Below are 112,878 nucleotides of genomic sequence, written 5' to 3' on the forward strand. Positions count from 1 at the left end.
CCGCCTCATGCGCGAGGTGTCCTCGGTGCCGGTGATCGCCTCCGGCGGCGCGGGCACGGCCGCGGACTTCCCGCCTGCGATCGAGGCGGGAGCGGATGCCGTTCTCGCCGCGAGCGTGTTCCACAGCGGGCAGCTCACGGTCGGCGACGTGAAGGACGCGCTCCGCGCGGACGGGGTGGTGGTGCGATGAGGACGCTCGACGCCGACGTCTCGAAGGTCGCCTGGAACGCCGACGGACTCGCCCCCGTGGTGGTGCAGCAGTTCGACACCCTCGAGGTCCTGATGCTGGCGTGGATGGATGCCGAGGCGCTGCGGCGCACGCTCACAGGCGGTCGTGCCGTCTACTGGTCGCGGTCCCGGCGGGAGTACTGGCGCAAGGGCGACACCTCGGGCAACACGCAGAAGGTGCACGCGGTGGCCGTCGACTGCGACGGCGACACGATCCTGCTCACGGTCGACCAGCACGGACCCGCCTGCCACACCGGCACGCGCACCTGCTTCGACGGTCGCGGACTGACCGTCGCAGAGAGCGAGTGAGATGAATCGCGCGCGCATGTACGCGGTGCTGGGGTTCCTGCTCGCCGGCGGCGTCGGGATCATCTCCTCGACGCAGACCTGGATCACGGTGCACCGCTCCGACGCCGCCGCACCGCTGCTCGTCTCCGGCGCCGAGGCCATGCCGCTGCTCGCGCCGCTGTCGCTGGCCGTGCTGGCCCTCGGCGGAGCTCTGTCCATCGCCGGACGCGCGCTGCGCTACGTCTTCGCGGTGATCGGCCTCGGCGCCGTGGTCGCGCTGGTCACCGGCACGCTGCCGCTCGTGGCGGCACCGCCCCTCGCATCCGTCGCCCCTGCACTCACCAAGGCGACCGGTCTCAGCGGTGACAAGGCGCTCGGCGCGATGGTGACCGACCTCGAGCCCAGCGGCTGGAGCATCGCCGCCCTGTGCGCGTGGGTCGTGGTGGCGCTCGCATCCCTCTTCGTCCTGGCGACCGCGCACCGCTGGAAGGCGGGCACCCGCCGCTACGACCAGCTCTCGGACGGACGGCACGCGGATGCCGGGCCCCTCGACGCCGTCGATTCCTGGGACGACCTGTCCCATGGCACGGACCCGACCGGCCCTTCCCGATAGACTGATGACATCGTCGACCCTCCCGGAGGAGAACATGACCAACCCGATCGCAGACCCCGGTCACGGACACTCGCCTGCAGCCTGGACTGCCGTCGTGATCATGCTGGTCGGCTTCACCGCCGGCACTGTCTTCTTCTGCTTCCCCGACGGTTCGGGAGTGGTGGGTGTCTGGATCTCGGCCGCCGTCGTCGTCATCGGCGCGATCGTCGGCTGGGTCATGGCGAAGGCGGGCTGGGGAGTGAAGGGCCCGAAGTACACCCCGAAGGCGCACTGATGGTCCTCGCCGACCTCACGGCCGGCGCGGTGCAGGACGCCGAGCGGCGTGCCGCGACTCGGCCACTGGCCGACGTGGAGCGTGAAGCCCTGGCGCGCCCTGCCGCCCGCGATGCGCTCGCGGCGCTGGCTCCCGCCGACCGGGTGAAGATCATCGCGGAGGTCAAGCGCGCGAGCCCGTCGCGCGGCGCTCTCGCCGAGATCCCCGATCCCGCGCTGCAGGCGTCGCTGTATGAGCAGGGTGGCGCCTCCGCCATCAGTGTTCTCACCGAGGAGCGCCGCTTCGGCGGCAGTCTCGCCGACCTCGAGGCCGTCACCGCACGCGTGAACCTCCCCGTGCTGCGCAAGGACTTCATCGCGACGCCGTACCAGGTGCTCGAGGCTCGCGCGGCCGGAGCGGATCTGGCGCTGCTCATCGTGGCGGGGCTCGACGTGAAGACGCTGGGCGAGCTGTACACGCTGATCCGCGAGCTGGGCATGACTCCGCTGATCGAGACCCACTCCGCGGAGGAGCTCGAGGTCGCGATCGATCTGGGTGCCGAGCTGATCGGCGTGAACGCACGCAACCTGAAGACCCTGGAGCTCGATCGGGACCTGTTCGCGTCCCTGTCCGAGCGCATCCCCGACACCGCGATCCACGTCGCGGAGTCCGCGGTGCTCGCACCCGAGGACGTGCGTCGCTACCGCGAGGCGGGGGCGGACGTCGTCCTGATCGGCGAGGCGCTGGTCACCGGCGATCCCGTCGCCACCCTGAACGCGTTCCTCGCGGCCGGCGACCTGCCGGTGCGCGGGGGAGAGGAGTGAAGAGCATGCGTCGTGCTGAGCGAGCGGAGCGAGACGAAGTGGCGCTGCGCGACCAGCACGGACCGTTCTTCGGCGAGTACGGCGGGCGGTTCATGCCGGAGTCGCTCATCGCCGCGATCGACGAGCTCACCGCCGCGTACGAGGCCGCGATCGTCGACCCCGCGTTCCGCGCCGAGCTCGCGACGCTGCTGCACTCCTACGCCGGACGCCCGTCGCCGATCACGGAGGTGCCGCGCTTCGCGGAGCACGCCGGCGGCGCACGCGTGTTCCTCAAGCGCGAGGACCTCAACCACACCGGCTCGCACAAGATCAACAACGTGCTCGGACAGGCCCTCCTGACGAAGCGGCTCGGCAAGACCCGCGTGATCGCCGAGACCGGCGCCGGCCAGCACGGCGTGGCGACCGCGACCGCGGCGGCCCTGTTCGGGCTGGACTGCACGATCTACATGGGCGAGGTCGACACGGAGCGTCAGGCGCTGAACGTCGCGCGGATGCGCCTGCTCGGCGCCGAGGTCGTCGCGGTGAAGACCGGGTCCCGGACCCTGAAGGACGCCATCAACGACGCCTACCGCGACTGGGTGGCGACCGTCGAGACCACCAACTACATCTTCGGGACCGCGGCCGGCCCGCACCCCTTCCCCGCGATGGTCCGTGACTTCCAGAAGATCATCGGCGAGGAGGCCCGTGAGCAGCTGCTCGCCGAGGCCGGCCGGCTTCCGGATGCCGTGGTCGCCTGCGTCGGCGGCGGCTCGAACGCGATCGGCATGTTCGACGCGTTCCTGGACGACGAGGGCGTGAAGCTCTACGGAGTGGAGGCCGCCGGCGACGGCGTCGACACCCCGAAGCACGCGGCCTCGATCGAACGCGGGCGCCCCGGCGTGCTCCACGGCGCGAAGACGTACGTGCTGCAGGACGAGGACGGCCAGACCGTCGAGTCGCACTCGATCTCGGCCGGTCTCGACTATCCCGGCGTCGGCCCGGAGCACGCCTGGCTGAGCGACATCGGGCGTGCGGAGTACATTCCCGCCACCGACGACGAGGCCATGCAGGCCCTGCGCCTGCTCAGCCGCACCGAGGGCATCATCCCCGCCATCGAATCGGCGCACGCCCTCGCCGGCGCACTGCGCATCGGCCGCGAGCTCGGCCCGGATTCCGTGATCGCCATCTGCCTCTCCGGTCGCGGCGACAAGGACATGGACACCGCGGCGCGCTACTTCGACCTGTACGACGAGGAGGACGCGTCGTGAGCCGTGTCGAGGCCGCCATCCGCAAGGCCCACGACGCGGGCAGGGGCGCGTTCATCGGCTATCTGCCGATCGGCTTCCCCGACCTGCAGACCGGCATCGAGGCGGCGCTGACGCTCGCGCGCAACGGCGTCGACGTCATCGAGCTCGGGCCGCCGTACTCCGACCCCGTGATGGACGGCGAGGTCATCCAGCAGGCCACGCAGCAGGCGCTGGCCAACGGCTACCGCACCCGCGACCTGTTCACGGTGGTCAAGGAGATCACCTCCCGCACAGACGTGCCCGTGGTCGTGATGACCTACTGGAACCCGGTGCTGCAGTACGGCGTCGACCGCTACGCCGACGATCTGCTCGCCGCCGGGGGCGCCGGCCTCATCACCCCTGACATCACCCCCGAGGCCGCTGGCGAGTGGATCGCCGCGAGCACCCGCACCGGCCTCGACCGCATCTTCCTCGCAGCCCCGACCTCCACGGACGAGCGACTCGACCTGGTCATCTCCTCGTCCACCGGCTTCGTCTACACGGTCTCCACCATGGGCATCACGGGGGAGAGGGCGGCTCTCGATCGCGCGGCGCGGACGCTCGTCGACCGCATGCGCGCCCGCGGCGCGGCATCCGCTTGCGTGGGCATCGGCATCTCCAACCCCGAGCAGATCGCCGGCGTCGTCGAGTACGCCGACGGCGCCATCGTCGGCACGGCACTCGTCAAGGCGCTGCGCGACGGCGGCCTGGAGGGCCTCGCCGAGACCACCCGTTCTCTCGCCGGCGGCACCCCGTCGGCGCGATTCGCGACAGGAAACTAGACTCACTCTCATGTCCCTTGCGCTTCACAGCCTCATCTCGGGCGTGCCCGCCAGCATCCCGAGCCCTCCGGTCAGCACGTTCCCGATCTTCGGGATCACGATCCACTACTACGCGCTGTGCATCATCGCGGGGATCATCGCGGCGACGCTGCTCACCAACCACCGCCTCACCAAGCGCGGTGCGGAGAAGTGGGTCGTCATCGACATCGCGATCATCGCGGTGCCGCTGGCCATCATCGGAGCGCGCATCTTCCATGTCCTGACGCACTTCGACTTCTACTTCGGCCCGGGCAAGAACACCTGGAACCCGTTCGAGCCGGGCTCGGTGTGGGCGATCTGGGAGGGCGGCATCGCCATCTTCGGAGCGCTCATGGCGGGTGCCGTCGGCGCCTGGCTCGGATGCCGGTGGACCGGCATCCGCTTCTGGACCTTCGCGGACGCCCTCGCACCCGGACTGCTGCTCGCGCAGGCGATGGGCCGCTTCGGCAACTGGTTCAACCACGAGCTGTTCGGCCTGCCCACCGACCTGCCCTGGGGCCTGCAGATCGAGTCCACCAACCCGGCGTTCCCGGCCGGTCTGCCCGAGGGCACGCTGTTCCACCCCACGTTCCTGTACGAGGTGATCTGGAACACGCTCGGCGTGCTCGTGCTGCTGTGGCTGGGCCGTCGTCTGCGCCTGCAGTGGGGCCGGCTGTTCGCGTGCTACCTGATCTGGTACAGCGCCGGCCGCATCGTCTGGGAGTCGATCCGGATCGACCCGAGCCAGGTCTACCTGGGCCTGCGCAGCAACGTGTGGGCGGCGATCATCGGCGTGCTCGTCGGCCTGGTCATCCTCATCGTGCAGACGCGTCGTCACACCGGCCTGGAGGCTTCGCCGTACCAGCCCGGACGAGAGCCCGCCGATGCCGATGTAGACTCGGAGCACGATTCCCATGACTACGTCGACCTGAGTGAGCCTCCGGTGGACGGGATCGACGCTGAAGCACCCGCCACAAGCACGGCTTCATAAACCGCGAGGACGTCATCTGAGCACTCCCGCCGTGCGTGATCCTTCATACTGAACGAGCGGGCCGACGCTGTCCCCGGATTCACTTTCGACACTGAGGACGGTGACTGGTGTACTTCCAGCCTCCCTACGGCGCCTCCGGCGCATACCCCCCGAAGCAGGGGATGTACAACCCCGCCCACGAGAAGGATGCCTGCGGCCTGGCCATGGTCGCGACACTCCGCGGGGAACCCGGCCACGACATCATCGCGCTGGCGCTGGAAGCGCTGCGCAACCTGGAGCACCGAGGCGCGATCGGCTCGGATGCCGGCACAGGAGATGGCGCCGGCATCCTCACGCAGATGCCGGACGCGTTCCTCCGGGCCGTCACGGACTTCGAGCTCCCCCCGGTCGGCGAGTACGCCGCAGGCCTCGCGTTCCTCCCTCTGGAGTCGAGCGCCCGCCGCGAGCAGAAGGCCGGCATCGAGCGCATCGCCAGCGAAGAAGGCCTCGAGGTCCTCGGCTGGCGCGTCGTCCCCACCGCCAACGAGCACCTCGGCAAGCTCGCCGATGAGGCCCGCCCGGCGTTCGAGCAGCTGTTCATCACCGCGCCCGGCGCCGTTGCCGGGATCGCACTGGATCGCCTGGCCTACCGGCTGCGCAAGCGCGCCGGACACGAGCTCGGCGCCTACTTCGTCTCCCTGTCGGCCCGCACCCTCGGCTACAAGGGCATGGTCACCACCCTGCAGCTGGAGCCGTTCTACCCCGATCTTCAGGACGAGCGTTTCGCCTCCGAGCTCGCCGTGGTGCACTCGCGCTACTCGACCAACACGTTCCCGTCCTGGCCGCTCGCGCAGCCGCTGCGGATGCTCGCGCACAACGGCGAGATCAACACGATCGGCGGCAACCGCAACTGGATGCGCGCGCGCCAGTCGCAGCTCGAGTCCGAGATGCTCGGCGACATCGCCCCGCTGCTCCCGATCTGCACCGACGGCGCCAGTGACTCGGCATCCTTCGACGAGGTGCTGGAGCTGCTCACCCTGACCGGTCGCAGTCTGCCGCACGCCGTCATGATGATGGTGCCCGCCGCGTGGGAGAAGCAGACCGATCTCGACCCGGATCTGCGCGCGTTCTACGAGTACCACGCGAACCAGATGGAGCCGTGGGACGGCCCCGCCGCACTGATCTTCACCGACGGCGTGCAGGTGGGCGCCACCCTCGACCGCAACGGACTGCGCCCCGGGCGCTGGACCGAGACCACCGACGGCCTCGTCGTGATCGGCAGCGAGACGGGCGTGCTGGAATTCGCCCCGGAGCGCATCAAGCGCCGCGGGCGCCTGCAGCCGGGCCGGATGTTCCTGGTCGACACGGCGCAGCGGCGCATCATCGAGGACGACGAGGTCAAGCGCGACCTCGCGGCCCTGCACCCCTGGGCCGACTGGCTGGCCGAGGGCGCCGTGCGCCTGGCCGACCTTCCCGAGCGCGAGCACATCGTTCACCCCGCGGCATCCATCACCCGTCGCCAGCGCACCTTCGGCTACACGGAGGAGGAGGTGCGCATCCTGCTCACCCCGATGGGGCAGAACGGCGCCGAGCCGCTCGGTGCCATGGGCAGCGACGCACCCATCGCGGCGCTCAGTGAGCGCCCGCGCCTGCTGTTCGACTACTTCGTGCAGCAGTTCGCGCAGGTCACGAACCCGCCCCTCGACGCGATCCGCGAAGAGGTGGTCACCAGCCTGCGTCTCGGCCTCGGACCCGAGCGCAACCTGCTCGACTGGGGTCCCGACCACGCCCGAACCGTGAGCCTCGACTTCCCGGTCATCGACAACGACGAGCTCGCGAAGATCCGGCACATCGACCGGGCTCTTCCGGGCCGCTCCAGCGCCACCATCCGCGGTCTCTACCACTTCGACGCGGGCCCCCACACCCTGGCGGACCGGCTGGCGGCGATGTGCGCCGAGGCGGATGCCGCGATCGAGCGAGGCGCCGAGCTGCTGATCCTGTCGGACCGCGACTCGAACAAGGACCTCGTCCCGATCCCGTCGCTGCTGATGGTCGCCGCCGTGCACCACCACCTCATCCGCCGCGAGAACCGCATGAAGGTCGGTCTCGTGGTGGAGGCGGGCGACGTGCGCGAGGTCCATCACGTGGCGACGCTGATCGGCTACGGCGCCTCGGCCGTGAACCCGTACCTGGCCATGGAGACCGTGGAGCACCTGGTGCGCACCGGCTACATCACGGGCATCAGCCCCGAGGAGGCCGTCCACAACGTGATCCACGCGCTGGGCAAGGGCGTGCTGAAGATCATGTCCAAGATGGGCATCTCCACGGTCGGCTCCTACGCGGGAGCGCAGGTGTTCGAGGCGATCGGCCTGAGCCAGGAGCTCGTCGACGCCTACTTCACCGGCACCGAGACCAAGCTCGGCGGCATCGGGATCGAGGACGTGTTCGCCGAGAACCAGGCGCGGCACGACTACGCCTACCCGGAGGACGAGGCCGCCAGGGCCCACGAGCGGCTGTGGACCGGCGGCGAGTACCAGTGGCGGCGCGACGGATCCCCGCACCTGTTCAACCCGGACACGGTCTTCCGCCTGCAGCACTCCACCCGCACCCGCCGGTACGACATCTTCCGCGAGTACACCAAGCTCGTGGACGATCAGGCTCACGAGCTGAAGACCCTCCGCGGTCTGTTCGAGCTGCGCACCGGCGAACGGCCACCCGTCCCGCTGGACGAGGTCGAACCCGTCAGTGCGATCGTCAAGCGGTTCTCCACCGGCGCGATGAGCTACGGCTCGATCTCGCAGGAGGCGCATGAGACGCTCGCCATCGCGATGAACCGCCTCGGCGCCAAGTCGAACACGGGCGAGGGCGGCGAGGATCCGGAGCGCCTGGTCGACCCGGAGCGCCGCAGCGCCATCAAGCAGGTGGCATCCGGCCGGTTCGGTGTGACCAGCCAGTACCTCACCGAGGCGACCGATCTGCAGATCAAGCTCGCCCAGGGCGCCAAGCCGGGTGAGGGCGGGCAGCTGCCGCCGCAGAAGGTGTACCCGTGGGTGGCGCGCACGCGTCACGCGACGCCGGGCGTGGGTCTCATCTCTCCTCCGCCGCACCACGACATCTACTCGATCGAGGACCTCAAGCAGCTCATCTTCGACCTGAAGCGCGCGAACCCGAAGGCCCGCATCCACACCAAGCTGGTGAGCCAGTCCGGCATCGGCGCGGTCGCTGCGGGCGTGGCGAAGGCGCTCAGCGACGTCATCCTCGTCGCGGGGCACGACGGAGGCACCGGCGCCAGCCCGCTGAACTCGCTCAAGCACGCCGGCACGCCGTGGGAGCTGGGACTCGCCGAGACGCAGCAGACGCTCATGCTCAACGGCATGCGCGACCGCGTGGTGGTGCAGGTCGACGGACAGCTCAAGACCGGCCGCGACGTGATCATCGGCGCCCTGCTGGGGGCCGAGGAGTTCGGCTTCGCGACCGCACCGCTGGTCGTGAGCGGATGCATCATGATGCGGGTCTGCCACCTGGACACCTGCCCGGTCGGCGTCGCGACCCAGAACCCGCTGCTGCGGTCGAGGTTCACCGGCAAGCCGGAGTTCGTCGTGAACTTCATGGAGTTCATCGCCGAAGAGGTGCGCGAGCATCTCGCGGCGCTCGGCTTCCGGTCGCTGGACGAGATCATCGGCCACACCGAGCTGCTGCGCACCGACGCCGCCGTCCACCACTGGAAGACCGAGGGACTGGACCTGTCGCCGATCCTCACCGGACCGGTGTTCCCCTCCGGGGAGCCGCGCAAGAGCGGCCGGACGCAGGACCACGAGCTGCACAAGCACTTCGACACCACGCTGATCGCCCTGTCCGGGGACGCCCTCGAGCAGGGCGACCCGGTGCGCATCGACCTGCCGATCCGCAACACCGAGCGCGCGGTGGGGACGATGCTGGGCCACCACGTCACGGAGCGCTACGGCGCCGCAGGCCTCCCGCCGGAGACCATCGACGTGACCCTCCGGGGCACGGCCGGGCAGTCGCTCGGCGCGTTCATGCCTGCGGGCATCATGCTGCGGCTCGAAGGGGACGCCAACGACTACGTCGGCAAGGGCCTCTCGGGTGGGGACATCGTGATCCGCCCGCCGAGGGATGCCTCCTTCGAACCGCACCGGAACGTGATCGCGGGCAACGTGATCGGATACGGCGCGACGTCGGGGACCATGTTCATCTCCGGTGTCGTGGGGGAGCGGTTCCTGGTGCGCAACTCGGGTGCGACGGCGGTCGTGGAGGGCGTCGGCGACCACGCCCTGGAGTACATGACCGGCGGGCTCGCCGTGATCCTCGGCACCACGGGACGCAACCTCGGCGCCGGCATGTCCGGCGGCGTCGCGTACGTGCACGCGCTGCGCGAGACGCAGGTGAACGCGGAGGCGCTCGAGAGCGGCGAGCTCCAGCTCGTGCCGCTGGACGACGCCGACACCGCGACCCTGCACCACCTGCTGACCGAGCACGTCGAGCGCACGGGTTCGCCGCTGGCGACCGAGCTGCTCGCCGACGCCGACGCACTGAGGACGGCCTTCGTCAAGGTGCTGCCGCGGGACTACGCCGCCGTGCAGGAGATCCGCCGCGAGGCGCAGGCCGCCGGGGACGACCCCGACGGCGAGAGTATCTGGACCCGGATCCTGGAGGTGACCCGTGGCTGACCCGAAGGGCTTCCTGAAGACGACTCAGCGCGAGCTGCCGGCGCGACGTCCGGTGGCGGTGCGCATCATGGACTGGAAAGAGGTCTACGAGGACACCGACCGCACCGTGCTGCGCCGCCAGGCGGGGCGCTGCATGGACTGCGGCGTGCCGTTCTGCCACTCCGGATGCCCGTTGGGCAACATCATCCCGGAGTGGAACGACCTGACCTGGCGCGATGAGCGGCAGGCCGCGAGCGACCGGCTGCACGCCACGAACAACTTCCCGGAGTTCACCGGACGGCTGTGCCCGGCACCGTGCGAGAGCGCCTGCGTGCTGGGGATCAACCAGCCCGCCGTCACGATCAAGCACATCGAGCAGTCGATCGCCGACGACGCCATCGAGAACGGCTGGGTGCAGCCGCGTCCGCCCCAGCGGCTCACGGGGAAGACGGTCGCCGTGGTCGGGTCAGGCCCCGCCGGACTCGCGGCCGCCCAGCAGCTCACGCGCGCCGGCCACACGGTCGTGGTGTACGAGCGTGACGACCGCATCGGCGGGCTGCTGCGCTACGGCATCCCCGATTTCAAGATGGAGAAGCGCCACGTCGACGCGCGTCTGCGTCAGATGGAGGAGGAGGGCACCCGCTTCCGGCCCGGTGTCGAGATCGGCGTGCAGCTGTCCTGGAGCGATCTGCGGGCGCGCTACGACGCCGTGCTCATCGCGACCGGGTCGACGGTGCCGCGCGATCTGCCGATCCCCGGCCGTGACCTCCCGGGCGTGCACTTCGCGATGGACTACCTGGTGCAGTCCAACCACGCGGTCGCCGGCGATGAGGTTCCCGGCCAGATCAGCGCGGCCGGGAAGCACGTCGTGGTCATCGGCGGCGGTGACACCGGCGCCGACTGCATCGGCACCGCCCACCGCCAGGGCGCGCGCAGCGTGACCAACCTGGCCATCGGACGGCGCCCTGGCACGGAGCGCAGCGAGCACCAGCCCTGGCCGACGCAGCCCACCCTGTTCGAGGTGCAGTCCGCGCACGAGGAGGGCGGTGAGCGCACCTACCTCGCCTCGACCGTGGAGTTCCTCTCCGACGACAGCGGGGCCCTGCGCGCCCTGCGCGTCGCCGAGACCGCGTTCGTGGACGGCAAGCGGGTTCCGCAGAGCGGGACGGAGCGGGAGATCCCCGCCGAGCTCGTGCTCATCGCCATGGGATTCACCGGCCCGGAGGCCGATGTGCTCGGCGACGCCGACGTGCCCGCCCTCACCGGTCGCGGGGTGTACCAGCGCGACGCGCGGTTCGCATCGTCCGAGCCCGGCGTCTACGTCGCCGGCGACGCCGGACGGGGTCAGTCCCTGATCGTCTGGGCGATCGCCGAGGGTCGGGCTGCCGCAGCCGCCATCGATCGCGACCTGATGGGCGCCACGACGCTGCCCGCACCGGTCGCTGCAACGGATGTCGCACTCAGCGTCCAGCCTGCGTAGGCTGAGCGTGGCAACGTCGCCAAGTCCCCGTACCCCTTCTCACCCTGGAGATGCCGTTGAGACGCGCGAAGATCGTGGCCACACTCGGGCCTGCAACCTCGACCTATGAAACGGTCCGTGCACTGATCGAGGCCGGTGTGGACGTCGCACGGCTGAACCTCAGCCACGGCGACTACTCCGTGCACGAGGCCAACTACGCCAACGTGCGCCGGGCTGCCGACGACGCCGGACGCGCCGTCGCCGTGCTGGTCGACCTGCAGGGCCCGAAGATCCGCCTCGGCCGTTTCGAGGACGGACCCTACGAGCTCGCCGTCGGGGACATCTTCAAGATCACCACCGAGGACATCATCGGCAACCGGGAGATCTGCGGCACGACGTTCAAGGGCCTCCCGCAGGACGTCAAGGCGGGCGACTTCCTGCTCATCGACGACGGCAAGGTGCGCGTCGAGGTCGTGGACACCGACGGCACCGTGGTCACGACCCGCGTGGTCGTCGCCGGCGCCGTGTCGAACAACAAGGGCATCAACCTGCCCGGTGTCGCCGTGAACGTCCCCGCTCTGAGCGAGAAGGACGAGGACGACCTGCGCTGGGGTCTGCGCACCGGCGCCGACCTGATCGCGCTGTCGTTCGTGCGCAACGCCGCCGACGTGGAGCGCGTGCACGAGATCATGGCCGAGGAGGGCGTGCGCGTCCCCGTCATCGCCAAGATCGAGAAGCCGCAGGCGGTCGACGCGCTCGAGGAGATCGTCGACGCGTTCGACGGCATCATGGTCGCCCGCGGTGATCTGGGTGTCGAGCTGCCCCTCGAGGCGGTGCCGATCGTGCAGAAGCGCGCGGTCGAGCTCGCCCGTCGCAACGCCAAGCCGGTCATCGTCGCCACGCAGATGCTGGAGTCGATGATCAACAGCCCCGTCCCGACCCGTGCCGAGACCTCGGACGTCGCCAACGCCGTGCTCGACGGTGCGGACGCGGTGATGCTGTCCGGTGAGACCAGCGTGGGGGAGTACCCGGTGGTGGTCGTGGAGACCATGGCCCGCATCATCGAGTCGACCGAGGAGCACGGCCTGGAGCGGATCTCCCCGCTCACCAACAAGCCGCGCACGCAGGGTGGAGCGGTGACGCTGGCGGCGCTGGAGGTCGCGGAGTTCGTCGACGCGAAGTTCCTGTGCGTGTTCACGCAGTCCGGCGACTCCGCACGTCGCCTCTCGCGGCTGCGCTCGCGCATCCCGATGCTCGCGTACACGCCCGAGCCCGGCATCCGCCGCCGCATGGCGCTGACCTGGGGCATCCGCTCGACCCTCGTCGAGATGGTGCAGCACACCGACGCGATGTACCACCAGGTGGACGAGCACCTGCTCGGCTCCGGCCTGGCGAAGGAAGGGGACAAGGTCGTCGTGATCTCCGGTTCCCCTCCCGGCATCATCGGCTCCACGAACGACATCCGCATCCACAAGGTGGGGGATGCCGTGGGTGGAGCGGCGCCGATCTACAAGAGCGGCGTCTGAGACGCTTTCGAAGGGGCGGGCCTGCGGGTCCGCCCCTTCGTCGTGCGCTAAAGTCGATCCGGGCCGGCGTGGCGGAATGGCAGACGCGGAGCACTCAAAATGCTTTGTCCGAGAGGACGTGTGGGTTCGAGTCCCACCGCCGGCACAAGGTGAACAGATAGGATTCTTACCGTGACTGACGTAGAACAGCCTGAGCAGCCCACGGCATCCGCCCCGCGACGCGTGGTCGTCGCCGAGGACGAGTCGCTGATCCGCCTCGACATCGTCGAGATCCTCCGTGACAACGGCTTCGACGTCGTCGGCGAGGCGGGCGACGGCGAGACCGCTGTGGCCCTTGCCACCGAGCTGCGCCCCGACCTGGTCGTGATGGACGTGAAGATGCCTCAGCTCGACGGCATCAGCGCGGCCGAGAAGCTCCACAAGAACAACATCGCGCCCGTCGTGCTGCTCACCGCATTCAGCCAGAAGGAGCTCGTCGAGCGCGCCAGCGAGGCCGGTGCACTGGCGTACGTGGTCAAGCCCTTCACGCCGAACGACCTGCTGCCCGCGATCGAGATCGCCCTGGCCCGTCACGAGCAGATCATCACGCTCGAGGCAGAGGTCGCCGACATGGTCGAGCGCTTCGAGACCCGCAAGCTCGTCGACCGTGCCAAGGGCCTGCTGAACGAGAAGATGGGCCTGAGCGAGCCGGAGGCGTTCCGCTGGATCCAGAAGGCGTCGATGGACCGCCGTCTGACGATGCAGGACGTCGCCAAGGCGATCATCGAGCAGCTCGCTCCCAAGAAGTGAGCACGATCCACTGACATCGAGTGTGGCCCCGCCTGATGGTGGGGCCACACTCGCATCCGCGTCAGGCGGGCATGTCCTTGATCATGTTGGTGATGCGGATCGTGGAGCAGCGTCGGCCCTGATCGTCGGAGACCACGATCTCGTGCACGGTCATGCTGCGGCCGAGGTGGATCGGCGTGCAGACACCGGTGACGACGCCGGAGGTCGCGGAGCGCGTGTGGGTCGCATTGATGTCGACGCCGACGGCGAGTCGGCCAGGCCCGGCGTGCAGGTTGGCGGCCATGGAACCGAGCGACTCGCCCAGCACGACGTAGGCGCCGCCGTGCAGCAGGCCGACCGGCTGGGTGTTGCCCTCCACGGGCATCGTGCCGACGCTGCGCTCGACGGAGAACTCGGTGAACTCGATCCCCATCTTCTGCGCCAGCGCGCCCATGCCGCGCTGCGTGGCCCACTCCATGCCCGTCATCCGAGCCTGCTCGTCCATCTGAGCCTGATCCGTCACACGTCCTCCTCGGCGAGTGTCCGTCGCTCTCGTTAGGCTTGCAGGGTGACGGACTCCGCAAAGCCTACCCTCATGGTCGTCGACGGCCACTCGCTCGCGTACCGGGCCTTCTTCGCCCTTCCGGTCGAGAACTTCACGACCAGGGACAATCAGCACACGAACGCCATCTACGGCTTCCTGTCGATGCTGGTGAACCTCATCAAGGCCGAGAAGCCCACCCACATGGCGATCGCCTTCGACACCTCACGGCATTCGTTCCGCACCGACGAGTACCCGGAGTACAAGGCGACGCGCTCCGAGACTCCGAGCGAGTTCAAGGGCCAGATCCCGCTGCTCCAGGACTGCCTGGCCGCGATGTCCATCCCGGTGCTCACCAAGGAGGGCATCGAGGCCGACGACATCCTCGCGACCCTCGCTCGTCAGGGCTCCGAGAAGGGGTACGACGTGCTGGTCGTCTCCGGCGACCGCGACTCGATCCAGCTCGTGAACGACGAGGTGACGCTGCTGTACCCCTCCGTCCAGGGGGTCTCGCAGCTCAAGCGCTACGACCCGATCGCCGTGCAGGAGCGCTACGGTGTGCGGCCGGAGCAGTATCCCGACATCGCGGCGCTCGTCGGCGAGACCAGCGACAACCTCCCCGGCGTGCCGAAGGTGGGGGAGAAGACGGCCGTCAAGTGGCTGACGCAGTTCGGGACCCTCGACGAGCTGCTCGAGCGCTCCGGCGAGATCAAGGGCGTCGTCGGCGGCAACCTCCGTGAGCACATCGAGGATGTGCGCCGCAACCGGCGGTTGAACCGTCTGCTCAACGACGTGGAGCTGCCTGTCGGCCCCGACGAGCTGGCTGTGGCCCCCATCGACGCCCAGGCGGTGCGCGACATCTTCGCGCGCCTGGAGTTCCGCACCCTGCTGCCGCGCGTCTTCGAAGCGGTCGGGGCCGCCGACGAGCCCGTGCACGATGAGCCCGCGGTGAAGGTGCCCGAGCCCACCGAGTCGACCGCCTCGGCCGCCGCCGAGTGGCTCTCCGCACAGGGCGGCGAGATCGGCGTGCGCCTCGTGCTGAACGGCTCGACGATCACGCGCTTCGGCTTCGCCAGCGAGACGGAGCTGCACGAGGGCGGCTGGAACGACGACGCGGCTTCCGCGCTGCGCGGCTGGCTGGAGTCCGACGCGCCCAAGGTGCTCGACGACGCGAAGCCGCAGGTGAAGGCCCTGCTGCGGTCCGGCATCCGCATCGGCGGCATCGCCTACGACACGCTGCTCGCCGGCTGGCTGATGCGCCCGAGCTTCCCGGACAAGACCCTCGCGCACCTCGTCGGCCGCTACCTCGACGAGAAGCTGCCAGAGGCCGATCCCACGCAGCTCGTGCCCGAGACCGACGGCGCGACGCCGTCGCAGGAGGCGTGGTTCACTCTGCGCACCGCCGCCGCGATCCGCGAGGCGATGCCGGAGTCGGTGACGACGGTGCTGACCGAGATCGAGCTGCCGACCCTGCTCACGCTCGCCGACATGGAGGTCGCGGGCGTCGCCGTGTCCCACGACGTGCTGTCCTCGTTCTCGGGCGAGCTGCTCGCCCGGACCGATGGGCTCGCCGCGGATGCCTTCACGCTGGTCGGTCGGGAGTTCAACCTCGGCTCGCCCAAGCAGCTGCAGGAGGTGCTCTTCGACGACCTCCAGCTGCCCAAGACCCGCAAGACCAAGACCGGCTACTCCACGGATGCGGCGGTGCTCGCCGATCTGCAGGAGACCAATCCGCACCCGTTCCTCGATCTGCTGCTGCAGCACCGCGAGGCCACCAAGCTCCGCCAGATCATCGAGTCGCTGGACACCGCCATCCGCGCCGACCATCGCATCCACACCACCTACGTGCAGACCGGAAGCCAGACCGGACGTCTGTCCAGCACCGACCCCAACCTGCAGAACATCCCGGTGCGCACCGAGGAGTCCCGTCGCATCCGCAGCGCCTTCGAGGTCGGGGAGGGCTACGAGTCCCTGCTGACCGCCGACTACTCGCAGATCGAGATGCGCATCATGGCGCATCTGTCCGGCGACGCCGGGCTGATCGAGGCGTTCAACTCCGGTGAGGACCTGCACAGGTTCGTCGGCGCGAGGGTCTTCGGCGTGGAGCCCGAGGACGTCACCTCGGCCATGCGCACCAAGGTCAAGGCGATGTCGTACGGTCTCGTCTACGGGCTCTCGGCCTTCGGTCTGTCCAAGCAGCTGCGCATCGAGCAGTCCGAGGCCAAGCAGCTGATGATGGAGTACTTCGCGCGATTCGGGGCGGTGCGCGACTACCTTCGCGCCTCGGTGCTGAAGGCGAAGGAAGACGGCTACACGGAGACGATCTTCGGTCGCCGGCGCCCGTTCCCGGACCTCAGCAGCCCCAACCGCGTGCTGCGCGAGAACGCCGAGCGCGCCGCGCTCAACGCTCCGATCCAGGGCAGCGCCGCCGACATCATGAAGATCGCCCTGTTCCGCATCCACGCCGACCTGCGCCAGGCGGAGCTTCGTTCCCGCGCCTTGCTGCAGATCCACGACGAACTCGTCGTCGAGGTCGCACCGGGGGAGTGGGATGCCGTGGAGGGCATCGTGCGCGACCGCATGGGCGGGGCTGCCGAGCTTTCGGTGCCGCTGGACGTGCAGGTCGGCCGCGGACGCGACTGGAACGAAGCAGCGCACTGATCCCCGGACACACGGCCGTGCGGGGCTAGGCTCGAATCCATGACTGCTGAACCCCGCACCCCCTCCGCGATCGACCAGGTCGCCGAGCGCTGGGTGGACACCCTTGTGGATCTGTCGCCGACGCTGGCGACCTACATCGGCCGTAACGAGGCGAACGGAAAGCTCGACGACCTCAGCCCCGAGGGCCACGAGCGCTCGGTCGCCGCCGCACGTGCGACACTCGCCGAGCTCGACGCGCTGGAGCCCGTCGACGAGATCGATCGGGTCACCAAGACCGACCTGTCCTCCGAGCTGCGCCTGCAGGTGGAGCTGCACGACGCGCAGTGGCACCTGCGCGACCTGAACGTGATCGCGTCCGCGCCGCAGGACTTCCGGCAGGCCTTCGATCTGATGCCCACGGCGACTGCCGAGGACTGGTCGGTCGTCGCGGAGCGCCTGGCCGCACTGCCGGCGGCCATCAAGGGCTACACCGAGACCCTGCGCGAGGGCATCCGCCAGGGCATCGTCCCCGCCCGCCGGCAGGTGACCGAGGTGGCCACCCAGATCGGCCGCTACACCGCCGATGACGGCTTCTTCGCGGCGTTCGTCGCCGAGGCCGCTCCCGAGGAGGGGCAGCTGCCGGCGTCCCTCGCCAAGGAGCTCGCCGACCGCTCGGGCGCCGCCCGCGTCGCCTACGACGAGCTGCGCACCTTCCTCACCGGCGAACTGGCTTCGGTCGCGCCGGAGCAGGATGCCGTCGGTCGCGAGCTCTACGCGCTGAACTCCCGCCGCTTCCTCGGCGCCACGATCGACCTGGACGAGACCTACGAGTGGGGCCGCGACGAGCTCGAGCGCATGATCGCCGAGCAGAACTCGATCGCGAATGAGATCCTCCCCGGAGCCACGGTCGAGGAGGCGGTCGCGCATCTCGAGGCCGATCCGTCGCGCAAGCTGCACGGGACCGAGGCGCTGCAGCGCTGGATGCAGGAGACCAGCGACAAGGCCATCGCCGACCTGGGCGCCAGCCACTTCGACATCCCGGAGCAGATCCGCGAGCTGGAGTGCATGATCGCCCCCACGCAGGAGGGCGGGATCTACTACACCGGCCCGACCGACGACTTCTCGCGTCCCGGCCGCATGTGGTGGTCCGTTCCCGAGGGCGTCACCGAATTCGACACCTGGCGCGAGCTCACCACGGTGTACCACGAGGGCGTCCCCGGCCACCACCTTCAGATCGCGCAGGCGACCTACAACCGTGCCGAGCTGAACACCTGGCGGCGCGTGCTCGCCGGCACCTCCGGTCACGCGGAGGGGTGGGCCCTGTACGCCGAGCGTCTGATGGAGCAGCTCGGCTACCTCGACGACCCTGCGGACCGGCTCGGCATGCTCGACGGTCAGCGCATGCGCGCCCTGCGCGTCGTGCTGGACATCGGCGTTCACCTGGGCAAGCCGCGCCTCGACGGCGACGGTGTCTGGGACCACGACTACGCGCTGGACATGATGCGGCGCAACGTGAACATGTCCGACGAGTTCCGCCAGTTCGAGGTGAACCGCTACCTCGGATGGCCGGGCCAGGCGCCGTCGTACAAGGTCGGCCAGCGCATCTGGGAGCAGGTCCGCGACGCCGTCCGCGCCCAGGAGGGCGACGCGTTCTCGTTCAAGGACTTCCACAAGCGCGCCCTCGACATGGGTGGCGTCGGCCTGGACACGCTGCGGTCGGTGTTCCACGTCTGAGACTCGACCGCGAGCTTCTCATCGTAGAGGTGTGGTCATGCTGACCTCACCTCTACGATGAGATCATGCCCGAACCCTCGCTGACGAGCCGGTCGTCCCTGGCTGCACGACTCGACGCTCTGCCGTTCACGCGGTCGCATCTGCGCGTGCTGACGGGCTCCGGCGTCGGCTGGGCCCTGGATGCCATGGACGTCGGCCTCATCTCGTTCATCATCGCGGTGCTCGCCCGGGAGTGGTCGCTCGACTCGTTCACGACCGGGTGGATCGCATCGGCCGGGTTCGTCGGAATGGCGATCGGAGCCAGCGTCGGCGGGCTGCTCGCCGACCGGCTGGGGCGCCGATACGTCTTCGCGGTCACACTGCTGATCTACGGCGTCGCGACCGGGGCGAGCGCCCTGGTCGGCGGCGTGGCAGTGCTCATCGTGCTCCGGTTCTTCGTGGGCCTGGGGCTCGGCGCGGAGCTTCCGGTGGCGTCCACGTACGTCAGCGAGTTCGCGCCCGCGCGCATCCGCGGTCGCCTCATCGTGATCCTGGAGGCGTTCTGGGCGGTCGGCTGGACGGCATCCGCCCTGATCGGCTACTTCGTGATCCCCGCATCTGAGAGCGGCTGGCGATGGGCTTTCGCCCTCGGCGCGATCCCGGCGGTCTACGCCCTCTTCGTGCGGTGGGGGCTGCCGGAGTCACCGCGCTGGCTGGCGTCGCGCGGCCGGATGGGCGAGGCCGAGAGGATCGTCTCCCGTCTGGAGACGGATGCCGATCTGCAGCGCACCCCGGCGATCCGCAAGGAGCCGGTGCGCGAGACCCTGGCGCCCACCACATCCCGGCGGGTGGCGCTGCTGTGGGCGCCCGAGTTCCGTGTCCGCACCGTCAGTGTCTGGCTCGTGTGGTTCTGCGTGAACTTCGCGTACTACGGTGCGTTCATCTGGATCCCCAGCATCCTCTTCGCCGCCGGCTACGACCTGGTGAAGTCGTTCGGTTTCACCCTGCTGATCACGCTCGCGCAGCTGCCGGGGTACGCCGTCGCGGCCTGGTTGATCGAGATATGGGGCAGGCGTCTGACCCTGTCGGTGTTCCTGGCGGGCTCTGCGGTGTCGGCCGTGCTCTTCGGCCTCGCCGGGAGCGAGGGCATGATCATCGCGACCGGTATGGCGCTCTCGTTCTTCAATCTCGGAGCCTGGGGAGCGCTGTACGCCGTCACGCCCGAGATCTATCCGACCTCGCTGCGCGCGACCGGAGCGGGCTGGGCCGCCGGCATCGGACGCATCGCGTCCATCATCGCGCCACTGGCAGTGCCGCTGCTGCTCGCACAGGGCGGTGCGCCGTTGGCCTTCGTGGTGTTCTCGGTGTTCTTCGTGACAGCGGCGGTGGCGGCCTGGGGGCTCGTCGACAAGCGCGGCGCGAGCCTCGACGACCGCTGACTCTTGGCGCCGTGCGGTCCGGCGCGGCCATAGGCTGGAACGATGGCGGAAGTGCGATTCGTGGCGATCGGCGACTCCTTCACGGAGGGCGTCGGCGACGAGCTGCCTGACGGCACCGTGCGGGGCTGGGCTGACATCGCGGCGCAGGGCTGGGCCGATGCGTCGGGGCACAGCATCCGCTATGCGAACCTCGCCATCCGGGGCAAGCTGGCCTGGCCGATCGTCGAGCAGCAGCTCGAGCCCGCACTCGCTCTGCGGCCGACGCATCTCTCCTTCAACGGCGGCGGCAACGACATGCTGCGCCCGAACGCCGACATCGAGCACTTGGCCGACGCCTTCACCCGTGTGCTGCGCAGGTGCGACGAGGAGGGTGTGCAGCTCATCGTCCTCTCGGGCGCAAACCCCAGCGCACGCCTGCCGATGGGCAGGATGGTGCAGCGGCGTGGGGACGAGCTGTCGGATGCCGTGATGCGCCGGATCGAGGACAGACCCGACGTCGTCCGCGCGCTGAACTGGCCCGACACCGAGCTGTCCCGTCCCCAGTACTGGTCCGAGGACCGGCTGCACATGAACGCGCACGGCCATCACCGCGTCGCGGCGCGCGTGCTGCACGCACTCGGCTACGAGCCGCCGAGCGAGTGGTGGGCTCCGGCACAGCATCCGGCCGTAGGCCCGAGCGGCTACGCGTACTACCGCGAGTTCGTCGGCCCGTGGATCCGGCGACGGGTCACCGGCACATCGTCCGGTGACGGACGCACCGCGAAGTACGGATCCTGGGTCGAGCGGACACCTCGATGAGGTCGCTGGCCGGACGCCGGATGCTGCGCCGGGTGCTGCAGCTGCTCGTCGGCCTGTTCCTGTATGGGATCGGCATCGCCTTCATCGTGCGGGGCGTGCTGGGCGCCGCTCCCTGGGACGTCCTGACCCAGGGCATCGCGACGCACCTCCCGCTGTCCTTCGGGACGATCACCATCATCGTCAGCGGCATCGTTCTGCTGATGTGGATCCCGCTGCGTCAGAAACCGGGCGTCGGCACGGTGCTGAACGCACTGCTGGTGGGCCCCGCCGCAGATGTCGGCTTCCTGATCATCCCCGAGACCGACGTGCTGTGGCTTCGCGTGATCTTCTTCGCGATCGGACTCACCGTGCTCGCCGCGGCCACCGGCCTGTACATCGGGACGCATTTCGGTCCCGGCCCGCGGGATGGGCTGATGACCGGCCTGCACCGCGTCACCGGCCGCCCGATCTGGTTGGTCCGCACGGCACTGGAGGTGTCTGTGGTGCTGGTCGGCTGGCTGCTGGGCGGGAACGTCGGGGTCGGCACGGTGGTGTTCGCCCTGCTGGTCGGCCCGATGTGCCAGTTCTTCATGCGCATCTTCGAGGTGCGGCTGCCCGGCGAGCCACTGGCACTGCCTGGTGACGATCTCCGTCCGGACGCGGTCGCGGGCTGAGACATGGATCTGTGGGAGATGCGGTCGCTTCCCGGCGGAACGGTCACCCTGCACGACGCGCGGCGGGAGCAGCATCGTATGGTCCGGCTCGAGGCGTTCGAGATCGGGGTGTTCGCGGTGACGGAGGAGCAGTTCGCAGAGGTGCTCGGCGTCCCGGCATCCCGTCCGCGGCACCCGGCGAGGGATCTCAGCTGGCTGCGCGCCATCCGGTTCTGCAATGCGGCATCGGAGTGGGAGGGGCTCGACCCGGCCTACACCTTCGACGGCGAGGAGGTCACCTGGCACGTCGACAGCGACGGGTACCGGCTGCCGACGGAGGCGGAATGGGAGTTCGCGTGCCGGGCGGGCTCGACAGGACCTCAGTACGGCCCGCTGCCGGAGATCGCCTGGACCGGGGCCGACGGAGGCTCCGAGCCGCACGACGTCGGGCTGAAGCTGCCCAATCTCCACGGCCTGTTCGACACGCTCGGAAACGTCTGGGAGTGGTGCTGGGATCTGCTCGACCCCGAGCGCTACGACGACTACCGCGTCTTCCGCGGTGGTGGCTTCGCGGACGACAGCTGGAGCGTGCGGGCGTCGGTCCGGCGAGGCGGCGCGCCCCGCATGCACCATGACGACGTCGGCATGAGGCTCGCCCGTGGCGGATTCGACGGGGTGGACAGCGCCCAGGGCTGGTCGGCGCAGGCCGATGTCGAGCGCGGAGGCCGTGGCGGCCCGCATCCGATCGGCTGGACGCAACGCGGCTGAGCGCCACGACCCACCCCGGGCATGGCTGCGGTCAGCGTTTCCGCGGGCGCTCCGGATCGAGCCCCATCCGGATGCGGGTGCGCTTGCGCTCGATGATGATCATCGTCAACCCCAGGATCCACAGCGGCAGCTGGGTGAGGAACGCCCACCGGAACGCCTCGGGCGAGTAGGTCGCCGGAGTGCCGGCGCCCTGCAGATCGAGCGTCAGGCCGATGAGGAAGATCGCTACGAGTCCGGCGAGGAATCCACCCGAATTGGTCACGCCGGTGGCTGTGCTGAGCCGGTGCACGGGGTTGTGCGTGCGGGCGTGGTCGAAGGCGATCATCGACGCGGGCCCACCGGCTCCCAGGCACACGACCAGGATGGTGAGCAGCCACACCGGGGCAGGTGCGGGCCAAGCGATGACGAGAAGCCATCCGATGACCTGCACGCTGACGATCGGGACGACCAGCGCGAGCGACCGGCGCGTGGGGATCCGGCGGGAGAGCTCGCCCAGGATCGGACTGAGCACCATCGCGACGATCACGTTCACCGACAGGAGTCCGGCCGCTGCCGCGTTGGAGAGCCCCTCGCCTGCGGTGAGGAACGGCATGCCCCACAGCAGCAGGAAGGCGGTCCCCGCGAACGGCGTGGTGAAGTGCGTCCAGAAGGCGAGCCGCGTACCGGGATGGGCCCATGCCGCGCGGATGCCGACACCGGTGTCGATCGAGGAGGTGACGACGCGGATCACACCCGTTTCGGTGTTGACGGTGACGTCCTGCTCCTGCTCCGGGGGACGGTTGCGCACGAACGCCCACACGAGCACTGCGAACAGGACGCCCAGTCCGGCGATGCTGCTGAACGTGATCGTCCAGGACGTGGAGTGCAGCAGAGCCGCGAGGGGGAGGAGCGCGACGAGCTGGCCGCACTGACCGGCCAGGCCGGTCATCTGCCCCATCAGCGGCCCACGTTGAGCGGGGAACCAGGTGGCGACCAGGCGGATCACCGCGGGGAAGATCGCGGCGTCGCCCGCACCGAGCAGCACCCGGGCGACGATCGCGACGCCGATGCTGGGAGAGACCGCCATCACGAACTGCCCCACGCTCATGAGGAGCATCCCGATGACCATGATCGGGCGGGACCCGTAGCGATCCAGGAGCACCCCGATCGGGATCTGCATCCCTCCGTAGACGGCCAGCTGCACCACCGCGAACAGCGACAGGGTGGCAGCATCGGCGTGGAACCGCTCCGCGGTGTCGACCCCGACTGCGCTCAGCGAGCTGCGGTTCGTGATGGCGAGGATGTACGCCGCGACGGCGACACCCCAGATCAGCCAGGCGCGCCAGCCGGGGCCGGTGCGGGGGAGGGGAGTGGCGGTCACTCGTATCAGGATACTCGGCGGGAACAGGCGAGACGGATCGCCCGGTGTACAGTTGCCCGGTGGATCCGAGAGTGCAGAGCGCTGCAGCGCCGGGGCGCGCGCGCCGCAGTCCGGCCCGCAGCCGTGCTGGCCTGCACCCGTCGCAGGTGGTCGTACTCGGATTCGCCACGGCGATCGTCGTGGGCACAGCCCTGCTCATGCTCCCGATCTCGAAGCGGGGCTCAGGTGGGGCCGACATCGTCGATGCGCTCTTCACTGCGACATCAGCGGTCTGCGTCACGGGCTTGACCACCGTGGACACCGCGACCTACTGGACACCGTTCGGGCAGGTCGTGATCATGCTGCTGATCCAGCTGGGCGGTCTCGGCATCATGATCTTCGCGTCGCTGATCGGCCTGGTGCTGGCCCGCAAGCTGACGGTCCGATCTCGCATCAACACGGCCTCCGAGGCGAAGGCGACCGGATTCGGAGACGTCCGCGGCTTGGTCCGGGGGATCGTCCGGATCACACTGGGAGTCGAGCTGAGCGTCTTCATCCTGCTGTGGCTCCGGTTCGCCTTCGGGTACGGGTACGACCCGGGCCGAGGAGCCTGGAATGCGGGCTTCCTCGCGGTCTCCTCGTTCAACAACGCGGGCTTCGCGCTGTACTCGGACAATCTGATGGGGTTTGTGGCCGATCCGTTCATCTGCCTGCCGATCGCAGCTGCGATCATCCTCGGCGGCCTCGGGTTCCCGGTGATCATGCAGTTGCGCAAGGAGTTCCGCCGTCCGCTGCACTGGACGATGAACACCAAGCTGGTGCTGTGGGGGACCGTCGTGCTGCTGACGGGCGGAACGGTGTATCTGACGGTCATCGAATGGAGCAATCCGAAGACACTCGGCACACTCGATCCGGCGGCACGGATCCTGGCTGGGTTCTTCCAGTCGGTGCAGACCCGCACAGCCGGTTTCAACTCGATCGACATCGGAGCCATGCACGACGCCAGTTGGTTCGGCATGGACATCCTGATGTTCATCGGCGGCGGACCGGCGGGAACGGCGGGCGGCATCAAGGTCACGACCTTCGCTGTGCTGTTCTTCATCATGCTGACCGAGCTGCGCGGTGAGGGCGCGGTGAACATCTTCGGCAAGCGGCTCAGCCGCGCCGTGCACCGCCAGGCCATCACGGTGGTGCTCATCGCCGTCGCCGCGGTGGTGGTCGGTACCTCAGCTCTGCTGCTGATCACGGACAGCACCCTGGACCGGGTGCTCTTCGAGGCCGTCTCGGCATTCGGAACCGTCGGGCTCTCGACGGGCATCACCACCGAGCTGCCCGCTGCGGCGAAGCTGGTGCTGATCCTGCTGATGTTCCTCGGTCGACTCGGTCCGCTCACCCTCGGCACGGCGATAGCACTGCGTGAACGTCGCGTGCTCTACGAACTCCCCAAGGAAAGGCCCGCCATTGGTTAGGTTCTCGCTCTTCGGCGGCGATGCGTCACGGCGCATCGCCGAGGCGGACTCGGTAGCGGTGATCGGTCTCGGCCGGTTCGGAAGCGCGCTGGCGCACGAACTCATGGCGGCCGGCACCGAAGTGCTCGGCGTCGATCTCGACGAGGATCTCGTCCAGGCGCACAACGGCGAGCTCACGCAGGTCGTCCGAGCCGACTCCACCAGGGAGGAGGCGCTGAGGCAGCTCGCGATCGACGAATTCGAGCGGGTGGTCGTGGCGATCGGAGACGACGTGTCCGCCTCCATCCTCACCTGCTCAGTGCTGCTGAGCATGCGGATCCCGGTGATCTGGGCGAAGGCCGTCGACGACAGGCACGGCCTGATCCTGGAGCAGCTCGGTGTGCACAAGGTGATCTACCCCGAGCACGACATGGGACGCCGAGTCGCGCACCTGGTCCGCGGTGCGGCGCTCGACTACATCGAGGTGGCGCCGGGCTACGCGCTCGTCAAGGCGGCGGCACCCTCGATGCTGCACGGCGTCGCCCTCGGAGAGACCGGAGTCCGCACGACCCACGGCATCACTGTCGCCGCGTACCAGCATGGGGCAGACGAATGGCACAACGCCGACAACACCACCGTCCTGCAGCCGGGTGACACGATCCTCATCGTGGGGCCCACCGAGCGAGCCGAAGCGTTCGCGCAGCTGCGTTGAGACGGCGGCCGTAAGGGGCCAGGTGACAGATCGGGCTTCGTGCCCCAGACTCGAGGCATGACTCCGGCGCCCTGGGTGCTCCACGTCGACATGGACCAGTTCATCGCGGCGGTCGAGGTGCTGCGGCGCCCCGAGCTCGCCGGACGGCCGGTGATCGTCGGCGGGAACGGCGATCCCACCGAACGGGCGGTGGTGTCCACGGCGTCGTACGAGGCGCGTGCGTTCGGCATCGGTTCGGGGATGCCACTCAAGATCGCCGCCCGCAAGGCGCCCGAAGACGCGGTCTTCCTGCCGGTGGATCACGCGGCGTACGAAGAGGCATCCGCCGGGGTGATGAGCGCACTCCGCGCTCTTCCCGGCGTGGTCGTGGAGATCATCGGATGGGACGAGTGCTTTCTGGGAGCGACGACGGATGCCCCGGAGGCACTGGCCCGCGATGCACAGCACGCGGTGCTGACGGCGACCTCCCTGCACTGCTCGGTCGGCATCGGCGACAACAAGGTGCGTGCCAAGATCGCGACGGAGTTCGGCAAGCCCCGGGGCGTCTTCCGACTCACCGCGCAGAACTGGTTCGAGGTGATGGGGGAGAGGCCCACCCGCGATCTGTGGGGTGTGGGCTCCCGCGTGCAGAAGCGCCTGGCCGACCACGGGATCCGGACGGTGCGCGAACTCGCCGATGCCGACGAGGCCGAGATGATCCGCGAGTTCGGTCCGAAGATGGGCGTCTGGTATCACGGGCTCGGTTCCGGACGAGGTCCGGCGGTGGTGGACGACACGCCGTGGATCGCCCGCAGCCACAGCCGGGAGACGACGTTCCAGCAGAACCTGACGACGCGCGCCGAGATCGAGAACGCGGTCGAGGACCTCGCAGGCCACGCCTTCGACGACTGCATCGCGGAGGGACGACCCGTCATCCGCTTGCATCTGAAGGTGCGATACGCCCCGTTCGAGACACGCACGACGGGCCGGAAGCTGTCCGCGCCGACGAAGGACCGCGATGCGTTCATCGCAGCCGCGCGCGAACTCGCCGACAGCCTGGATACCGATCGCGAGGTCCGGCTGCTGGGCGTCCGCGCCGAGATGACCATGCCCGAGGGTGGTGACCCGGGGGAGCGGACGCCCGTGCGCGGCCGCATCTGAGTCGGATGGTTCGGATACTGGGTCCGCGCGCGGGCGGCCTTAGGCTCTGATCCATGACTGCGGCAGTGCGCGTGACGACCGACCTCGACGACATCGACCTGGATGTCGTGCACCGCTGGCTCTCGGAGGAGGCGTACTGGGCACTCGGGCGATCGCGCGAGGTCGTCGAGGCCGCGGCACGCGCTTCGGTGAACTTCGGAGCCCTGGATGCCGACGGCCGCCTCGTCGGGTACGCCCGCGTCGTCACCGATCGGGTCACGTTCGCCTGGCTCTGCGACGTCTTCGTCGATCCCGCGGCCCGCGGTCTGGGGGCAGGCAAGGCCCTGGCAGGTGCTGTCGTCGCGGCTGTGCGGCCCATGGGCCTGAAGCGTGTCATGCTCGCCACCGCGGATGCCCACGAGCTCTACCGCCGGTTCGGGTTCGAGGGCGTCACCGACCCCGAGAAGCTGATGATCCTCGCGCAGCCGTCTGCTCAGCGCGGTGCGGACCAGGAGGCGGTGTAGCGCCAGAAGAGCCGACGCCGCATCCTGATTCCAGGCAGCATCGCAGATGCCATGTCTCGGATCTCTTCGAACGTCTGCGACGACTCAGCGACCGGGGCTTCCATGCTCACCGGAAGATGTGTGGCACGGCGCGGATGCCGCACCATCCCGATAAGGGGATTCAGCACCATCGAGACCGCGGAGCGGAACACGTCTGCCCGCGTCTCCTTCGCGATGCCGACGATCACCAGTCGTCCGCCAGGGCGCAGGGAAGAGCGCGCAGCCGACAGCGCCTGCCGCAGTGGCATGTGGTGGAGAGATGCCACGAAGACGAGAAGATCGTACGCCGATTCCGGTTCGTCGCCGAAGCTGCGGATGTCGACTCGAACGTCTGCTCGCGGGAAACGCGCTCGTGCGACGGCGGCCGACCGGACGTCGGGTTCGACGCCGATCACGGTGGGGAACACCCGGGTGAGGCGCTCCAGCAGGCTTCCGGTGCCGCATCCGACGTCGACGGCGACGTCGCCGCCCGAACGTCGCACCGCGCGGGCATGCCGCAGCACGAATCCCGCGTATGCGTCGTTGTGAGACCACGGATGCGCGGCGTTGAATCGGGCGAGGACCTCGAAGAGATTCATCGGTCGGACTCCGCGGGCACCTCGGATGGAGCCGCCCTGCCACGAAGGTTCAGTTCGTCTGGAAGCATCGCCCGGCCGTGCACGCCCATAGGGTGATCCTAGGCGTCGCGACCGCGGCGCTCCGCGCCCCGCGGCCCCTGACCGGGGGAGAGGTGAGGTCATCGACGTATGTGGAACCACGATCCTGCGGACTACGACTGCCCGTTCTGCCGCATCCAGGGCGGGGAGTACGACGACGACAACCGCGCGGAGGACATCGTCGCTGTGACGCCGCTGGCGTACGCGCGCGTCGCGCCGAAATGGTGGCCCGACAACCCGGGCAGCCTGCTGGTCATCCCGCGCGGGCATCACGAGAATCTGTACGACCTGCCACAGCAGGTCAATCATGCGGTCTGGGATCTTGTTCAGCAGTCGGCTCGCGCCGTGCGGGCGGCATACGGCTGTCAGGGAACGTCGGTGCGCCAGCACAATGAACCGGCGGGGGACCAGGATGTCTGGCACCTCCACGTCCACGTGTTTCCGCGCTGGACGGGCGATGAGCTCTACACGCGCCATCACGAGGCGACGTGGCACGCTCCGGCGGAGCGGGCGGCCTACGCGGCGAAGCTCGTCCCGATGCTCGGCCTGCCGACGCACTTCGAGGACACGACGGGCTGAGCCGGGACCTAGAGGAGTGGCGCTCGACCTTCACCCGGTCGCGGGTCAGGGGACCTCTGAGGAGGGCGCGAGCACCATGGAGAGCCAATCGTCGGCGGCCCGCAGGAATGCCGCCGGCTGCTCGACCCAGGGGTAGTGCCCGCAGTCCTCGATCATCGCGAGGCGTGCGCCCAGCACCGCGGCGTAATCCATGACCGGCTTGACGCCCGTGAGGTAATCGAGGCTCCCACCGATGACGAGAGTAGGGGGAATCGGCGCGGCCCGGATGAGCTCGACCGCATCGGCCGGGACGTCGTCGAACCAGGCCAGCGCCGAAGCACGACTGACCGACCCGACCTGCGCATGAGCGCGTTCGATCTCGCTCCAGTGAGCGTACGTTGCCGGAGCCTGTCGCTGGAATGCCTGGCGAAAGGCGTCGTCGGTGGCCGGGTCTTCCTCTTCCAGCGCGCGGAGGGCGTCTGCGACAGCGGGAACGGTGCGGTCGAGAGCGATGGAGGCGCCGTCGTGAGCGGCGCCCGTCAGCCAGGTCGCGGGCGGGGTCACCAGCATCAGAGAGCGAACCAGCTGCGGGTAGCGAGTCGCCGCGGCAAGAGCGAGGCGGGTGCCGGCGGAGTGGGCGATCAGGTGGGCGGCGTCCATGCCGAGCGCGTCTACCAGGGCTGCCACATCGTCGGCATCCTGCCACCATCCACGGGAGAGCCCGCCGCTGCGAGGCGTTCCGCGCGGATGGAGGACGACGAGTCGACGGGTGCTGTCCAGGCCGGCGAGATCGCTCAAGTACTCGGGGCCTCGGCAGGGACCACCAGGAAGAACGATGACGGGGTCTGCATCCGGCGGCCCGGTCTCAGTGACGGCGAAGGGCAGGTCCAGATCGTCAACGCGCATGGGCTCACTCTGCCATGAGGCGGGGGATCGAATCCCACCTTCGTTTCCCAGTGTTCTGACATAATGTGCATTATCGGTTATTACCTTGATGGCAGACAGGGCTCGAGAGGGGCTCCACGACCGCGCCCCTGACGACTCAGCTCGCGAGCACCGTCGATGCGATCTGGACGAGCCGATGGTCGCGACTCTCCTCGTGCGCTGTGATGGTGACGACCGCGTGACGTGCATGGTCGACATACACGTACTGGCCGTACAGGCCGTCGAGTCGCCAGCCGTCGCCCGGCCCTGCCCATGCGGCGATGCCGTACTGCGACGAGTCGCCTTCCCATCCTGTGCTCACCCAGTCCGCGTGCATCGCATCGATCCAATCAGCGCCGACGAGTTGATCACCGCGCCACGTTCCGCGGTCGCGCAGCACACGGCCGATCCTGGCGAGCTCCTCGGTCCGCAGTTCGAGACCGGTGCCGCCGACGATCCAGCCGAGTGGGCAACGATGCCACTGCGGATTGTGGATCCCGAGCGGTTCGAACAGCCGCGGCATCAGCCAGTCACGCACGTCGCCGACGACGGCGCCGAGCATGCGCATGGCGACGTATGTGCTCGCATCGGAGTACTGATAGACCTCGCCCGCCCCGCGCGAAGGTCGACGGAGCATCTCCTGCGCGATGTCGGGCCACGGCGCCTCCTGGCTGCCGAACCACGCGAAGTCGATGCCGCTGGTCATCGTGAGCAGATGACGCAGCGTCACGTGCTCCACACCCTCACCGAACTGCATTGTCGGCAGGAGCTCCGCGACACGCGTGTCGAGCGTGAGGATCCCGGCGTCGGCGGCCATCCCCGCCGCCAGCGCGCTGACACCTTTCGACACGGAGTAGATGTTCACCCGGTCGTCGCTGCGCCAGCGATGCTGCGCCTCATCGTCGCCGATGAGCACGTGGACGCCGTACGCGCCGAGCTTCTCGACGTCGATCGCGCTCACGATTCGGTCACGTGCGGTCGCCGCTGAAATCACCCGTTGAGGCTAACAGCGAGCTCCGACACCGGCTCGCCGCCGACTCCCCCTCGTCGGCTACTGTCTTCATGTGTCGACCGATCAGCAGCGCCAGGCGAAGAACGACGACGCGTGGCTGTCGCTTGCCGCCGACTACGAGCGCGCCCGTGCACGCGAGGATTCGCTCGATCGTCTCGTCGAATGGCCCGCACAGCGCGCCGCACTCGGCGATGTGAGCGGGTTGTCGGTCCTGGACATCGGATGCGGCGACGGCAGCAAGCTCGCCGAGCTCGTGCGTGCCGGCGCTGTCGACTCCGTCGGCATCGACGTGCGCGATGACCTCCTCGGTGATCCGCCGAGTGGGATGACGCTCGCCAGGGGCGACATCTCCTCCCTCTCCGAGGTGAGCGAGATCCGAGGTCGCAGGTTCGATCGCATCCTGTTCCTCCAGTCGTTCGGCTACGCAGCCGATCCGGTCGCCACCCTCCAGGCAGCACGCCGACTTCTGACCGACGGCGGCTTCATCCTGCTCACCAGGACGCAGCCGGTCCGTTATGCGCTGGAGCGCGCCGAGCAGAACGGCACATCCCTCGGCGAGGAGTATTTCGCATCCGGCTCCCGCAGCTACAGCACTGGATGGAACGATCAGATCGCCCTCACCAAACGCACGTACACGATGTCGGACCTGCTCAACGCCTTCAGCGACGCCGGGTTGCGGATCGAGCGCGCCTGGGAGCCGCAGCTCTCTCCTGCGGATGCGGAACGGTACCCGCACAAGGCCGCATGGATGGACACCTACCTCGGCATCCTGATCTTCCGACTGCGTCCACTCCCCTGAGCTGACGTCTCAGCCCTGACCCAGACCGCCGAAGGAGGTGCCCGGTTCCGGGGTCGGGCATACCGCCGACTCCGGATACGTTCCCGCCTGAGCGTGAATCGCCGAGCCGTGCTCGGTCTGCGCGATGACGACGAAGATGCCCTGGAACGGGTCGTTCTCCTGCGGAGTCAGCCCGAAGCTCGTCATGGCGCCGGGAGAGGTCTGATCATCGGAGATCGGGCCGTACAGGCTGGAGAAGAGCCCCGGTGCCGGATGCTCGGACATCCACCTCGTGGTCTCGGGCAGGCTCATCCCGTCAACGACCCAGTAGGCGTCCTTCACGATCGTCGGGTTGCACAGCCACGCCGTGCTGATCATGCTGAACGACGAGCTCGGGCTTTCTTCCACGCGCTTCGCAGCAGGAGGAACGGGAAGGCTGTCCATCCACGCCTGAGCACGAGCATCCGCTGCCGGGTCGGGCGCCGGTGAGAGGCTGGGCTCAGGCGTGACGCGGGCAGCCACGGTCGCCTCTGACGTCGGGGCGGAGCCGATCGAACCGGGTCTTGACGCGCACCCTGCGATACTCGTGACCACCAGCACGGCGCCGACCGCGATCGCTCCCCAACGCGTCTTCATGGCTCGACCCTAGGGCATCCGTCAGGCGGGCACGTGAGCGACAGCGATCAGATGCGCGCTCTGGTCGCGGATGGCAGGAAGAGCGGATGCCGCGCGCGCGATCGCCAACGCGGCATCTCGCACCTCTGCAGATACCTCGCCGGCCTGTTCGAGGAACAGCCCCGCGGGCCCCTCGACGCCGACGACCTCGAGCACGTCCAGACCGGCATCCGCGACCTCGTCCTCGAGCTCCTCAGCGGTGTGGAAGTAGCCCGCGGGGAATCGCAGCTGCGAGCCTGGCGTCCCATCCGCGATGAGAGCTGCCCACTCCCCCGGAATCGGCGTCGGCACCGGTCGTCCGAGAGACGCCGCTCCGAACGCGACATATCGCGAAAGTCCCGCGGCCAGCACGACACCCCCTGCGCGCACCACCCGAGCGGCCTCGCGGAGCGCCCTGAGCCGATCCTCCCGCGAGGCGAGGTGATAGAGCGGGCCCAGCAGGATCGCCGCGTCGAAGGACTGATCCGCGTGCTCCAGCTCGCGTGCATCGCCCACGGAGGCCCGCACGCCCGCCTCCTGCGCCTGCTCGACGTGGCGGACGACGGGATCGATCATCTCCACCTCGTAGCCCGCGTCCATGAGGGCCCTGGAGTGGATTCCCGCGCCACCGCCAATGTCGAGCACACGTCCGCCCGGAACATGAGCGCGGATGATCTCCTGCGTGCGCTGGAACTCCAGGGGTCCCTGCGCCGACCGGGTCGTCAGCCGGACGTGCTCGTCGAAGACCTCGCCGTAGTACGTCTGGATGCGCGCATCGATGTCCTGCTGGTCAGCACATGTCATGCCGTCGAGGCTAGCTGTTCGTCGCGCCCGCGCGAGCAATGCGCGCACGATGTCGGCCCTTCCGCGAGTGATGCTAACGTGTTGCCTGGCAGACGTGAGGCGTGACGACCCTCGCGCCGGATTCGCTCCGGCAGACGGCTCCCGCGCGTGACGGCGTACCGACGAGAGGCCGGCGACTCACCGGCGAAGGTGTGGTGGCACCGCGATCTGGCCCCCGCCCACACCTCCAGGGCTCCATGCACCTGGAGGAATGATGAGCAGACCACCCCGTACACTCGCCGCTGAGCTCGGCACCGCCGCACCCGGCACGACAGTCACCCTGATGGGTCACGTGCACCGGCGTCGCATCCTGTCGTCCGTGACCTTTCTGGTGCTGCGCGACCGCACGGGCCTCGCCCAGATCGTGCTGCACCGCGACGCGGAGCATCCCGCCGACGTGCCGCCGGAGGAGACCGTCGTCCGGATCACGGGCATCGTGGCGGCGAACCCACAGGCGCCGGGCGGAGCAGAGGTCGTCTCCCCGCTCATCGAGGTGCTCGGCGAACCGGCCGCGACGCCGCCCGTCGAGCTCTGGCGCCCGACGCTCCCCGCTGGGCTGCCCGTGATCCTGGACAACGCCGCCGTGACGTGGCGCCACGCCACGCGACGTGCGACCTGGGAGCTCGCGGCCGCGAGCCTGCGCGGCTTCCGGGAGACCCTGGACGCCGCCGGGTTCCGGGAGGTGCACTCCCCCAAGCTCGTCGAGTCGGCGACCGAGTCCGGCGCGGACGTGTTCGAGGTGGACTACTTCGGCCGCCCGGCCTTTCTGGCGCAGAGCCCGCAGTTCTACAAGCAGCAGCTCGTCGGCGTGTTCGAGCGCGTCTACGAGGTCGGTCCGGTGTTCCGCGCCGAGCCTCACGACACCGTGCGACATCTGGCGGAGTACCGCTCCCTCGATGTCGAGTTCGGGTTCATCGAGGACCACCGTGACGTGCTCGCCTGCCTGCGCACAGTGCTCGCCGGCATGGTCTCGGCGATCACCTCGTATGCACCGGAGGCGGTCGATGTGCTCTCGCCCGCGATCCCGGTCGTGCCCGACAGCATCCCGGTCATCCACTTCCGCGACGCGCTGAGTCTCGTCGGCGCACCGGAGGACGAACCCGACCTCGCGCCGGAGCACGAGCGGCAGCTGGGGCGCTGGGCGCGTGACGAGCACGGCAGCGACTTCCTCGCGGTCGAGGGGTATCCGATGGCGAAGCGTCCGTTCTACACGCATCCGCAGCCGTCCGACCCCCGCTGGAGCAACAGCTTCGACCTGCTGTTCCGCGGTCTCGAGCTGGTGACCGGCGGTCAGCGCCTGCACCGCCACTCGGACTACGTCTCCGCCCTCCGGGCGCGGGGCGAGGACCCGGGCGACTATGCGGCGTACCTGCCGGCGTTCGCGCACGGAATCCCGCCGCACGGCGGCTTCGCGATCGGACTGGAGCGATGGGTCGCGCGGCTCATCGAGGCGGGCAACGTCCGCGAGACGGCGCTCTTCCCCAGGGACATGCACCGGCTCGCGCCATGACCAGGAGGGGACGGATGCCGGCATCCGTCCCCTCTCCGTCAGGCGCCCACGTACGCCGCGAGGTGCTCTCCCGTGAGGGTCGACCGCTCCTCGACGAGGGCAGAGGGCGTTCCTTCGAAGACGACGCGTCCGCCGTCGTGCCCCGCACCGGGACCGATGTCGATGATCCAGTCGGCGTGGGCCATGACGGCCTGGTGGTGCTCGATGACGATGACGGTCTTCCCCGCATCCACCAGCCGGTCCAGCAGCCCCAGGATCTGCTGCACGTCGGCGAGGTGCAGGCCCGTCGTCGGCTCGTCGAGGACGTAGACGTCCCCCTTCTCCCCCATCTGGATCGCGAGCTTGACGCGCTGACGTTCACCGCCCGACAAGGTCGACAGCGGCTGGCCGAGGGTGAGATAGCCCAGGCCGACGTCTTCCATCCGCCCGAGAATGCTCGCCACCGCCGGGATCTTCGTGTCGGCGGCAGTGAAGAACTCGCGCGCCTTCGCGACCGGCAGCTCCAGCACCTCGGTGATGTCCAGGCCGCCGAGCTTGTACTCCAGCACCGTGGCCTGGAAGCGCTTGCCGCCGCAGTCCTCGCAGGGCGTCTCGATCGTGTCCATGAACCCGAGCTCGGTGACGATCACGCCGGCGCCCTTGCAGGTCGGGCAGGCGCCTTCGGAGTTCGCGCTGAACAGCGCGGGCTTGACTCCGTTCGCCTTGGCGAAGGCCTTGCGGATGGGCTCCAGCATGCCGGTGTACGTCGCCGGATTGCTGCGTCGAGAGCCTCTGATCGCGCCCTGGTCGATCGCGACGACTCCCTCTCGCGGCGAGACCGAACCGTGGATGAGCGAGCTCTTGCCCGAGCCGGCGACACCTGTGATGACCGTCAGCACCCCGGTCGGGATGTCGACGTCCACGTCCTGCAGGTTGTTCGCGCTGGCTCCGCGCACCTCGATCGCGCCCGTCGCGCTGCGCACGGAGGACTTCAGCGAAGCCCGGTCGTCGAGGTGACGACCCGTCAGCGTGCCGCTCGCCCGCAACCCGTCCACCGTCCCCTCGAAGCAGATCTCGCCACCGCCCGCACCCGCCCCGGGTCCGAGATCGACGATGTGGTCGGCGATCTCGATGGTCTCCGGCTTGTGCTCGACGACCAGCACCGTGTTCCCCTTGTCTCGGAGTTCGCGAAGCAGGGTGTTCATCCGCTGGATGTCGTGCGGATGCAGCCCGATCGTCGGCTCGTCGAACACGTAGGTGACGTCGGTGAGGGATGAGCCGAGGTGGCGCAGCAGCTTGATGCGCTGCGCCTCTCCCCCGCTCAGCGTCCCGGACGGACGATCCAGGCTCAGGTATCCGAGGCCCAGGGCGACGAAGGAGTCCAGATTGGCGCTCAGCGCGGTCAGCAGCGGGCCCGCCTCGTCCAGATCCAGACCGCGCACCCACGCGGCGAGGTCGGTCACCTGCATCCGGCACGCGTCAGCGATGCTCACCCCGGCGATCTTCGACGACCGCGCTCCCTCGGTGAGGCGGGTGCCGTCGCACTCCGGACAGGTGGCGAAGGTCGCGACCTGCTCGACGAAGCGCCGGATGTGCGGCTGCAGCGCATCGAGGTCCTTGGACAGCATGGACTTCGTGATCTTGGGGATGAGCCCCTCGTAGGTGATGTTGATCCCATTGATCTTGACCTTGGTGACCTCGCCGTAGAGGAACAGCTGACGCTGCTTCTCGGTGAACGACGCGATGGGCTTGTCGGCCGGGTAGAAGCCCGAACCCGCGAACTGCTTGACCATCCATCCGTCGGGCGTATAGCCGGGGACCATGATCGCGCCCTCGTCCAATGCCTTCGACTCGTCGACCACCTGCGCGAGATCGATGTCCGACACCGCTCCCCTGCCCTCGCACCGCGGGCACATGCCGCCGAGATAGATCGCGTCCTTCACGATCTTCTTCTCGCCGCCCGGCCCGGTCATGACCCCGCTGGCCTTCTGGGTCGGGATGTTGAACGAGAACGCCGTGGGCCCTCCGATGTAAGGGGTGCCGAGCTTGGAGAACAGGATGCGCAGCATCGCGTTGGCGTCGGTCACGGTGCCGACGGTCGACCTCGGGTTGGCTCCGAGCCGTTCCTGGTCGACGATGATCGCGGTCGTCAGCCCCTCCAGCACATCCACGTCGGGACGCGGCACGGAGGGCATGAACCCCTGCACGAAGGCGCTGTAGGTCTCGTCGATCATCCGTCGCGACTCCGCAGCGATCGTGTCGAAGACCAGCGAGCTCTTGCCCGACCCGGACACCCCGGTGAACACGGTCAGGCGACGCTTGGGGAGCACCACGCTGACGTCCTTCAGATTGTTCTCGCGGGCCCCTTCGACTCGGATGCTGTCATGGGCGTCGGCGGCGTGGACCATCGGCGTCTCCTTCTGGGTGGCGGTCAGGCGATCTGCTGCAGTCGGATCATATTGCCTGCCGGGTCCCGGAAGGCGCAGTCTCGGATGCCGTAGGGCTGGTCGATCGGCTCCTGCACCACGTCGGCGCCCCTCGCCTCGATGGCCGCGAACGCCTCGTCGACGTCGCCCGTCGCCAGGACGATGCCGCCGAAGCTCCCCTTGGCCATGAGCTCGAGGATCGTGCTGCGCTCGTCGTCGTTGATGCCGGGGTCGACGGCGGGCGGAGTCAGCACGATCGCCGTGTCGGGCTGCTCGACCGGACCGACGGTGATCCACCGCATCCGGCCCCCTCCGACGTCCTTGCGCACCTCGAATCCGAGCACGTCCCGATAGAAGCTCAGCGAGGCCTCGGCGTCCGTGTGCGGGAGGAAGCTCGCGTTGATGGTGATGTTCATGTCACCGACGCTACTGATCCGGCGACGGCCGCGCTTCTCGATTCCTGATCGGTCTGGTCGCCTGCCTCTCCAGCCACGACGGGATGCCCGGACCATGGTCGTGCTCGGTGCGATAGGTGCTCGGCGGCATCCCCACCAGCTCGGTGAATCGCGTGCTGAAGGTGCCGAGCGAGGAGAACCCGACTTCGAAGCACACCTCGGTGACGGACAGGTCCCCGCGGCGCAGCAGCGCCATGGCCCGCTCGATCCGCCGTGTCATCAGATAGGAGTACGGGGACTCGCCGAACGTCTGCTTGAACCGGCGGCTGAGGTGACCCGACGACATGTGCGCCCCGCGCGCCAGGGCCTCCACGTCGAGCGGCTTCGCGTACTCGCGGTCGATGCGATCCCGCACCCGGCGCAGGATGACGAGCTCTCGCAGCCTGTCCTCGGAGCGTGTCGGTTCATCAATCACACACCGATCGTCGCATGCAACCAGTACGCTGGGCGCCATCTCCCACTCTCAGGAGACACCAGGAAAGGACATCATCGTGTCTGACGCTTCCCCCGAAGTGAAGAACTTCTTCTCCGCAGTGCGCACCTCGCTGGCCGTCTCCGGCGTGATCATGCTGGTGCTCGGCATCTTCATCCTCGTCTCCCCCACCAAGACCGCTATGTTCTTCGCGGGCATCCTCGCCGTGTACCTGATCATCCAGGGGCTGGTGTACATCGGCACGGGCGTCTTCACCAAGGACAGAGGCGGCTGGTCGCGCCTCGGCCATATCGTCCTCGGCCTTCTCTACGTCGTCGGCGGCATCCTCGCGTTCGTCAACCTCTTCGCGTTCACGGCGACGCTCGCGATCTTCTTCGGCATCATGCTCGGCATCACCTGGATCATCGACGGCGTCGTCTCGCTGTCGCTGCTGGGCGATTCCCGCTCGAGGGTCTGGACCGTGGTCTACGCGATCCTCAGCATCGTCGCCGGCGTCATCCTGCTTCTCTCGCCGCTGTATGCGGTCATGCTGTGGTGGCTCGCCGGCATCTCCCTGGTCGTGCTCGGTGTGCTGCAGATCGTGCGGGCCATCACTCTCAAGAAGGATGCCGCGCTCATCGCCGACGCCCTTCGTTCGGAGGAGACCCTCTGACGCGTCTCGTCAGCGAATGAGGAAGGCCCCGTCCGATCGGACGGGGCCTTCCTCATGTCTACGGATCACTCGGCGGCGAAGTCCGAGGTGTCTCCGACCAGACGGGTGTTGTCTGCGGGAACGGGGTCGACAGCGGCCTGTGCGACCTCCGCGGCGAACTCGGACACGTTGTAGAGCTTGCCCGCGGACTCGCGCCGCTCCGCGATCGCGCCGGGGTTGAGGCGGTTCAGAAGCGTGGCGGTGATCGTGCCCTCGATCATGTCGCCTGAGACGACGGTGAAGCCGATACCCTTCTCCGCGAGACCGGGGATCAGCTCGCGCAGGGCGTCCTCACCCGCGCGCTTGGACTTCGCGACCGGCTCGTACTCGGGCATCGTCGGCGTGGTGCGGATGAAGTGCGCCTGATGGCTGGTCACGAACACGACGCGCGAGCCGTCGCCCAGCAGGGGCTCGCCGGCCTGCAGCACGTTGACCTGCGCGTCGCGGTTGAGCTTGAGGGCGTAGTCCTCACCCATGCCGGACTCCATGCCGCCCGAGGCGTTGAGCACGAGGATGTCGAGCTTGCCGAACTCCGCCCGCACCGCGTCGAACATCTCCGCGACGGAGGACGGATCGGTGAGATCGGCGCCCACGACCAGCGTCCGCACTCCCAGCTCCCGGAGCTCCGCAGCGAGCTTCTCGGCACGCGGCGCCTTGTTGCGGAAGTTGATGACGACGTCCGCGCCGGCCTCGGCGAAGTAGCGGACGGTGTCGGCGCCGATGCCCCGGGACGAGCCGGTGACGAGCGCCACCTTGCCCTGAAGGGATCCGGCGGGCAGAACCTGGGTCATTCCTGACTCCTCGTGATGCGCGGGATATCGCCGGTTCGGCGACCTCCCAACCCTACAACGCGGCGTTGCCGCACCGCGGGATCACCCGCGTGATAGGTTGACCGCAGGAGGGGGCGCATGGACTTCATCGCAGGTATCGAGCAGTGGGCCTGGATCGGCTGGCTGGTGCTGATCGCCCTGTTCCTGGTCATCGAGATGATGACCCTGGACTTCACATTCCTGATGCTGTCCTTCGGCAGCGTGCTGGGGCTCGTCTCCGATCTCGTCGGCCTGCCGATCTGGGCGCAGGTCATCATCGCCGCGGCCGCCGCGGCGCTGTTCATCTTCTTCCTGCGCCCGCCGCTGCTGCACCGGCTGCGCCGCGGCGAGGATCCGACCAAGTCGAACGTCGCCGCGCTCATCGATCTTCGCGGGACCGCGCTGCAGGACATCACCGGTGTCTCCGGGCAGGTCAAGCTCAGCAACGGCGACACCTGGACCGCACGCAGTCTCGACGGCACTCCGATCATCCAGGGCAGCCGCGTGGCTGTCTCGGAGATCAGCGGCGCCACCGCCATCGTCCGCCCCGTCACCGAATAGGAGCACTGATGGACGACTCCTCGTTCATTCCCACCGCGATCGCCTGGATCCTGGCGATCGCCGTCATCATCTTCGTGCTGGTCACGATCGCCCGATCCATCCGGATCATCCCCCAGGCGACGGCCGGCATCGTCGAGCGCCTGGGTCGCTACCACAAGACGCTCGACCCCGGCCTGAACCTGCTGGTGCCCTTCATCGACCGGCTGCGCCCGCTGATCGACATGCGCGAGCAGGTCGTCTCGTTCCCGCCGCAGCCGGTGATCACCGAGGACAACCTGGTCGTCTCGATCGACACCGTCGTCTACTTCCAGGTGACGGATGCCAGGGCGGCGACGTACGAGATCGCCAACTACCTGGGTGCCGTCGAGCAGCTCACCACGACCACGCTCCGCAACGTCGTCGGCGGCCTCAACCTCGAGGAGGCGCTGACCAGCCGTGACGAGATCAACGGTCAGCTGCGCGTCGTGCTCGACGAGGCGACCGGCAAGTGGGGCATCCGGGTCTCGCGCGTCGAGCTGAAGGCCATCGACCCGCCCGTGTCCATCCAGGACTCGATGGAGAAGCAGATGCGCGCCGAGCGCGACCGTCGTGCAGCCATCCTGACCGCTGAGGGCTCCAAGCAGTCGCAGATCCTCGAGGCCGAGGGCCAGCGGCAGGCTGCGATCCTCAAGGCAGAGGGAGACAAGCAGGCTGCGGTGCTGCGCGCTCAGGGTGAGGCGGAGGCGATCCAGAACGTGTTCGCGTCGATCCACGAGGGTCGCCCTGACGACAAGCTGCTCGCGTATCAGTACCTGCAGATGCTGCCCAAGATCAGCGAGAGCTCGTCGAGCAAGCTGTGGATCATCCCCAGCGAGCTCACCGAGGCGCTCAAGGGCATCGGCAGTGCGTTCACGCCCCGCTCCGGTGGCTCGGACGCCTCCCAGCCCGGCGCGTGACGCACCCGTACTTCGCCGGTACCCGGCATCCCCGAGTCCTCGCCCACCGCGGATTGGTCCCCGCGGTCGGCGAGGACTCCTCGCTGTGGGAGAACACCGCGGGCGCCTTCGCCGCCGCCCATGCGGCCGGTGCCGAATACATCGAGACCGACTGCCAGATGACGGCGGACGGCGACGTCGTGCTGTTCCATGACGACACGCTGGAGCGGCTCGCAGGAGACCCGCGCGCGGTGTCGGAGGTGCGCACGGCCGAGTTGGCGCAGCTGTTCGCGCCCCACGGCGGGCTGATGACGGTCGGAGATGCGCTGGATGCCTTCCCCGACACCCGGTTCAACATCGACATCAAGACCGAGGCCGCTGCCGAGCCGATCGGTCCGCTGCTCGCGCCTCATTCTCACCGCGTGCTCGTCACGAGCTTCTCCGACCGCAATCGGCGCGCCGCGCTGGCATCCGTGATGCGCGCCGGCGCCGGCATCCGGCCCGCGACCTCCGGCGCGAGCTCGGTGATCCTCGCGCTGAGGGTGCTGTCGTGGCTGCGCCTCTCCCCCGCGCGGGTGCTGCGTGACATCGACGCGGTGCAGATCCCCGAGCATCATCTGGGCATTCGGCTGTTCACCCCGGCCCTCGTGCGAGCGGCCCACGGATGCGGCACCGAAGTGCACGTGTGGACGGTCAACGACGCGGACGACATGAGGCGTCTGGTCGACGCCGGAGCGGACGCGATCGTCACGGATCGCGCGGATCTCGCGCTCAGGACGATCTGACCCGTCGCGAGCCGGTCGGCGCTGGGATTCCCCTGTGAGTTCGACCGGGATCTCGCCGCTGTGGATGAAGCGCACAGGCGCGACCGTTATACCTGACAGCGACGAGAGGACCACACAATGGCAGATCGCAGCCTTCGCGGCATCCGACTGGGTGCCCAGAGCCTTCAGAGCGAAGAGGGCGTCGTGTTCATGGAGCGGCGCGCCACCACTTACAAGTGCGACACGTGCGGCCACGAGACGACCCTGATGTTCGCGGCCGACGCCGAGCCGCCGCAGACCTGGGAGTGCCGCAGCTGCGGCGCCGAGGCGCTGCTGCAGGTGGACGGCGCATCCGTGAAGCTCGAGGAGAACGACGAGAAGGCCGCCCGCACGCACTGGGACATGCTCCTGGAGCGTCGCACCCGCGATGAGCTCGAAGAGCTCCTCGCCGACCGTCTCGCCTACGTGCGCGCCCGCCGCGGCGCCGGCGACGACCCGACGCGCGAGCGCATCGGCGCCTGATTCAGCGTCGCCGCCGCGCGATCACGCCGGCGGCGACCAGTGCCCCTTGGCCCCCGATCACCAGCGCGAGCTGGATCCACGGGCCCAGCAGCACACCAGCCGTGAGGCCGGAACGCAGTTCGACATCCTCGAGCAGCGCTCCGGCCTCATCTGCGTCCAGGGTCGCGACGGTGCTGCCGTCCGGCCGCATGATCTGGCTCGTGCCGACGGTCGAGATGTTCACCACGCTGCGACCGGTCTCGATCGCCCGCATCCGCGCGAACGCCAGCTGCTGCAGGTTCTCGTCCGTGCCGCGGAAGTCGGCGTTGTTGGTCTGGAACACGAGCACCTGGGCGCCGTGCTGCACGCCCTCCCGGATCACCTCGTCGTAGATCACGTCGAAGCAGATCGCGAGCCCCACGCCGACGTCGCCGACCTTCACCAGCGGAGGGTTCGTCCCCGGCGTGTACTCCCGCTGCAGGAGACCGATCAGATCCGGGGCGAGCGCGTTGAAGAACTCGCGATTCGGTACGTACTCGCCGAACGGCACCGGATGCCGCTTGTCGTGCAGCTGAGCCGCAGTGCCCTCGTCCGTCCACAGGAACGAGGTGTTGAAGATGTCCTTGCCGCGCTCTGTGGCCGCGTTGGCGAGGAGCGGCGCGTCCAGCCACGACACGACGCGGTTGAGCCGTCGAGCGGTGGAGGCGTCCTGGAACGGGTCGTAGTCGACACCGCCCTCGGGCCACACGATCAGGTCGGCCTTCTCGCCCTCCAGCGGCTCGGTCGCGGCCATCTGCGCGTCGATGACGCTGTACTGCTCCCTGGTGTCGAAATAGCCGGTCGGTCCGTTGCCCTGCACGGCCGCGATGCGCATGGTCCCCGCGTGTGCGGTCGGGAACACGGGCAGCAACAGCAGCACCAGCGCGGTGACGGCCGGCGTCACGAGCGCGAGAGGACGCCGCCAGGCGCGGGCGCGGATGATCTCGATGATCAGCGCGACAGCGAAGACCATGAGGAAGCTCAGTCCACTCACGCCCACCCAGGATGAGACGGGCGCGAAGGGCCCTTCGGCCTGGGTCATGCCCAGCCGGGCCCAGGGGAAGCCGCCGTAGGGCCAGTTGCCGATGAACAGCTCCTGCGCAGTCCACAACGCGGCCACGATCGCGGGCAGTAGGATCGGACGGCTGCGCGGCCAGGCTCGCGGCATCCAGCGGTACGCGAGCGCGATCGGCAGCAGCGCGACGGCCGTCAGCACGCCCTCCACGACGGCCAGGGCGACCCACGGCACCGGCCCGAGATACCGTGCGACCCAGCCGACCAGCATCGAGTAGAAGACCAGGCCGTACACGCCGGTGACGAGGAGCGCGGACCAGAGACGGCGCCCGTCGAGGCAGACGATCAGGAGAGCGACCGCGACCAGCGCCAGCGGCCAGATCGCCAGCGAGGGGAAGGAGATGCTCATCAGCACGCCGGCGATCGCGGCCAGCCAGACCGCGAGCCACAGCGGCACGAGCGGGCGCACGGATGCTGCGGGGCGAGTCCTTCCCACCGTCACACTCCCGCGTAGGCGACGATGCCTCGCCGCACCCCGTCCAGGGCGCGCCGTGCGGTGGACGCGAGGTCACCGTCGTCGGCGACGATCGAGAGCTGATCCAGCAGGTCGATGGTCTGCTTCGCCCAGCGCACGAAGTCGCCCGCCGCCATGTCGGCGTCGATCAGCACGCGGTCCAGTGAGCCCCCGCGCGCCCAGGAGTGCATGGCGGCCGCCAGGCCCGGCGCGAGCGGCTCGGTGCGCGGGAGGGAGTAGTCGTGCTCGATGTCGTCGAGCTCGGCCCACAGCCGCACGGTGGCGTCGTAGGCGATGCGGAACGCGCCACGAGGCAGGCCCCGCTCCCCCGCGTTCTGCTCGTCGCGTCGGGGTTCGTAGACGAGGCAGCTCGCCATCGCCGCGAGCGACGGCGCATCCAGGGTGCGCCAGAGGCCCTGGCGGAGCGCCTCGGCCACGAGCAGGTCTCGCTCGCCGTAGATCCGCTTCATGGTGCGTCCGGCATCGGTCAGCGAGAGGTCGTCGCCGTCACCCTCCACGTAGTCCACGACCCGGAGTACGTCGATGACGCGGTCGAAGGTGCGCGCGACCGTGCCGGTGCGGGTCTCGATCTGACGGCGGATGCGGTCGGTGTCGCGCTTGAGGCTGAAGTACCGCTCCGCCCAGCGCGCGTGCGCCTCACGATCGGGGCATCCGTGGCACGCGTGCCGCTGCATGCGGGTGCGGAGCGCCTGGATCTTGCGCATCCGCTTCTCCCGCGCGACCCGGGGACCGGCGGCGTCACGACGGTTCTTCTTCTCCAGGTCGCTGAGCTCGCGCCGGATGGCCGCATACTCCAGGAAGTCGTCCTGCTCGCACTGCATGGCCTTCTGATACCCCGCCAGCGACTCCTCGGCGTCCTTCACCTTGCGGGCCAGCCCGACCACCGCTCGGTCCGCCTGGAACTGGGCGAACGACGACTCCAGGATCTCGCGGGCGCGCGAGCGCCCGAACCGGTCGATGAGGTTCACCGCCATGTTGTACGTGGGGCGGAAGCTGGAGTTGAGCGGGTAGGTGCGGCGGGACGCGAGAGCGGCGACGGCCTGGGGATCCATGCCCTCCGTCCACTGCACGACGGCATGGCCCTCGACGTCGATCCCGCGACGGCCCGCGCGTCCGGTCAGCTGCGTGTACTCGCCGGAGGTGATGGCGACACGGGCCTCGCCGTTGAACTTCTCCATCTTCTCGAGCACGACGGTGCGGGCGGGCATGTTGATGCCCAGAGCCAGGGTCTCGGTGGCGAAGACCGCCTTCACCAGCTTGCGCTGGAACAGCTCCTCGACGACCTCCTTGAACGCCGGGAGCAGACCGGCGTGGTGCGACGCGACGCCGCGCTCGAGGTCGTCGCGCCATTCCCAGAAGCCCAGGACGTCGAGATCCTCGTCCTGCAGGGATCGCGTGCGCTCATTGACGATCTCGCGGATCTCGGTGCGCTCCTCCTGCGTGGTGAGGCGGATTCCCGCCCGCCGCACCTGCTGCACGGCGGCATCGCAGCCGACCCTGCTGAAGATGAAGAAGATGGCCGGCAGCAGGTTCGACCGCTCCAGCAGCCGCACGACGTCCGGACGGTCCATCCGCTCGATGCGCCGCATGTTGGCGGACCGCACGGGCCTCTTCCCGCCCCTCGGGGGGCGCTTCGCCTGCCGTCCGGCATGGCGGTTGCTGGCGTATTCCTGGGCGCTGCGGTTGCTCTCGTACCGGGACCCGGTGAACGAGCGGATGCGGAACAGCTCCTGGTTCACCTGCGCGGTCGCCATGCCTGCGCGGTCGTCGAACAGCGGCAGCAGGTCGTCCCGGACCAGCACGTGCTGCTCCAGAGGCACGGGCCGGATCTCGGAGACGATCACGTCGGTGTCCCCGCGCACGGTGTCGAGCCAGTCGCCGAACTCCTCGGCGTTGGAGACCGTGGCACTGAGCGAGATCAGGCGCACCTCCTGCGGCAGGTGCAGGATGACCTCCTCCCAGACCGGTCCGCGGAATCGGTCGGCGAGGTAGTGCACCTCGTCCATCACCACGTAGCGCAGGCCTCGGAGCGAGTCCGAGCCGGCGTACAGCATGTTGCGCAGGACCTCGGTGGTCATCACCACGATGCGGGCGTTGCCGTTGATGTTGGTGTCGCCGGTGAGCAGCCCCACCTCATCGGCCCCGTAGACGTCGACGAGTTCGCGGAACTTCTGGTTGGAGAGCGCCTTCATCGGCGTCGTGTAGAACGCCTTGTCGCCCGGCGTCTGCATCGCGAGATGGATCGCGAACTCGCCGACGATCGTCTTGCCCGCTCCCGTGGGCGCGGCGACCAGCACGCTCCGGCCGCGCTCGAGCGCCTGGCAGGCATCGAGCTGGAACGGATCCAGAGCGAAGCGCTGTGCGGCGGCGAACTGCCGCGTCTGAGGATGCTGCGCCGCCGTCTGTGCGGATGCGTAGCGCTCAGCCGGCGAGCTCATGCGGCGGCTGCGTCCGGATCGAGACCGTCCGCGATCCGCTTCTTCCGCTTACGACGGTCGAAGAGAAGCGACACTCCGGCCGCGGCGAAGTACAGCACGATCAGGATGCCGCCGACCAGGAACATCGACCCGATGTCGGCCGCCGGCGTCGCGATGGCGGCGAACACGGAGGCGACGAGCACCGCGATCCGCCATCCCTTCAGCAGTCCCCGGCCCGTGATCACACCCGCGAGGTTCAGCGCCACCATGAACACCGGCAGCACGAACGAGATGCCGATCACCAGGATGAACTTGAGGATGAAGTCGTAGTAGTACTCGGCGTCGAGGAAGTTCTTGCCGATGCCGGGAACGAATCCCGACATCACCTCGATCACGTGCGGCGCCACCCAGATCGCGACCGCACCACCGGCGAAGAAGAGCGGAATCGCCGCGACGACGAATCCGACCGTGTACTTGATCTCCTTCTTGGTGAGCCCGGGCACGATGAACGCCCAGATCTGCCAGAGCCAGATCGGTGCGGACAGCAGCAGGCCGATGGCGAGGGACATCCGCAGGCGGAGGTTGAATCCCGACGAGATCTTCGTGAACATCAGCGCGGCGAAGTCCTTGCCGCGCAGCGCGTTGATCTCGTTGATCGGCCACGCCATGAGCTTGAGCACCGGTTCGGTGAGGATCGCGGCGATCACCATGCCGATGACCAGCGCGATCACCGCGATGATCAGGCGCCGTCGAGCCTCCCTGAGGTGCTCGCCCAGCGACATCCGTCGATCGTGGCTCCCCTCGGAAGAAGGCGCGTCGACGCTCAGTTCTGTCACGACCTACGAGGCGCGGGGCGGTGTGTCCTGATCAGCAGGACGCTCAGCCGCCGGGGCTGCAGTACCGGTCGACGTCGCGGTGGTGCCGTCGGTGCCGGCCTCCGGGGCGTCGTCGTCCTTCATCGCCTTCATCTCGCCCTTGAACACGCGTGCGGACTGTCCCAGGCTCTTCGCCAGCGCCGGCAGCTTCGCCGCGCCGAACAGAAGAAGGATGATGATCAGAATGATCCACAGGTGCGGGCCTGCGAAAAGATTACCCATGGATTTCTCCTCTTGGTGGGTCGGATTCCGTTCAGTCTACCTGTGCCGGAGAGCCGTCGGGCACCGTGTAGAGGTCGAGTGCGGCGGATGCCCATTCCCGTGTCGCGCACCGCGCCAGAGGCGGGTCGAGCACCTCCAGCGCACCTCCGAATCGACCGGCGATCCGCTTGATCCCCCGGGGGTCCGCCATGCTCATGCGCACGGTGACGACGGCGTCGGCCCGGTCGATCTCCTCGTACGGGAAGGCGCCCAGCAGCGGCAGCATCCGCTCGGGAAGCCGCACGGTGACGTGATCCGAGACGTCGCCGCCCCCGCCGAACTCCGCCGGCACGGGCGCGTCGCCGTGGGTGATCGGGATCTCGGTCAGATGCGCATCGCTGACGCGGTCGAGATGGAACGTCCGCATCGCCTGCCGCAGATGGCACCATCCCTGCAGATACCACTGCCCGTTCGTGATCAGGATCTGACGCGGGTCGACCGTGCGGGTGGTCGGCTCGGCATCCGGAGCCTGGTAACGGAACGCCACGGCGACGCCGTCGTGCAGCGCGCGCGAGACGACCTGCTGCACCTCGGTGACCTCCACCGGCGCGACGAGCAGATCGGGAGGTGCGTCGGCGGAGCCGCGGGAGAGCTTGGCGATCAGGCCGCTGACCAGTCCGGAGTCGGCCACCGCCGGCACCGCGGCGACGAGCTGGAGGCCGGCGAGCAGCGCCGCCGCCTCCCGGGCGGTGAACCGAGGAACACGGCGGAACGCGACGTCATGCGTGATCTCGATGATGTCGTGCTCGTCGAGCAGGTCCCAGTCGATGTCGAACATCTCCTGCGGGAGCTGCCAGTAGCCGGAATCGCCCGGCAGGCCGATCACCGTGAGCTTCTCGGCCATCGCCCGCATCTGCGCGGCGGTCACGCCGAACTCGGCCGCGGCCTCGTCGAGCGTGACCTGGCCGCGCTCGAGCAGGTACGGGACGAGCGTCAGGTACAGGCGCACGCGGTCCGCGGCCAGAAGCGGTGCGGAGCTCATTCGGCACTCCCCTCTCCGGCGACCGCGTCGGCGGCGTGCGCGTCGACGATCGCGTGCAGCCGCTGGATCACGCTGTCGCGGAGATCGGCGGGCTCCACGACCCGCACCTCCGGTCCGTAGGTGGCCAGTTCGTCGGCGAAGATGTGCCGGTCCACATAGGGGACGCGGATGCCCTGCACGGCGGGAACGCCCCGGCGGCCGAGCCGCAGGGCCGCCTCGGTCCCCGGCGTGATCTCGAGCAGGGCCTGCTGCGATGCGGCGACCTCGGCGAGACCCGCGAGCGCACGCTCCGCAGCGCCGTCGCGCGCCACGGGGTCGAAGCCCTGGCCGGTGACCTTCACATCGCTGACGATGCGGCTGAGCAGGAAGGTGCGCTCACCGTCGGCATCCACGTCGAACCCGTACAGATGCCAGCGCGATTCGTACTCGACCTGGACCAGCGGACGGACGCGGCGGCGCGTGGGCGCGTCCTCGCCCGGCTTCAGGTAGTCGAAGACGACGACGCGGTTGCGTTCGATGCCCTCCTGCAGTGCGGGGAAGGCCGCGTCCTGCACGGCGATGCGCGGCGCGAACCCGATGATCGGCTCGTCGCCGTCGATGCCGAGCGCGCGGATCTTGCGGACGCCGGCCTGGGCGTCGGCGGAGACCGATTCGCTGCTCCACACGCTCCCGGCCAGGCGCAGCACGGCGAGCTCCGCATCCGAGAACTCGATGTCGGACGGCAGATCGTAGTCCGCCTGCGGAATCCGGTAGCGGGCCTCCCGCATGTCCTGAGGATCGGCCGGATCGCCGATGGTCTCCACGGGCATCCCGAGCGCGCGCAGCTCGTCCTTGTCCCGCTCGAACATCTTCTCCAGCGAATCGGGCTTCGCGCCCGCTTCGACGCGCTGGCGGTACCCGGAGACGTTGTCGAGGATCTGCTGCTTGGTCAGGCCGATCTCCGTGGCCATCAGCGCCACGACGAGATTCGTCAGCCGCTCCTCCGCGGGGATCTGCGCCGGCGTCATCCCCGGACCAGCTCCGGCGGGACGATGCCCAGCACGTCGACGACGTAGGCGATCGCGTCGCCGCCGGTCTTCTCGGGGTCGACGACGAGGATCTGGCTGCCGACGGTCGACTTCGCGACCTGCGCCATCACCTGCGGCGGAAGGGTGGAGGTGTCGTACACGACGCCCTTCTCCCACGACGAACCTGTCACGGCACGGGTCGACCACTTCACGGCGGTGTACTGGAACATCGCCAGTCCCTTGCCGACCTTCGCGCCGTCGCCCTCGATCAGGGTCTCGGTCACGAGCTTCTTCGGAGCCGCGCCGTCGGGGATGATGATGCCCGGCTGCCCGCTGGGCGCGCGCACCACCGACGGGATTCCCTGTGCGTCGTTGAACACGTCGCGACCCTGCGCCTTGGGCAGCAGCACCTCCTGGATGTCGATCGTGCCGACGATGCTCTCATCGGGACCGAGTCCGACCTGCGCGGCCATTCCCTCCGGAAGGTCCTTCGCGGGCACCGCGAACGCGACGCGGGAGCCGTTGGTGGCGCACTGCAGGGCCGAGCCGATGCCGCCGAACTGCTCGCTGAGGGACTTCGGCGACCAGACGCCGGCACCGCTGTCGATCATCTGACCGGTGGCGCCGTTCAGCAGGGTGATGGAGCCGACGACGTCCTGGGTCTCTTCGCGCACGACCGCGCCGTCGCCGACCACGAGGTCGTCGTAGACCACCTTCGACGTCGGCATCGGCGCAGTCAGGCTCACCTTCGCGGCGCCGATGTCACCGCTCGCCTTGACCGCCATCGAGAGCGCGGCGGACTCGCTGCGCTCGCAACCGGCGGCGCCGGATCCCGGCGCGGTCGAGCAGCCCGTCAGGACGAGAGCGGACAGGGCGAGGGCCGAGACGGCAGCGGTCGTTTTACGCACGCGCCCCAGTCTATTCCGAAGCGCTGTCGCCCTCGCGCGATGCGGCGGCGGTGCGCGCGCCGTTCGCGGCCTTCTGCGCCTCGCGCACCCGCTTGCGCAGGTTCTTGTCCGTGATCTCGCGATCGCCGACCGCGCCGGGGGTCCACAGCTCCACGTCCTCGTCGCCGTAGCTGGACTTGGAGGCTCGGCGCTTGACCTCGGGAGGAACGGCACCCGGCGCCAGGCGCCGCGCGGTCAGCAGGAACCCGGTGTGCGCGACCATCCTGTGGTCGGGTCGGACGGCCAGTCCCTCGACGTGCCATCCACGGACCATGGTCTCGGAGGCGTCCGGATCGGTGAACAGCCCCGTGCCGCGGATGTACTCCGCGACGCGGGACAGCTGGGTGGCGGTGGCGACATAGCAGATCACCACACCGCCGGGGGCGAGGGCGTCGGCGACGACGTCCATGCACTCCCAGGGTGCGAGCATGTCGAGGACGACGCGATCCACCGTGCCGGCCTCGAACTGGGCGGGCAGCTCCTCGGCGAGGTCGCCTACGACGACGCTCCAGGTGTCGGGCGTCTCGCCGAAGAAGGTCTCGACGTTCGCGCGCGCCACCTCCGCGAAGTCGTCGCGCCGCTCGAAGGACGTCAGCCTGCCCTCGTGGCCGATCGCCCGGAGGAGGGCGAGCGAGAGCGCGCCGGAGCCGACGCCGGCCTCGACGACGACAGCACCGGGGAAGATGTCGGCCTGCATGACGATCTGCGCCGAGTCCTTGGGGTACACGATCGCCGCGCCGCGCGGCATCGACATCGCGAAGTCCCGCAGCAGCGGACGCAGCGCCAGGTAGTCGTGTCCGCCGCTGTTGGTCACGACGGAGCCGTCCGGCTGCCCGATCAGCTGGGTGTGCTTGAGCACTCCGTGATGGGTGTGCAGCTCACCGTCTCCGCGCAGCGTGATGGTGTGCATCCGTCCCTTGGGGCCGGTCAGCTGCACGCGGTCGCCCTCTCGGAACGGCCCGCGGGGTCGATTGGCGCTCATGCGTTCTCCTTGGCGTGGCGGCCGGCGAGGTCGCGGATGTCGGCGGACGTGCGTCCCGCGAGCGTCGGCCACAGTTCATGCGCGTCCGAGCCGTCCAGGGAGACGATGTGCGGCACGCCCAGGGTGACCGCACCGGATGCCCGGCCCGCGGCGACTCCGGTGCCGGAGTCCTCGATCACGACGGCATCCGCGATGTCGATCTCCAGCAGCTCGGCGGCTCGCAGGTACGGGTCGGGGAAGGGCTTGGGGCGCGCGACGTCATCCCCGGCGACCACGAGGTCGAAGGCGTCGAAGTCGATCAGGGAGACGACGTCGAGGGCCATGCGGCGCAGCGACATGGTCACCAGGGCCGTGGGGATGCCGTTGGCGCGCAGGTCTGCGAGCAGCTCGCGAGCGCCGTGCCGGAACGGGACCCCCTCGCTGCGGAGGCGATGGGCGACGGCATCCGTGAGGTGCTGGACGATGGCGTCCGCCTCCATGTCGACGCCGTACCTCTGCAGGATCAGAGCGCTGTCGTGCAGACCGTTGCCGACCAGCTGGAGCGCGTCCTCATGGGTCCACGTGCCGCCGAACGACTCGACCAGGACGGTCTCGGCATCCATCCAGTACGGCTCGGTGTCGACGAGGGTTCCGTCCATGTCCCACAGGACTGCGCTGGGCTTGTTGCTCACTGAACCCATGCTAGCCGGGAGCCGGCCCGGGGCTGATGCCGGGCGACTAGCCTGGAGGGACACTTCCGGGGCGCAGGCCCCGGGTGACAGGAGGGAGAACGGTGGACGCTCTCGGCTCACGCATCATCGTCGCCGCGTTCGACGGCTGGAACGACGCCGGCGAGGCTGCCAGTGGCGCCATCGGCGCACTGCGCGAGGCGGGGAGCTACGAGGCCGTGCACTCCGTCGATCCCGAGCTGTACTTCGACTATCAGTACACGCGTCCCTCGTCCCGCATGGACGCCTCCGGCCACCGCGAGCTGCACTGGCCGGACGCCACGCTGTGGCGCCCCACGAGCACGACCGCGGGCCCTGAGCTGTGGCTGCTCACCGGTTCGGAGCCTGCACGGGCGTGGCAGGCGTTCGCCACGGAGTTCATCGACGTGGCGCTGCGCGACGACGTGACCGGGCTGGTCACGCTGGGGGCGATGCTCTCGGATGTGCCGCACACCCGTCCCATCTCGATCTTCGCGTCGAGCCAGAACGAGCGTGTGCGCGCTGCGCACGGCCTGGACAAGTCCACCTACGAGGGGCCGGTGGGCATCCTGAGCGTCTTCGAGCACTTCGCCGAACGCGCCGAGATCCCCTCCGCGAGCCTGTGGGCCAGCGTGCCGCACTACGTCGCGACCGCGGCTCCCTCGCCGAAGGCGACCCTGGCGCTGCTGGATCGGCTCGAGGAGCTCACCGGCGTCGGCCCCGCCCGCGAGCACCTGCGCACCGCGGCCGCGGCCTGGGAGGCGTCGATCGACGCCGCTGCAGCCGAGGACGAGGACATGACCGAGTACATCCACCAGCTGGAGCGGACACGCGACACCTGGGACTCGCCCGATGCCTCCGGCGACGCCATCGCCCAGGCCTTCGAGCGCTACCTGCGCCGCCGGGGCGACGGCCCCGACAGGAAGTGACCGATCAGCGCGGCGAGAGCACTCCCGTGGACAGCAGCACGATGAGCGTGCCGCCCAGCAGCACCCGGTAGATCACGAACGGCAGGAAGCTGCGCTTGGAGATCCAGTTCATGAAGAACGCGATCACGCCGAGCGCCACGACGAATGCGATGCCGGTCGCCGCGAAGGTCTCCCCCAGGCTGAAGTACTGGCCGGCCTCCCCGCCGTGCTTGAACAGCTGGTAGAAGCCGCTGCCGAACACCGCGGGAATCGCCAGCAGGAACGCGTACCGGGCGGCCGCAGCGCGCTCATAGCCGAGGAAGAGGCCCATCGTGATGGTGCCACCGGATCGCGACACGCCGGGTACCAGAGCGAACGCCTGCGCCACGCCGTAGGCGATGCCGTGCGGGTAGGTCAGCTCGTCGAGCTTGCGCTTCTTGGCACCGATGTAGTCCGCGATGCCCAGCAGCAGACCGAAGCCGATGAGCATGATCGCGACGATCCAGAGCGATCGCAGCGTCGTCTCGATCTTGTCCTGGAACAGCAGCCCCAGCAGGACGATCGGGATGCTGCCGAGGATGATCAGCCACCCCATCTTCGCATCGGGGTCGTTGCGCGGCGCCTTGCCGGTCAGGGACCGGAACCACGTGCCGATGATGCGCACGATGTCACGCCAGAAGAACACCACGACGGCCGCCTCGGTGCCGATCTGGGTGATCGCGGTGAACGCGGCGCCCGGGTCCTCACCGGAGGGAAGCAGCGCCCCGACGATGCGCAGGTGCGCGCTGGAGGAGATCGGCAGGAACTCGGTGAGTCCCTGGACGACGCCGAGCAGAAGGGCTTCGAGCAGGTTCATGCGGTGCTTTCCAAGGGTGAGGCGTCGGTGTCCCCGGACGGATGCCGGTCAGCAGGAGCGCAGCAGATCGGTCAGCACGCGCTGACCGAAGACAAGAGATTCTACGGGGACGCGCTCGTCCACTCCGTGGAACATCCCTGTGAAGTCGAGATCCGCAGGCAGCTGCAGCGGCGCGAATCCGTACCCGGTGATGCCGATCGAGGCCAGCGCCTTGTTGTCGGTGCCGGCGCCGAGCAGGTACGGGATCACGGGCACTCCAGGGTCGTGCTTCCCCAGGGCCGCCACCATGGCGTCCACCAGCTCGCCCGCGAACGGCGTCTCCATGCCGATGTCGCGCACGACGGTCTCGATGCGGATGTCTTCGCCGACGATCCGCTGCAGCTCGGCGAGCACGTCGTCCTCGGTCCCGGGGATCACACGGACGTCGATGAGAGCCTCCGCGGTCTCGGGGATCACGTTGTGCTTGTATCCGGCGGTGAGCACGGTGGGGTTCGCGGTGGTGCGGAACGTGGAGCGCAGGAAGGCCTCGGCGGGACCTGCGGCCGCGGCCAGCGCGTCCGGGTCATCGATCGGCCGTCCGGTCAGCTCGCTCAGGCCGTCGAGAAGGGCCTGGGTGGTCGGTGTGAGCCGGATGGGCCAGCGGGTCCGGCCGACGGCGGCGACGGCCTCTGCGAGACGCGTGACCGCGTTCTGCTCGTGGTAGCGGCTGCCGTGTCCTGCACGCCCCTTGGCGACCAGCCGAAGCCACATCAGGGCCTTCTCCCCCACCTGCAGTAGATAGGCGCGGTGATCGTCGACCGTGATCGAGTACCCGCCCACCTCGCTGATCGCCTCGGTCGCGCCGGAGAACCACTCCGGCCTGTCGCGCACGACGAGCGCGGAGCCCTCCACGCCGCCGTTCTCCTCATCCGCGAAGAACACCAGGATCAGATCGCGGTCGGGCTGCTCACCCGCCCGCAGCAGATCGGCGACCGCGGTGAGGATCATGGCGTCCATGTTCTTCATGTCCACGGCGCCGCGCCCCCACAGCATCCCATCGCGGATCACTCCCTCGAACGGGTCGACGCTCCAGTCCTCGGCCATGGCGGGGACCACGTCCAGGTGTCCGTGCACGACCAGCGCGGGACGCTCGGGGTTGCGGCCCCTGACGCGTGCCATCACGTTGGTCCGGTTCGGGATCGGCTCGTAGTACTCCGGCTCGAGGCCGAGCGAGGTGAGGAAGGCGCCGACGTACTCCGCGGCTTCGCGTTCACCCTTCGCGTTCCCGCCGCCGAAGTTGGAGGTGTCGATGCGGATCAGATCACGGGCGATCCGGGCGACTTCGGGCAGGGAGGAATCCGACATGGCTCCAGGCTATCGAAACGGCGTGCCACGCCCGGGCGTCGGCGTGGTTCGTGGCTGTCCGCGGACCGTGCTAGAGTCATTCTTCGGTCGGCAACGACTTTTCATCACCTGCGCGGGTGGCGGAATAGGTAGACGCGCTAGCTTGAGGTGCTAGTGCCCGAATAGGGCGTGGGGGTTCAAGTCCCCCCTCGCGCACAGAACGGAGAAGGCCCCGGATCGAGAGATCCGGGGCCTTCTCCGTGTCAGGCGTCGACGTCGCCGCGCCAGGCGCCGGTCGCCGTGCTGCGGTTCTCGATGAAGTCCTTGAAGTTGTCCAGGTCCTTCCTGACCGCATGGGATGCGAGGCCCGCGATCGAGCCGACCATCTCGGCAAGGCCCTCCGGCTTCCAGTCGATCTGCACGGTCACGCGACTGGAATCGTCGCTCAGGCGGTGGAAGCTCACCACACCCGCATGGGCCGTCTCACCGCCGACGCTGCGCCAGGCCACGCGGTCGTCCGGGTGCTGCTCGGTGATCTCGGTGTCGAACTCGCGGCGCACCCCGCCGACCTCGACGACCCAGTGATTGCGCGTGTCATCCACCTGGGTGGTCGAGACCACCTCCTCGAGGAAGTCGGGAAAGCTCTCGAACTGGGTCCACTGGTCGTATGCGACGCGCACGGGGACGTCGACGTCCACGGTCTCGATGATCTGGGCCATGCTCTGCTCCTTGCTCCTCGGTGTGGAGCATCCAGTCATCCGCATGTCGCCGAGCCCGGAAAGGGGGTTGACGGCACGCGCATGACTCAGCGCATGACTCTGCTCACACCGCGCCGACGCCGAACACGAGACCGAGCACGTAGGTGATCGCCGCCGCCCCGAAGCCGATCGCCAGCTGCCGCAGGGCGCGCTTGAGCGGCGGGCCGCCGGAGAGGATCCCGACCATCGCGCCCGTGCTCAGCAGCGCGACTCCGACGAGCACCAACGCGACGAGGATCGCCGTGAAGCCCGTGAGCCCGAAGAGCCACGGCAGCACGGGCACGATCGCACCGGACGCGAACAGCAGGAAGCTGGAGATGGCGGCCGTCCAGTCGCTGCCGACGATCTCATGATCGTTCGGCACGCCGATCGGTCCGGTCGCGTCGCGACGGATGCCCGCCTGCGCGGCGCTCACGACCCGCTGGGCGCGTGCCAGCGACTCGTCCTCGTCCATGCCGCGCGCCCGGTACACGAGGGCCAGCTCGTTGGCATCGATGTCGAGGTCGCCCGCGGTGGCATCCGCGTCGTTGCTCTCCTCCGTCGCGGCCAGCAGCTCGCGCTGGGAGCGCACGGAGACGAACTCCCCCGCACCCATCGACAGTGCGCCGGCGAGAAGGCCGGCGATGCCGCTGAAGAGCACCAGGCCGGAGCCGACCCCGGTGGCCCCGATGCCGAGCACCAGTGCGAGGTTCGAGACGAGTCCGTCGTTCGCGCCGAAGACCGCCGCGCGGAACGAGCCGGACAACCGGCGGCGTCCGCGCGCGGCGAGGCCGCGGACCACCTCGTGGTGCACCTTCTCATCGGCCCGCATCGCCGGGGTGGCGTACTTCTCGCTGTCGTAGGGGGAACGCGCCTCGGCGCTCTGAGCGAGCGCGAGCACGAAGATGGATCCGAACCGTCCGGCCATCCAGCCCAGCATCCGGGAGCGGAGACCGGCACGGGGAAGCCGGGAGGGCTCCTCGCCTCCGAGCAGATCCAGCCAGTGCTGCTCGTGGCGACGCTCGGCTTCCGCGAGGGAGAGCAGGATCTCCTTCTCCTCGCCTTCTCTCCGAGCGGCGAGCCGCGAGTAGACGGCTCCTTCGGCGCGTTCCTCGACCAGATAGCGGGCCCATTGCTTGCGGTCCGCAGCAGTGGCGTGGGCGGGGGCAGACATGCATCCTCCGTGGGTAGATCAACATTCCACGGTATCGACGCGGGCACCTCTGAACCGCATCAGGACGCGGATTGACAGGATTTCGGATGCCCGAACCAGCACACGACCCGGCTGATGCCGCTGGGGCCGCGTCAGGTCCGCACGCGCTTGCGCAGCAGGTCGATCCGCGCCTGCAGCTGCGACACGGTCGCCTGGGCGACAGCCGGTCCACCGCACATCCGGCGCAGCTCGGCGTGCACGGATCCGTGCGGCTCGCCGGTCTGCCGCGCATACAGGCCGACCAGGCTGTTCAGCAGCTGCCGCTGCTCGCGAAGGGTGCGGTGCAGGGGCGCGGGGAGGGTCGTCGTCTCGACCGGGGTGGCCGCCTCCCGCGCCTGGCGCAGCTTGCCCTGCCTGGCCTGGCGCTGCATGAGGAGCGCGTGCACGTGCTCGGGCTCGAGAAGTCCGGGGAACCCGATGAACTCCTCCTCCTCGGGGGTGCCGGGCTCGGCGAGCTGACCGAACTCCTTGCCCTCGAACACGACCCGATCGAAGTGCGCCAGCGACGAGATCGCCTGATAGCTGAACTCCTGGGTGAGGGCGTCGGATGCGTCCTCCTCGCGGTTCGCGCTCTCCAGCAGCGAGTCCTCGAGGCCGTCGTCGTCCTTGTCCCGCCGATCGAGCGCGTGGTCGCGCTGACGCTCCATCTCGTTCGCGAGGGTCATCAGCACGGGGACGTTCGGCAGGAACACACTGGCGGCCTCACCGCGGCGTCTCGCACGCACGAATCGTCCGATGGCCTGTGCGAAGAACAGCGGCGTCGACGATGACGTCGCGTACACGCCCACTGCCAGCCGCGGGACGTCGACGCCCTCGGACACCATGCGCACGGCGACCATCCAGCGCCGGTCCGTCTCACTGAACTTCTCGATGCGCTCGGACGCCGATGCGTCGTCGGAGAGCACCACGGTCGGCTGCTCCCCCGTGATGCTGTGCAGGATCTTGGCGTAGGCGCGCGCGACCGTCTGATCCGTCGCGAGCACGAGCCCGCCGGCATCCGGGACGTGGTGGCGGATCTCGGTGAGGCGGCGATCGGCGGCGGACAGCACCGCCGGCATCCACTCCCCCTCCGGGTCCAGCGCGGTGCGCCAGGCCTGCGAGGTGACGTCCTTGGTGTTGTCCTGTCCGAGGTGCGCCTCGAGCTCGTCGCCCGCGCTGGTGCGCCAGCGCATCTTGCCGGAGTACATGTGGAACAGCACCGGCCGCACGACGCCGTCGGCCAGCGCCCGCCCGTATCCGTAGCGGTAGTCGGTGCTGGAGACCCGTGCGCCGGATTCGTCGGGGATGTACTCCACGAACGGGATGGGCGCAGTGTCGCTGCGGAACGGCGTGCCCGACAGCAGCAGACGGCGACGGGCCGGCCCGTACGCGTCGCGGATGGCGTCGCCCCAGCTGAGAGCGTCGCCACCGTGGTGCACCTCGTCCAGGATGACGAGCGTCCTCGCGTCCTCGGTCAGGTGCCGGTGCACGCTGGACTTCGCCGCGACCTGCGCATAGGTGACGACGACGCCGTGGTACTGCCGGGAGGGTGCCCAGTGGCTGTTGCGGAACCGGGGGTCCAGCCGGATGTGCACGCGCGCGGCCGCATCCGCCCACTGCGTCTTCAGGTGCTCGGTCGGCGCGACCACGATGACCCGGTTGACCTCGCCCATGCGCAGCAACTCGACAGCGAGCGTGAGAGCGAAGGTGGTCTTGCCTGCCCCGGGGGTGGCGGCGACGAGGAAATCCCGCTGATCGGCCTGGAAATACGCGTCCAGCGCCTCCCGCTGCCATGCCCTCAGCTTGTCGGCGGTACCCCACGGGGCGCGCTGAGGGAAGGACGGAGAGAGCACTGCTCAACGATAATCCAGCCCGCCGACAACGCTCTGCGCGCCCGCCCATCAGCGCGGGTAGGCTCTCTCAGGCGCCCGCACCCCGGGCGTCTGATGCCGAAGGAGAACCCGATGGTGGACCAGGAGACGTCTCGCACCCCGTTCGTCGAGAACGAGGGACCGCATCCCTGGCGACGGTTCGTCGCCGTCGGCGACTCGTTCACCGAGGGTGTCGGCGACCCCGCACCAGACCTGCCCGGCGGGCTGCGCGGCTGGGCCGATCGCGTCGCCGAGGTGCTGGGTCATGATGTGGACGACTTCGCCTACGCCAATCTCGCCGTGCGCGGCAAGCTGATCGCCCAGATCGTCGCGGATCAGATCGAGCCGGCGGTCGCGCTCAAGCCCGATCTCGTCTCGATCTGCGCCGGCGGCAACGACGTGATCCGCCCGGGCACCGATCCCGACGAGATCGCCGTGCAGCTCGAGGACGCCGTCGCCCGGCTCTCCTCCACCGGCGCCGCGGTGGTGCTCTTCACCGGGATCGACACCGGCTTCACCCCGGTGTTCCGCCCGTTCCGCGGCAAGGTCGCCATCTACAACGAGAACGTGCGCGCGATCGGCGACCGGTACGACTGCATCATCGCCGACCAGTGGGCGCTGAAGGTCGTGCAGGACCCGCGCTTCTTCGACGACGACCGGCTGCACTACAACGCGCTCGGTCACCACGAGATCGCTCGGATGGTGCTGCGTGCGCTCAACGTGCCGAACGACCTGCAGGCCATGCAGCCCGATCCCGTCCCGGTGCGCACCTGGCGCGAAGCGCGAGCCGAGGACATCGGCTGGGCGCGCGAGCACCTGGTCCCCTGGGTGCTGCGCCGGCTGCGCCACCAGTCCTCGGGCGACCACGTCGAGGCCAAGCGGCCTGAGCCGTCTCCGGTGCGGATGCCCGGCGCCGAGAACTGATCGCGCGGCCGCGCCCGGTTCATTGACCGTCCGCTCTCCGCGGCGAACTCATCTGGTCGCGTAGAAGGCGACGGCCGATGCCGCCGCGACATTCAGCGAATCCACGCCACCCGTCATCGGGATCGTGACGCGGCGATCCAGCAGGGCATCCGTCGCGGGACGGATCCCGTCGCCCTCGGTGCCGAGGATCATCGCGAGTCGGGGGTGATCCTCGGCGACGAGATCGTCCAGCTCGATCGCGCCCTCCCCCAGTGTCATGCCCGCCACGACGAATCCGGCGTCCTGCAGCTCACGCATGCCCTCCGGCCATGCCCGAATGCGCGTCCACGGCACCTGGAACACGGTGCCCATGGACACCCGCACAGAGCGGCGGTACAGCGGGTCGGCGCAGTCGGGCGTGACCAGCACCGCGTCCACGCCGAGCGCCGCGGCGGAGCGGAACACGGCGCCGACGTTGGTGTGGTCGGTCAGCCCTTCGAGCACGGCGATCCTGGCACGATCCGGCCGCGCCCTCTGCAGCACCTCCGCCACCGAAAGCAGCGCCGGGCGGCGCATCGCGGCGAGCGGGCCGCGGTGGATGGCGAAGCCGGTGACCGTCTCGGAGACCTCGGCGGATGCCGTGTACACCGGCGTCTCGGCTCCGCTCCCGACGCCGTCGAGGGCGTCGGCCACGGCATCCAGCCACTTCTCCTGCGTGAGCACGGACCGCGGGCGGTGGCCGGCCTGCACCGCCCGCGCGATCACCTTGGCGGACTCCGCCATGTAGAGCCCGCCTTCGGGCTCGTTCCTGCGGCGCAGCGCGGTGTCGGTCAGCGAGCGGTAGTCATCCAGCCGCGGGTCGTCGGCGTCGGAGACCGGAATCACGTGCATGCTCCCACTCTGTCAGGTTCGGTTCCCGCGAGCGGAGCCCGGACCGTACCGGAGACGTAGACTGCCGAGCGTGCAGCTCTCGGACACGATCGACGACGACACCCGCACGCGCATCGATCACGTCGCGGAGCTGCTGAGAGGTCGGAGGGTCGCGGTGCTCACCGGCGCTGGCATCTCCACAGATTCGGGGATTCCCGCGTATCGCGGCGTCGGCGCGCGCACGCGCGCGAACCCGATGACCATCCAGACCTACCTCGCCGACGAGTCCGCGCGCCGCCGCTACTGGCTGGGCGGCCACCTGGGCTGGCTGGCGTTCACCGCACCGCAACCGAACGAGGGCCACGTGGCGCTGGCGCGGATGGAACGGGCCGGCGTGGTGAGCGGCGTCGTCACCCAGAACGTCGACGGCCTGCACCTGCGCGCCGGAAGCTCCCGGGTGGTGGAGATCCACGGCACCATGCACCGCACGCTGTGCCTGGACTGCGGGCAGGTGTTCGACCGCCGGGCGATCGCCGACCAGCTCGAGGCGCTGAACCCCTGGGTCCGCAAGCCCGAGAACATCGAGCTGAACCCCGACGGGGACGTGACCCCGGAGAGCACGGAGGGCTTCGTGATCCCACCGTGCACAGTGTGCGGTGGCATGCTCAAACCCGAGGTGGTCTTCTTCGGCGAGTTCGTCCCCGCCGCCCGCTTCCGGTCGGCGGAGTCCGTCGTGACCGCAGCGGACGCGCTGCTGGTGGCCGGGACCTCGCTCACGGTGAACTCCGGCATCCGCATCATCGAGCGCGCACGGCGCCGCGGCATCCCGCTGGTGATCGTCAACCGCGAGCCGACGAGGGCGGATGCCTGGGCCGACGCCGTGCTCACCGGTGGCACCTCCCCCGTGCTGAGCGCCCTCGCAGGCGCTCTCGCGTAGGGTCGGAGTGTGACCCTTCTCACCCTTGTGCGCCACGGGCAGACCGACTGGAACCTCGCTCGGCGAATTCAGGGGTCCACCGACATCCCCCTGAACGACACAGGACGCGCGGACGCGCTCACGGCCGCAGGGCGGCTGTCGAGGGACACGCATCACGCGATCTACGCGAGCCCGCTGCTCCGCGCGCGGGAGACCGCGGAGATCATCGCCGGTGAACTCGGCCTCGCAGCGCCGGCGCTCGTGCACGATGTGCGCGAGCGCGAGTTCGGCGAGGGCGAGGGCCTGCTGGTGCAGGAGTACATCGACGCGTACGGCGACTGGCATGCCGTGGTCCCGGGCGCGGAGACCCTCGACGAGGTGTGCATCCGTGCGATGAGTGCACTGCACCGGATCGCCCGTGACGCCCGGCGTCGTTCCGCCCCGACGGCCGAGTCGATCATCGTCGTGACGCACGGCGGCGTCATCCGCTCTCTCATCGACCACGCCTCCGGCGGGACGCTGCCCAAGATCGGCAGTGTGCTCGGGAACGGCTCGCTGCATCGCTTCGAGGTGTCGCCCGGCTCGCTGCGGCTGCTCCAGGACGTCCCCGTCCTCTGACGGACTTCGGTTCGGTTCGGCTCAGGCCCTGCTCAGCACCGCCCGGGCGTGGCGCAGCACCGGCTCGTCGACCATCCGCCCCTGGAAGCGGAACACGCCCCGCTCCCCCTCGGCAGCGGCGAGCACCGCACGTGCCCAGTCCAGGGTCGCCGCATCGGGCCGGTAGGCGTCGCGGATGATCGCGACCTGCTTCGGGTGGATGCAGGCGGTGGCACGGAACCCCGAGGCCACGGCATCCGCCGCCTCGTCCGCGAGCCCCGCCTCGTCGTCGATGTCGAAATGCACCGCGTCGATCGCGGCCTTCCCGTGCGCCGCGGCGGCCACGAGCACGGATGCCCGCGCATGGCGCGCCACGTCTCGGTAGCGTCCGTCCGGGAACCGGCTCGCGGTGCCGCCGATCGACGCCACCAGGTCCTCCGCGCCCCACATCAGAGCCGCGACCCGCGGATGCGCGGCGATGGACCCGGCGTTCAGCACGCCCGCCGCGGTCTCGCAGAGCGCCAGCAGGGCGTACTCCTCGCCGAAGGCGTCCAGCGCGGACGGGTCCTCGGTCTTGGCGACCATCACGGTGCGGAACGGAGTGCGCGCCACGGCCTCGAGGTCGGCGGTGAAATGAGCGGATGCCGGGTCGTTGACACGCACGATCACCCGCGCGGGGTCGAGATCCGCCGCCACGAGATGCTCGCGCGCCTGCGCCTTGGCATCCGGAAGCACCGCGTCCTCGAGGTCGAGGATCACAGCATCCGCCTTCGCGAGCCCTCCGGCGTAGCGCTCCGGACGGTCGGCCGGGCAGAAGAGCAGGGCGGGTCCGAGATCGAAGGCCATCATTCCCCTTCCGGCATGCAGTGCATCAGCGCCACGCGAGTGGCCGTCGCCACGATCACACCGTCCTGGTTGCGACCGGTATGGGCGATCGTGACGATCCCCTGCCCGGGCCGGGACGACGACAGGCGCTTGTCGGTGATCACGCTCTCGGTGTACAGGGTGTCGCCGTGGAAGACCGGGTGCGGGAAGGTGATGTCGCTGAGTCCCAGCTGCGCCACGAGCGTTCCCTGGGTGAGCTGCGCCACCGAGGCGCCGACCATGGTGGACAGCGTCCACATCGAGTTCATCAGCCGCTGCCCGAACGGCCTCTCGGCGCCGGCGAATGCCGCATCCAGGTGCAGGGCCTGCGTGTTCATGGTGAGGGTCGTGAACAGCACGTTGTCGGCCTCGGTCGCGGTGCGGCCCGGACGGTGCAGGTACCTGGCACCGAGTTCGAACTCCTCGAAGTACAGGCCGCGCTGGACGATGTCGGTCATGATCGCACCCTAGCTCCTCTGCGGACTCAGCCGGCCAGGCCCAGCTTGCGGGCGATGACGAGCAGCTGCACCTCGGTGGTGCCCTCGCCGATCTCGAGGATCTTCGAGTCGCGATAGTGACGGCCCACCGGGTACTCGTTCATGAAGCCGTTGCCGCCGAAGATCTGGGTCGCGTCCCGGGCGTTGTCCATCGCGGCATCACCGGAGACGAGCTTGGCGATCGCCGCCTCCTCCGCGAACGGCAGTCCCGCGTCGCGCAGACGCGCGGCGTGGTGCCAGGCCAGGCGCGCGGTGTGCACGCGGGCGCGCATGCGCGCCAGCGTGAACTGCGCGTTCTGGCGGGTGCTCAGGGCGGAGCCGAAGATGGTGCGCTTCTTGGCGTAGTCGACGGCCGCTTCCAGGCAGCCCTCCGCGGCGCCCGTGGCGAGAGCGGCGATGGCGATGCGTCCCTCGTCGAGGATGCTGAGGAAGTTCTTGAACCCGCGACCGCGCTCGCCCAGCAGGTTGCCCTCCGGGACGCGCACGCCCTGGAAGGTGAGCGGGTGGGTGTCGGACGCGTTCCAGCCGACCTTGTCGTAGGCGGGCTCCACCGTGAATCCCGGGGTGCCGTTGGGCACGATGATCGTGGAGATCTCCTTGCGCCCGTCGGTCACCCCCGTCACGGCCGTGACCGTCACGAAGCGCGTGATCGCCGTGCCGGAGTTCGTGATGAACTGCTTGGAGCCGTCGATGACCCACTCCCCGCCCTCGAGTCGGGCGGTGGTGCGGGTGGCGCCGGCGTCGCTGCCGGCCTCCGGCTCGGTCAGGCCGAACCCGGCGAGGTTCTCCGCAGCGAGCAGCGAGGGGAGGTACTCCTGCTTCTGCTCCTCGGTGCCGAACCGGTAGATCGGCATGGCGCCCAGGCTCACACCGGCCTCGAGCGTGATGGCGATGGACTGGTCGACGCGGGCGAGGCCCTCGATGGCCAGGCCCAGGGCCAGGTAGTCGCCGCCCTGCCCGCCGTACTCCTCGGAGAAGGGCAGGCCGAACAGGCCCAGTTCGCCCATCTGCCGCACCACGTCGAGGTTGAGCGTGTGGGAGCGATCGGCCTCATAGGCCTGCGGCGCCACCACCTGCTCGGCGAAGTCGCGCACCATGGCGGCGAGTTCGCGCTGCTCCTCGTTCAGGCCGATGCTGCTGAGGTCGTCGGTCATGATGTCTCCACTTCGCTGACGCGGGCGACCGGCTGGTCGCGCCGTACCTGATCGCCCACGGCGACCAGCAGATGCACCGTGCCGTCGTGCGGCGCGAGCACCGGATGCTCCATCTTCATCGCCTCGATCGAGACGAGGGGGTCCCCTTCGCGGACGGTGTCGCCGTCGGCGACGTGCAGCGCCACGACCGATCCGGGCATGGGTGCGCGACCCTCCGGTTCACGCGGGCCCGACGCGCGCTCGAGCTCCGCGAGCCGGCGCTGCATGCGGGCGCGGCGGGACAGCGGACGCAGACGCAGCGTGACGCCTGCCTCGGATGCCCAGATCGCGCCGTCGGCGTCGGCCTGCACAGCGATGCCGTGGGTGTAGGCGGCCGGCGCCTCGACCTGCACATCGTCGTCGGTGAGGAAGACCGTGCGCGGCAGCGGCTGAGCCGCGCCGATCCGCCAGCCGGGCACCTCGCTCCAGAGATCCGCGGCACCGCGCGCACGCGGGCGGTGCACGGCGTGCGCGGCGGCTGCCAGCATCGACTCGGTCGACTGCTGCGCCGGCAGCGGCAGCATGGTCTCGATCAGCCCGGTGTCGAGGTCGCCGGCGACGACGCGTTCGTGCGTGCTGAGGGCGCGCAGGAAGGCGATGTTGGTCTCGACGCCCAGCACGACGGTGCGGGCGAGGGCGGCATCCAGCCGGCGCAGGGCGCTCTCCCGGTCGGGTCCGAAGGCGATCACCTTGGCGATCATCGGGTCGTAGAAGCCGGTGACCTCGGAGCCGGTCTCCACCGCGGCATCCACGCGCACACCGCGCGGCGCGTCGAACAGAAGCACGCGTCCCGTCGAGGGCAGGAAGCCTCGCTCGGGGGACTCGGCGTAGACGCGTGCCTCCACCGCATGCCCGCGCACCTCGGGAGGCTCGGGCAGGGCACCGCCGGCGGCGACCTGCACCTGCAGGGCGACGAGGTCCAGCCGGGTCACCTCCTCGGTCACGGGGTGCTCCACCTGCAGGCGGGTGTTCATCTCGATGAAGAAGATGTCCTGGACCGAGTCGGCCTCGACGAGGAACTCGACGGTGCCGGCACCGACGTAGTCGACGCTCTGCGCGGCGGCGACGGCGGCATCGAGCAGTCGCCGACGCACGGCATCCGGCAGGTGCGCGGCCGGCGCCTCCTCGATCACCTTCTGGTGACGGCGCTGCAGCGTGCACTCCCGCTCGCCCAACGCGATGACCGTGCCGTGGGTGTCGCCGAAGACCTGCACCTCGATGTGCCGCGGGCGCTGCACCAGGCGCTCCAGCACCATGGCGTCGTCGCCGAAGGCGGCCCTGGCGACCCGTCGGGCGGTCGCGAGAGCGGATGCCAGCTCGTCGCCCGAGCGCACGATCTCCATGCCCTTCCCGCCGCCGCCGGCGCTGGGCTTGACCAGCAGCGGGTAGCCGACCTCATCGGCACGGGCGCGGATCTGCGCGTCGTCCATGCCCGCCGCGTTGAATCCGGGCACGACGGGCACGCCGTGCTGCGACACGTGGTCGCGGGCACGGGCCTTGTCGCCCATGATCTCCAGGGCGCGCACGTGCGGGCCGATGAACACGATGCCGGCATCGTCGCAGGCCTGCGCGAGCGCGACGCTCTCGGACAGGAAGCCGTAGCCGGGGTGGATCGCCTGCGCTCCGGTGCGCCGCGCAGCGTCGATGATGGCGTCCACGCGCAGGTAGGAGTCCGCTGCGGCTGCCCCGCCGATCCACACGGCGTCATCGGCCTCACGGACGTGCGGTGCGTCGGCATCCGCATCGCTGTAGACGGCGACGCTGCGGATGCCGAGGTCGCGCAGGGTGCGGATGACGCGGCGGGCGATCTCGCCGCGGTTGGCGACGAGGACGGATTCGAAGGTGCTCATCTGCATCACATCCGGAAGAGGCCGAAGCGCGGTTCGGGCAGGGGGCTGCGGGAGACGACGTCGAGGGCGAGGCCCAGCAGGTCGCGGGTCTGGTCGGGGTCGACGATGCCGTCGTCCCAGAGGCGGGCGGTGGCGTAGTAGGGCTCGCCCTGGCTCTCGTACTGCTGGCGGATCGGTGCCTCGAACTCCGCGCGCTCCTCGGGGGTCCAGGGCTCACCGCGTCCTTCGAGCTGCTCCTCCTTGACCGTGGCGAGCACGGACGCCGCCTGCGGACCGCCCATCACCGAGATGCGGCTGGCCGGCCAGCTCCACAGGAACCGGGGCGAGTACGCCCGCCCGCACATCGAGTAGTTGCCGGCTCCGAAGGAGCCGCCGATGATGACGGTGAGCTTGGGGACGCGCGTGGTGGCGACGGCGGTGACCATCTTCGCGCCGTCCTTGGCGATGCCGCCGGCCTCCGCGTCGCGGCCGACCATGAAGCCGGTGATGTTCTGCAGGAACAGCAGCGGGATCCCGCGCTGGTCGCACAGCTCGATGAAGTGCGCGCCCTTCAGCGCGGACTCGCTGAAGAGCACGCCGTTGTTGGCGACGATCCCGATCGGATGCCCGTGCAGCACGGCGAACCCGGTGACGAGCGTCGTGCCGTACTCCGGCTTGAACTCCGAGAAGCTGTCTGCGTCGACCAGCCGGTCGATGACCTCGTGTACGTCGTAGGCGGCGTTCACGTCGACCGGAACGACGTCGTACAGGCTGCCGGTCTGCGCCGCAGGGCGTGAGGCGACGACATTCCAGGCCGGAGCCGGGGGCTTCGGCAGCGTCGCGACGATGTCGCGCAGGATCTCCAGGGCATGCTCGTCGTCCTCGGCCAGGTGGTCGACCACGCCCGAGCGCTTGGCGTGCAGCTCTCCCCCGCCGAGCTCCTCCGCCGTCACCACTTCGCCGATCGCGGCCTTCACCAGGGGCGGGCCGCCGAGGAAGATCGTGCCCTGGTTGCGCACGATCACGGTCTCGTCGCTCATCGCCGGGACGTACGCGCCGCCCGCCGTGCACGACCCCAGCACAGCGGCGAGCTGCGGGATGCGCTCGGCGGACATGCGGGCCTGGTTGAAGAAGATGCGGCCGAAGTGGTCGCGATCGGGGAAGACCTCGTCTTGCTTGGGCAGGAAGGCGCCGCCCGAGTCGACGAGGTACAGGCACGGCAGACGGTTCTCCAGTGCGATCTCCTGCGCGCGCAGGTGCTTCTTGACGGTCATCGGGAAGTACGTGCCGCCCTTGACGGTCGGATCGTTGCAAACCACCATCACGTGCCTGCCGTGCACGAGCCCGATCCCCGCGATCACGCCCGCACCGGGCGCCTCGCCGCCGTAGAGGCCGTCCGCCGCGAGGGGCGCGATCTCGATGAAGGGGCTCCCCTCGTCCAGCAGCCGGGCGACGCGATCCCGCGGGAGCATCTTGCCGCGGGCGACGTGCCTCTCCCGGGAGCGCTCCGGGCCGCCCAGAGCCGCCGTGGCGAGTCGCTCGCGCAGCTCCTCGGCCAGTTCCTGCTGGGTGAGAGCCATCGTGGGTCCTCCTCGACGCACGTCAGTGCTGATATTTCGCGCTGAGTTGGTTAGTGTGCATTAACCGGATAATTCAGGTTAGCGAGGATTAACCGAAATGACAACGCCTGGGACCGCCCGCGATCGCGCGAAGGCCGAGCGCACCGACGCCATCCTCTCCGCGGCCGCGGAGCTCTTCGCCGCGCGCGGGTACACCGGCGTGAGCCTGGAGGACATCGGCGCCGCGGTCGGCGTCTCGGGGCCTGCGGTCTACCGCCACTTCGCCGGCAAGCAGGCTCTCCTCGGCGCGCTTCTGATCGGCGTCAGCGAGCGGCTGGTGGCCGGCGGCCAGGATGTGGCTTCCGCTGCCGCCTCGGAGCAGGACCGGATGCGGGCGCTGGTGGTGTTCCACGTCGACTTCGCACTGGGCAACGCCGAGGTCATCCGCGTGCAGGATCGCGACTTCGTCTATCTCACCGACGAGAGCCGCGCGGACGTGCGACGGCTGCAGCGCGCCTACATCGAGCTCTGGATCGATTCGCTGGCGGCGCTGGTCGCCGAGGACCGCGACGCGCTGCGGTTGCGGGTCCAGGCCTGCTTCGGGCTGCTGAACTCCACACCGCACTCCACCAGCACCGCGCTGCGAGCCCGGGTGGACACCGCACGCCTGCTCACGGCGATGGCCGTCTCCGCCCTCCTCGCGGACAGCTGAGCGCACGCACCGCTGAGGGCGGGACTCCCGGGAGTCCCGCCCTCAGCGTCCGCTCACCCTGTCAGCCGCTCAGAAGAGCATCGCCCGGCCGGGCTGCTCCAGCAGGTCGGCGACGTCCTTCAGGAAGCGCGATCCCTCGGCGCCGTCCACCAGACGGTGGTCGAACGACACGCTCAGCGTCATCATCTGACGCAGCGCGATCTCTCCCTTGTACTCCCACGGCTGACGCCTGACCGCCCCCACGGCGAGGATGCCGGACTGCCCGGGCGGCAGGATCGGCGTACCGGCGTCGATGCCGAAGACGCCGATGTTCGTGATCGAGAACGTGCCGCCCGCGAGCTCGGCCGGGCTCGTCTTACCGGAGCGCGCGGTCTGCGTGAGCTGGGTCAGGGCATCGGCCATCCCCGTCAGCGAGAGGCGCTCGGCGTCGCGGATCATCGGGACGATGAGCCCGCGCTCGGTGGCTGCGGCGATACCCAGATCCACGAAGTGGTTCTGCACGATCTCACCGGCCTCCTCGTCCCAGGTCGCGTTGAGCGAGGGATTGCGCCCCAGGGCGAGGCAGACCGCCTTCGCGATCAGCACGAGCGGGCCGATGAGGTGCTCGGACAGCGACCGGTCCGCGCGCAGCTGCTCGATCAGCTCCATCGTCGCCGTGACGTCGACCGTGTGGAAGCAGGTGACGTGCGGGGCGGTGAAGGCGCTGCGCACCATGGCCTGGGCGGTCGCCTTCCGCACGCCCTTGATGGGGATGCGGGTCTGCGCGCGCTCGCCCGCCGGTGCGGACGGAGCGGTCAGCGCGGCCGCCCCGGCGTCGTCGTGCTCGGCAGGGCCCGCCGTCGCGGCTCCGACACGGTCCGCATACGCATCGACGTCGGAGCGGGTGATCACGCGATCCCCCACCTCGGCGGCGACCAGCACGAGGTCCACACCGCGGCGCTTCGCGTAGGCGCGCACCGGAGGCGTGGAGCGCGGGCGCTCGCCGACGACGGGCTCGGCGACCGCCGGGGGCAGTGCGTCGTGCGGTGCCGCGGCGATGACCGCAGCGTCCGCCTCGGGGGCGACGGATGCGGCTCCCCGGCGCGCGCGCCGGGCGGGACGGGCACCGGATGCCGGTGCGGCGCCGTATCCGACCAGGTTCGGCTGCGCCGTCTCCTCGGCATCCGCCTGCTTCCCATCGGCCGCGGGCGCGGGAGCCTCCGGCTCGGCGCCTGCCACGTCGAAGGCGATCAGCGGCGCGCCGACGGCGACCGTGTCACCTGCATCCGCGTGCAGCGTCGATACCGTCCCCTCATACGGCGAGGGCAGCTCGACGACGGCCTTGGCGGTCTCCACCTCAGCCAGCGTCTGGTTCAGCGTCACCGGATCGCCGGGCTTGACCAGCCACTGGACGACCTCGGCCTCGGTCAGCCCCTCGCCGAGGTCGGGCAGACGGAACTCCGCGATCACTGCTGCGCCCCCTTCGTGAGGCTGTTCGGCCGGTCCATCACCCGATCGACGGCATCCAGGATGCGGTCGAGGTCGGGGAGGTGGAATTTCTCCATCTTCGCGGGCGGGTACGGGATGTCGTGCCCGGTCACGCGCAGCGGCGCGGCCTCCAGGTATTCGAAGCAGAACTCCGTGATGCTGGCGATGATCTCGGCGCCGACGCCCGCCTCCCGGGATGCCTCGTGCGCGACCACCACACGCCCGGTGCGGCGCACGGATGCCGTGACGGTCTCGTAGTCGACCGGCGAGAGGGACCGCAGATCGATGACCTCGAGCGAGATCCCCTCGTCCTCAGCCGCAGCGGCGGCGTCGAGCGCCGTGCTCACCATGGCGCCGTAGGTGATGAGCGTGGCGTCCGTGCCCTGGCGCACCACCCGGGCGAGCCCCATCGGCGGGGCGTCGGCGAGCGGCGCCTCCAGATCGACCTCACCCTTGTGGTGGTAGAGCCGCTTCGGCTCGAAGAACAGCACGGGGTCGTCGCTCGCGATGGCCTGCTGCAGGCAACGATACGCGTCCTGCGGGTCGGAGACCGCGATCACGCGCAGCCCGGCGGTGTGCACGAAGTACGCCTCGGGCGACTCGGAGTGGTGCTCGGCCGCGCCGATGCCCCCGGCCCACGGCACGCGGATCGTGATGGGCATCTTGATCCTGCCCTGCGTGCGGTAGTGGAGCTTCGCGACCTGCGAGACGATCTGATCGAACGCCGGGTAGATGAAGCCGTCGAACTGGATCTCGATCACCGGCCGGTAGCCGCGGAAGGCCAGGCCGACGGCGGTGCCGACGATGCCGGACTCGGCCAGCGGCGTGTCGATGACGCGCTTGGCCCCGAACTCGTCCTTCAGTCCGTCGGTGATGCGGAAGACGCCACCGAGCGTGCCGATGTCCTCCCCCATCAGCACGACCCTGTCGTCGTCGCGCATCGCCTGGCGGAGGCCGGCGTTGAGGGCCTTGCCCAGAGTCATCTGCACCATGTCACGCCTCCTCGAAGGTGGCGAGGTACGCGGCGTACTCGTCGCGCTCGCGCTCCAGGCCGGAGTGCGGCTCCGCGTAGACGCGGTCGAAGACCGCGAGAGCGGGGCGGGTGACCATGCCCAGGCAGGCGGCGCGCATCTCGCGCGCCATCTCGTCGGCCTGCGCCTGCACGGCGTCGATGTGCTCCTGCGGGAACTCCCCGGCGGCACGCAGGTGCGCCTCCAGCCGTGCGATCGGATCGCGGCGACGCCACTGCTCGAGCTCGGCCTCGTCGCGGTAGCGCTTGGGGTCGTCGGCCGTGGTGTGCGGGCCCATCCGGTACGTGACGGCCTCGAGGTAGGCGGGTCCCTTGCCGGAGCGCGCATGGTCGAGGGCCCAGCGCATGGCGGCCATGCACGCGAGCACGTCGTTGCCGTCCACGCGGAGGCTCGGGATGCCGAAGCCAGGGGCACGACCCGCGAGCGGGAACTGCGACTGCAGCCCGACGGGCTCGGAGATCGCCCAGTGGTTGTTCTGACAGACGAACACCACCGGGGCGCGATAGGACGAGGCGAACACCATCGCCTCGTTCACGTCGCCCTGGCTCGTGGCACCGTCACCGAAGTAGGTCACGGCGACCTCGTCGGCACCGTCGTGCTGGATGCCCATGGCGTAGCCCACGGCATGCAGGGTCTGTGCGCCGATGATGATCTGCAGCGGGGCGATGCGCAGTTCTGCGGGGTCGTAGGCGGCCCCCTCCTCACCGCGCCACATGCGCACGTAGTCGCCGGGCTTCGCACCGCGGCTGTACATCACGCCGGTCTCGCGGTAGCTGGGGAAGACGAAGTCGCGGGCCTCGATCGCCCGGCCGGTGCCGATCTGCGCGGCCTCCTGACCGTTGCACGGCGCCCACAGGCCGAGCTGCCCCTGGCGCTGCAGTGCCACGCCCTCGGCATCGATTCGGCGGAGCACCACCATGTCACGATGCAGACCGCGAAGAGCGTCGAAGTCGATGTCCTGGATGTAGCGGTCGAGTTGCGGGTTGGCCACCCGCGTCCCATCCGGAGCGATGATGCGCTCGGTGAGCTCGAGATCGCTCTCCGTGTCGGTGATCGGTGAGATGTGCGGTGACATCGGCGTCCTCCTGACGTGGGGCCCTTGTGGGGCGTGCACGGCTGATCCGACGACTCCGTCGGCTTATCTGAAGGGTACGTCCACCTGACACCTCGCTCAAGCATGTCTGCGCCAGTTGAGCATGTTGCCCAGAAGGTGCCCGCATGATCCTGATATCGTGTGGCACTATGCCAGCCCTCGATCGCGTCGATCTCGAACTGCTCACCGCACTGGCGGAGGATCCGCGCACCACAGTCGTCGCCCTCGCCGAGCGGCTCCGCCTCTCCCGCAACACGATCCAGGCCCGGATGGCCCGGCTCGAGCAGACGGGCGTGTTCGAGTCCTACGAGCGCTCGTACTCGACCGAGGTGCTCGGCTTCCCCCTGCAGGCCTTCATCAGCATCGGCGTGCGGCAGACCGAGCTGCCGCGGATCATCGCCGAACTCGCGCGCGTGCCCGAGGTCGTGCAGGCGCACGGCCTGAGCGGGTCGATCGACCTGCTGGCCCGTGTGGCCTGCCGCGACGCCCGCCATCTGTTCGACACCGACGCGCGCATCCTCTCGATCGACGGGGTCGAGCGCACCGAGACCTCGCTCGCCATGGGCGAGGTCATCCCCTTCCGGGTGGCAGGGCTCATCGGCCTCGCGCGACGGGAAGCCTGAGGAACCGACGGATCGCGCCCGCCGCCTCGGCGGGCGTCTCGTAGTGGATCAGGTGCCCGACCTCGGCGATCTCCACCAGCTCGGCGTCGGGGAACATCCGCGCCAGACGCCGTTCGGCCTCGATGGGCGTGATGTCGTCGCGCTGCGCAGCGATGAGGAGCGTGGGCGTGTCGATCACGCCGGCGAAGGCGCGCACGTCATGCGAGACGCTCGTGACGAACGCGTCGTGCAGCACGTCCCGGTCCGAGAAGCGCGAGAAGTAGGTGTCGTGCTGATCGTGGATGAAGCGCCGCAGTGCGGGATCCCTGGTCTTGGCCATCGCGATGCTCATCACGCGCACGATCAGCGGGTTGCGGAGCAGGGCGGTGCCGATCCTCTCGGGCAGCCGCGCGCCGAGCGAGTAGTACAGCACTGCGAGCCGCGTCAGCAGGCCCTTCGGCCCCTCCAGCGCGGGTGCGCCGATCGGGTTGATCAGGATCAGCTGCGGGGTCTTCAGCCCGCCCGCGACCGCAGCCGACGAGACGATCGATCCGAAGGAGTGGCCCAGGATCACGGCGTCCGGAGCCACGGTGCGAGCGAACTCGGCCAGCCAGCCGGAGTACAGCGACAGGTCGTGCTCGCGCCCGGGGATCGGCGAGGTCTCGCCGAATCCGGGCAGGTCGGGTGAGATCACCCGCACATCGGGAAGATAGGCGATCACCGGCTCCAGGCCGTGGTGCTCGCCGCGGAAGCCGTGCACGGCGATGACGGTGGGAGCCGCCTCGTCGGCGGGACCGTAGACCCAGTAGGCGGTGCTGGAACCCAGCACCTCGACCTCGCGTCGCTCGGTGGGGATCTCCCCGAGTCGGGCGGCGTACGGCGAGGCTGCGGACATGGCCTCGAGTCTACGGGACGCCGATGTCGGTGGCCGTCCTTATGTTCGAAGGAGAGCAGTTCCCGGATGAAGGAGGCGAGCAGCCATGACCACGATCACCGACGTCCTCCCCGCCGTGCTGTGGGAGACACCCGTCCTCCGCTCGCGCGCCGAACGACTCGAGCGGGCAGGCGATCATCTCTGGCGCGTGGTCGCGGCCTCGGGAACCATCCGCGGCCATCTGCGCGTCGTGGCGGACCCGCTCGGCATCCGTTATCGCGCCGAGCGCCTGCACCTGGCATCCGGCACCTTCCGCCTGCTCGGCGAGTTCTGGGATGCCGATGACGCGGTGACGGCACTGCGGGGCTGACTCCGCAGCGCCGCAGCGCGGCAGCGTCACATGTGCCCGGTCTTCGCGAACGCCGAGTGCCAGCTCAGCGCCTCGTCGAGCAGATGCGGCATGTGCAGCCGTCCGTTCGCCTGCGCCTGCGCCCGCTCCAGGTAGTCCAGCAGCCGATCCCGGTAGTCGGGATGGGCGCAGTTCTCGATGATCTTCCTCGCACGCCTGACCGGTGCCATGCCGCGAAGATCGGCGATGCCCTGCTCGGTGACCAGCACGTGCACATCGTGCTCGGTGTGGTCGACATGCGAAGCCATCGGCACGATGGCCGAGATGGCACCCTTCTTGGCCACCGACGGGGACACGAAGAAGTTCAGGTACGCGTTGCGGGCGAAGTCGCCCGACCCGCCGATGCCGTTGATCATCTGACTGCCGAGCACGTTCGTCGAGTTCACGTGCCCGTAGATGTCGGCTTCGACCATGCCGTTGATCGCGATGACGCCGAGTCGGCGCACGATCTCGGGATGGTTGGACATCTCCTGCGTGCGGAAAAGGATCCTTCCCTTGAACGCCTCGATGTTCGCGTTGAAGTACTCCGCCATCTCCCGCGACAGCGACAGGGACGTGGCGGAGATCGCATCGAAGCGACCCGACTCGAGCAGCCGCAGCATCTCGTCCTGGATGACCTCCGTGTACGCCGTCAGGTGCTCGAACTCCGATTCCTCGAGGCCGGCCAGCACGGCGTTCGCGACGTTGCCCACACCGGACTGGAGCGGCAGCAGGTTCTCGGGCAGCCGGCCCGCGTTCACCTCGAAGCGCAGGAAGTCGAGGATGTGGTCGGCCATCGCCTTCGAGGCCTCGTCCACCGGGGAGAAGACGTTGTCGCGATCGGGGGCGTGCGTCTCGACGACGGCGACCACCTTGGCCGGATCGACCTTGAGATACGGGTCTCCGATGCGCTGTGTCGCCTCGGTGATCTGCACCGGCGTGCGCAGCGGAGGGCGCCGGGTGCCGTAGTACACGTCATGGAAGCCCTCGTACGCGCGCGGCTGCCAGCTGTTGACCTCGATGATGACCTTGTCGGCCAGGTCGAGCCACGTCTTGTTGTTGCCCACCGAGGACGACGGGACGAGCAGGCCGTTGGGGAGGATCGCCGCCACTTCGACCACGGCGACGTTCATGGTCCCGTAGAAGCCGAACCACACCTGCTGGGCGAGATGGGACAGGTGCGTGTCGATGTAGTCGACCGATCCGTCGTTGATCTGCCTGCGCAGCACCGGGTCCGATTGGAAGGGCGTGCGCAGGTGGATGCCCTCGGCCTCGGCGAGCACGCCGTCGACCTCGGCGCCGGTCGAGGCCCCGGTGAGCAGGCCGATGCTGAACCGCTCGCCGCGGTCGTGCGCGGCGCGGATCCGGTGCGCGAGCGCCGTCGGGACGGACTTCGGGTAGCCGGCTCCGGTGAATCCGCTCATCGCGACGTTGTCGCCGTCGTGGATGAACGACGCCGCGTGCTCCGCGGAGGTCACCTTCGTCGCGAGCACCGGGCAGCTGATTCGAGTCATGCCCCGATTCTCGCATCGTGTCGGCCTCGCTCCGGATGCCGAGGGCACGGCGCCCGGACGCCGTGGCTCGTCCACCGGATAATGGGCGCATGCCCACGCCGATCGACCAGCTGCCTGACTTCCGGCCGACCGTGCTTCCCGTGCCGGCCCCCGGGATGAACCCCGTGCAGCGCGCGCTCGACGATCTGGGAGTGCCCTGGCGGACGTCGACGCGGGACCTCGTCGCACGGTTCGGCTCGTCGCCGCATCCGTCCTACGACTGGGATGTGATCCCGTTGGCGGGAGCAGGGAACGGGCTCGAGGGCATGATCTTCCCCATCGCCGCCAACGCCTTCCGCACCTCGAGCACGCTGCCGCCGGACCACTTCTTCACCTGCGTCTGGGTGTCGGATGATCCTCTCGAGAACATCCGGATCGCCGCGGACTCCTTCTGCGCGCTGCTCGGGCCCGCGGAGATCGGTCGCAATGCCAACACCGTCGGCTGCGCCTGGATCGCGGGACCGGCGGGCATCACGCTCACCGTCTGGCCGCCGTCACTCCAGTCGTTCGTCTCCAGGAATCGCGCGCACGAGCGGGACCCGCGTCTGGTGACCGCCTGCCGAGTCGCGTTCTCGCCCGGCTACAGGCAGGCGGCGTCCGAGCGCGAGGCGCACTGGATCGACAGCGCCTCCGTCGTGCTGCGTCTCGGCGACAGGGGTGCGAAGACGGCTGCGGCGCAGCTGGCGGCTGCGCGTCCGCTGCCCACCACGGTGGAGTTCGCCCGCGATCCGGTTCCGCGCTGCGCGGAGCTGCATGGAACGGTGAGCCTCTCCGAGGACGGCGCCGCGCTGATCGTCTGCGATCGAGAGCTGCTCGTCATCCCGCTGGATCGCGTGCTCGCCGTGGCCGTTCGGAAGCTCAGCCCGGCGAAGGGGCCCGGCGGCTCCTGGCTGGAGCTGGTGTGCCAGGATCCGGCATCCGCCGACGGCGAGACCTCGATCCTGCTCGCGTCCGGCCGATTGCCCGATGAACTGGATGCGGCCGCCCACCGTCTGGGAGAGCGGATCGCCCGACGCGTCCGGATCGAACCGGCTCAGCCCGACGTCTGAGCGTCGTTGCGGAGTCCGGCGGGGACTGCCGTGTCGTGCCCCCTGCTGGATTCGAACCAGCGACCGACAGATTAGAAGGCTGTTGCTCTATCCACTGAGCTAAGGAGGCGAGATCCCCCAGATTACCGTGTCGGACCCGTCGATAAGATCGAGGCATGGTTTCTGCGTCTGAGAACGATCGGCTCGTCTGGATCGACTGCGAGATGACGGGCCTCGACCTCGCGGTCGACGAGCTGGTCGAGATCGCCGTCGTCATCACCGACTTCGAGCTGCGACCGCTCGATCCGGGATTCCAGATCGTGATCAAGCCGAACGATGCGGCGCTGGCGAACATGAACGAGTTCGTCACGAACATGCACCGCACCTCCGGGCTGATCGAGGAGATCCCGGGCGGAGTGTCGCTGGCCGAGGCCGAGCAGCAGACGCTCGAGTACATCAAGCGGTTCGTCCCGCTGGAGCGCAAGGCACCGCTCGCCGGCAACACGATCGGCACCGATCGGATGTTCCTCGCCAAGTACATGCCGCAGATCGACCAGTACCTGCACTATCGCAACGTCGACGTGTCCAGCGTCAAGGAGCTGTCCCGCCGCTGGTACCCGCGCGTGTTCTTCCAGGCGCCCGAGAAGAACGGCGGGCACCGCGCTCTGGCCGACATCCTGGAGTCGATCCGCGAGCTGCAGTACTACCGCGAAGCGGTCTTCGTCGCCGAGCCCGGACCCAGTTCGGACGAGGCGCGCGAGATCTCCACGTCCGTCGTGTCAAAGTTCGCTCCGAACATGTAATAGACTCGTGGAGTTGCCTGCTCCGGCGGGCACATGGTGGCTATAGCTCAGTTGGTAGAGCACCGCGTTGTGGTCGCGGGGGTCGCGGGTTCAAGCCCCGTTAGCCACCCAGAGGAAGAGCCCCGGCGTCATGACGCCGGGGCTCTTCGCATCACGGGAAGTGACGCCCTCGCACCTAGAATCCGTATGTGGTCACCCGGGTTCTGGTCGTGGACGACGAGCCGCAGCTCGCCGATCTCATCGCACGCCATCTGCGGCGCGAGGGGTACGACGTCACCGCCGTCGGCGACGGCATCGCGGCGCTGCTCGCCGGCGGGGAGGACGGATTCCAGCTCGCTGTCGTGGACGTGAACCTTCCCGGGATGAACGGATTCGAACTGGCTTCGCGGCTGCGCGATCGAGATGAGCGGATCGGCATCCTGCTGCTCACCGCGCGCGATGCGCTCGGCGACCGGGTGCGAGGACTGGATGCCGGGGCGGACGACTACCTGATCAAGCCGTTCGAGTTCGCGGAGCTGTTCGCCCGGCTGCGTGCTCTGCGGCGTCGCGACCACCTGGAGAGCCATCGCCTCGAGGTCGGCGACATCACCGTCGCTGTTGACCGCGCTGCCGCGCAGGTGGATGGAGTCGACGTCCCTCTGAGCCGCCGGGAGTTCGACCTGCTGCGTGCGTTCCTGGAGCGGCCGTCCGACACCCTGAGTCGCGAGTGGATCCTGGCCGAGATCTGGGGGTCGCCGCACTTCGCCTCCAACGTCGTCGACCAGTACGTGGGATACATCCGGCGCAAGCTCGCGGATGCGGGTTCCGGCGTGCGGATCGAGACCGTGCGCGGCGTCGGCTTCCGGCTGACCTTCGCACCGGTGAACGAGGCGGACGGATGAGGAGACGGCTGTCGATCCGCGCCCGGATCATCATCGGGTCCACCGCCGTGGTGGTGCTGCTGGTGGTCGCCGCGTGCATCGCCGTCTATGCGCAGATCTCCTCGATCGCGGTGTCGCGCGAGAAGGCCGTGCTGCACAACATCGCCGAGGTCTACCGCGGCATCATCGTCGAGGATCCCTCCGGGCCGTTCGACAAGCCCGGCGTCGACCAGCACGTGGCCATCGTCGCACCGGACGGGACCGAGGAGATGAACACGCTGCCCACAGCCCTCCGGACCCGCATCGACGAGCTCACCGTCCCCGGTCCCATGCTTCGCGAGGTGCACTACGGCGAGACCTACTACGTGTACGTCGACACCGTCGAGACGCCGCAGGGCACCTGGACGGTGCTCGTGACCCGCGACAGCGACATCGCCGCGGGAATCGTGTCGGGTGTCGTCGCCCTGCTGTGGATCCTGGTGATCGGCAGCGCCCTGATCTTCGCCGCGGGCGCGTGGGTGATCGCCACGGCCGCGCTCCGTCCAGTGGAGCGTCTGAGACGCAGCGCGGAGCGTCTCGCTCTGCGACGCAGCGAGAAGGAGCTGCTGCCCGTCGGCAGCGCCGACGACGAGATCGACTCGCTCGCCCGCACCCTCAACCAGCTGATCGAGGACGTCCGGGCCGCCAGCGCGCGGGAGCAGCAGATGGTGGCGGACGCCAGTCATGAGCTGCGCAATCCGCTCGCCGTGCTGCGTGCGCAGCTGGAGCTCGTCGACGGCACGGACCCCGACGCGGATCGCACCCTGCTGGCCGAGTCCCGCGCCACCCTCAACCGGCTCATCCGGCTCGCGCAGAGCATGCTGGAGCTGTCCCGGATCGAGGCGGGCGCAGCCTCGGGCGACAGCACTCTGCGCGAACTCGCCGAGGAGATCACCGAGCGCGTCGACGACGTGCGCTGGCGACTGGCCGAACCGGCCTCCGATCTGCGCGGCTCCGTCGACCTCGACCTCGGCATCTCCACGCCTGAGGCGCGTGCTCGGCTCGACCGGGCGGATGCCGCGCGGGTGGTCGACAACCTGATCGACAACGCGCTGCGTGCGTCGAAGGGAGACCCGGTTCACGTGTCGGTGACGCTGCGTCAGAACGCCGCGGAGATCGAGCTAATCGTGGCCGACGACGGACCGGGCTTCGATCCGTCCGTCGCCGACCGGGCGTTCGAGCGCTTCACGCGAAGTGACTCCTCCGCCTACGCGGGCGGCGGGCTGGGCCTGGCGATCGTCGCACGCGTGGCGGAGCTGGCAGGCGGCTCGGCGAGCATCTCGTCCGGTCGCACGACGGGGGCCGAGGTCGGCATCCGCGTCCCGCTCATCGCCGACTCCCCGGATGGATCCGGTGACGGTGAGCGCCGATCGCCGAACACCCACCAGCGATAGGCGCAGAAGCGCACGGCTGAGCCGAGGAGCAGCCCGACGACGTTCGCCGAGACGTTGTCGTCGAGGGCGCTGGTGAGGCCGAGCACGTCGCGCGACACCACCAGGCACAGCAGCGACACTCCCCCGCCGATCAGGCTCGCGACGAGGAACTCCACGGCCTCGCGTCCGGTGTCCGCGCGGCGATGCTCCCGAAAGGTCCAGGACCGGTTTCCGATCCAGTTGACGGCGATCGCCAGCACGGTCGAGATCGCCTTGGCCGCGACCGGCCACCAGGCCCACCCGAACGGCGTGTGGGCGCGCAGCACGTTGAACACCGCGACGTCGACGATGAAGCCCATGCCTCCCACGACGCCGAAGCGCACCACCTGGGTCAGGAGCGCCCCTGCACGACCGCTCGCCAGCGCCCGCTCAGACATGGGCGTGCTCCCGTGGCGTCCGCACCGCCGCTCGGTCGACGTGCGGGTGCAGCCGGCGGGCGACACCCCACGCCGTCACCTGTCGCAGGGCCTCGACGATGATGCGACCCGACATCTTGGACTCGCCGCCGCCGCGCACGTCGAACGTGATCGGCACCTCCACGACACGACTGCCGAGGGAGACGGCGCGGTCGAGCATCTCGATCTGGAAGCAGTATCCCCGGCTGCTGACCCCGGCGCGGACGATGCGGTCCAGCGCATCCGCGCGGAACACACGGTATCCGCCGGTGATATCGCGCTGCGGCAGCTGGAGCATGATCCCCGCGTACCGGCTGCCGGCGCGCGAGAGGAGGAGGCGTCGCCAGGCCCAGCCCGGCGCCGATCCTCCGGCGACCCACCGCGATCCGATGACGAGATCGGCGTCTTCGGACGCCGCCAGCAGCTCCGGCAGGTCCTCCGGCCGATGCGAGCCGTCGGCATCGCTCTGCACCACACGGTCGTACCCGTGGCGCAGCGCCCAGCTGAAGCCCGCGAGGTACGCGGGGCCGAGGCCCTGCTTGACCGTGCGGTGCAGCACATGGACGGCGGGATCGGCGTAGGAGATCGCGTCTGCGAGCGCCCCGGTCCCGTCCGGGGAGGAGTCGTCGACGATGAGCAGGTCGGCCTCAGGCGTCGCCGCGCGGAGCCGGGAGATCATCCCGGGAAGCGTCTCGGACTCGTTGTAGGTCGGCAGGATGACGACGGTCGTCTCAGGCATGCGGGGCTCCCTTGGTGAACTCGTAGACGGTGGTGCGGTGCACGTGCTGATGCGCCGTGAGCGTGTAGCCGGCCCGACGCAGCGCGGACAGATCGGCGGAGGCCGTCCGGGCGCCCTTCGCCTCCAGCAGCCAGACGGTGCTCTCCTGCAGCTCCGGTGCGGACGCCGAGACGGAGGCGAGCTCGTCCCAGAGCCCGGCACGGGTGTCGTACGAGGCGAGCAGCTGCGGGTCCTGCAGGCCGGCGAAGTCCTCCGGATAGAGCCGGAAGGCCAGTCGCGACGTACGGGACGGTCGCGGACCGTCGCCGAACAGCACCGCATCTCCGAGGTGCGCCCGCTGCCCGATCACCTGGGCGGCGAATCGGAAGTCGGCTCCGCCGTCCTTCGCATACGGTGTGCGCTGATGCAGGTACTGCGGCACCGTGACGCCCAGCACCACGGCTGCGAGCACCACGGCGGCGACCGCCGCCAGACCCGGCATCCGGCGCCCGACCACGGACAGGATGCCGGTCAGCCCACGCGCGGCGAGCAGGGCGACCGCACCCAGGCTGACGGCGAGGTAGCGCGGGTTGTACGTGGGGGCGACGATGACGTCGACGGCGATGAGGACGGCGGCCGGCGCGAGGAGCCAGGTCAGAGCGAGACGCGCCCTCGCGCGCTCGGCGGGCCGGCGCAGGGCGAATGCGACGCCCAGGGCGATCAGGACCCACATGACGGCGGCGACCGCGCGGTGCGTGAACCAGGGGGTGACGAGCACGCCCGTCGGCGACAGATAGCCGCGGTGGGCCAGGAAGCTCACCTGGTTGCGCTGGAAGGCCGCCAGAGTGATGATCGGCAAAGCCGCGATCAACGTCGCCGCGGCCGCCACCGTGAGGTCGCCCCGCAGCCCGCGCACATCGCGTCGCAGCGGGGCGAGGCGACGCGGTGCGAGGAACGTCACCGCGAAGAGCGCGAGCGGCACCAGCAGCAGGTAGAGGAAGAACCAGGAGCACAGCCCGGCGAGCACCCCGAACAGCACCCAGCGGCGCCTCGGAGCGCGCTGCCGGAGCAGGTGCGAGAACAGCACGGTCAGCCAGACGACGGCCGCGGCGGTGATGGCGTAGCCGCGCGTCTCGATCGCCAGCGCACTGGCGCGCGGAATGACCGCCACCAGCGCGCCGGCGACGATCGCGGTGCGCCGGTCGAACCACATCCGGCCGAGCGTGAACACGCCTGCGGCCAGTGCGCCGACGGCGATCGCGCTGAGCGCCCTGGTCGCCCACTCCCCCGTGCCGAACGCCCACATCCAGACGTGCAGCAACATGTAGTACAGGCCGTGCACGGCATCCACCGCGCTCAGCTCCTGCAGCAGGCTGGGCAGCGACCGCTGACCCGACATGACGCTCGCGGCCTCGTCGCCCCAGTAGGACGGGATGCCAGCGCCGATGTAGTCGACGAGAGCGACGGCGACCCCGATCCCCGCGGGCAGCGCCGCAGCCCGCGGCGCCGGCCGGCGACGCTCGCGACGCTGCTCGCCCTGGACGAGCTCTCTCTCCGTGATGACCATGAGACCAGCCAATCGCCGGCCGATCCGCGCAACCTATGAAATCGGGCCCTCCGGCATGAGAGTTCTCACACGAACGACTGGAAGTCCTGTGCCTGGATAGCATCGAGGTATGGAGATGGATGCCGAGGAGTTCGAGCGGCTGGTGGTCGACGAACTCGATCTGCTCCCCGACGACATGGTCGACGGCCTCGAGAACGTGGTGTTCGTGGTCGAGGACGCCGCGGAGGACGGCGAGGAGCTGTTCGGCCTGTACGAGGGCTTCGCACTGACTGAGCGCGGGCAGTACGGCATGGGCGAACTCCCCGACCGGATCATCGTGTACCGCGAACCCCATCTGGCCGAGTGCGACGACGAGGAGCAGCTGCGCGACGAGATCCACACGACCCTCGTGCACGAGATCGCGCACTTCTTCGGCATCGACGATGAGCAGCTCCGTGAACTGGGGTGGGCATGAGCGGGCCCGCATCCGTCCCGGTGATGGACGAGCAGCTGACAGCCGCACCACTGGTGCCCTGGGAGCTGGTCGTGTGGGACGACCCCGTGAACCTGATGAGCTACGTCGCCCGCATCTTCCGCACCTACTTCGGCTACCCGCAGGAGAAGGCCACCAGGCTCATGCTGGCTGTTCACAACGACGGACACGCAGTCGTCGCGACCGGTCCGCGCGAGACCATGGAGGTGCACGCCCAGGCGATGCACGCCTTCGGGCTGTGGGCGACGGTGCGGGAGGCCGGCGCATGACCGATGGCGCGCTGTCCGTCCCGTTCGCGAGCATCGAGGGTCGTCACCTCATCGCGCTCCTGGACGACTTCATCGCGCTGCTGGATGCACCCCGCGACACGGCGGACGAGGCGCTGGAGCGCCTCGCGCCCGACGCGTACCCCGACGACCCGGCGGCCGCCGAGGAGTACCGGCGCGGCACGCGCGACGACCTCGTCGACCAGCGGATCTCGGATGCGCGAACCGTCCGGACGGCCTTGGAGAGGTTCGAGACGGACGCCGGCGCCGACATCGTCGACGTGCCCCGCGCGGACCTGGACGGCTGGCTGCGCACGCTCTCGGCGATGCGGCTCGTCCTCGCCTCGCGCCTGGGCATCGACCGCGACGACCGACATGATCCCGACGATCCCCGCTACGGCACCTATGACTGGCTGGGCTACCGGCTGGAGCTGCTCATCCAGCTCGCCGACCGTCTGGACGAGGAGTGACCCGGCACTACGGCGTGCGGATGCTGATCGAGGCGAGCCGCTCGGGGTCGTGACGCGCCATGTGCGCGTCCTCCTGCGCCGCCCACATGTCCCAGAACGGTCGGAATCCGTCTCCGTCCCGCTCCAGCGCCCTGGTGCGCCGGGACGCATGGGGGCCGTCGACCCACACCGTCACATCCGCCAGACGCGCCGACGCCGGCGTCAGCGCGCCGCAGCCCTCCAGCACCAGTCCGAGCGCCGGGTCGACCGCGTGCGCCTCGGCTTCCTCCTCGCGCTCCCAGTCCCAGCGATGCCAGGTGCCCAGCAGTCCGCGTCCGTGCGGCACGAGCACCGACTCACGGGCGATCTCCGCGCCCGCCTCGAGCCCGCTCCAGCCCGGATAGATCGAGTCCAGCGCGATCAGCTGCGCCGGCGTGCGCAGGGGCCACGCCCGCATCACCCGCGCGGCCAGGCTGCTCTTGCCCGCACCGCTGCGTCCGTCTATCACCACCACGGGGTTGGACGCCTGTACCGCGATGACCGCGTCACGGATGCGCGCGGTCGCCGTGGTCAGCGCGGAATCGAGCGGGTCGTCACTTCTTGAGAGCACGGATCACACGGCTGAGAGCGCGGCCGAACACCCATACGAAGGGCACGGCGACGGCCAGCAGTGAGACGATGTTGGGCTCGAACCGCAGCCCCTCCTCGCGGCGGACGTACACGCCGAGCGGAACGGCGATACCGCCACCGGTGCCGCCCTCGCCCTGCTCCACGCCACCGCCGGCGAAGCCCGTGACGGTCAGCGCGACGGGCGTGACGCTCACGCCGTCGATCTCGAGGGCCTCGCCATAGGCGCCCTTCACTCCGAAGGATGCGGCCTGCTCGCCCAGCTTCAGTGCAATGTTCGGCATCCCCCCACGCTAGCCGACGCACCGGACCCGCGCGACGCTCACTCCCGGCCGAACGGCCTCGGCTGCTCCCCCGCGGGCCGAGCGCCGGATCGGCCGACATGCCTGGCCCGCGTGATCATGCCGACGCCGAACCGCGCCCTGGCGTCGTCGAGCGTCCCCTCCAGCCGGCGCTGGTCCTCGTCGTCGTCCCACAGCGCGAGCGCACCGCCCGACGTCTCTCGGAGCTTCTCGGCGCGCACCCCCACCAGACGCACGGGATCATGCCTCGCGATCTGGTCGAACAGCGCGACGGCGGTCTCCCCGATCCTCTGGCCGACCTCGGTGGGCTCGGGCAGGGACACCGTGCGACTGAGGGTGGAGAAGTCGGCGAAGCGAATCTTGATCGCCACGGCTCCCGCCTGCCAGCCGCTCGAGCGCAGACGAGCGCCGACCCGGTCGGCCAGGCGCAGCAGCTCGGAGCGCAGCAGCTCGGCATCCGCGATGTCGTGCTCGAAGGTCTCCTCGTGTCCGACGCTCTTCTCCACGCGATCGGTCTGCACGGCGCGGGCGTCCTCGCCGCGGGCGAGCTGCTGCATCCGCTGCGCCAGTGCGGGGCCGACGGCCCGGGACAGGGCGTCGAGCGGCGTCTCCCGCACATCCCGGATGAGGCGGATGCCGCGTCGCTCCAGCGCTTCGGCGGCCTTGGGACCCACACCCCACATCGCGCCGACCGGCCGCGGATCGAGGAACTCCTGGGTGCGCGCGGCCGGCACGATGAGCATCCCGTCCGGCTTGGAGATGGTCGACGCCATCTTCGCGACGTGCTTCGTCGCAGCGACGCCCACACTGCAGGTGATGCCCACCTCTTCCCGCACACGCCGGCGCAGCAGCACGGCGATCCGCCCGGGACTCCCCCACAGCCGCCGGACGCCGCGCACGTCGAGGAACGCCTCGTCGATGGAGAGCTGCTCCACCAGCGGGGTGACGCTGTGGAACACATCCATCACCGCGGAGGAGACGGCGCGGTACTTCGTGAAGTCGGGCGGGACCACGCGCGCCTGCGGGCACAGACGCAGCGCCTGCGACACCGGCATCGCACTGCGGACCCCGAAGCGTCGCGCCTCATAGGACGCGCTGGAGACCACGGAGCGACCGTCGGGTGCCCCGATGATCAGGGGCAGTCCGCGCAGCGACGGGTCGTACAGGATCTCGACCGAGGCGTAGAACGCGTCCATGTCGACGTGCAGGATGCCGGTCCCCGCATCCTCCGCTCCCTCCGGCGAGACGAGCCGTCCCGATCCGTCTCCACGTCCCATCCCTCCATTGTCCCGGAGGCCGCCGACACCGGATGCACGAATCTTGACCGTTCGGTCAAAACCCGGCGTACACTGGGCATCGACCCCCGATTCGGGAGCCATTCTTTCTGCAAGGAGGATGAGTTCAATGAAGAGGTGGACACGCTGGCAGGACTGGGTGGCCGTCGCCGCCGGACTGTACGCCGTCCTGGCGACCATGTGGACGACTCCGCGCACAGGCGCGTCGGTCTCCATGATGGTCGTGCTGGGCATCCTGATGGTCGCGGCCGCGGTGTGGAGCCTGGCGGCGCCGGGACTCGTGTCGATGGAGTGGATCCTCGCCGCGATCGGCGCGCTGCTGTTCCTCTCGCCGTGGTTCGGCTCCTTCGCCGGAAGCGCCGGTCCCGCATGGACCGCGTGGATCTGCGGTGGTGTCGGAGTGGTCGCAGGCCTCTGGGCGCTCGTACCCGCGGAGAAGGCGCACCACGCCACTCCGGGCGGACATCGGGCAGCGCACGCCTGACCTGCCATGCGCGACAACGATCGGGGCGACGGGCGACCGCCGCCCCGCATCACGACACGATGACGCCGGGGAGGGCGAGATGACCGAGGACGCCGATCCGGTGCGCACGCGCAGCCGCATCCTGGATACGGCGGAGGCCCTCTTCGCCCGCCACGGCTTCGACGGGACCTCCACCGCGCGCCTCGCGGATGCTGCGGGAGTGCCCAAAGGCCTGCTGTTCTACTACTTCCGCACCAAGCCCGAGATTCTCAGTGCACTGCTCGAGGAGCGGCTCGACCTCGCGGTGCTCGACCCTGCGGCACTGGCGGTGCCAGGGGATCCGGTGCAGACGCTGGTCAACGTGGGCGAGCGCGTGCTCGGCGACCGCGCCGCGTCCGACGTGCTTCGGGAGGTGATCTGGCACGAGGCGCACACACGCCCGGAAGTGCGCGCCGTGCTCACGCGCTACCGCCATGCCCTGCACGAGGCGATCGAGCACGCCCTGCGGGCCAGCCTGACCGCCGCGGTGGACACGCACGCGGTGCGTGCTGCGGCGTCCGCGTGGGCGGCGACCATCACGGCCCGTCCGCTGGAGGCGCCCTCCGCGGACCGCGAGCACCTGCACGAGGCCGCCAGTCTCCGCGCGGTCGCGCGACTGCTGAGCGCCGGGCTGCTGTCCACCGCGCAGGGGATCTGAACAGCAGCCCGGATAGTCGCTACTGGGCGGCGCGCTCCAGGATCAGCTCGCGCACGCGGGCGGCGTCGGCCTGGCCCTTCATGGCCTTCATCACCGCACCGATGATCGCGCCGGCGGCTTGGACCTTGCCGTCCTTGATCTTCGCCATCACGTCGGGCTGAGCGGCCAGCGCCTCGTCGATGGCGGCGATCAGCGCGCCGTCGTCGGAGACCACGGCCAGGCCACGGGCATCCACGACCTGCTGCGGAGTGCCCTCACCGGCGATGACGCCCTCGAGCACCTGGCGCGCCAGCTTGTCCGTCAGGGTTCCCGCGTCGACGAGCTGCTGCAGGGCGGCGACGTTCTCAGGGCTGATCAGCTCGGATGCGTCCTGCTCGGCGGCGTTCGCAAGACGCGTGATCTCGCCCGTCCACCACTTTCGAGCGGATGCCGGCGTCGCCCCGGCCGCGATGGTCGCCTCGACGACCTCCACGAGTCCGCCGTTGCGCACGTCCTGGAACTCCAGGTCGGTGAAGCCCCATTCGGCCTTCAGACGGCGGCGACGCGCGACGGGCTGCTCGGGCAGCGCCGCGCGCAGCTCCTCCACCAGTTCGCGCGACGGCTGCACGGGAAGCAGGTCGGGCTCAGGGAAGTAGCGGTAGTCGTCGGCATCCGACTTCGGGCGACCAGGCGAGGTGGTGCCGGTGTCCTCATGCCAGTGCCGCGTCTCCTGCGTGATCGTGCCGCCGTCGGCGAGGATCGCCGCCTGGCGCTGGATCTCGTAGCGCACGGCGCGCTCCACCGAGCGCATCGAGTTGACGTTCTTCGTCTCGGTGCGGGTGCCGAGCTTCTCCTGGCCGCGCGGGCGGAGCGAGACGTTGGCGTCGCAGCGCAGGTTGCCGCGCTCCAGTCGCGCCTCGGAGATGCCCAGACCGCGGACGATGTCGCGGATGGCCGAGATGTACGCCTTGGCGTACTCCGGCGCGCGGTGCTCGGCGCCGAAGATCGGCTTGGTGACGATCTCCACCAGCGGCACGCCCGCACGGTTGTAGTCCACCAGCGAGTACTCGGCGCCCTGGATGCGGCCCGTCGAGCCCATATGGGTGAGCTTTCCGGCGTCCTCCTCCATGTGCGCGCGCTCGACCGGGATGGTCACCAGCGTGCCGTCCTCCAGCTCGACCTCGACCGAGCCCTCGAAGGCGATCGGCTCGTCGTACTGGGAGATCTGGTAGTTCTTGCCGAGGTCCGGGTAGAAGTAGTTCTTCCGGGCGAAGCGGCTGGACTCGGCGATCGAGCAGCCGAGCGCGAGGCCCAGGCTGATCGATGAGCGCACGGCGGTGGCGTTGACCACGGGCAGCGAACCGGGAAGACCCAGGTCCACCGGAGCGATGAGCGTGTTCGGCTCTGCGCCGTGGAACTCCTCGTTGGCGGGGTTCGGCGCAGCGGAGAACATCTTCGTGCGCGTGTTCAGCTCGACGTGCACCTCGAAGCCGAGCACCGGCTCGAACAGCTCGAGGGCCTTGTCGAAGTCCATCAGCTTGACGGCGGCCATCAGCGTGCTCCTCCCAGGACGGGTGCCTTCTCCAGCAGCGGTGCGCCCCAGGAGTCCACCAGCGCGGCCTCGAGCGCCGCGCCGACACGGTACAGCCGGGCATCCTCCCGGGCGGGCGCGAGGAACTGGATGCCGACGGGCAGTCCGTCCTCGGTCGCCAGACCCGACGGGATCGAGATGCCGGGGACGCCGGCGAGGTTCGCCGGGATCGTGGTCAGGTCGTTCAGGTACATCTGCAGCGGGTCGTCGATCTTCTCGCCGAGCTTGAACGCGGTGGTCGGAGCCGTGGGCGTGGCGATGACGTCGACCTGCGCGAACGCCTGGTCGAAGTCGCGCTGGATCAGCGTGCGGACCTTCTGCGCGCTGCCGTAGTACGCGTCGTAGTAGCCGGCCGAGAGCGCGTAGGTGCCGAGGATGATGCGGCGCTTCACCTCCGGACCGAAACCGGCCTCGCGGGTGGCGGACATCACGTCCTCGACCGTCGCGCCGCCCTCGGGGGTGACGCGCAGGCCGAAGCGCACGGAGTCGAACTTGGCCAGGTTGCTGGATGCCTCGGCGGGCAGGATCAGGTAGTACGCCGCCACGCCGTACTCGAAGTGCGGGGCGGAGATCTCCACGATCTCAGCGCCCTGCGCCTCCATCAGGGCGAGCGATTCGCGGAAGGACGCGGCGACGCCGGCCTGGAAGCCGGAGTCGGGCAGCTCCTTGATCATGCCCACCTTCAGCCCCTTGAGGACCTCGCCGCTCGCGCCCTCACGGGCCGCATCGGCGAACGAGGGCCACTCGTCGCGGAGCGAGGTGGAGTCGTTCGCGTCGTAACCGCCGATCACGTCGTGCAACAGGCCGGCGTCGAGCACCGTGCGGGTGACGGGACCGACCTGGTCCAGGCTCGAGGCCAGAGCGATCGAGCCGTAACGGCTCACGCCGCCGTAGGTGGGCTTGGTGCCGACCGTGCCGGTCACGTGGGCCGGCTGACGGATCGAGCCGCCGGTGTCTGAGCCGAGGGCCAACGGGGCCTCGAACGCGGCCACGGCAGCGGCCGAGCCGCCGCCGGAGCCGCCGGGGATGCGGTCCAGGTCCCACGGGTTGTGCGTGGGCCCGAAGGCGGAGTGCTCGGTGGAGGACCCCATGGCGAACTCGTCCATGTTGGTCTTGCCGAGCGGGACCAGGCCGGCGGCACGGGCGCGCGCGACGACCGTGGCATCGAACGGCGACATGTAGCCCTCGAGGATCTTCGATCCGCTGGTGGAGGGCATGTCCGTGGTGACCAGCACGTCCTTGACCGCCAGCGGAACGCCGGCGATCGGGCCGAGCTGCTCGCCGGCGGCGCGGCGCGCGTCGACCTCGCCGGCAGCGGCCAGGGCGTTCTCGTTGACGTGCAGGAAGGCGCGCACGTCGGAGTCGACGGCGGCGATGCGGTCCAGGTGCGCCTGGGTGGCCTCGACGCTGGAGATCTCGCGCGCGGCGAGCTTCTCGCCGAGCTCTGCCGCGGTCAGGCGGATGATGTCGCTCACTGCTCTTCTCCCAGGATCGCGGTCACGCGGAAGCGCCCGTCGGCGGAATCAGGGGCGTTCTGCAGCACCTGCTCGTGCGTGAGCGTCTGGCCAACCTCGTCGGGACGGAAGACGTTGCTCATCGCGATCGGGTGGCTGGTGGCGACGACGTCGGGGGTCGCCACCTCGGACACCTTCGCGATGTTGTCGACGATGGCGTCGAGCTGACCGGTCAGCTGCGTCACCTCGTCGTCGGAGAGCTGGATACGCGCGAGCACGCCGAGATGGCGCACAAGATCAGGGGTGATTTCAGACACGCCCCCAGTCTACGAGAGCGGCCATGCCGCACCGAACGGCTCAGCGCTGCTGGACGAGGATCAGCTCGGTGTCCCCGCAGCTGATCGCTGTGGTGCTGCCGACGGTGCTCGTGCGACCGCCGTCGTGGATCACCGCGAGAGCGTCATGCACTTCCGCATCCCTCAGCAGCGACCCCGTGACCCGTCTGGTCTCGCTCGAGACGACCACACGCCCCTGCGTGTTGACGATCGTCGCGGTGCCCTCGGCATCTCGCAGCGACGGCAGCAGGATGGGCTCGATGCGGGACACGTGCACGTCCACGCCCACCATGCCGACCATCCGCGCGGCGTGCACGACGGGCACGGTGACGGTGATCGTGTAGTCGTCGGTGCAGAGGTAGTCGACGTAGGGCCCGGTGACGTGCCGCTCGCCGGTGCGCTCGGGCACGCGCCACCACTCCAGCATCCGGTAGTCGCGGAACTCGTCCGACTCCGGGTCCTCGACGGCCTCCAGACGCCGGATGCCGCCGCGGTCACCGCGATCGATCCCGCGGATCTCGCGCAGCCACCAGGCCAGATGCCAGGGGGCGTCGGCCAGCACGCCGGGGGTCGCGACGAAGCCGGCACCCGTGATCAGGCCCTGGGGCGCCGACAGCGCAGGCGAGGCGAGCTCGTGCATCAGCGGATCGAGGACGGATGCCGTGAGGGGCCGCCCGGACGCGGCGAACGTCTCGAACAGGGAGGCGATCTCGCCGCGCCAGAGTTCGACGAGGTCGAAGACCGGGAGGAAGACCTCCTGGACGTGGGCTGCCGTGCGCTGCCCGTGATCGGCGACTCTGCCGTTCATGTTCGTTCCTTCCGGTCAGGACGCGGACGCATCCGACTCCAGTTCCAGTCGTGTCTTCTCGTCGAGCAGCCATTCGACCGCCCCGGTGATGCGCTGCAGCGTGACGCTTCGTGCACGCTCGGGATCCGCTGCGGCGAGTGCGTCGATCACCGCAGCGCGCGCAGCCATGCTGCGAGTGCGGACGTGCTCGTCGCGCAGGCACAGCCAGAGCAGGGAGCCGATCTCGGCCTGGAGCCTCAGCTCCTCGCGCACCAGTCGCGGCGACTGGCTGAGCGCGGCCACCTCGAGCTGGAACCGCGCGACCGCTCGCCTCGCGCCGGCGCCTGAGGTGGCATCGGCCTGCGACTCCAGTTCGCGCAGCCCGACCACGTCGTCCTCGCTCGCCCGGTCGGCGGCGATCTCGGCGGCCATGCCCGCGATCGCGGAGTACTGCACCGCGGCGTCGCGCAGGTCGAGCCTGCTGAGGCCGTGGATGCGAGCGTCCACGAACCGTCGCGCGGTCTCGGGGTCGAACGTGACGAAGCTGCCGCCGTCCCTGCCGCGACGCGTGTCGATCAACCCGGCGTCGCGCAGGGACTCGAGAGCTTCCCGCACGGTGACCACGGCGACCCCGAGCCTGCGCCCCAGCTCCGATTCGCTGGGCAGTCGCTCGCCGTCGTGGAGGACGCCGCCCGTGATCGCGTTCTGCAGACGCTGCAGCACCAGCTCTGATCTGCCCACATCGGAGAGCGGGGCGAACACCACTGATCTCGCGGGGTCGACGCCTGCCGTCAGCTGGGTCACGGGTGCTCCTCTCTCCCTGAGAGACGACCGTAACACGCCGGAGTCACAAACATCTGCTCTCATATGATTTAATACATCTACTTGCAGAGGATTTGGCATCGAAGGAGATGTGATGACTGACAAGAACGTCGCGATCAGGCTCACCGGCCTCACGCGCACATTCGGCAGCGTGACCGCTGTCGACGGCGTCGACCTCGAGATCGCGGAGGGCGAGTTCTTCTCGATGCTCGGCCCCTCCGGCTCGGGGAAGACCACAGTGCTCCGGCTGATCGCCGGCTTCGAGCAGCCCACCTCCGGCACCGTCTCGCTGTTCGGAGAGGACGTCACCTCGATTCCCCCGTTCGATCGAGACGTGAACACGGTGTTCCAGGACTACGCGCTGTTCCCGCACATGACGGTGCTCGACAACGTCGCCTACGGCCTGCGCGTCCGCGGCATCGGGCGCCGGGAGCGTCGCGAGCGCGCCAGGGCCGCGCTCGCGAGCGTGCGGCTCGATCATGTGGCCGATCGGAAGCCCACCCAGCTCTCCGGAGGACAGCGCCAGCGGGTCGCGCTCGCCCGCGCCACCGTCGTCGAACCCAAGGTGCTGCTGCTGGACGAGCCGCTCGGCGCGCTGGACATGAAGCTGCGCGAGCAGATGCAGGTGGAGCTCAAGCAGATCCAGCGCGATCTCGGGATCACCTTCATCTTCGTGACCCACGACCAGGAGGAGGCGCTGACGCTCTCCGACCGGATCGCCGTGTTCAACGCCGGACGCATCGAGCAGCTGGGCACGCCGTTCGAGCTGTACGAGAAGCCCTCCTCCCGCTTCGTGGCCGACTTCGTCGGAACCTCGAACCTCTTCGACGTCGAGACCAGCCGCGAGGTGCTCGGGCGCCCCGGCCACCACTCGCTGCGCCCGGAGAAGCTCGTCGTCGGTCCGGCCGCTTCCACCGAGCCGGGCACGCGCAGCGTCACCGGGTCGGTCGTGGAGGCCATCTACCTCGGCTCCGGCGTCCGCCTCGTGATCGACCTCGACAGCGGCACGCGCATCACCGCGCTGCAGCAGAACACCGGTGGCCGGGTGCACGAGAGCCATGGCGACAGGGTGCACGTCTCCTGGCGCGAGGCCGACGTCGTCGTGCTCGACGACGCACCCATCGGCGAGCAGAACGACACCCCATCCCGCACCATCCGTGCCGTCGGCGCCCGCTGACGCACATCCCCATCCGCAGCGAACGAAGGAGTATCACATGCGAAAGAACACACGCACCGCGGTCGCGGTCACCGGACTCGCGACCATCATCGCGGCGACCCTCACCGGTTGCGGCACGGCCGGCGGCTCCGGTGGCGGAGACGCCGGTCCCGCCACGAAGCTGGGCAAGACCGAGGGCCAGGTCTCGATCCTCGCCTGGCCCGGCTATGTGGAGGACGGCTCCAACGACCCGAAGGTCGACTGGGTGTCGGCCTTCGAGAAGTCGTCCGGCTGCAAGGTCGAGGCCAAGACGTTCGGCACCTCGGACGAAGCCCTCAACCTGATGAAGACCGGCGACTACGACGTCGTCTCGGCATCCGGCGACGCGTCACTGCGCCTGATCGCCTCGGGTGACGTCGTGGAGGTCAACACCGACCTGCTGAAGAACTACGACGGCATCTTCGACTTCCTCAAGGACCGCGACTGGAACACGGTCGACGGCAAGCACTACGGCGTGCCGCACGGCTACGGCGCGAACCTGCTGATGTACAACACCGAGACCTTCCCCACGGCTCCGGATTCCTGGGACGTCGTCTTCGACAAGGCATCCGCGAACGCCGGCAAGGTGACCGCCTACGACTCCCCCATCTACATCGCGGACGCCGCCATGTACCTCATGGCCACCAAGCCCGAGCTGAAGATCAAGAACCCGTACGCCCTGGATCAGAAGCAGTTCGACGCCGCCGTCTCGCTGCTGAAGGAGCAGCGTCCGAACATCAGCGAGTACTGGGGCGACTACCTCAAGGAGGTGCAGTCGTTCCAGTCCGGCGACAGCGTGGTGGGCACCACGTGGCAGGTGATCCAGAACACCCTTGCAGGCGAGGGCGCGACCACCGACGTCACGCTTCCGAAGGAGGGCGCGACCGGCTGGAGCGACACCTGGATGATCTCCTCCAAGTCGAAGAACCCGAACTGCGCCTACGCGTGGCTGGACTACATCTCCAGCCCTGAGGCCAACGCACAGGCGACCGCCTACTTCGGTGAGGCGCCCTCCAGCCAGAAGGCCTGCGACTACCGGGACGACTGCGAGTCGTACCACGCCGGAGACGCCGACTACGCCAGCAAGATCTGGTACTGGACCACGCCGATCGCCAAGTGCCTCGACGGCCGCACCGATGTGAAGTGCATCGACTACGCCGGGTGGACCACCGCCTGGCAGCAGATCCGAGGCTGACGGATCCCGGTCGCCCTGGGTCACACCCCGGGCGGCCGGACCCACCGCCCCGACACCCGCTCCGAGAGGACGATGATGACCCTGCTCGCTCCGACGGCGCCCCGCACGCCGATCCCCGTCCCGCCGCGCACCGCCGCGCGCCGCGGATCCGCCTACCTGTCCACGCACCCGCGGACCCGCCTCGCGCTGCTGCTGTCAGCACCGCTGTTCTGGCTCGGCGCGGTCTACGTCGTCGCCCTCGCGCTGCTGCTGGTCACCGCGTTCTGGACGACCGACACGTACACCGGTGAGATCCGCACCGAGTTCACCCTCGACAACGTGATCACCGTCCTCACCGACGGCTTCTACCAGGGCATCACGCTCCGCACCGTCGGCGTCGCTCTCGCCGTGACGGCGATCGACGTGATCCTGGCCGTGCCCATCGCCTACTTCATGGCGATGGTCGCGTCTCCCGCCCTGCAGCGCGCGCTGGTCGTGCTCGTGCTCACGCCGCTGTGGGCCTCCTACCTGGTCAAGGCCTTCGCGTGGCGCTCGGTGCTGTCCAACGACGGCATCCTGGAGTGGCTGCTCCGCCCGCTCGGAGGGCACACGCCCGGCTACGGCATCCCCGCGACCATCATCACGCTCGCCTACCTCTGGCTGCCGTACGTCATCCTCCCCGTGTACGCCGGGCTCGAGCGCGTGCCGAACTCGCTGCTCGAGGCGTCCGGCGACCTGGGCGGCCGCAGCTGGACCACACTGCGCCTGGTGGTGCTCCCGCTCGCCTGGCCGGCGATCATCGCGGGCACGATCTTCAGCTTCTCGCTCTCCCTGGGCGACTACATCACCGTCGGCATCGTCGGCGGCGGCAGCCAGATGCTCGGCACGCTCGTCTACCAGGACATCGGGGCGGCGAACAACCTTCCCCTGGCATCGGCCATCGCGCTGATCCCGATCATCATCATCTTCGGCTACCTGTTCCTCGTGCGTCGCACCGGCGCCCTGGACAACCTGTAGGAGGCGACGTGCGCATCTCGCTCGGAACCCGCATCACCCTCGGCGTCATCGCCGCTGTCGTGCTCGTGATCATGTACGTGCCGCTGCTGGTCGTGCTGCTCAACTCGTTCTCGACCTCGGCCTCGCTCTCCTGGCCTCCGCCCGGCTTCACGCTCGAGTGGTGGGGCAGGGCGTTCGTCAGCGAGGGCGCGATGGCGGCGGTCGGCACCAGCGCGCTGGTCGCCGTCATCTCGGCCGTGCTCTCCCTCGTGCTCGGCACGCTGCTCTCCTTCGCCCTGCAGCGGTTCAGCTTCTTCGGCCGCAGCACGGTCAACCTGCTGGTGATCCTCCCGATCGCCCTGCCCGGGATCATCACGGGCATCGCCCTGAACAACCTGTTCCGCACGATCATGGGCGTCCCCCTGTCGATCTGGACGGTGATCATCGCGCACACCACGTTCTGCATCGTGACCGTGTTCAACAACGCGATCGCCCGGATGCGGCAGATGGGCACCAACCTGGAGGAGGCGTCGGCCGACCTCGGCGCGGGCATCTGGACCACCTTCCGGCTCGTCACGTTCCCGCAGCTGCGCTCGGCGCTGCTCGCCGGCGGCCTGCTCGCCTTCGCGCTCTCCTTCGACGAGATCGTGGTGACGACGTTCACTGCCGGATCCGGGGTCAAGACGCTGCCGATGTTCATCATCGACAACGTCTCCCGCCCGAACCAGGCGCCGATCGTCTCGGTGATCGCCGTGGTGCTCGTGCTCGTCTCGATCCTTCCGATCGCAATGGCGCAGAAGCTGTCGGGCAGCGAGCAGCAGCGCCGCTGAGCCGGCCCGCGTGGCGGGCGTCGTCACCCGCCCGGCATAAGCTGGGCGGGTGACGACGTTCGTTCCTCCCCGCCCCTGGACCGCCAGCTACGCCGAAGGCGTCCCCGAAGATCTCGCGCCGGTCTCCGGCTCGCTGATCGACATCGTCGAGGCCTCGGTGCGGGACTACCCGGATGCCCCCGCGCTGCAGTTCTTCGGTGCGGAGACGACCTATCGTCAGATGCAGGATGCCATCGACCGCGCGGCGAACGGGCTGCGCGAGCTGGGCGTGAAGGCGGGCGATCCCGTCGCGATCGTCCTGCCGAACTCGCCCCAGCACATCATCGCGTTCTACGCGGTGCTGCGCCTCGGAGCCGTGGTCGTCGAGCACAACCCTCTGTACACGCCGCGCGAGCTGCGCAAGCAGTTCGAGGACCACGGCGCGAAGCACGCGATCGTGTGGAGCAAGGTCGTCCAGACCGTGCAGGAGTTCCCCTCGGATCTCGCCGTCGACAGCCTGATCTCGGTCGATGTCACCCGGGCGATGCCCTTCATGACGAGGATGCTGCTGAAGCTGCCGATCGCGAAGGCACGCGAGTCCCGTGAGGCGCTCACGTCCAAGGTGCGCGGCGCGATCTCGTGGGATGCGATCGTGGCATCCGCTCCCCTGCCGTCGACGCACCCGCGCCCCCAGACCGACGACCTCGCGATCATCCAGTACACGTCCGGCACCACCGGCACGCCCAAGGGCGCCTCGCTCACGCACCGCAACCTGCTCGCCAACGCGGCTCAGGCGCGCGCCTGGGTGCCGTCCATCACGCGAGGGAACGGCTGCGTGGTCTACGCGGTGCTGCCGATGTTCCACGCCTACGGGCTCACGCTGTGCCTGACGTTCGCGATGTCCATGGGTGCTCGGCTGGTGCTGTTCCCGAAGTTCGATCCGGATCTGGTGCTCGAGGTCACCAAGAAGCACCCGGCCACATTCCTCCCCCTCGTGCCGCCGATCGCCGAGCGCCTGCTGCGCGCCGCGAACGAGAAGGGCGTCTCGCTGAAGGGCACCGAGGTCGCGATCTCCGGCGCGATGGCGCTGGCGCACGAACTGGTCGTGCCGTTCGAGAAGGCCTCGGGCGGGTTCCTCGTGGAGGGCTACGGCCTCAGCGAGTGCTCCCCCGTCCTGATGGCCAACCCCGTTGCGGAGAACCGCGTGGCCGGCACCGTGGGACTGCCGCTCCCCGGCACCGAATGCCGCGTCGTCGACCCGGAGAACCCCACGCAGGACGTCCCGGCCGGTTCCGCCGGCGAGCTCATCGTCCGCGGGCCGCAGGTGTTCTCCGGCTACTACGGCAAGCCCGAGGAGACCGAGGCGGTGTTCGTCGACGGCTGGTTCCGCACCGGCGACATCGTCACGATCGACAACGGCGGATTCGTCCGCATCGTCGACCGCATCAAGGAGCTCATCATCACCGGCGGCTTCAACGTCGCACCGACCGAGGTCGAGGGCGCTCTGCGGCAGCATCCGGACGTCGTGGATGCCGCCGTCGTGGGGCTCCCCAGCGAGCACTCGGGCGAGGAGGTCGTCGCCGCGATCGTCGTCGACGGCGAGAAGGACGTGGATGTCGAGGCGATCCGCGAGTTCGCCCGCGGGATCCTCACGCCCTACAAGGTCCCGCGCCGCATCTTCGTGGTCGACGAGCTGCCCAAGTCGCTGATCGGCAAGGTGCTGCGGCGCCAGGTGAAGGAGAAGCTGGTCTCGCTGACCTCCGGGTCCTGAACCTCTTCCTGCGGTCGTACAGGCGCAGGCACTATCGTTAGCTGGTGACTGCTGACGATAACGCCGCCGTGCCCACCGACTCCTCCGCCGTGACCGAGGAGACCGCGAAGCCGGGCTTCGACGAACTCGGCATCACCGGCCCGGTCCTCAAGGCCATCCGCGACCTCGGCTACGAGACGCCCTCGCCCATCCAGGCGGCGACCATCCCGCTGCTGCTGCAGGGGCGCGACGTGCTCGGCACCGCGCAGACCGGCACCGGCAAGACCGCCGCGTTCGCGCTGCCGGTGCTGGAGAACCTCGACCTGTCGCAGAAGACGCCGCAGGTGCTGGTGCTCGCGCCGACGCGCGAGCTCGCGCTGCAGGTGTGCGAGGCGTTCGAGGCGTACTCCGCCCGCATGAAGGACGTCCGCGTGCTCCCGGTGTACGGCGGGCAGGCCTACGGCGTGCAGCTCTCCGCGCTGCGCCGTGGGGTGCACATCATCGTCGGCACGCCTGGCCGCATCATGGACCACCAGGCCAAGGGCACGCTCGACCTCTCCGAACTGAAGTACCTCGTGCTGGACGAGGCCGACGAGATGCTGAAGATGGGCTTCGCCGAGGACGTCGAGCAGATCCTCGCCCAGACGCCTGAGGACAAGCAGGTCGCCCTGTTCTCCGCGACCATGCCCGCCACGATCCGCCGGCTCGCCCAGCAGTACCTCAACATGCCCGAAGAGGTCGCGATCAAGGGCAAGACCACCACCAACCAGAACATCACCCAGCGGTACCTCGTCGTCTCGTACGCGCAGAAGGTCGATGCCCTGACCCGCATCCTCGAGGTGGAGAACTTCGACGGGATGATCGTCTTCGTGCGCACCAAGAACGAGACCGAGACGCTCGCCGAGAAGCTGCGCGCCCGTGGCTACTCCGCTGCGGCGATCAACGGCGACGTGCCGCAGGTGCAGCGCGAGCGCAGCGTGAACCAGCTCAAGGACGGCAAGCTCGACATCCTCGTCGCCACCGATGTCGCCGCTCGTGGTCTGGACGTGGAGCGCATCAGCCACGTGGTGAACTTCGACATCCCGACCGACACCGAGTCCTACGTGCACCGCATCGGCCGCACCGGGCGCGCCGGCCGCAAGGGCGACGCGATCAGCTTCATCACCCCGCGCGAGCGCTACCTGCTCAAGCACATCGAGAAGGCGACGCGCCAGCAGCCGGAGCAGATGCAGCTGCCGACCACCGAGGACGTCAACACCACTCGCCTGAACCGCTTCGACGACGCCATCACGGCCGCGCTCGAGGAGGCCGGCCGGATCGAGGCGTTCCGCGACATCATCGCGCACTACGTCCGCCACCACGATGTCCCCGAGGCCGACGTGGCGGCCGCGCTGGCCGTCGTCGCGCAGGGCGACACTCCCCTGCTGCTGGACCCGGAGCGCGATGAGCTGTCCCGGGCCGTCGAGCGGGACAACCGTCCCCCGCGGGAGCGGTCAGACCGGCCGGAGCGCTCCGACCGTACCCCGCGCGAGCGCCGTGGCCGCGGCGACTACGCCGCCTACCGCATCGAGGTGGGCCGCCGTCATCGAGTGGAGCCCCGACAGATCGTGGGCGCCCTGGCCAACGAGGGCGGCCTCGGCCGCGACGACTTCGGTGCGATCGCGATCAAGCCGGACTTCTCGATCGTGGAGCTGCCGGTGGGTCTCGACGCCTCCGTGCTCGAGAAGCTGCGCGACACCCGCATCTCCGGTCGCCTGATCGAGATCAAGCCCGACCGCGGCGTGCCGAACCGCCGTGCGCCGCGCGAAGGAGATCGCCGCGACGGGGATCGTCGTGGCGGATACCAGGACGACCGGCGCGGGCGCGACGCGGGCCGCGACCGGGGCTACTCCCGGGATGACCGACCCGCTCGCGGCGATCGCTTCGAGCGCGATGACCGTCCGGCCCGGAAGCCCCGTCACAAGGGCTGACCGGATGCCGGAGAGCAGCGACCTCGATCTGGTGCTCGCGCTGGAGCGCGAGCTCCAGACACCGGCCTGCCGTTCCGATCCCGCCCGACTCGAGGAGCTGCTCGCCCCCGAGTTCACGGAGTTCGGGGCGTCGGGTCAGGCCTGGAGCCGCACGGAGATCATCGCCGAGCTCGCCGGCGAGGACGAAGGCGTCATCGAGGTGTACGACCTCGATGCACGAGCGGTCTCCGACGACGTGGTGCTCGTGCTCTGGCGATCCCGCATGGCGGACCGGCAGGCGCTGCGCAGCTCGCTCTGGCATCGCGAGCCCAGCGGCTGGCGACTGGTGCACCATCAGGGCACGCCCACCGGCTGAGAGCGCCATCGGATGAGCGCGCCCGCGCGTCGACTCCGCAGGACTCCGCCGACCGCCCGGCTCGTTCGCGCCAGGGCCGCCGCTCAGAGCTCGAGATCGAAGTGGTGCGCGGTGATGCTCATCCGCTCGCGCAGGTAGAACCGATGCGCGTCGAAGCGCTGCACCCCGGAGTCCAGTTCCAGGGATCGGCAGCCGGCGGCGACGGCTCGATCGCGCAGCTCGTCCATCAGCATCCGCCCGTACCCGCGCGACCGGTCGGCGGCGGCCGTGGACAGATCGTCGACGTACAGCTTGCGGATGGCGCTGGTGTTGGCCACGATCCGCCATCCCGCGATCGCCACGCACCTCTCGCCGGCGAAGACCGCCGTGAACCGGAGCCCCTGCGGTCCCGCCTCGCGCATCACCTGGGTGAACAGCTCGTCCGTCAGGTGTGGGCGCAGCTCCCGCAGCACCGGCAGGGCGCGTGCCCAGCGCGGGTCCTCGGACTCCAGGTCCACCAGGATCACGTCGTTCACAGCATCTCCTTCACAGCGCGGGCGAGGGCCGTCACGTCGACGGGACCGGTGGTGTCGACCGTCAGCACCGGGAAGCCGGTCATCGGCCGCGCTGCATCCGCGAACCGCTCCCACTCCTCGCGTCTGCCCTGGTCGTCGTGCACGGCGTGCCGTGGCCGGGTGAGGAACCGCTCGCGCATGACCTCGCGCGGCGCTTCGCACCACACCTCCACGCCCGCCGGCGAGCCTGCGGACTCCCAGCCGCGCCGGAACCACGCCTCGTCACGGTCGGCCAGCCAGACCGACTCTACGAGCACCGTGCCGTCCAGCATCCCGGTGATCCGCCAGAGCGCATCCGCGGCGAGAGCGCCGAGGGCGCGGGTGGGAAGCGGTGAGTCCACGGCGTCGCCGAGAGCCTCTTTGAGGGCGTCCTTCGACACGAACGGCACGCCGAGCTCGGCGGCCAGCGGGCGCGCGAGCGTCGTCTTCCCGGCCCCGGCCATCCCGTTCAGGACGATGAGACGGTCAGGCATCCAGGGCGTCCGGGCCCTGTGTCACCAGCACGTGGAACTGCGCGGCGTCCAGCACCCGGATACCGAGTTCCTCGGCCTTCGCGAGCTTCGATCCCGCCCCGGGACCCGCAGCGACGAAATCCGTCTTCTTGGAGACGGAGGACGCCGCCTTCCCGCCGGCCTTGATGATCGCCTCCTGCGCGCCCTCGCGCGTGTAGCCGTCCAGGGAGCCGGTGGCGACGACGGTGAGACCGTCGAGCACCCCGCCCGCGGCGACCGCCGCGCCCGGGCCGGGGTGACCGGGTGTGGACCACTGCACACCGGCATTCGCCCACTGCTGCACGATGTCCTGATGCCAGTCGACCTCGAACCAGTTCAGGAGCGAGTCGGCGATGATGCCGCCGACGCCCTCCACCGCTGCCAGCTCGTCCCGTGATGCGGCGCGGATCGCGTCGAGGGAGCCGAACCACTGCGCGAGAGCGCGTGCGGCGACCGGGCCGACATGGCGGATGTTCAGCGACACCAGCAGCCGCCAGAGCTCCTTGGTCTTGGCCTTCTCCAGCTCGGCGAGCAGCTTCACCGCGGCGGACGACGGCTGCGGGCCTTCGATGCCCGCCTTCTTCTCGTCGGCGGTGGGGTTCCGGCTGAACGGCGATCGGGTCTTCACGATCCCGTCGTCGTCCTCCTTCGGCAGACCCGTCTCGGAGTCGCGCACCACGACCGAGATCGGCACGATCTGCTCGAGGGAGAGCGAGAACAGTCCGGCCTCGGTGTCCAGTGGCGGCACCGCTGGATGGCTCGGCTGCGTGAGCGCTGCGGCCGTGACCTCACCGAGCGCCTCGACGTCCAGCGCGCCGCGGGACCCGATGTGCTCCACACGCCCGCGCACCTGGGCCGGGCAGGAGCGCGCGTTCGGGCAGCGCAGGTCGATGTCGCCCTCCTTCATGGGGCGCAGCGGCGTGCCGCACTCCGGGCATCCGACGGGCATGACGAACTCGCGCTCGGTGCCGTCGCGGCGCTCGACCACAGGACCGAGCACCTCGGGGATCACGTCTCCCGCCTTGCGCAGCACCACGGTGTCGCCGATCAGCACGCCTTTGGCCTTGACGACGTCCTTGTTGTGCAGTGTCGCCTGGCGCACCACGGAGCCCGCCACGTGCGCGGGCGCCATCACCGCGAACGGCGTCGCGCGCCCGGTGCGACCGACCGAGACGACGATGTCGAGCAGCTTCGTCTGCACCTCCTCGGGCGGGTACTTGTACGCGATCGCCCAGCGCGGAGCCCGGCTGGTCTCCCCCAGCTCCGCATGGAGTGCGAGCTCATCGACCTTGACGACGATGCCGTCCAGTTCGTGCTCGATGTCGTGCCGGTGCTCGCCGTAGTGCGCGACGAACTCGGCGACCTCATCGGTCGAGTGGCACACCTTCGTGTGCGGACTGGTCGGCAGACCCCATTCCGCGAGCAGTTCGTACACCTCGCTCTGAGCCGCGACCGGCGGGTTCGGCCAGGCGCCGATGCCGTGCACGTACAGCGCGAGCGACTCGGTGCGCAGCAGCCCCGCCTCCAGCTCGAGGCCGTTCTTCTTGTCGAGCTGCTGGCGGAGGCCACCGCTGGCGGCGTTGCGCGGGTTGGCGAAGGACGGGAATCGGCGTGCGGCGGCCGCCCTGGCCTTCTCCTCGTCGAACGGCTTCTTGCCCGCGCCGCCGCGCGCTTCCCAGCGTGCGAGAGCGTCGGCGTAGGCGCGGTCGCGGAAGTCCGCCTGCGCGGCGTTGAGGCGCTCGAAGGCCGCGACCGGGATGAAGACCTCGCCGCGCACCTCGACGATCTCCGGATGTCCGGTGCCGGACAGTCGTTCGGGGATCTCGGGCAGGCGCAGCGCATTCTCGGTGACGATCTCGCCGACTCGTCCGTCACCGCGGGTGGCGGCCGAGGTGAGGACGCCGTTCTCGTAGCGCAGGTTGATGGCGAGGCCGTCGATCTTCAGTTCGGTGAGCCACGCGACGTCGCGTCCGGCCGCGGCGCGCGTCTTGGTCTCCCAGTCCCGCAGCTCGTCGAGCGAGAACACGTTGTCCAGGCTCAGCATCCGCTCGGCGTGCTCGATGGTGTCCAGCCCCGTGGACTCGGCCGCGCCCACCATCTGCGTGGGCGAGTCCTGGCCCTGCAGCTCGGGATGCAGCCGCTCGAGCTCCTCCAGCCTGCGCATCCAGGAGTCGTAGGTGGCGTCGTCGACCAGCGACGTGTCGCGTCCGTAGTACGCGTCCTTGGCGTCGAGGATGCGAGTGGTCAGCTCCTCGGCCTCGCTGCGGGCGTCTTCCAGTGAGATGTTCTCCGGCACCCCGCAAGTCTACGAGCGAGCACCGACACGGGTGGGGACCTCAGCCGACGGGCACGGCCGACACCGTGGTGTCGATCGTGAACTGCCCGAGCACGCGGGTGCCGACGTAGATCACGGCGCTCTGGCCGGGAGCGACCCCGTCCAGCGGATGCTCGGGCACGACGCGCACGCCCTCATCCGTCACGAACGCGGTCGCGGGCACAGGGTCGGCGTGGGCGCGGATCTGCACCTCGCAGGCGAACTCGGATGCCAGCGGCGCGGGGCCCGCCCAGGAGAACCGCTCTCCCGAGATCTCCGCGATCGCGAGCGCCTCCTTGGGACCCACCACGACCGTGTTGGTGACCGGACGCACCTCCAGCACGAACCGCGGCTTCCCGTCGGCGGCGGGAACGCCCAGGCGCAGCCCACGTCGCTGACCCACCGTGAACGCGTGCGCACCCTCATGCGTGCCCACCACGGCCCCGGTGCGGTCGACCACATCTCCGGTCTCCGCGCCGACCTTCTCGGCCAGCCATCCGCGCGTGTCGCCGTCGGGGATGAAGCAGATGTCGTGGCTGTCGGGCTTCTGAGCCACGCTGATGCCGCGCTCGGCGGCCTCAGCGCGCACGATCGCCTTGGACGGCGTGGAGCCCAGCGGGAAGTAGGTGTGCGCGAGCTGCTGCGCGTTCAGCACGCCGAGCACGTAGGACTGGTCCTTGGCGCTGTCGGACGCCCGATGCAGCTCCAGGCCCCCGTCGCCGTCCACCAGCGTCGCGTAGTGCCCCGTGCAGACCGCGTCGAAGCCGAGCTCCAGCGCGCGCTCCAGGAGGGCGGCGAACTTGATCTTCTCGTTGCAGCGCAGGCACGGGTTCGGGGTGCGACCGGCGCGGTACTCCGAGATGAAGTCCTCGATCACGTCGTCGCGGAAGCGCTCGGAGAAGTCCCACACGTAGAACGGGATGCCGAGCAGGTCGGCCACGCGCCGGGCATCCAGGGCATCCTCGATCGTGCAGCATCCACGGCTGCCGGTGCGCAGCGTCCCGCCGGCACGGGACAGAGCCAGGTGCACACCGACGACGTCGTGGCCGGCTTCGACGGCACGGGCCGCCGCCACCGCCGAATCGACTCCACCGCTCATCGCCGCCAGAACACGCATGGCACCCAGTCTACGAACGCGCACCTGACCGAGGGCCGGATACCGAGAGCACCATCTGCCGACGAGAGCACCATCTGCCGACGCCGGCAAGCGGTGCGCTCGTCACGGAGTGGTTCAGCCGGTCGTGAGCCCGGCGCGACGGCCGGATGCCCGCGCGTACGCGTCCGCGATCACGGCGAGCACCGCGTCGACGTCTGCGTCGGTGGAGGTGCGGCCGAGGGAGAAGCGCAGCACGCTGCGCGCGTCCAGTTCGCTCCGCCCGAGAGCGAGCACCACGTGCGAGGGCTCCGCGACTCCCGCCTGGCACGCCGAACCCGTGGATGCGGCGACGCCGCCCATGTCGAGCAGGAACAGCAGGCTCTCCCCCACGGCCCCGGGGAACAGGATGTGCGCGTTGCCCGGCAGTCTGTCGATCGGGTCGCCGAGGAGCTCGGCCTGGGGCACTGCCGTGCGGATGCCTGAGATCAGCCGGTCCCGCAGGGCGGTCAGGCGTGCGGCCCCGGCGACGCGCTCGGCCTCCGCCAGCTCCAGGGCCACGGCGAACGCCGCAGCGCCGGCGACATCCTGGGTGCCCGCCCGCAGGCCGCGCTGCTGCGCTCCGCCGTGCAGGAGCGGCGCCAGACGTGCGGTGCGCGCGACCACCAGTGCGCCGATGCCCACCGGGGCGCCGAGCTTGTGGCCTGCGACCGTCATCGCGACCAGCCCGGAGCCGGGGGACGCATCCCCGCGCAGCGAGCGGAACGACAGCGCCACGTGCCCCCACGCGGCGACCGCATCCAGATGGAACGGCACCCCGGCAGCCGACGCCGCCGCAGCCAGGCCCGCGCTGTCATTGACGGTCCCGACCTCGTTGTTCGCGGCCAGAGCGGTCGCAAGAGCGGCCGGAGCGCCGCCCTCGCCGAGAGCGAGCGCGAAGCGTGCCACCGGAATCCGTCCCGCCGCGTCCAGCGGCACCGGACGCACCCCTGCGCCGTCCTCGGCAAGGGCTGCGACGGTGTCCATGGTCGCATGATGCTCGCCCTCGGGCAGCACCACGGCATCCGTCCCTTCGCTCCGGGAACGCCACAGCCCGTGCAGCGCGGTGTTGATCGACTCGGTGCCGCCTGAGGTGAAGATCACCTCGATGGGCTCGCAGCCCAGTGCCGCCGCGGCGCGCTCCCTGGACTCCTCCAGCACCCGCCGTGCGTCCTGACCGGCTCCATGCGTGGACGAGGCGTTTCCGACGACGTCACCCGCCGCCAGCCACGCCTCACGCGCCTCCGGGCGCAGGGGTGTCGTGGCCGCATGATCCAGGTAGAACCGCATCCCTCCATTGTCGCCTCCCCACAACGGTGCGCGGGCTGCGGAACCGAGGCTCGGCCGACCCGGCACCCGGATTCACGGCCGCCCGCCGCGCACGTTTAGGCTGTTCCTCATGCCCGCGCAGTCCACCCCGTCCCTCGGCGGCTCCGCCCTCGACGACCTCGGCGTGCGCCTGCACGACGGCGTCGCCACGCTCCGGGTCTGGTCGCAGAACGCCTCCTCGGTCGAACTCGTCGTCTTCGACGCCGATGACCTGGACTGGGAGACCGCCCAGGTTCCGCTGGACCGCAAGCCCGGAGGCGTGTGGGAGGTCACGACCGAGCTGCTGCAGCCCGGTACGCGCTACTCGCTGCGGGTGGACGGCCCGCACGGCCCCGGCAACACGTTCAACTCCGAGACCCTGCTGCTCGACCCCTACGGACGTGGGCTCGCGCAGGGCGACGGCTACGAGGAGTGGCGCTCCGTCGTCATCGCCGACGGCTTCGACTGGGGCGGGGTGCCCAAGCCGAACACGCCGATGGACCGCACCGTGATCTACGAGGGGCACATCAAGGGCCTCACCAAGCGGCACCCCGACGTCACGGCGGCACTGCACGGCACCTACGCCGGGCTCGCCCACCCGGCCATGATCGAGTACTTCAAGAGCATCGGCGTGACCGCGATCGAACTGCTCCCGGTGCACGCGTTCGTGCCGGAGCCGCGGCTGCTCGAGAAGGGCCTGACGAACTACTGGGGCTACAACACCCTGAGCTTCTTCACGCCGCACAACGCCTACGCCAGCGAGTCCGCGCGCAAGGAGGGCCCGGAGGCCGTGCTCGCCGAGTTCAAGGGCATGGTCAAGCTCCTGCACGAGGCGGGCCTGGAGGTCATCCTCGACGTGGTGTACAACCACACCAGCGAGGAGGGTCTGGGCGGCCCGCGGTCGAGCCTGCGCGGCATCGACAACGCGCTCTACTACCGCCAGCAGCCGGACGGCAGCTACATCGACACCACCGGCGTCGGGAACACCCTCAACACGGCGACGGATGCCGCTGCGCGCCTGGTACTCGATTCGCTGCGGTACTGGGCCACCGAGATGCAGATCGACGGCTTCCGGTTCGACCTGGCGACCGCGCTCGGCCGCGACGCCAACCACGAGTACGACCGTGAGCATCCGCTGCTCACCGCGATCCGCACCGACCCGGTCCTGCAGGACGTCAAGATCATCGCCGAGCCCTGGGACGTGGGCCTGGGCGGCTGGCAGACCGGCAATTTTCCGGACGGCTGGAGCGAGTGGAACGACCGTTACCGCGATCGGGCCCGCAACTTCTGGCTGAGCGACATCGACTACGCCCGTCGCGCTTCGGCGCCCGTGGGCATCGGCGGCTTCGCGAACCGGCTCGCCGGCTCCGCCAACACGTACAGCGAGGAGCGCGGGCCGCTGGCGAGCATCAACTTCGTCACCGCGCACGACGGCTTCACGCTGCACGACCTGGTCGCGTACGACGTGAAGCACAACGAGGCGAACGGCGAGGGCAATCGCGACGGCGCCGACATGAACCGCTCGTTCAACCACGGCGTCGAGGGTCCGACCGACGACCCGACGATCCTCGCGCAGCGCCGCAAGGCGATGCGCAACCTGCTCGGCACCCTGCTGCTGTCGGCAGGCGTCCCGATGATCACCGCCGGTGACGAGTTCGGGCGCACGCAGCGCGGCAACAACAACGCCTACTGCCAGGACTCGCCGCTGAGCTGGCTGAACTGGGAGCACGAGCAGTGGCAGCGTGATCTCACGGCGCACGTCGCCCTGCTCACCCGCCTGCGCGCGGAGAACCCTGCCCTGCGTCCGAGCAGGTACGCGCGGCTGGGTGAGCACATCCCCGACTCCTCGGTGATGGACTGGTTCGACCAGAACGGCGAGACCATGGAGGTCGAGCAGTGGAACGACCCCCGCAACCGCACCCTGCAGTACGTGGCGGCCAGCGTCCCCGAGAACGGCGCGTCCAATCGCATCCTGCTGATCGTGCACGGCACCGAGGCGCCGATCGACGTGCGCCTGCCGGACTCGATCGAGGGCGCGACGGCGTTCGTCGAGCTGTGGTCCAGCGCCGACGACACGCCGCAGAGCGAGCAGCGCCGGCACGCACCGGGCGAGGTGCTGCCCGTTCCGGGCACCTCGATGCGCCTGTTCTGGGTGGAATGACCGGATTCTCCCCCTGCCTCGTAACCCGCGATCCGATGGGCTGGTGCGGGGCCCGCTGAGCGGTACATTCGTGGTGTGGCAGCACGAACCGCTCAAGAACCCGCGGCGCTGAGAAGCCCCGCCCGGATTCCTCTGCGGCCTGCCGCCGAGACCGACTCCCCGGAAGGCGTGAAGGCGGGGAGGATCCCGCTCTTCTCCCCCACCCCGGACGTGCCCCAGGGGTACCCGCCGAAGGCGTTCGCGGGCGAGGTCGTGCCCTTCGGCGTCGTCTCCTTCCGCGAGGGCCACGATCGCATCGGCGTGCACGTGCGCCTGACCGATCCCTCCGGCGGCGAGTCCCTGCACCGGCTCACCGCGCGTCAGGACGGCACCGACCGCTGGGTCGCCGACATCGCCCTCGACGTCGAGGGCCCGTGGCGGTACCGCTTCGAGGGCTTCGCGGACGACTTCGCCACCTGGGCGCACGCGGCATCCGTCAAGGCGGAGGCCGGAGTCGACATCGCTGTCATGAGCGCTCTCGGCGCGACGCTGCTGACCTCCGCCGCGGCTGAGAAGGATCGCCCGGCCGCCGAGCGCACCCGGCTGCGCGCCGCCGCGAAGCGGCTGAAGGGAGCGGATGCCGGTGAGCTGACCGCCGTGTCGACGGACCCCGGCCTCGCCGCCGTCTTCGCGGACCGCCCGATGGCGTCGCTCGGCTCCGTGACCGACTGGCTCGAGCTGACCGTCGAGCGCGCCCGTGCGGGCGTGGGCTCCTGGTACGAGTTCTTCCCGCGCTCGGAGGGCGCCGTCCGGCGCAAGGACGGCACGGTCAAGAGCGGCACGTTCCGTTCCGCGATCAAGCGCCTGCCCGGCGTCGCGGGGATGGGCTTCGACGTGCTGTACCTGGTGCCCGTGCATCCGATCGGCGAGACCAACCGCAAGGGGCGCAACAACACCCTCGTGACGGAGCCCGGCGATCCGGGCTCGCCGTATGCCATCGGTTCCGCCGCAGGCGGGCACGACGCCCTGCATCCCGAGCTGGGCGACGAGAAGGATTTCGCGGCACTTCTGCGCGCGGCCCGCAAGCACGGCCTCGAGGTGGCCCTCGACCTCGCGCTGCAGGCATCTCCCGACCACCCGTGGGTCGTGGAGCATCCGGAGTGGTTCACCACGCTCCCCGACGGCACCATCGCCTATGCCGAGAACCCTCCGAAGAAGTACCAGGACATCTATCCGCTGAACTTCGACAACGATCCCGAGGGCATCTACGCCGAGATGCTGCGGGTCGTGATGCACTGGGTCGGTCTCGGCGTGCGGATCTTCCGCGTCGACAACCCGCACACCAAGCCGCTGCAGTTCTGGGAGTGGTTGATCGCGCGCGTGAACGCCGTCTCCCCGGGCGTCGTGTTCCTCGCCGAGGCGTTCACCCGCCCGGCGGTCATGCGCGCGCTCGCCGCGGTGGGCTTCCAGCAGAGCTACTCGTACTTCACCTGGCGCAACACCAAGGCCGAGCTCGAGGAGTTCCTCACCAGCGTGTCGCAGGAGACCAGCGACTACATGCGGCCGAACCTGTTCGTGAACACCCACGACATCCTCACCGAGTACCTGCAGTACGGCGGGCGCGCGGCGTACCGCATCCGCGCCTGCATCGCCGCGACCGCGGCTCCCACCTGGGGCGTCTACGCCGGCTACGAGCTCATCGAGAACGTCGCCCGGCCGGGCTCCGAGGAGAACATCGACAACGAGAAGTACGAGTTCAAGTTCCGCGACTGGGACGGCGCCGAGCAGCGCGGCGAGTCATTGGCGCCGCTGCTGCGCCGGCTGAATGCGATCCGCGCCCAGCATCCCGCCCTCGGGCAGCTGCGGAACATCTCCTTCCACTGGAGCGACGACGACGCGGTGCTGGTGTACTCCAAGCATCTGGACGCCGCGTTCACGGGCACCGGTCGCGCTGACACACTGATCGTCGTCGCCAACCTGGACCCGCACTCCGTCCGCGAGACGACCGTGCACCTCGACACGCGCATCTGGGGCGTTCAGCCCGGTGAAGGGTTCGAGGTGGAGGATCTCCTCACAGGAGCTGTGTGGAGCTGGAACGACCACAACTACGTGCGGCTCGACGCCTTCGCCGAGCCGGTGCACATCCTGAGGGTGAAGGAGCGATCATGAGCTACATCGAGGATGTCTCCGTATCCGAGCAGTGGGAGAAGGCCGCCGACGGCGCGCACCACAATCCCCACATGCTCCTCGGCGCGCATCCGAGCACGGATGCAGCCGGTCGCACCGTCACGATCATCCGCACGCGCAGACCGCTCGCGGATTCCGTCACCGCCGTCTTCCTCGACGGCGACCGGCTCCCGCTCGAGCATGTCGCACGCGGCATCTGGGAGGGTCGTCATGCCGGTCCTCCGTCCGCCTACCGCATCGCCACCGTGTACGCGGGTCAGAACGAGGTCATCGCCGGCGACCCCTACCGTCATCTGTCCGCACTGGGCGAGATGGATCTGCACCTGATCGCCGAGGGCAGGCACGAGCGGCTCTGGCAGGTGCTCGGCGCGCACCCGCGCGTGTTCGACGGCGAGACCGGCGTGGACTTCGCCGTGTGGGCCCCGGATGCGAAGGCCGTCCGCGTGTGCGGGGACTGGAACTCCTGGAACGGCACCGGTCACGCGATGCGGTCGATGGGCGCCAGCGGCGTGTGGGAGCTGTTCATCCCGGATGTCTCCGTGGGCAGTCGCTATAAGTACGAGATCCTCACTCAGGACGACCACTGGATCCTCAAGGCCGACCCGATGGCGCAGGCCGCCGAGGTGCCGCCCGCCACGGCATCCGTCGTGACCCAGAGCGCCTACACCTGGGCGGACGGCGCGTGGATGACCCGCCGCGCGGCGACGCACGCGGTCGCACAGCCGATGTCCGTGTACGAGCTGCATCTGGGCTCGTGGCGCGAGGGTCTCGGATACCGCGAGATCGCCGACGAGCTCATCGAGCACGTCACCGCGACGGGCTTCACGCACGTGGAGCTGATGCCCGTCGCCGAGCACCCCTTCGGCGGCTCGTGGGGCTACCAGGTCAGCGGATACTATGCGCCGACGAGCCGCTACGGCTCGCCGGACGATCTGCGGTACCTGATCGACCGGCTGCATCAGGCCGGCATCGGCGTGATCCTGGACTGGGTGCCCGGCCACTTCCCGAAGGACGACTTCGCCCTGGCGAGGTTCGACGGCCGGCCGCTGTACGAGCACCCGGATCCGCGCCGCGGCGAGCACCAGGACTGGGGAACGCTGATCTTCGACTACGGCCGCAACGAGGTGCGCAACTTCCTGGTCGCGAACGCGCTGTACTGGCTCAGCGAGTTCCACGTGGACGGCCTGCGCGTGGACGCGGTCGCCTCGATGCTGTACCTCGACTACTCCCGCAAGGACGGCGAGTGGGAGCCGAACGTGCACGGCGGCCGTGAGAACCTCGAGGCGATCCGCTTCCTGCAGGAGGTCAACGCCACCGCCTACCGGCTGCACCCCGGCATCGTGATGATCGCCGAGGAGTCCACCGCCTTCCCCGGCGTGACCGCGCCCACGTCCGCCGCCGGCCTCGGGTTCGGGTTCAAGTGGAACATGGGCTGGATGAACGACTCGCTGCAGTACATGAAGCGGGATCCGATGTACCGCTCCCACCACGAGGGCGAGATCACGTTCTCGTTCGTGTACAGCTTCGGTGAGAACTACGTGCTGCCCATCAGCCACGACGAGGTCGTGCACGGCAAGGGCACGCTCGTGTCCCGGATGCCCGGCGATCACCACCACAAGCTGGCGAACGTGCGCGCGTACCTCGCCTACATGTGGGGCCACCCCGGCAAGAAGCTGCTGTTCATGGGCCAGGAGTTCGGTCAGATCGGCGAATGGTCGGTCGATCGCGAGCTCGACTGGTGGCTGCTCGACCAGCCCGCCCACGCCCAGCTGCAGCACTTCGTCGGCGCCATGAACGCGGTGTACCGCCGTCAGGCGCCGCTGTGGGAGCGCGACAACGACAGCAGGGCGTTCCACCGTCTCGGCGCACCGAGCTGGGACCCCAGCGTGGTGGCGTTCGAGCGGCACGACGCGCACGGCGGACGGCTGGTGGTGGTGACGAACTTCGCGGGCGTGACGCGCACGGGGTACCGGCTGCAGCTCTCCTGCGAGGGAACCTGGGTCGAGGTGCTCAACACGGACGCCGCCGAGTACGGCGGCTCGGATGCAGGCAATCTCGGGATGATCCATGCGCACTGCGAGACCGACGACGCACCGGCGATCGCGACGGTCACGCTCCCGGCGCTGTCGACGATCTGGTTCCGCTACCAGGCCGACCCGCACATCCCGACGGTCAGCCACGACTGACCGCTCGGGGCCCGCCCGGCCTCAGAACAGCAGCGACGCCAGGCGGGTCCGCGCGGCGGCGACGCGCGGGTCCGCGGCGCCGATCAGATCGAACAGCTCGACGAGGCGCTCACGCACGGGCGTCCGCTGGTCGGCGTCCACCGCGCTGAACAGGTCCAGCAGGCGGGAGAACGCGTCATCGACGTGCCCTCCAGCGAGGTCGAGGTCGGCGACGCGGAACTGCGCCTCGACGTCGAGCGGAGCGGCCGCGGCGGCCTCGCGCACCTGCTGCAGGTCGAGACCCTGCACACGGTCCAGCAGACGCACCTGGCCGAGCCCGGCCTTGGCATCCTCGTCGCGGGGGTTCTCAGCCAGAGCGTGCTGATACGCCTGGATGGCGCGTGGGTAATCGCCCGCCTCGATCGCGGCGAACGCCTCGGCGTGCAGCGGCGGCAGCGGCGCCTCCTCGGGCTCCGCAGCCGGCTCCTCGCCGTCCGTCGGGACGCTTCCGGTCACTCCGTTCTGGGCCGCGACC

108 protein-coding genes, 4 tRNA genes and 1 pseudogene (2 of these 113 cut by a window edge) are annotated in these 112,878 nt (G+C 69.5%); 59 read left to right on the top strand and 54 right to left on the bottom strand.

All coding sequences use genetic code 11. From position 1 onward, the window contains the following. The 13 genes from hisF to MIAR_RS04960 all read left to right on the top strand — a co-directional run. Positions 1-190, top strand: the end of a protein-coding gene (gene hisF, locus MIAR_RS04900) for an imidazole glycerol phosphate synthase subunit HisF (RefSeq protein ID WP_285632207.1). Its footprint begins 572 nt before the window's first position; only the last 190 of its 762 coding nucleotides appear in the window; its start codon lies off the left edge, out of view; it ends in the stop codon at positions 188-190. Next, positions 187-537 (top strand): phosphoribosyl-AMP cyclohydrolase, encoded by a 351-nt coding sequence (gene hisI / locus MIAR_RS04905; RefSeq protein WP_285632210.1) that lies wholly within the window; start codon positions 187-189, stop codon positions 535-537. Before hisF ends, hisI begins: the two co-directional genes overlap by 4 nt. A 1-nt stretch (position 538) precedes the next feature. Next, positions 539-1,129 carry a Trp biosynthesis-associated membrane protein gene (locus MIAR_RS04910; protein ID WP_285632213.1) on the top strand — a complete coding sequence of 197 codons (591 nt, stop codon included), beginning with the start codon at positions 539-541 and terminating at the stop codon, positions 1,127-1,129. A gap of 34 nt (positions 1,130-1,163) precedes the next feature. Continuing rightward, complete coding sequence (locus tag MIAR_RS04915) at positions 1,164-1,403, top strand: HGxxPAAW family protein (RefSeq protein ID WP_285632216.1); 240 nt, start codon at positions 1,164-1,166, stop codon at positions 1,401-1,403. Further along, positions 1,403-2,206, top strand: a complete 804-nt coding sequence (gene trpC / locus MIAR_RS04920; RefSeq protein ID WP_285632218.1) for an indole-3-glycerol phosphate synthase TrpC — start codon at positions 1,403-1,405, stop codon at positions 2,204-2,206. Before MIAR_RS04915 ends, trpC begins: the two co-directional genes overlap by 1 nt. A 5-nt stretch (positions 2,207-2,211) precedes the next feature. Continuing rightward, positions 2,212-3,453 carry a tryptophan synthase subunit beta gene (gene trpB, locus MIAR_RS04925; RefSeq protein WP_425561549.1) on the top strand — a complete coding sequence of 414 codons (1,242 nt, stop codon included), beginning with the start codon at positions 2,212-2,214 and terminating at the stop codon, positions 3,451-3,453. Next, a complete protein-coding gene (trpA, locus tag MIAR_RS04930; protein ID WP_285632221.1) occupies positions 3,450-4,253 on the top strand; it encodes a tryptophan synthase subunit alpha in 804 nt (267 codons plus the stop codon). The genes trpB and trpA overlap by 4 nt, the downstream gene beginning before the upstream one ends. Before the next feature lie 10 nt (positions 4,254-4,263). Beyond that, positions 4,264-5,262 carry a prolipoprotein diacylglyceryl transferase gene (gene lgt / locus MIAR_RS04935; RefSeq protein ID WP_285632224.1) on the top strand — a complete coding sequence of 333 codons (999 nt, stop codon included), beginning with the start codon at positions 4,264-4,266 and terminating at the stop codon, positions 5,260-5,262. A gap of 161 nt (positions 5,263-5,423) precedes the next feature. Continuing rightward, positions 5,424-9,929 carry a glutamate synthase large subunit gene (gltB, locus tag MIAR_RS04940; RefSeq protein ID WP_285635632.1) on the top strand — a complete coding sequence of 1,502 codons (4,506 nt, stop codon included), beginning with the start codon at positions 5,424-5,426 and terminating at the stop codon, positions 9,927-9,929. Next, complete coding sequence (locus MIAR_RS04945) at positions 9,922-11,388, top strand: glutamate synthase subunit beta (RefSeq protein WP_285632227.1); 1,467 nt, start codon at positions 9,922-9,924, stop codon at positions 11,386-11,388. Before gltB ends, MIAR_RS04945 begins: the two co-directional genes overlap by 8 nt. A 56-nt stretch (positions 11,389-11,444) precedes the next feature. Then, the gene (gene pyk, locus MIAR_RS04950; RefSeq protein ID WP_285632230.1) at positions 11,445-12,893 is read left to right on the top strand and encodes a pyruvate kinase; all 1,449 of its coding nucleotides are present in this window, start codon (positions 11,445-11,447) and stop codon (positions 12,891-12,893) included. A gap of 62 nt (positions 12,894-12,955) precedes the next feature. After that, positions 12,956-13,038 (top strand) — tRNA-Leu (locus MIAR_RS04955). Between the two features lie 26 nt (positions 13,039-13,064). Beyond that, the gene (locus MIAR_RS04960) at positions 13,065-13,682 is read left to right on the top strand and encodes an ANTAR domain-containing response regulator (protein ID WP_285632233.1); all 618 of its coding nucleotides are present in this window, start codon (positions 13,065-13,067) and stop codon (positions 13,680-13,682) included. 61 nt (positions 13,683-13,743) lie between these two features. On the opposite strand, the gene MIAR_RS04965 is transcribed toward MIAR_RS04960, so the two are convergent. Further along, positions 13,744-14,166 carry a hotdog fold thioesterase gene (locus tag MIAR_RS04965; protein WP_285635635.1) on the bottom strand — a complete coding sequence of 141 codons (423 nt, stop codon included), beginning with the start codon at positions 14,164-14,166 and terminating at the stop codon, positions 13,744-13,746. 63 nt (positions 14,167-14,229) lie between these two features. On the opposite strand from MIAR_RS04965, the gene polA reads away from it, so the two are divergent. The 6 genes from polA to MIAR_RS04995 all read left to right on the top strand — a co-directional run bounded on the left by polA (position 14,230) and on the right by MIAR_RS04995 (position 22,192). Then, positions 14,230-16,863, top strand: a complete 2,634-nt coding sequence (gene polA, locus MIAR_RS04970; protein ID WP_285632236.1) for a DNA polymerase I — start codon at positions 14,230-14,232, stop codon at positions 16,861-16,863. A gap of 39 nt (positions 16,864-16,902) precedes the next feature. Then, complete coding sequence (locus MIAR_RS04975) at positions 16,903-18,576, top strand: DUF885 domain-containing protein (protein ID WP_285632239.1); 1,674 nt, start codon at positions 16,903-16,905, stop codon at positions 18,574-18,576. Between the two features lie 65 nt (positions 18,577-18,641). Further along, positions 18,642-19,994: an MFS transporter gene (locus MIAR_RS04980; RefSeq protein ID WP_285632242.1), complete on the top strand. Its 1,353-nt coding sequence runs from the start codon at positions 18,642-18,644 to the stop codon at positions 19,992-19,994. A 42-nt stretch (positions 19,995-20,036) separates the two neighbouring features. Then, on the top strand, positions 20,037-20,792 hold the full coding sequence (locus MIAR_RS04985) for an SGNH/GDSL hydrolase family protein (RefSeq protein WP_285632245.1): 756 nt from the start codon (positions 20,037-20,039) through the stop codon (positions 20,790-20,792). Beyond that, on the top strand, positions 20,789-21,445 hold the full coding sequence (yczE, locus tag MIAR_RS04990; RefSeq protein WP_285632248.1) for a membrane protein YczE: 657 nt from the start codon (positions 20,789-20,791) through the stop codon (positions 21,443-21,445). The genes MIAR_RS04985 and yczE overlap by 4 nt, the downstream gene beginning before the upstream one ends. 3 nt (positions 21,446-21,448) lie before the next feature. Then, entirely contained in the window at positions 21,449-22,192 is a 744-nt protein-coding gene (locus MIAR_RS04995) for a formylglycine-generating enzyme family protein (RefSeq protein ID WP_285632250.1), read from the top strand. A gap of 31 nt (positions 22,193-22,223) precedes the next feature. On the opposite strand, the gene MIAR_RS05000 is transcribed toward MIAR_RS04995, so the two are convergent. Next, positions 22,224-23,552 (bottom strand): MFS transporter, encoded by a 1,329-nt coding sequence (locus MIAR_RS05000; RefSeq protein WP_425561550.1) that lies wholly within the window; start codon positions 23,550-23,552, stop codon positions 22,224-22,226. A 59-nt stretch (positions 23,553-23,611) separates the two neighbouring features. Between MIAR_RS05000 and MIAR_RS05005 the strand changes: the two genes are divergently transcribed. The 4 genes from MIAR_RS05005 to MIAR_RS05020 are packed head-to-tail and all read left to right on the top strand — an operon-like array spanning position 23,612 to position 27,334. Further along, positions 23,612-25,000, top strand: a complete 1,389-nt coding sequence (locus MIAR_RS05005; RefSeq protein WP_425561551.1) for a TrkH family potassium uptake protein — start codon at positions 23,612-23,614, stop codon at positions 24,998-25,000. Continuing rightward, positions 24,993-25,691, top strand: coding sequence for a potassium channel family protein (locus tag MIAR_RS05010; protein ID WP_285632253.1), 699 nt, complete (start codon positions 24,993-24,995; stop codon positions 25,689-25,691). The genes MIAR_RS05005 and MIAR_RS05010 overlap by 8 nt, the downstream gene beginning before the upstream one ends. A gap of 57 nt (positions 25,692-25,748) precedes the next feature. Further along, a complete protein-coding gene (locus tag MIAR_RS05015) occupies positions 25,749-26,831 on the top strand; it encodes a DNA polymerase IV (protein WP_285632255.1) in 1,083 nt (360 codons plus the stop codon). Positions 26,832-26,884: 53 nt separating this feature from the next. Continuing rightward, on the top strand, positions 26,885-27,334 hold the full coding sequence (locus MIAR_RS05020; protein WP_285632258.1) for a GNAT family N-acetyltransferase: 450 nt from the start codon (positions 26,885-26,887) through the stop codon (positions 27,332-27,334). Here the strand turns inward: MIAR_RS05020 and MIAR_RS05025 are convergent. Next, entirely contained in the window at positions 27,304-27,951 is a 648-nt protein-coding gene (locus MIAR_RS05025) for a class I SAM-dependent methyltransferase (RefSeq protein ID WP_285632260.1), read from the bottom strand. The genes MIAR_RS05020 and MIAR_RS05025 overlap by 31 nt on opposite strands. A gap of 168 nt (positions 27,952-28,119) precedes the next feature. Between MIAR_RS05025 and MIAR_RS05030 the strand changes: the two genes are divergently transcribed. Then, positions 28,120-28,608, top strand: a complete 489-nt coding sequence (locus MIAR_RS05030; RefSeq protein WP_285632262.1) for an HIT family protein — start codon at positions 28,120-28,122, stop codon at positions 28,606-28,608. Between the two features lie 45 nt (positions 28,609-28,653). Here MIAR_RS05030 and MIAR_RS05035 read toward each other — a convergent pair whose 3' ends face one another. Both MIAR_RS05035 and MIAR_RS05040 read right to left on the bottom strand, forming a co-directional pair. Further along, the gene (locus MIAR_RS05035; protein ID WP_285632265.1) at positions 28,654-29,493 is read right to left on the bottom strand and encodes an alpha/beta fold hydrolase; all 840 of its coding nucleotides are present in this window, start codon (positions 29,491-29,493) and stop codon (positions 28,654-28,656) included. Between the two features lie 136 nt (positions 29,494-29,629). Beyond that, positions 29,630-30,472 (bottom strand): serine hydrolase domain-containing protein, encoded by an 843-nt coding sequence (locus MIAR_RS05040; RefSeq protein WP_285632268.1) that lies wholly within the window; start codon positions 30,470-30,472, stop codon positions 29,630-29,632. A 103-nt stretch (positions 30,473-30,575) separates the two neighbouring features. Here MIAR_RS05040 and MIAR_RS05045 point away from each other — a divergent pair, with 103 nt between their 5' ends. Next, on the top strand, positions 30,576-31,322 hold the full coding sequence (locus MIAR_RS05045) for a class I SAM-dependent methyltransferase (RefSeq protein WP_285632271.1): 747 nt from the start codon (positions 30,576-30,578) through the stop codon (positions 31,320-31,322). 9 nt (positions 31,323-31,331) lie between these two features. Here MIAR_RS05045 and MIAR_RS05050 read toward each other — a convergent pair whose 3' ends face one another. Beyond that, complete coding sequence (locus MIAR_RS05050) at positions 31,332-31,937, bottom strand: hypothetical protein (protein ID WP_285632273.1); 606 nt, start codon at positions 31,935-31,937, stop codon at positions 31,332-31,334. Between the two features lie 21 nt (positions 31,938-31,958). Beyond that, positions 31,959-32,759 carry a class I SAM-dependent methyltransferase gene (locus MIAR_RS05055; protein ID WP_285632276.1) on the bottom strand — a complete coding sequence of 267 codons (801 nt, stop codon included), beginning with the start codon at positions 32,757-32,759 and terminating at the stop codon, positions 31,959-31,961. Between the two features lie 253 nt (positions 32,760-33,012). Here MIAR_RS05055 and aspS point away from each other — a divergent pair, with 253 nt between their 5' ends. Beyond that, complete coding sequence (gene aspS / locus MIAR_RS05060) at positions 33,013-34,308, top strand: aspartate--tRNA(Asn) ligase (RefSeq protein ID WP_285632279.1); 1,296 nt, start codon at positions 33,013-33,015, stop codon at positions 34,306-34,308. Between the two features lie 38 nt (positions 34,309-34,346). Here the strand turns inward: aspS and MIAR_RS05065 are convergent, their stop codons facing one another. Genes MIAR_RS05065 through MIAR_RS05075 form a run of 3 tightly spaced genes read right to left on the bottom strand, consistent with a single transcriptional unit; the run spans position 34,347 to position 37,622 of the window. Then, the gene (locus tag MIAR_RS05065; protein ID WP_285632282.1) at positions 34,347-36,695 is read right to left on the bottom strand and encodes an ATP-binding cassette domain-containing protein; all 2,349 of its coding nucleotides are present in this window, start codon (positions 36,693-36,695) and stop codon (positions 34,347-34,349) included. A 23-nt stretch (positions 36,696-36,718) separates the two neighbouring features. Further along, positions 36,719-37,129 carry a VOC family protein gene (locus MIAR_RS05070; RefSeq protein WP_285632284.1) on the bottom strand — a complete coding sequence of 137 codons (411 nt, stop codon included), beginning with the start codon at positions 37,127-37,129 and terminating at the stop codon, positions 36,719-36,721. A 10-nt stretch (positions 37,130-37,139) separates the two neighbouring features. Then, the gene (locus tag MIAR_RS05075) at positions 37,140-37,622 is read right to left on the bottom strand and encodes a helix-turn-helix transcriptional regulator (RefSeq protein WP_425561553.1); all 483 of its coding nucleotides are present in this window, start codon (positions 37,620-37,622) and stop codon (positions 37,140-37,142) included. 37 nt (positions 37,623-37,659) lie between these two features. Between MIAR_RS05075 and MIAR_RS05080 the strand changes: the two genes are divergently transcribed. Continuing rightward, positions 37,660-38,253, top strand: a complete 594-nt coding sequence (locus tag MIAR_RS05080; RefSeq protein WP_285632286.1) for an HdeD family acid-resistance protein — start codon at positions 37,660-37,662, stop codon at positions 38,251-38,253. A 65-nt stretch (positions 38,254-38,318) separates the two neighbouring features. On the opposite strand, the gene MIAR_RS05085 is transcribed toward MIAR_RS05080, so the two are convergent. Continuing rightward, positions 38,319-39,083, bottom strand: coding sequence for an SDR family oxidoreductase (locus tag MIAR_RS05085; RefSeq protein ID WP_285632287.1), 765 nt, complete (start codon positions 39,081-39,083; stop codon positions 38,319-38,321). 117 nt (positions 39,084-39,200) lie between these two features. Here MIAR_RS05085 and MIAR_RS05090 point away from each other — a divergent pair, with 117 nt between their 5' ends. The 4 genes from MIAR_RS05090 (at position 39,201) to MIAR_RS05105 (ending at position 41,862) form a co-directional block, all read left to right on the top strand. Then, positions 39,201-39,662, top strand: a complete 462-nt coding sequence (locus tag MIAR_RS05090) for an NfeD family protein (RefSeq protein ID WP_285632288.1) — start codon at positions 39,201-39,203, stop codon at positions 39,660-39,662. An 8-nt stretch (positions 39,663-39,670) separates the two neighbouring features. Continuing rightward, positions 39,671-40,597, top strand: a complete 927-nt coding sequence (locus tag MIAR_RS05095) for an SPFH domain-containing protein (protein ID WP_285632289.1) — start codon at positions 39,671-39,673, stop codon at positions 40,595-40,597. Beyond that, positions 40,594-41,361: a glycerophosphodiester phosphodiesterase family protein gene (locus MIAR_RS05100; RefSeq protein WP_285632290.1), complete on the top strand. Its 768-nt coding sequence runs from the start codon at positions 40,594-40,596 to the stop codon at positions 41,359-41,361. The genes MIAR_RS05095 and MIAR_RS05100 overlap by 4 nt, the downstream gene beginning before the upstream one ends. Positions 41,362-41,478: 117 nt before the next feature. After that, on the top strand, positions 41,479-41,862 hold the full coding sequence (locus tag MIAR_RS05105; RefSeq protein WP_285632291.1) for an RNA polymerase-binding protein RbpA: 384 nt from the start codon (positions 41,479-41,481) through the stop codon (positions 41,860-41,862). A 1-nt stretch (position 41,863) separates the two neighbouring features. Here the strand turns inward: MIAR_RS05105 and lnt are convergent, their stop codons facing one another. The 9 genes from lnt to MIAR_RS05150 form a co-directional block, all read right to left on the bottom strand. Continuing rightward, positions 41,864-43,303, bottom strand: coding sequence for an apolipoprotein N-acyltransferase (gene lnt, locus MIAR_RS05110; RefSeq protein ID WP_285635644.1), 1,440 nt, complete (start codon positions 43,301-43,303; stop codon positions 41,864-41,866). Positions 43,304-43,392: 89 nt separating this feature from the next. After that, positions 43,393-45,867, bottom strand: coding sequence for a DEAD/DEAH box helicase (locus MIAR_RS05115; RefSeq protein WP_285632292.1), 2,475 nt, complete (start codon positions 45,865-45,867; stop codon positions 43,393-43,395). Beyond that, positions 45,864-46,628 (bottom strand): twin-arginine translocase subunit TatC, encoded by a 765-nt coding sequence (gene tatC / locus MIAR_RS05120; protein WP_285632293.1) that lies wholly within the window; start codon positions 46,626-46,628, stop codon positions 45,864-45,866. Before tatC ends, MIAR_RS05115 begins: the two co-directional genes overlap by 4 nt. A 57-nt stretch (positions 46,629-46,685) precedes the next feature. Next, positions 46,686-46,943, bottom strand: a complete 258-nt coding sequence (gene tatA / locus MIAR_RS05125) for a twin-arginine translocase TatA/TatE family subunit (protein ID WP_285632294.1) — start codon at positions 46,941-46,943, stop codon at positions 46,686-46,688. A gap of 31 nt (positions 46,944-46,974) precedes the next feature. Continuing rightward, positions 46,975-47,964: a helix-turn-helix transcriptional regulator gene (locus MIAR_RS05130; RefSeq protein ID WP_285632295.1), complete on the bottom strand. Its 990-nt coding sequence runs from the start codon at positions 47,962-47,964 to the stop codon at positions 46,975-46,977. Then, positions 47,961-48,971, bottom strand: a complete 1,011-nt coding sequence (locus tag MIAR_RS05135; protein ID WP_285632296.1) for a helix-turn-helix transcriptional regulator — start codon at positions 48,969-48,971, stop codon at positions 47,961-47,963. The genes MIAR_RS05130 and MIAR_RS05135 overlap by 4 nt, the downstream gene beginning before the upstream one ends. Further along, positions 48,968-49,879, bottom strand: a complete 912-nt coding sequence (locus MIAR_RS05140) for a peptidylprolyl isomerase (RefSeq protein ID WP_285632297.1) — start codon at positions 49,877-49,879, stop codon at positions 48,968-48,970. Before MIAR_RS05140 ends, MIAR_RS05135 begins: the two co-directional genes overlap by 4 nt. A 10-nt stretch (positions 49,880-49,889) precedes the next feature. Then, positions 49,890-50,900, bottom strand: a complete 1,011-nt coding sequence (locus MIAR_RS05145) for a tRNA (adenine-N1)-methyltransferase (RefSeq protein WP_285632298.1) — start codon at positions 50,898-50,900, stop codon at positions 49,890-49,892. After that, positions 50,897-51,580, bottom strand: coding sequence for an HAD family hydrolase (locus tag MIAR_RS05150; RefSeq protein ID WP_285632299.1), 684 nt, complete (start codon positions 51,578-51,580; stop codon positions 50,897-50,899). Before MIAR_RS05150 ends, MIAR_RS05145 begins: the two co-directional genes overlap by 4 nt. A 92-nt stretch (positions 51,581-51,672) precedes the next feature. Here MIAR_RS05150 and MIAR_RS05155 point away from each other — a divergent pair, with 92 nt between their 5' ends. Further along, positions 51,673-52,515 (top strand): PAC2 family protein, encoded by an 843-nt coding sequence (locus MIAR_RS05155; RefSeq protein WP_285632301.1) that lies wholly within the window; start codon positions 51,673-51,675, stop codon positions 52,513-52,515. Positions 52,516-52,519: 4 nt separating this feature from the next. Here the strand turns inward: MIAR_RS05155 and MIAR_RS05160 are convergent, their stop codons facing one another. Both MIAR_RS05160 and MIAR_RS05165 read right to left on the bottom strand, forming a co-directional pair. Next, a complete protein-coding gene (locus MIAR_RS05160) occupies positions 52,520-53,350 on the bottom strand; it encodes an undecaprenyl-diphosphate phosphatase (protein ID WP_285632302.1) in 831 nt (276 codons plus the stop codon). A gap of 48 nt (positions 53,351-53,398) precedes the next feature. Then, complete coding sequence (locus MIAR_RS05165; RefSeq protein ID WP_285632303.1) at positions 53,399-54,694, bottom strand: M20/M25/M40 family metallo-hydrolase; 1,296 nt, start codon at positions 54,692-54,694, stop codon at positions 53,399-53,401. 110 nt (positions 54,695-54,804) lie between these two features. On the opposite strand from MIAR_RS05165, the gene MIAR_RS05170 reads away from it, so the two are divergent. Then, positions 54,805-54,889, top strand: a tRNA-Leu gene (locus MIAR_RS05170). 47 nt (positions 54,890-54,936) lie between these two features. On the opposite strand, the gene MIAR_RS05175 is transcribed toward MIAR_RS05170, so the two are convergent. The 3 genes from MIAR_RS05175 to MIAR_RS05185 all read right to left on the bottom strand — a co-directional run bounded on the left by MIAR_RS05175 (position 54,937) and on the right by MIAR_RS05185 (position 58,455). Continuing rightward, entirely contained in the window at positions 54,937-55,392 is a 456-nt protein-coding gene (locus tag MIAR_RS05175) for an SRPBCC family protein (protein ID WP_285632304.1), read from the bottom strand. Between the two features lie 103 nt (positions 55,393-55,495). Then, a complete protein-coding gene (locus MIAR_RS05180; protein WP_285632305.1) occupies positions 55,496-56,584 on the bottom strand; it encodes a VIT1/CCC1 transporter family protein in 1,089 nt (362 codons plus the stop codon). 131 nt (positions 56,585-56,715) lie between these two features. After that, positions 56,716-58,455, bottom strand: a complete 1,740-nt coding sequence (locus MIAR_RS05185; protein ID WP_285632306.1) for a DEAD/DEAH box helicase — start codon at positions 58,453-58,455, stop codon at positions 56,716-56,718. Between the two features lie 111 nt (positions 58,456-58,566). On the opposite strand from MIAR_RS05185, the gene MIAR_RS05190 reads away from it, so the two are divergent. Next, positions 58,567-59,397, top strand: coding sequence for an SGNH/GDSL hydrolase family protein (locus MIAR_RS05190; RefSeq protein ID WP_285632307.1), 831 nt, complete (start codon positions 58,567-58,569; stop codon positions 59,395-59,397). Between the two features lie 48 nt (positions 59,398-59,445). On the opposite strand, the gene MIAR_RS05195 is transcribed toward MIAR_RS05190, so the two are convergent. Next, on the bottom strand, positions 59,446-60,267 hold the full coding sequence (locus MIAR_RS05195) for a TrmH family RNA methyltransferase (RefSeq protein ID WP_285632308.1): 822 nt from the start codon (positions 60,265-60,267) through the stop codon (positions 59,446-59,448). Between the two features lie 70 nt (positions 60,268-60,337). Here MIAR_RS05195 and MIAR_RS05200 point away from each other — a divergent pair, with 70 nt between their 5' ends. Beyond that, entirely contained in the window at positions 60,338-61,183 is an 846-nt protein-coding gene (locus tag MIAR_RS05200; protein WP_285632309.1) for a Sir2 family NAD-dependent protein deacetylase, read from the top strand. Positions 61,184-61,192: 9 nt separating this feature from the next. Then, positions 61,193-61,780, top strand: coding sequence for a histidine phosphatase family protein (locus tag MIAR_RS05205; RefSeq protein ID WP_285632310.1), 588 nt, complete (start codon positions 61,193-61,195; stop codon positions 61,778-61,780). 21 nt (positions 61,781-61,801) lie between these two features. Here MIAR_RS05205 and MIAR_RS05210 read toward each other — a convergent pair whose 3' ends face one another. From MIAR_RS05210 to MIAR_RS05230, 5 genes are read right to left on the bottom strand one after another with little or no spacing between them, the layout of a single operon-like run. Further along, positions 61,802-62,605 (bottom strand): HpcH/HpaI aldolase/citrate lyase family protein, encoded by an 804-nt coding sequence (locus MIAR_RS05210; protein ID WP_285632312.1) that lies wholly within the window; start codon positions 62,603-62,605, stop codon positions 61,802-61,804. Next, positions 62,605-63,081 carry a MaoC family dehydratase gene (locus tag MIAR_RS05215; protein WP_285632313.1) on the bottom strand — a complete coding sequence of 159 codons (477 nt, stop codon included), beginning with the start codon at positions 63,079-63,081 and terminating at the stop codon, positions 62,605-62,607. The genes MIAR_RS05210 and MIAR_RS05215 overlap by 1 nt, the downstream gene beginning before the upstream one ends. A 26-nt stretch (positions 63,082-63,107) precedes the next feature. Beyond that, positions 63,108-64,274 (bottom strand): acyl-CoA dehydrogenase family protein, encoded by a 1,167-nt coding sequence (locus tag MIAR_RS05220; RefSeq protein ID WP_285632314.1) that lies wholly within the window; start codon positions 64,272-64,274, stop codon positions 63,108-63,110. Continuing rightward, a complete protein-coding gene (locus tag MIAR_RS05225) occupies positions 64,271-66,169 on the bottom strand; it encodes an acetyl/propionyl/methylcrotonyl-CoA carboxylase subunit alpha (protein WP_285632315.1) in 1,899 nt (632 codons plus the stop codon). The genes MIAR_RS05220 and MIAR_RS05225 overlap by 4 nt, the downstream gene beginning before the upstream one ends. Next, a complete protein-coding gene (locus MIAR_RS05230; protein WP_285632316.1) occupies positions 66,169-67,722 on the bottom strand; it encodes a carboxyl transferase domain-containing protein in 1,554 nt (517 codons plus the stop codon). The genes MIAR_RS05225 and MIAR_RS05230 overlap by 1 nt, the downstream gene beginning before the upstream one ends. A 97-nt stretch (positions 67,723-67,819) precedes the next feature. On the opposite strand from MIAR_RS05230, the gene MIAR_RS05235 reads away from it, so the two are divergent. Further along, entirely contained in the window at positions 67,820-68,413 is a 594-nt protein-coding gene (locus MIAR_RS05235) for a TetR/AcrR family transcriptional regulator (protein ID WP_285632318.1), read from the top strand. A gap of 69 nt (positions 68,414-68,482) precedes the next feature. Here the strand turns inward: MIAR_RS05235 and MIAR_RS05240 are convergent, their stop codons facing one another. Genes MIAR_RS05240 through pdhA form a run of 3 tightly spaced genes read right to left on the bottom strand, consistent with a single transcriptional unit; the run spans position 68,483 to position 71,986 of the window. Next, positions 68,483-69,862 carry a dihydrolipoamide acetyltransferase family protein gene (locus tag MIAR_RS05240; protein WP_285632320.1) on the bottom strand — a complete coding sequence of 460 codons (1,380 nt, stop codon included), beginning with the start codon at positions 69,860-69,862 and terminating at the stop codon, positions 68,483-68,485. Next, the gene (locus tag MIAR_RS05245) at positions 69,859-70,872 is read right to left on the bottom strand and encodes an alpha-ketoacid dehydrogenase subunit beta (RefSeq protein ID WP_285632323.1); all 1,014 of its coding nucleotides are present in this window, start codon (positions 70,870-70,872) and stop codon (positions 69,859-69,861) included. Before MIAR_RS05245 ends, MIAR_RS05240 begins: the two co-directional genes overlap by 4 nt. Before the next feature lies 1 nt (position 70,873). After that, positions 70,874-71,986, bottom strand: a complete 1,113-nt coding sequence (gene pdhA / locus MIAR_RS05250) for a pyruvate dehydrogenase (acetyl-transferring) E1 component subunit alpha (RefSeq protein ID WP_285632325.1) — start codon at positions 71,984-71,986, stop codon at positions 70,874-70,876. Positions 71,987-72,153: 167 nt separating this feature from the next. Here pdhA and MIAR_RS05255 point away from each other — a divergent pair, with 167 nt between their 5' ends. Beyond that, complete coding sequence (locus MIAR_RS05255) at positions 72,154-72,627, top strand: Lrp/AsnC family transcriptional regulator (protein ID WP_285632329.1); 474 nt, start codon at positions 72,154-72,156, stop codon at positions 72,625-72,627. Here MIAR_RS05255 and MIAR_RS05260 read toward each other — a convergent pair. Then, complete coding sequence (locus MIAR_RS05260; RefSeq protein WP_285632332.1) at positions 72,599-73,501, bottom strand: alpha/beta fold hydrolase; 903 nt, start codon at positions 73,499-73,501, stop codon at positions 72,599-72,601. The two genes, MIAR_RS05255 and MIAR_RS05260, sit on opposite strands and share 29 nt — an antisense overlap. A gap of 85 nt (positions 73,502-73,586) precedes the next feature. On the opposite strand from MIAR_RS05260, the gene MIAR_RS05265 reads away from it, so the two are divergent. Then, positions 73,587-73,850 carry a hypothetical protein gene (locus tag MIAR_RS05265; RefSeq protein WP_285632335.1) on the top strand — a complete coding sequence of 88 codons (264 nt, stop codon included), beginning with the start codon at positions 73,587-73,589 and terminating at the stop codon, positions 73,848-73,850. A gap of 26 nt (positions 73,851-73,876) precedes the next feature. On the opposite strand, the gene scpC is transcribed toward MIAR_RS05265, so the two are convergent. Then, a complete protein-coding gene (gene scpC, locus MIAR_RS05270) occupies positions 73,877-75,382 on the bottom strand; it encodes a succinyl-CoA:acetate CoA-transferase ScpC (RefSeq protein WP_285632337.1) in 1,506 nt (501 codons plus the stop codon). Between the two features lie 89 nt (positions 75,383-75,471). On the opposite strand from scpC, the gene MIAR_RS05275 reads away from it, so the two are divergent. Then, complete coding sequence (locus tag MIAR_RS05275) at positions 75,472-76,470, top strand: hypothetical protein (protein WP_285632340.1); 999 nt, start codon at positions 75,472-75,474, stop codon at positions 76,468-76,470. A 36-nt stretch (positions 76,471-76,506) separates the two neighbouring features. Here the strand turns inward: MIAR_RS05275 and MIAR_RS05280 are convergent. After that, a tRNA-Arg gene (locus MIAR_RS05280) sits at positions 76,507-76,579 on the bottom strand. A gap of 46 nt (positions 76,580-76,625) precedes the next feature. On the opposite strand from MIAR_RS05280, the gene orn reads away from it, so the two are divergent. The 4 genes and pseudogenes from orn to MIAR_RS05300 all read left to right on the top strand — a co-directional run. Beyond that, a complete protein-coding gene (gene orn / locus MIAR_RS05285) occupies positions 76,626-77,252 on the top strand; it encodes an oligoribonuclease (protein ID WP_285632343.1) in 627 nt (208 codons plus the stop codon). A gap of 36 nt (positions 77,253-77,288) precedes the next feature. Beyond that, positions 77,289-77,361: transfer RNA gene (locus tag MIAR_RS05290), tRNA-His, on the top strand. A 79-nt stretch (positions 77,362-77,440) separates the two neighbouring features. Further along, complete coding sequence (locus tag MIAR_RS05295) at positions 77,441-78,133, top strand: response regulator transcription factor (RefSeq protein WP_285632346.1); 693 nt, start codon at positions 77,441-77,443, stop codon at positions 78,131-78,133. Between the two features lie 308 nt (positions 78,134-78,441). Next, positions 78,442-79,419, top strand: a pseudogene (locus MIAR_RS05300) (sensor histidine kinase); the annotation flags it as partial. Here MIAR_RS05300 and MIAR_RS05305 read toward each other — a convergent pair. Genes MIAR_RS05305 through MIAR_RS05315 form a run of 3 tightly spaced genes read right to left on the bottom strand, consistent with a single transcriptional unit; the run spans position 79,359 to position 82,264 of the window. Next, positions 79,359-79,961, bottom strand: a complete 603-nt coding sequence (locus tag MIAR_RS05305) for a GtrA family protein (protein WP_285632349.1) — start codon at positions 79,959-79,961, stop codon at positions 79,359-79,361. The pseudogene MIAR_RS05300 and the gene MIAR_RS05305 overlap by 61 nt on opposite strands. Then, positions 79,954-80,718, bottom strand: coding sequence for a polyprenol monophosphomannose synthase (locus MIAR_RS05310; RefSeq protein WP_285632352.1), 765 nt, complete (start codon positions 80,716-80,718; stop codon positions 79,954-79,956). Before MIAR_RS05310 ends, MIAR_RS05305 begins: the two co-directional genes overlap by 8 nt. Beyond that, on the bottom strand, positions 80,711-82,264 hold the full coding sequence (locus MIAR_RS05315; RefSeq protein WP_285632355.1) for a glycosyltransferase family 39 protein: 1,554 nt from the start codon (positions 82,262-82,264) through the stop codon (positions 80,711-80,713). Before MIAR_RS05315 ends, MIAR_RS05310 begins: the two co-directional genes overlap by 8 nt. 109 nt (positions 82,265-82,373) lie before the next feature. On the opposite strand from MIAR_RS05315, the gene MIAR_RS05320 reads away from it, so the two are divergent. Genes MIAR_RS05320 through MIAR_RS05330 form a run of 3 tightly spaced genes read left to right on the top strand, consistent with a single transcriptional unit; the run spans position 82,374 to position 83,472 of the window. Further along, positions 82,374-82,718: a metallopeptidase family protein gene (locus MIAR_RS05320; protein WP_285632358.1), complete on the top strand. Its 345-nt coding sequence runs from the start codon at positions 82,374-82,376 to the stop codon at positions 82,716-82,718. Then, positions 82,715-83,005 carry an ATP-dependent Clp protease adapter ClpS gene (gene clpS, locus MIAR_RS05325; protein ID WP_285632361.1) on the top strand — a complete coding sequence of 97 codons (291 nt, stop codon included), beginning with the start codon at positions 82,715-82,717 and terminating at the stop codon, positions 83,003-83,005. Before MIAR_RS05320 ends, clpS begins: the two co-directional genes overlap by 4 nt. After that, complete coding sequence (locus tag MIAR_RS05330; protein WP_285632364.1) at positions 83,002-83,472, top strand: DUF2017 family protein; 471 nt, start codon at positions 83,002-83,004, stop codon at positions 83,470-83,472. The genes clpS and MIAR_RS05330 overlap by 4 nt, the downstream gene beginning before the upstream one ends. A 7-nt stretch (positions 83,473-83,479) precedes the next feature. Here MIAR_RS05330 and MIAR_RS05335 read toward each other — a convergent pair whose 3' ends face one another. The 3 genes from MIAR_RS05335 to dinB are packed head-to-tail and all read right to left on the bottom strand — an operon-like array spanning position 83,480 to position 85,657. Continuing rightward, on the bottom strand, positions 83,480-84,061 hold the full coding sequence (locus tag MIAR_RS05335) for a nucleoside/nucleotide kinase family protein (protein WP_285632367.1): 582 nt from the start codon (positions 84,059-84,061) through the stop codon (positions 83,480-83,482). Continuing rightward, a complete protein-coding gene (locus MIAR_RS05340) occupies positions 84,045-84,362 on the bottom strand; it encodes a hypothetical protein (protein WP_285632370.1) in 318 nt (105 codons plus the stop codon). Before MIAR_RS05340 ends, MIAR_RS05335 begins: the two co-directional genes overlap by 17 nt. Before the next feature lie 38 nt (positions 84,363-84,400). Beyond that, positions 84,401-85,657 (bottom strand): DNA polymerase IV, encoded by a 1,257-nt coding sequence (gene dinB / locus MIAR_RS05345; protein ID WP_285632373.1) that lies wholly within the window; start codon positions 85,655-85,657, stop codon positions 84,401-84,403. Between the two features lie 127 nt (positions 85,658-85,784). On the opposite strand from dinB, the gene MIAR_RS05350 reads away from it, so the two are divergent. Together MIAR_RS05350 and MIAR_RS05355 are read left to right on the top strand one after the other, a co-directional pair. Then, on the top strand, positions 85,785-86,159 hold the full coding sequence (locus MIAR_RS05350) for an SPW repeat protein (protein WP_285632376.1): 375 nt from the start codon (positions 85,785-85,787) through the stop codon (positions 86,157-86,159). Between the two features lie 79 nt (positions 86,160-86,238). After that, complete coding sequence (locus tag MIAR_RS05355) at positions 86,239-86,835, top strand: TetR/AcrR family transcriptional regulator (protein WP_285632379.1); 597 nt, start codon at positions 86,239-86,241, stop codon at positions 86,833-86,835. 19 nt (positions 86,836-86,854) lie between these two features. Here MIAR_RS05355 and gatB read toward each other — a convergent pair whose 3' ends face one another. The 5 genes from gatB to MIAR_RS05380 are packed head-to-tail and all read right to left on the bottom strand — an operon-like array spanning position 86,855 to position 91,785. After that, entirely contained in the window at positions 86,855-88,366 is a 1,512-nt protein-coding gene (gatB, locus tag MIAR_RS05360; RefSeq protein ID WP_285632382.1) for an Asp-tRNA(Asn)/Glu-tRNA(Gln) amidotransferase subunit GatB, read from the bottom strand. Then, a complete protein-coding gene (gene gatA, locus MIAR_RS05365) occupies positions 88,366-89,880 on the bottom strand; it encodes an Asp-tRNA(Asn)/Glu-tRNA(Gln) amidotransferase subunit GatA (RefSeq protein ID WP_285632386.1) in 1,515 nt (504 codons plus the stop codon). The genes gatB and gatA overlap by 1 nt, the downstream gene beginning before the upstream one ends. Next, on the bottom strand, positions 89,877-90,176 hold the full coding sequence (gatC, locus tag MIAR_RS05370) for an Asp-tRNA(Asn)/Glu-tRNA(Gln) amidotransferase subunit GatC (RefSeq protein ID WP_285632389.1): 300 nt from the start codon (positions 90,174-90,176) through the stop codon (positions 89,877-89,879). Before gatC ends, gatA begins: the two co-directional genes overlap by 4 nt. A gap of 40 nt (positions 90,177-90,216) precedes the next feature. Next, positions 90,217-91,002, bottom strand: coding sequence for a cache domain-containing protein (locus MIAR_RS05375; protein ID WP_285632392.1), 786 nt, complete (start codon positions 91,000-91,002; stop codon positions 90,217-90,219). 15 nt (positions 91,003-91,017) lie between these two features. Beyond that, the gene (locus MIAR_RS05380) at positions 91,018-91,785 is read right to left on the bottom strand and encodes a FadR/GntR family transcriptional regulator (RefSeq protein WP_285632395.1); all 768 of its coding nucleotides are present in this window, start codon (positions 91,783-91,785) and stop codon (positions 91,018-91,020) included. A gap of 112 nt (positions 91,786-91,897) precedes the next feature. Between MIAR_RS05380 and MIAR_RS05385 the strand changes: the two genes are divergently transcribed. From MIAR_RS05385 to MIAR_RS05415, 7 genes are all read left to right on the top strand, one after another. Next, on the top strand, positions 91,898-92,980 hold the full coding sequence (locus tag MIAR_RS05385) for an ABC transporter ATP-binding protein (protein WP_285632398.1): 1,083 nt from the start codon (positions 91,898-91,900) through the stop codon (positions 92,978-92,980). A gap of 37 nt (positions 92,981-93,017) precedes the next feature. Further along, positions 93,018-94,193, top strand: a complete 1,176-nt coding sequence (locus tag MIAR_RS05390) for an ABC transporter substrate-binding protein (protein ID WP_285632401.1) — start codon at positions 93,018-93,020, stop codon at positions 94,191-94,193. Positions 94,194-94,268: 75 nt separating this feature from the next. Further along, complete coding sequence (locus tag MIAR_RS05395; protein ID WP_285632404.1) at positions 94,269-95,189, top strand: ABC transporter permease; 921 nt, start codon at positions 94,269-94,271, stop codon at positions 95,187-95,189. Positions 95,190-95,197: 8 nt separating this feature from the next. Beyond that, positions 95,198-95,998 carry an ABC transporter permease gene (locus MIAR_RS05400; RefSeq protein WP_285632407.1) on the top strand — a complete coding sequence of 267 codons (801 nt, stop codon included), beginning with the start codon at positions 95,198-95,200 and terminating at the stop codon, positions 95,996-95,998. A gap of 49 nt (positions 95,999-96,047) precedes the next feature. After that, positions 96,048-97,748: a long-chain-fatty-acid--CoA ligase gene (locus MIAR_RS05405; protein ID WP_285632410.1), complete on the top strand. Its 1,701-nt coding sequence runs from the start codon at positions 96,048-96,050 to the stop codon at positions 97,746-97,748. A gap of 44 nt (positions 97,749-97,792) precedes the next feature. After that, positions 97,793-99,697 (top strand): DEAD/DEAH box helicase, encoded by a 1,905-nt coding sequence (locus MIAR_RS05410; RefSeq protein WP_432707375.1) that lies wholly within the window; start codon positions 97,793-97,795, stop codon positions 99,695-99,697. Positions 99,698-99,701: 4 nt separating this feature from the next. Further along, complete coding sequence (locus MIAR_RS05415; protein ID WP_285632413.1) at positions 99,702-100,052, top strand: nuclear transport factor 2 family protein; 351 nt, start codon at positions 99,702-99,704, stop codon at positions 100,050-100,052. 83 nt (positions 100,053-100,135) lie between these two features. On the opposite strand, the gene MIAR_RS05420 is transcribed toward MIAR_RS05415, so the two are convergent. The 5 genes from MIAR_RS05420 to MIAR_RS05440 all read right to left on the bottom strand — a co-directional run bounded on the left by MIAR_RS05420 (position 100,136) and on the right by MIAR_RS05440 (position 105,833). Next, positions 100,136-100,567: a GNAT family N-acetyltransferase gene (locus MIAR_RS05420; protein ID WP_285632416.1), complete on the bottom strand. Its 432-nt coding sequence runs from the start codon at positions 100,565-100,567 to the stop codon at positions 100,136-100,138. Then, complete coding sequence (locus MIAR_RS05425; RefSeq protein ID WP_285632419.1) at positions 100,564-101,079, bottom strand: P-loop nucleotide/nucleoside kinase family protein; 516 nt, start codon at positions 101,077-101,079, stop codon at positions 100,564-100,566. The genes MIAR_RS05420 and MIAR_RS05425 overlap by 4 nt, the downstream gene beginning before the upstream one ends. Then, positions 101,072-103,393 (bottom strand): NAD-dependent DNA ligase LigA, encoded by a 2,322-nt coding sequence (gene ligA, locus MIAR_RS05430; RefSeq protein ID WP_285632422.1) that lies wholly within the window; start codon positions 103,391-103,393, stop codon positions 101,072-101,074. Before ligA ends, MIAR_RS05425 begins: the two co-directional genes overlap by 8 nt. A gap of 40 nt (positions 103,394-103,433) precedes the next feature. Then, the gene (gene mnmA, locus MIAR_RS05435) at positions 103,434-104,528 is read right to left on the bottom strand and encodes a tRNA 2-thiouridine(34) synthase MnmA (protein ID WP_285632426.1); all 1,095 of its coding nucleotides are present in this window, start codon (positions 104,526-104,528) and stop codon (positions 103,434-103,436) included. Between the two features lie 114 nt (positions 104,529-104,642). Beyond that, positions 104,643-105,833: a cysteine desulfurase family protein gene (locus tag MIAR_RS05440; protein WP_285632429.1), complete on the bottom strand. Its 1,191-nt coding sequence runs from the start codon at positions 105,831-105,833 to the stop codon at positions 104,643-104,645. Between the two features lie 109 nt (positions 105,834-105,942). On the opposite strand from MIAR_RS05440, the gene glgX reads away from it, so the two are divergent. From glgX to glgB, 3 genes are all read left to right on the top strand, one after another. After that, positions 105,943-108,012 (top strand): glycogen debranching protein GlgX, encoded by a 2,070-nt coding sequence (gene glgX, locus MIAR_RS05445; protein WP_285632432.1) that lies wholly within the window; start codon positions 105,943-105,945, stop codon positions 108,010-108,012. Between the two features lie 75 nt (positions 108,013-108,087). After that, positions 108,088-110,160: an alpha-1,4-glucan--maltose-1-phosphate maltosyltransferase gene (locus MIAR_RS05450; protein WP_285632435.1), complete on the top strand. Its 2,073-nt coding sequence runs from the start codon at positions 108,088-108,090 to the stop codon at positions 110,158-110,160. Then, positions 110,157-112,364, top strand: a complete 2,208-nt coding sequence (gene glgB, locus MIAR_RS05455) for a 1,4-alpha-glucan branching protein GlgB (RefSeq protein ID WP_285632438.1) — start codon at positions 110,157-110,159, stop codon at positions 112,362-112,364. The genes MIAR_RS05450 and glgB overlap by 4 nt, the downstream gene beginning before the upstream one ends. Before the next feature lie 21 nt (positions 112,365-112,385). Here glgB and MIAR_RS05460 read toward each other — a convergent pair whose 3' ends face one another. Next, on the bottom strand, positions 112,386-112,878 hold the 3' portion of the coding sequence (locus tag MIAR_RS05460; RefSeq protein ID WP_285632441.1) for a tetratricopeptide repeat protein. 437 nt of this gene lie beyond the right edge of the window; the window shows 493 of its 930 coding nt (coding positions 438-930); the start codon falls outside the window, past its right edge — the gene reads right to left on this strand; the stop codon is at positions 112,386-112,388.

This window comes from Microbacterium arabinogalactanolyticum, from assembly GCF_030268005.1.
Taxonomy (GTDB): domain Bacteria; phylum Actinomycetota; class Actinomycetes; order Actinomycetales; family Microbacteriaceae; genus Microbacterium; species Microbacterium arabinogalactanolyticum.

Bases quoted from the DNA above. Each gene is read 5' to 3' on its own strand.
- MIAR_RS05425 (WP_285632419.1), bottom strand. From the start codon at position 101,079: ATGCCTGACCGTCTCATCGTCCTGAACGGGATGGCCGGGGCCGGGAAG.
- MIAR_RS05190 (WP_285632307.1), top strand. From the start codon at position 58,567: ATGGTGGACCAGGAGACGTCTCGCACCCCGTTCGTCGAGAACGAGGGA.
- MIAR_RS05075 (WP_425561553.1), bottom strand. From the start codon at position 37,622: ATGGCGCCCAGCGTACTGGTTGCATGCGACGATCGGTGTGTGATTGAT.
- MIAR_RS05355 (WP_285632379.1), top strand. From the start codon at position 86,239: ATGACCGAGGACGCCGATCCGGTGCGCACGCGCAGCCGCATCCTGGAT.
- lgt (WP_285632224.1), top strand. From the start codon at position 4,264: ATGTCCCTTGCGCTTCACAGCCTCATCTCGGGCGTGCCCGCCAGCATC.
- MIAR_RS05135 (WP_285632296.1), bottom strand. From the start codon at position 48,971: ATGACGCCGGCGCAGATCCCCGCGGAGGAGCGGCTGACGAATCTCGTC.
- MIAR_RS05085 (WP_285632287.1), bottom strand. From the start codon at position 39,083: ATGACCCAGGTTCTGCCCGCCGGATCCCTTCAGGGCAAGGTGGCGCTC.
- MIAR_RS05115 (WP_285632292.1), bottom strand. From the start codon at position 45,867: ATGAGCTCGCCGGCTGAGCGCTACGCATCCGCACAGACGGCGGCGCAG.
- gltB (WP_285635632.1), top strand. From the start codon at position 5,424: ATGTACAACCCCGCCCACGAGAAGGATGCCTGCGGCCTGGCCATGGTC.
- MIAR_RS05265 (WP_285632335.1), top strand. From the start codon at position 73,587: ATGACCACGATCACCGACGTCCTCCCCGCCGTGCTGTGGGAGACACCC.
- MIAR_RS05415 (WP_285632413.1), top strand. From the start codon at position 99,702: ATGCCGGAGAGCAGCGACCTCGATCTGGTGCTCGCGCTGGAGCGCGAG.
- MIAR_RS05035 (WP_285632265.1), bottom strand. From the start codon at position 29,493: ATGCGCGTTGACGATCTGGACCTGCCCTTCGCCGTCACTGAGACCGGG.
- MIAR_RS05245 (WP_285632323.1), bottom strand. From the start codon at position 70,872: ATGGTGCAGATGACTCTGGGCAAGGCCCTCAACGCCGGCCTCCGCCAG.
- MIAR_RS05230 (WP_285632316.1), bottom strand. From the start codon at position 67,722: ATGGCTCTCACCCAGCAGGAACTGGCCGAGGAGCTGCGCGAGCGACTC.
- MIAR_RS05195 (WP_285632308.1), bottom strand. From the start codon at position 60,267: ATGCACGTGATTCCGGTCTCCGACGCCGACGACCCGCGGCTGGATGAC.
- MIAR_RS04965 (WP_285635635.1), bottom strand. From the start codon at position 14,166: ATGGACGAGCAGGCTCGGATGACGGGCATGGAGTGGGCCACGCAGCGC.
- MIAR_RS05235 (WP_285632318.1), top strand. From the start codon at position 67,820: ATGACAACGCCTGGGACCGCCCGCGATCGCGCGAAGGCCGAGCGCACC.
- aspS (WP_285632279.1), top strand. From the start codon at position 33,013: ATGAGCAGACCACCCCGTACACTCGCCGCTGAGCTCGGCACCGCCGCA.
- MIAR_RS05375 (WP_285632392.1), bottom strand. From the start codon at position 91,002: ATGAACGGCAGAGTCGCCGATCACGGGCAGCGCACGGCAGCCCACGTC.
- MIAR_RS05105 (WP_285632291.1), top strand. From the start codon at position 41,479: ATGGCAGATCGCAGCCTTCGCGGCATCCGACTGGGTGCCCAGAGCCTT.
- MIAR_RS05090 (WP_285632288.1), top strand. From the start codon at position 39,201: ATGGACTTCATCGCAGGTATCGAGCAGTGGGCCTGGATCGGCTGGCTG.
- MIAR_RS05305 (WP_285632349.1), bottom strand. From the start codon at position 79,961: ATGTCTGAGCGGGCGCTGGCGAGCGGTCGTGCAGGGGCGCTCCTGACC.
- dinB (WP_285632373.1), bottom strand. From the start codon at position 85,657: ATGGGACGTGGAGACGGATCGGGACGGCTCGTCTCGCCGGAGGGAGCG.
- gatB (WP_285632382.1), bottom strand. From the start codon at position 88,366: ATGGCCGCCGTCAAGCTGATGGACTTCGACAAGGCCCTCGAGCTGTTC.
- lnt (WP_285635644.1), bottom strand. From the start codon at position 43,303: ATGAGCATCTCCTTCCCCTCGCTGGCGATCTGGCCGCTGGCGCTGGTC.
- MIAR_RS05215 (WP_285632313.1), bottom strand. From the start codon at position 63,081: ATGACCGACATCGTCCAGCGCGGCCTGTACTTCGAGGAGTTCGAACTC.
- MIAR_RS05055 (WP_285632276.1), bottom strand. From the start codon at position 32,759: ATGACATGTGCTGACCAGCAGGACATCGATGCGCGCATCCAGACGTAC.
- pdhA (WP_285632325.1), bottom strand. From the start codon at position 71,986: ATGTCACCGCACATCTCACCGATCACCGACACGGAGAGCGATCTCGAG.
- tatA (WP_285632294.1), bottom strand. From the start codon at position 46,943: ATGGGTAATCTTTTCGCAGGCCCGCACCTGTGGATCATTCTGATCATC.
- MIAR_RS05255 (WP_285632329.1), top strand. From the start codon at position 72,154: ATGCCAGCCCTCGATCGCGTCGATCTCGAACTGCTCACCGCACTGGCG.
- orn (WP_285632343.1), top strand. From the start codon at position 76,626: ATGGTTTCTGCGTCTGAGAACGATCGGCTCGTCTGGATCGACTGCGAG.
- MIAR_RS05395 (WP_285632404.1), top strand. From the start codon at position 94,269: ATGACCCTGCTCGCTCCGACGGCGCCCCGCACGCCGATCCCCGTCCCG.
- MIAR_RS05015 (WP_285632255.1), top strand. From the start codon at position 25,749: ATGACTCCGGCGCCCTGGGTGCTCCACGTCGACATGGACCAGTTCATC.
- yczE (WP_285632248.1), top strand. From the start codon at position 20,789: ATGAGGTCGCTGGCCGGACGCCGGATGCTGCGCCGGGTGCTGCAGCTG.
- mnmA (WP_285632426.1), bottom strand. From the start codon at position 104,528: ATGCGTGTTCTGGCGGCGATGAGCGGTGGAGTCGATTCGGCGGTGGCG.
- glgX (WP_285632432.1), top strand. From the start codon at position 105,943: ATGCCCGCGCAGTCCACCCCGTCCCTCGGCGGCTCCGCCCTCGACGAC.
- MIAR_RS05025 (WP_285632260.1), bottom strand. From the start codon at position 27,951: ATGAATCTCTTCGAGGTCCTCGCCCGATTCAACGCCGCGCATCCGTGG.
- MIAR_RS05150 (WP_285632299.1), bottom strand. From the start codon at position 51,580: ATGGGTTCAGTGAGCAACAAGCCCAGCGCAGTCCTGTGGGACATGGAC.
- MIAR_RS05260 (WP_285632332.1), bottom strand. From the start codon at position 73,501: ATGTCCGCAGCCTCGCCGTACGCCGCCCGACTCGGGGAGATCCCCACC.
- hisI (WP_285632210.1), top strand. From the start codon at position 187: ATGAGGACGCTCGACGCCGACGTCTCGAAGGTCGCCTGGAACGCCGAC.
- MIAR_RS05390 (WP_285632401.1), top strand. From the start codon at position 93,018: ATGCGAAAGAACACACGCACCGCGGTCGCGGTCACCGGACTCGCGACC.
- MIAR_RS05330 (WP_285632364.1), top strand. From the start codon at position 83,002: ATGACCGATGGCGCGCTGTCCGTCCCGTTCGCGAGCATCGAGGGTCGT.
- MIAR_RS05145 (WP_285632298.1), bottom strand. From the start codon at position 50,900: ATGAGCGCCAATCGACCCCGCGGGCCGTTCCGAGAGGGCGACCGCGTG.
- MIAR_RS05020 (WP_285632258.1), top strand. From the start codon at position 26,885: ATGACTGCGGCAGTGCGCGTGACGACCGACCTCGACGACATCGACCTG.
- MIAR_RS05385 (WP_285632398.1), top strand. From the start codon at position 91,898: ATGACTGACAAGAACGTCGCGATCAGGCTCACCGGCCTCACGCGCACA.
- MIAR_RS04985 (WP_285632245.1), top strand. From the start codon at position 20,037: ATGGCGGAAGTGCGATTCGTGGCGATCGGCGACTCCTTCACGGAGGGC.
- MIAR_RS04915 (WP_285632216.1), top strand. From the start codon at position 1,164: ATGACCAACCCGATCGCAGACCCCGGTCACGGACACTCGCCTGCAGCC.
- MIAR_RS05315 (WP_285632355.1), bottom strand. From the start codon at position 82,264: ATGGTCATCACGGAGAGAGAGCTCGTCCAGGGCGAGCAGCGTCGCGAG.
- MIAR_RS05175 (WP_285632304.1), bottom strand. From the start codon at position 55,392: ATGGCCCAGATCATCGAGACCGTGGACGTCGACGTCCCCGTGCGCGTC.
- MIAR_RS04910 (WP_285632213.1), top strand. From the start codon at position 539: ATGAATCGCGCGCGCATGTACGCGGTGCTGGGGTTCCTGCTCGCCGGC.
- MIAR_RS05350 (WP_285632376.1), top strand. From the start codon at position 85,785: ATGAAGAGGTGGACACGCTGGCAGGACTGGGTGGCCGTCGCCGCCGGA.
- MIAR_RS05030 (WP_285632262.1), top strand. From the start codon at position 28,120: ATGTGGAACCACGATCCTGCGGACTACGACTGCCCGTTCTGCCGCATC.
- MIAR_RS05050 (WP_285632273.1), bottom strand. From the start codon at position 31,937: ATGAAGACGCGTTGGGGAGCGATCGCGGTCGGCGCCGTGCTGGTGGTC.
- MIAR_RS05220 (WP_285632314.1), bottom strand. From the start codon at position 64,274: ATGACCGACGACCTCAGCAGCATCGGCCTGAACGAGGAGCAGCGCGAA.
- glgB (WP_285632438.1), top strand. From the start codon at position 110,157: ATGAGCTACATCGAGGATGTCTCCGTATCCGAGCAGTGGGAGAAGGCC.
- MIAR_RS04975 (WP_285632239.1), top strand. From the start codon at position 16,903: ATGACTGCTGAACCCCGCACCCCCTCCGCGATCGACCAGGTCGCCGAG.
- MIAR_RS05210 (WP_285632312.1), bottom strand. From the start codon at position 62,605: ATGGCCTTCGATCTCGGACCCGCCCTGCTCTTCTGCCCGGCCGACCGT.
- trpC (WP_285632218.1), top strand. From the start codon at position 1,403: ATGGTCCTCGCCGACCTCACGGCCGGCGCGGTGCAGGACGCCGAGCGG.
- MIAR_RS05340 (WP_285632370.1), bottom strand. From the start codon at position 84,362: ATGCCGAACATTGCACTGAAGCTGGGCGAGCAGGCCGCATCCTTCGGA.
- MIAR_RS05070 (WP_285632284.1), bottom strand. From the start codon at position 37,129: ATGAACATCACCATCAACGCGAGCTTCCTCCCGCACACGGACGCCGAG.
- trpB (WP_425561549.1), top strand. From the start codon at position 2,212: ATGCGTCGTGCTGAGCGAGCGGAGCGAGACGAAGTGGCGCTGCGCGAC.
- MIAR_RS05275 (WP_285632340.1), top strand. From the start codon at position 75,472: ATGCCCACGCCGATCGACCAGCTGCCTGACTTCCGGCCGACCGTGCTT.
- MIAR_RS04980 (WP_285632242.1), top strand. From the start codon at position 18,642: ATGCCCGAACCCTCGCTGACGAGCCGGTCGTCCCTGGCTGCACGACTC.
- tatC (WP_285632293.1), bottom strand. From the start codon at position 46,628: ATGTCGCTGGGCGAGCACCTCAGGGAGGCTCGACGGCGCCTGATCATC.
- clpS (WP_285632361.1), top strand. From the start codon at position 82,715: ATGAGCGGGCCCGCATCCGTCCCGGTGATGGACGAGCAGCTGACAGCC.
- MIAR_RS05160 (WP_285632302.1), bottom strand. From the start codon at position 53,350: ATGAACCTGCTCGAAGCCCTTCTGCTCGGCGTCGTCCAGGGACTCACC.
- MIAR_RS05165 (WP_285632303.1), bottom strand. From the start codon at position 54,694: ATGTCGGATTCCTCCCTGCCCGAAGTCGCCCGGATCGCCCGTGATCTG.
- MIAR_RS05065 (WP_285632282.1), bottom strand. From the start codon at position 36,695: ATGGTCCACGCCGCCGACGCCCATGACAGCATCCGAGTCGAAGGGGCC.
- MIAR_RS05180 (WP_285632305.1), bottom strand. From the start codon at position 56,584: ATGTCTGCCCCCGCCCACGCCACTGCTGCGGACCGCAAGCAATGGGCC.
- MIAR_RS05095 (WP_285632289.1), top strand. From the start codon at position 39,671: ATGGACGACTCCTCGTTCATTCCCACCGCGATCGCCTGGATCCTGGCG.
- MIAR_RS05320 (WP_285632358.1), top strand. From the start codon at position 82,374: ATGGAGATGGATGCCGAGGAGTTCGAGCGGCTGGTGGTCGACGAACTC.
- MIAR_RS05130 (WP_285632295.1), bottom strand. From the start codon at position 47,964: ATGAGCTCCGCACCGCTTCTGGCCGCGGACCGCGTGCGCCTGTACCTG.
- MIAR_RS04995 (WP_285632250.1), top strand. From the start codon at position 21,449: ATGGATCTGTGGGAGATGCGGTCGCTTCCCGGCGGAACGGTCACCCTG.
- MIAR_RS05225 (WP_285632315.1), bottom strand. From the start codon at position 66,169: ATGCAGATGAGCACCTTCGAATCCGTCCTCGTCGCCAACCGCGGCGAG.
- MIAR_RS05310 (WP_285632352.1), bottom strand. From the start codon at position 80,718: ATGCCTGAGACGACCGTCGTCATCCTGCCGACCTACAACGAGTCCGAG.
- scpC (WP_285632337.1), bottom strand. From the start codon at position 75,382: ATGACTCGAATCAGCTGCCCGGTGCTCGCGACGAAGGTGACCTCCGCG.
- MIAR_RS05440 (WP_285632429.1), bottom strand. From the start codon at position 105,833: ATGCGGTTCTACCTGGATCATGCGGCCACGACACCCCTGCGCCCGGAG.